This window comes from Virgisporangium aurantiacum (assembly GCF_016863635.1).
In the GTDB taxonomy this organism is placed as follows: domain Bacteria; phylum Actinomycetota; class Actinomycetes; order Mycobacteriales; family Micromonosporaceae; genus Virgisporangium; species Virgisporangium aurantiacum.
Genome location: NZ_BOPG01000033.1, coordinates 57,672 through 173,014 on the forward strand (window position 1 = coordinate 57,672; position 115,343 = coordinate 173,014).

The 115,343-nt window shown below is 70.7% G+C and carries 97 protein-coding genes, 1 tRNA gene and 1 pseudogene (2 of these 99 cut by a window edge); 43 read left to right on the forward strand and 56 right to left on the reverse strand.

Translation table 11 applies throughout. The annotated features are described in order from the left end of the window. Nucleotides 1–336, reverse strand: partial view of an integrase core domain-containing protein gene (locus tag Vau01_RS63525; protein WP_239151848.1) — the 5' portion only. Its footprint begins 246 nt before the window's first position; the window shows 336 of its 582 coding nt (coding positions 1–336); it begins with the start codon at nt 334–336; its stop codon lies beyond the left edge, outside the window. A 579-nt stretch (nt 337–915) separates the two neighbouring features. Further along, a complete protein-coding gene (locus Vau01_RS25960) occupies nt 916–1,512 on the reverse strand; it encodes a TetR/AcrR family transcriptional regulator (protein WP_203997284.1) in 597 nt (198 codons plus the stop codon). Nucleotides 1,513–1,660: 148 nt separating this feature from the next. On the opposite strand from Vau01_RS25960, the gene Vau01_RS25965 reads away from it, so the two are divergent. The 4 genes and pseudogenes from Vau01_RS25965 (at nt 1,661) to Vau01_RS25980 (ending at nt 5,837) form a co-directional block, all read left to right on the forward strand. Next, nucleotides 1,661–2,218 carry a hypothetical protein gene (locus Vau01_RS25965; RefSeq protein WP_203997286.1) on the forward strand — a complete coding sequence of 186 codons (558 nt, stop codon included), beginning with the start codon at nt 1,661–1,663 and terminating at the stop codon, nt 2,216–2,218. A 122-nt stretch (nt 2,219–2,340) separates the two neighbouring features. Continuing rightward, a pseudogene (locus Vau01_RS25970) lies at nt 2,341–3,279 on the forward strand (FAD-dependent oxidoreductase); the annotation flags it as partial. Between the two features lie 283 nt (nt 3,280–3,562). Then, complete coding sequence (locus tag Vau01_RS64680) at nt 3,563–3,724, forward strand: DUF3732 domain-containing protein (RefSeq protein ID WP_275423957.1); 162 nt, start codon at nt 3,563–3,565, stop codon at nt 3,722–3,724. 1,528 nt (nt 3,725–5,252) lie between these two features. After that, nucleotides 5,253–5,837: a tyrosine-type recombinase/integrase gene (locus Vau01_RS25980; RefSeq protein ID WP_239151850.1), complete on the forward strand. Its 585-nt coding sequence runs from the start codon at nt 5,253–5,255 to the stop codon at nt 5,835–5,837. Between the two features lie 115 nt (nt 5,838–5,952). On the opposite strand, the gene Vau01_RS25985 is transcribed toward Vau01_RS25980, so the two are convergent. The 6 genes from Vau01_RS25985 to Vau01_RS26005 form a co-directional block, all read right to left on the reverse strand. Beyond that, the gene (locus Vau01_RS25985; protein ID WP_203997287.1) at nt 5,953–6,759 is read right to left on the reverse strand and encodes a hypothetical protein; all 807 of its coding nucleotides are present in this window, start codon (nt 6,757–6,759) and stop codon (nt 5,953–5,955) included. Nucleotides 6,760–6,902: 143 nt separating this feature from the next. Further along, a complete protein-coding gene (locus Vau01_RS63530) occupies nt 6,903–7,580 on the reverse strand; it encodes a response regulator transcription factor (protein ID WP_239151851.1) in 678 nt (225 codons plus the stop codon). Then, on the reverse strand, nt 7,577–8,701 hold the full coding sequence (locus tag Vau01_RS63535; protein WP_239151853.1) for a hypothetical protein: 1,125 nt from the start codon (nt 8,699–8,701) through the stop codon (nt 7,577–7,579). The genes Vau01_RS63530 and Vau01_RS63535 overlap by 4 nt, the downstream gene beginning before the upstream one ends. After that, nucleotides 8,694–9,806, reverse strand: a complete 1,113-nt coding sequence (locus Vau01_RS25995; RefSeq protein ID WP_203997289.1) for a sensor histidine kinase — start codon at nt 9,804–9,806, stop codon at nt 8,694–8,696. Before Vau01_RS25995 ends, Vau01_RS63535 begins: the two co-directional genes overlap by 8 nt. A gap of 440 nt (nt 9,807–10,246) precedes the next feature. Continuing rightward, nucleotides 10,247–12,760 carry a cutinase family protein gene (locus Vau01_RS26000; RefSeq protein ID WP_203997297.1) on the reverse strand — a complete coding sequence of 838 codons (2,514 nt, stop codon included), beginning with the start codon at nt 12,758–12,760 and terminating at the stop codon, nt 10,247–10,249. 270 nt (nt 12,761–13,030) lie between these two features. Next, nucleotides 13,031–13,669, reverse strand: coding sequence for a tetratricopeptide repeat protein (locus tag Vau01_RS26005; RefSeq protein WP_203997299.1), 639 nt, complete (start codon nt 13,667–13,669; stop codon nt 13,031–13,033). Nucleotides 13,670–13,977: 308 nt separating this feature from the next. Here Vau01_RS26005 and Vau01_RS64685 point away from each other — a divergent pair, with 308 nt between their 5' ends. Next, complete coding sequence (locus Vau01_RS64685) at nt 13,978–14,109, forward strand: hypothetical protein (RefSeq protein ID WP_275423958.1); 132 nt, start codon at nt 13,978–13,980, stop codon at nt 14,107–14,109. 53 nt (nt 14,110–14,162) lie between these two features. Here the strand turns inward: Vau01_RS64685 and Vau01_RS26010 are convergent, their stop codons facing one another. Then, nucleotides 14,163–15,284, reverse strand: a complete 1,122-nt coding sequence (locus tag Vau01_RS26010; protein WP_203997300.1) for an NB-ARC domain-containing protein — start codon at nt 15,282–15,284, stop codon at nt 14,163–14,165. A gap of 142 nt (nt 15,285–15,426) precedes the next feature. Next, nucleotides 15,427–15,681 (reverse strand): helix-turn-helix domain-containing protein, encoded by a 255-nt coding sequence (locus Vau01_RS26015; RefSeq protein ID WP_203997302.1) that lies wholly within the window; start codon nt 15,679–15,681, stop codon nt 15,427–15,429. Between the two features lie 438 nt (nt 15,682–16,119). Between Vau01_RS26015 and Vau01_RS26020 the strand changes: the two genes are divergently transcribed. After that, nucleotides 16,120–18,927 carry a tetratricopeptide repeat protein gene (locus Vau01_RS26020; protein ID WP_203997304.1) on the forward strand — a complete coding sequence of 936 codons (2,808 nt, stop codon included), beginning with the start codon at nt 16,120–16,122 and terminating at the stop codon, nt 18,925–18,927. Nucleotides 18,928–18,938: 11 nt separating this feature from the next. Next, a complete protein-coding gene (locus Vau01_RS26025) occupies nt 18,939–21,686 on the forward strand; it encodes a phosphorylase family protein (protein WP_239151854.1) in 2,748 nt (915 codons plus the stop codon). 817 nt (nt 21,687–22,503) lie between these two features. Here Vau01_RS26025 and Vau01_RS26030 read toward each other — a convergent pair. Continuing rightward, on the reverse strand, nt 22,504–24,153 hold the full coding sequence (locus Vau01_RS26030; RefSeq protein WP_203997308.1) for a plasmid pRiA4b ORF-3 family protein: 1,650 nt from the start codon (nt 24,151–24,153) through the stop codon (nt 22,504–22,506). A gap of 156 nt (nt 24,154–24,309) precedes the next feature. Continuing rightward, a complete protein-coding gene (locus Vau01_RS26035) occupies nt 24,310–24,648 on the reverse strand; it encodes a hypothetical protein (protein WP_203997310.1) in 339 nt (112 codons plus the stop codon). A gap of 297 nt (nt 24,649–24,945) precedes the next feature. Between Vau01_RS26035 and Vau01_RS26040 the strand changes: the two genes are divergently transcribed. The 3 genes from Vau01_RS26040 (at nt 24,946) to Vau01_RS26050 (ending at nt 26,846) form a co-directional block, all read left to right on the forward strand. Then, the gene (locus tag Vau01_RS26040; RefSeq protein WP_203997312.1) at nt 24,946–25,554 is read left to right on the forward strand and encodes a hypothetical protein; all 609 of its coding nucleotides are present in this window, start codon (nt 24,946–24,948) and stop codon (nt 25,552–25,554) included. A gap of 156 nt (nt 25,555–25,710) precedes the next feature. Beyond that, nucleotides 25,711–26,289, forward strand: a complete 579-nt coding sequence (locus tag Vau01_RS26045) for a tetratricopeptide repeat protein (RefSeq protein ID WP_203997314.1) — start codon at nt 25,711–25,713, stop codon at nt 26,287–26,289. A gap of 41 nt (nt 26,290–26,330) precedes the next feature. Next, nucleotides 26,331–26,846 carry a DUF6398 domain-containing protein gene (locus tag Vau01_RS26050; protein ID WP_203997316.1) on the forward strand — a complete coding sequence of 172 codons (516 nt, stop codon included), beginning with the start codon at nt 26,331–26,333 and terminating at the stop codon, nt 26,844–26,846. 72 nt (nt 26,847–26,918) lie between these two features. On the opposite strand, the gene Vau01_RS26055 is transcribed toward Vau01_RS26050, so the two are convergent. From Vau01_RS26055 to Vau01_RS26065, 3 genes are all read right to left on the reverse strand, one after another. Then, complete coding sequence (locus Vau01_RS26055; RefSeq protein ID WP_203997318.1) at nt 26,919–27,278, reverse strand: hypothetical protein; 360 nt, start codon at nt 27,276–27,278, stop codon at nt 26,919–26,921. A 172-nt stretch (nt 27,279–27,450) separates the two neighbouring features. After that, on the reverse strand, nt 27,451–28,557 hold the full coding sequence (locus tag Vau01_RS26060; RefSeq protein WP_203997319.1) for a tyrosine-type recombinase/integrase: 1,107 nt from the start codon (nt 28,555–28,557) through the stop codon (nt 27,451–27,453). 548 nt (nt 28,558–29,105) lie between these two features. Further along, nucleotides 29,106–29,178, reverse strand: a tRNA-Lys gene (locus tag Vau01_RS26065). A 135-nt stretch (nt 29,179–29,313) separates the two neighbouring features. On the opposite strand from Vau01_RS26065, the gene Vau01_RS26070 reads away from it, so the two are divergent. From Vau01_RS26070 to Vau01_RS26095, 6 genes are all read left to right on the forward strand, one after another. After that, entirely contained in the window at nt 29,314–30,492 is a 1,179-nt protein-coding gene (locus Vau01_RS26070; protein ID WP_203997321.1) for a L,D-transpeptidase, read from the forward strand. A 121-nt stretch (nt 30,493–30,613) separates the two neighbouring features. Next, nucleotides 30,614–31,873, forward strand: coding sequence for a L,D-transpeptidase (locus tag Vau01_RS26075; protein ID WP_239151855.1), 1,260 nt, complete (start codon nt 30,614–30,616; stop codon nt 31,871–31,873). A gap of 126 nt (nt 31,874–31,999) precedes the next feature. Beyond that, nucleotides 32,000–32,269, forward strand: coding sequence for a 30S ribosomal protein S20 (gene rpsT / locus Vau01_RS26080; protein WP_203997325.1), 270 nt, complete (start codon nt 32,000–32,002; stop codon nt 32,267–32,269). Between the two features lie 119 nt (nt 32,270–32,388). Next, the gene (locus tag Vau01_RS26085) at nt 32,389–33,003 is read left to right on the forward strand and encodes a helix-turn-helix domain-containing protein (RefSeq protein WP_203997327.1); all 615 of its coding nucleotides are present in this window, start codon (nt 32,389–32,391) and stop codon (nt 33,001–33,003) included. A 115-nt stretch (nt 33,004–33,118) separates the two neighbouring features. Beyond that, nucleotides 33,119–33,718, forward strand: a complete 600-nt coding sequence (locus Vau01_RS26090) for a short chain dehydrogenase (protein ID WP_203997328.1) — start codon at nt 33,119–33,121, stop codon at nt 33,716–33,718. A 114-nt stretch (nt 33,719–33,832) separates the two neighbouring features. After that, nucleotides 33,833–35,362 (forward strand): alpha/beta hydrolase, encoded by a 1,530-nt coding sequence (locus tag Vau01_RS26095; protein ID WP_203997330.1) that lies wholly within the window; start codon nt 33,833–33,835, stop codon nt 35,360–35,362. A gap of 52 nt (nt 35,363–35,414) precedes the next feature. Here the strand turns inward: Vau01_RS26095 and Vau01_RS26100 are convergent, their stop codons facing one another. The 8 genes from Vau01_RS26100 to Vau01_RS26140 form a co-directional block, all read right to left on the reverse strand. Continuing rightward, nucleotides 35,415–36,641: a cellulose-binding domain-containing protein gene (locus tag Vau01_RS26100; protein WP_203997332.1), complete on the reverse strand. Its 1,227-nt coding sequence runs from the start codon at nt 36,639–36,641 to the stop codon at nt 35,415–35,417. A 68-nt stretch (nt 36,642–36,709) separates the two neighbouring features. Further along, nucleotides 36,710–37,195 (reverse strand): GNAT family N-acetyltransferase, encoded by a 486-nt coding sequence (locus tag Vau01_RS26105; RefSeq protein WP_203997334.1) that lies wholly within the window; start codon nt 37,193–37,195, stop codon nt 36,710–36,712. A gap of 62 nt (nt 37,196–37,257) precedes the next feature. Next, the gene (locus Vau01_RS26110; protein WP_239151856.1) at nt 37,258–37,374 is read right to left on the reverse strand and encodes a dihydrofolate reductase family protein; all 117 of its coding nucleotides are present in this window, start codon (nt 37,372–37,374) and stop codon (nt 37,258–37,260) included. A 252-nt stretch (nt 37,375–37,626) separates the two neighbouring features. After that, nucleotides 37,627–39,048, reverse strand: a complete 1,422-nt coding sequence (locus Vau01_RS26120) for a pentapeptide repeat-containing protein (RefSeq protein ID WP_203997336.1) — start codon at nt 39,046–39,048, stop codon at nt 37,627–37,629. Nucleotides 39,049–39,084: 36 nt separating this feature from the next. Continuing rightward, entirely contained in the window at nt 39,085–40,035 is a 951-nt protein-coding gene (locus tag Vau01_RS26125; protein WP_203997338.1) for an SWIM zinc finger family protein, read from the reverse strand. Next, the gene (locus Vau01_RS26130) at nt 40,035–42,956 is read right to left on the reverse strand and encodes a DEAD/DEAH box helicase (RefSeq protein WP_203997340.1); all 2,922 of its coding nucleotides are present in this window, start codon (nt 42,954–42,956) and stop codon (nt 40,035–40,037) included. Before Vau01_RS26130 ends, Vau01_RS26125 begins: the two co-directional genes overlap by 1 nt. A gap of 120 nt (nt 42,957–43,076) precedes the next feature. Further along, on the reverse strand, nt 43,077–43,841 hold the full coding sequence (locus Vau01_RS26135) for a hypothetical protein (RefSeq protein ID WP_203997342.1): 765 nt from the start codon (nt 43,839–43,841) through the stop codon (nt 43,077–43,079). 17 nt (nt 43,842–43,858) lie between these two features. Beyond that, nucleotides 43,859–44,341, reverse strand: coding sequence for a SigE family RNA polymerase sigma factor (locus tag Vau01_RS26140; RefSeq protein ID WP_203997344.1), 483 nt, complete (start codon nt 44,339–44,341; stop codon nt 43,859–43,861). A 236-nt stretch (nt 44,342–44,577) separates the two neighbouring features. Here Vau01_RS26140 and Vau01_RS26145 point away from each other — a divergent pair, with 236 nt between their 5' ends. The 3 genes from Vau01_RS26145 to Vau01_RS26155 all read left to right on the forward strand — a co-directional run bounded on the left by Vau01_RS26145 (nt 44,578) and on the right by Vau01_RS26155 (nt 46,518). Beyond that, nucleotides 44,578–45,228 carry a GtrA family protein gene (locus tag Vau01_RS26145; RefSeq protein WP_203997346.1) on the forward strand — a complete coding sequence of 217 codons (651 nt, stop codon included), beginning with the start codon at nt 44,578–44,580 and terminating at the stop codon, nt 45,226–45,228. 229 nt (nt 45,229–45,457) lie between these two features. Next, nucleotides 45,458–45,769 carry a hypothetical protein gene (locus Vau01_RS26150; protein ID WP_203997348.1) on the forward strand — a complete coding sequence of 104 codons (312 nt, stop codon included), beginning with the start codon at nt 45,458–45,460 and terminating at the stop codon, nt 45,767–45,769. 50 nt (nt 45,770–45,819) lie between these two features. Next, on the forward strand, nt 45,820–46,518 hold the full coding sequence (locus tag Vau01_RS26155) for a HEAT repeat domain-containing protein (protein WP_203997350.1): 699 nt from the start codon (nt 45,820–45,822) through the stop codon (nt 46,516–46,518). Here the strand turns inward: Vau01_RS26155 and Vau01_RS26160 are convergent. Beyond that, complete coding sequence (locus Vau01_RS26160; RefSeq protein WP_203997352.1) at nt 46,515–47,522, reverse strand: Gfo/Idh/MocA family protein; 1,008 nt, start codon at nt 47,520–47,522, stop codon at nt 46,515–46,517. The genes Vau01_RS26155 and Vau01_RS26160 overlap by 4 nt on opposite strands. Nucleotides 47,523–47,613: 91 nt before the next feature. Beyond that, nucleotides 47,614–50,001, reverse strand: a complete 2,388-nt coding sequence (locus Vau01_RS26165; RefSeq protein WP_203997354.1) for a hypothetical protein — start codon at nt 49,999–50,001, stop codon at nt 47,614–47,616. A gap of 115 nt (nt 50,002–50,116) precedes the next feature. Between Vau01_RS26165 and Vau01_RS26170 the strand changes: the two genes are divergently transcribed. Then, entirely contained in the window at nt 50,117–50,878 is a 762-nt protein-coding gene (locus Vau01_RS26170) for a PIG-L deacetylase family protein (RefSeq protein ID WP_239151857.1), read from the forward strand. Here Vau01_RS26170 and Vau01_RS26175 read toward each other — a convergent pair. Beyond that, nucleotides 50,856–52,010, reverse strand: a complete 1,155-nt coding sequence (locus tag Vau01_RS26175) for a branched-chain amino acid ABC transporter substrate-binding protein (protein ID WP_203997356.1) — start codon at nt 52,008–52,010, stop codon at nt 50,856–50,858. The two genes, Vau01_RS26170 and Vau01_RS26175, sit on opposite strands and share 23 nt — an antisense overlap. A 110-nt stretch (nt 52,011–52,120) precedes the next feature. On the opposite strand from Vau01_RS26175, the gene Vau01_RS26180 reads away from it, so the two are divergent. Next, nucleotides 52,121–54,136: a putative bifunctional diguanylate cyclase/phosphodiesterase gene (locus Vau01_RS26180; RefSeq protein ID WP_203997358.1), complete on the forward strand. Its 2,016-nt coding sequence runs from the start codon at nt 52,121–52,123 to the stop codon at nt 54,134–54,136. Nucleotides 54,137–54,193: 57 nt separating this feature from the next. On the opposite strand, the gene Vau01_RS26185 is transcribed toward Vau01_RS26180, so the two are convergent. The 3 genes from Vau01_RS26185 to Vau01_RS26195 form a co-directional block, all read right to left on the reverse strand. After that, nucleotides 54,194–54,403, reverse strand: coding sequence for a hypothetical protein (locus Vau01_RS26185; protein WP_203997360.1), 210 nt, complete (start codon nt 54,401–54,403; stop codon nt 54,194–54,196). A 94-nt stretch (nt 54,404–54,497) separates the two neighbouring features. Then, a complete protein-coding gene (locus Vau01_RS26190) occupies nt 54,498–54,845 on the reverse strand; it encodes a DoxX family protein (protein WP_203997362.1) in 348 nt (115 codons plus the stop codon). An 86-nt stretch (nt 54,846–54,931) separates the two neighbouring features. Continuing rightward, entirely contained in the window at nt 54,932–55,378 is a 447-nt protein-coding gene (locus tag Vau01_RS26195) for a universal stress protein (RefSeq protein WP_203997364.1), read from the reverse strand. 119 nt (nt 55,379–55,497) lie between these two features. Between Vau01_RS26195 and Vau01_RS26200 the strand changes: the two genes are divergently transcribed. Further along, a complete protein-coding gene (locus tag Vau01_RS26200) occupies nt 55,498–57,402 on the forward strand; it encodes an MFS transporter (RefSeq protein WP_203997366.1) in 1,905 nt (634 codons plus the stop codon). A 1-nt stretch (nt 57,403) separates the two neighbouring features. On the opposite strand, the gene Vau01_RS26205 is transcribed toward Vau01_RS26200, so the two are convergent. From Vau01_RS26205 to Vau01_RS26215, 3 genes are all read right to left on the reverse strand, one after another. Continuing rightward, nucleotides 57,404–58,060, reverse strand: coding sequence for a hypothetical protein (locus Vau01_RS26205; RefSeq protein ID WP_203997368.1), 657 nt, complete (start codon nt 58,058–58,060; stop codon nt 57,404–57,406). Nucleotides 58,061–58,184: 124 nt separating this feature from the next. Further along, the gene (locus tag Vau01_RS26210) at nt 58,185–61,370 is read right to left on the reverse strand and encodes an ATP-binding protein (protein WP_203997370.1); all 3,186 of its coding nucleotides are present in this window, start codon (nt 61,368–61,370) and stop codon (nt 58,185–58,187) included. Nucleotides 61,371–61,411: 41 nt separating this feature from the next. Further along, a complete protein-coding gene (locus Vau01_RS26215) occupies nt 61,412–63,253 on the reverse strand; it encodes a glycoside hydrolase family 15 protein (protein WP_203997372.1) in 1,842 nt (613 codons plus the stop codon). 50 nt (nt 63,254–63,303) lie between these two features. On the opposite strand from Vau01_RS26215, the gene Vau01_RS26220 reads away from it, so the two are divergent. The 5 genes from Vau01_RS26220 (at nt 63,304) to Vau01_RS26240 (ending at nt 69,286) form a co-directional block, all read left to right on the forward strand. Then, nucleotides 63,304–64,737, forward strand: coding sequence for an MFS transporter (locus Vau01_RS26220; RefSeq protein ID WP_239151858.1), 1,434 nt, complete (start codon nt 63,304–63,306; stop codon nt 64,735–64,737). 77 nt (nt 64,738–64,814) lie between these two features. Next, on the forward strand, nt 64,815–65,990 hold the full coding sequence (locus Vau01_RS26225; RefSeq protein ID WP_203997380.1) for a patatin-like phospholipase family protein: 1,176 nt from the start codon (nt 64,815–64,817) through the stop codon (nt 65,988–65,990). 27 nt (nt 65,991–66,017) lie between these two features. Further along, complete coding sequence (locus tag Vau01_RS26230; protein WP_203997382.1) at nt 66,018–67,328, forward strand: toll/interleukin-1 receptor domain-containing protein; 1,311 nt, start codon at nt 66,018–66,020, stop codon at nt 67,326–67,328. A gap of 36 nt (nt 67,329–67,364) precedes the next feature. Next, on the forward strand, nt 67,365–67,988 hold the full coding sequence (locus tag Vau01_RS26235) for a TenA family protein (RefSeq protein ID WP_203997389.1): 624 nt from the start codon (nt 67,365–67,367) through the stop codon (nt 67,986–67,988). A gap of 56 nt (nt 67,989–68,044) precedes the next feature. Further along, a complete protein-coding gene (locus Vau01_RS26240) occupies nt 68,045–69,286 on the forward strand; it encodes a DegT/DnrJ/EryC1/StrS family aminotransferase (RefSeq protein ID WP_203997391.1) in 1,242 nt (413 codons plus the stop codon). Here the strand turns inward: Vau01_RS26240 and Vau01_RS26245 are convergent. Further along, a complete protein-coding gene (locus tag Vau01_RS26245; protein ID WP_203997394.1) occupies nt 69,270–70,172 on the reverse strand; it encodes a dihydrodipicolinate synthase family protein in 903 nt (300 codons plus the stop codon). The genes Vau01_RS26240 and Vau01_RS26245 overlap by 17 nt on opposite strands. Nucleotides 70,173–70,223: 51 nt before the next feature. On the opposite strand from Vau01_RS26245, the gene Vau01_RS26250 reads away from it, so the two are divergent. Continuing rightward, nucleotides 70,224–71,462, forward strand: coding sequence for a hypothetical protein (locus Vau01_RS26250; protein WP_203997396.1), 1,239 nt, complete (start codon nt 70,224–70,226; stop codon nt 71,460–71,462). Nucleotides 71,463–71,561: 99 nt separating this feature from the next. On the opposite strand, the gene Vau01_RS26255 is transcribed toward Vau01_RS26250, so the two are convergent. The 3 genes from Vau01_RS26255 to Vau01_RS26265 all read right to left on the reverse strand — a co-directional run bounded on the left by Vau01_RS26255 (nt 71,562) and on the right by Vau01_RS26265 (nt 74,598). Continuing rightward, complete coding sequence (locus tag Vau01_RS26255; RefSeq protein WP_203997397.1) at nt 71,562–72,632, reverse strand: dihydrodipicolinate synthase family protein; 1,071 nt, start codon at nt 72,630–72,632, stop codon at nt 71,562–71,564. Next, on the reverse strand, nt 72,632–73,648 hold the full coding sequence (locus tag Vau01_RS26260) for an NAD-dependent epimerase/dehydratase family protein (protein ID WP_203997405.1): 1,017 nt from the start codon (nt 73,646–73,648) through the stop codon (nt 72,632–72,634). The genes Vau01_RS26255 and Vau01_RS26260 overlap by 1 nt, the downstream gene beginning before the upstream one ends. A 62-nt stretch (nt 73,649–73,710) precedes the next feature. Continuing rightward, nucleotides 73,711–74,598, reverse strand: a complete 888-nt coding sequence (locus Vau01_RS26265; protein ID WP_203997407.1) for a Gfo/Idh/MocA family protein — start codon at nt 74,596–74,598, stop codon at nt 73,711–73,713. 111 nt (nt 74,599–74,709) lie between these two features. Here Vau01_RS26265 and Vau01_RS26270 point away from each other — a divergent pair, with 111 nt between their 5' ends. The 9 genes from Vau01_RS26270 (at nt 74,710) to pcp (ending at nt 84,198) form a co-directional block, all read left to right on the forward strand. Then, nucleotides 74,710–75,957: an extracellular solute-binding protein gene (locus Vau01_RS26270; protein WP_203997409.1), complete on the forward strand. Its 1,248-nt coding sequence runs from the start codon at nt 74,710–74,712 to the stop codon at nt 75,955–75,957. Between the two features lie 17 nt (nt 75,958–75,974). Further along, nucleotides 75,975–76,949 (forward strand): carbohydrate ABC transporter permease, encoded by a 975-nt coding sequence (locus tag Vau01_RS26275; RefSeq protein WP_203997411.1) that lies wholly within the window; start codon nt 75,975–75,977, stop codon nt 76,947–76,949. Continuing rightward, nucleotides 76,946–77,755, forward strand: a complete 810-nt coding sequence (locus Vau01_RS26280; RefSeq protein WP_203997413.1) for a carbohydrate ABC transporter permease — start codon at nt 76,946–76,948, stop codon at nt 77,753–77,755. The genes Vau01_RS26275 and Vau01_RS26280 overlap by 4 nt, the downstream gene beginning before the upstream one ends. Further along, nucleotides 77,752–78,441, forward strand: a complete 690-nt coding sequence (locus tag Vau01_RS26285) for an amidohydrolase family protein (RefSeq protein WP_203997414.1) — start codon at nt 77,752–77,754, stop codon at nt 78,439–78,441. The genes Vau01_RS26280 and Vau01_RS26285 overlap by 4 nt, the downstream gene beginning before the upstream one ends. Beyond that, on the forward strand, nt 78,438–79,178 hold the full coding sequence (locus Vau01_RS26290) for an amidohydrolase family protein (protein WP_203997415.1): 741 nt from the start codon (nt 78,438–78,440) through the stop codon (nt 79,176–79,178). The genes Vau01_RS26285 and Vau01_RS26290 overlap by 4 nt, the downstream gene beginning before the upstream one ends. Further along, nucleotides 79,175–80,338, forward strand: a complete 1,164-nt coding sequence (locus Vau01_RS26295) for a DegT/DnrJ/EryC1/StrS family aminotransferase (RefSeq protein ID WP_203997417.1) — start codon at nt 79,175–79,177, stop codon at nt 80,336–80,338. The genes Vau01_RS26290 and Vau01_RS26295 overlap by 4 nt, the downstream gene beginning before the upstream one ends. 169 nt (nt 80,339–80,507) lie before the next feature. Continuing rightward, a complete protein-coding gene (locus tag Vau01_RS26300) occupies nt 80,508–82,826 on the forward strand; it encodes a PQQ-binding-like beta-propeller repeat protein (RefSeq protein WP_203997419.1) in 2,319 nt (772 codons plus the stop codon). Between the two features lie 162 nt (nt 82,827–82,988). Continuing rightward, nucleotides 82,989–83,522: a DUF1269 domain-containing protein gene (locus tag Vau01_RS26305; protein WP_239151859.1), complete on the forward strand. Its 534-nt coding sequence runs from the start codon at nt 82,989–82,991 to the stop codon at nt 83,520–83,522. 28 nt (nt 83,523–83,550) lie between these two features. Next, nucleotides 83,551–84,198 (forward strand): pyroglutamyl-peptidase I, encoded by a 648-nt coding sequence (pcp, locus tag Vau01_RS26310; protein ID WP_203997421.1) that lies wholly within the window; start codon nt 83,551–83,553, stop codon nt 84,196–84,198. 14 nt (nt 84,199–84,212) lie between these two features. Here pcp and Vau01_RS26315 read toward each other — a convergent pair whose 3' ends face one another. The 4 genes from Vau01_RS26315 to Vau01_RS26330 form a co-directional block, all read right to left on the reverse strand. Continuing rightward, nucleotides 84,213–86,279: a methyl-accepting chemotaxis protein gene (locus Vau01_RS26315; RefSeq protein ID WP_239151860.1), complete on the reverse strand. Its 2,067-nt coding sequence runs from the start codon at nt 86,277–86,279 to the stop codon at nt 84,213–84,215. Nucleotides 86,280–86,393: 114 nt separating this feature from the next. Next, nucleotides 86,394–86,738, reverse strand: coding sequence for a hypothetical protein (locus Vau01_RS26320; protein ID WP_203997425.1), 345 nt, complete (start codon nt 86,736–86,738; stop codon nt 86,394–86,396). A 28-nt stretch (nt 86,739–86,766) separates the two neighbouring features. Next, nucleotides 86,767–93,357, reverse strand: a complete 6,591-nt coding sequence (locus Vau01_RS26325) for an RHS repeat-associated core domain-containing protein (RefSeq protein ID WP_203997443.1) — start codon at nt 93,355–93,357, stop codon at nt 86,767–86,769. Nucleotides 93,358–93,545: 188 nt separating this feature from the next. After that, nucleotides 93,546–94,460 (reverse strand): LysR family transcriptional regulator, encoded by a 915-nt coding sequence (locus Vau01_RS26330; RefSeq protein WP_203997446.1) that lies wholly within the window; start codon nt 94,458–94,460, stop codon nt 93,546–93,548. A gap of 70 nt (nt 94,461–94,530) precedes the next feature. Here Vau01_RS26330 and Vau01_RS26335 point away from each other — a divergent pair, with 70 nt between their 5' ends. Further along, nucleotides 94,531–95,406, forward strand: a complete 876-nt coding sequence (locus Vau01_RS26335) for an SDR family NAD(P)-dependent oxidoreductase (RefSeq protein WP_203997449.1) — start codon at nt 94,531–94,533, stop codon at nt 95,404–95,406. Here Vau01_RS26335 and Vau01_RS26340 read toward each other — a convergent pair. Both Vau01_RS26340 and Vau01_RS26345 read right to left on the reverse strand, forming a co-directional pair. Beyond that, the gene (locus tag Vau01_RS26340) at nt 95,403–95,993 is read right to left on the reverse strand and encodes a GyrI-like domain-containing protein (protein WP_239151861.1); all 591 of its coding nucleotides are present in this window, start codon (nt 95,991–95,993) and stop codon (nt 95,403–95,405) included. The genes Vau01_RS26335 and Vau01_RS26340 overlap by 4 nt on opposite strands. Then, nucleotides 95,977–96,519, reverse strand: coding sequence for a PadR family transcriptional regulator (locus Vau01_RS26345; RefSeq protein WP_203997452.1), 543 nt, complete (start codon nt 96,517–96,519; stop codon nt 95,977–95,979). Before Vau01_RS26345 ends, Vau01_RS26340 begins: the two co-directional genes overlap by 17 nt. A 158-nt stretch (nt 96,520–96,677) precedes the next feature. On the opposite strand from Vau01_RS26345, the gene Vau01_RS64690 reads away from it, so the two are divergent. Continuing rightward, nucleotides 96,678–98,897, forward strand: a complete 2,220-nt coding sequence (locus Vau01_RS64690) for an ATP-binding protein (protein ID WP_203997455.1) — start codon at nt 96,678–96,680, stop codon at nt 98,895–98,897. On the opposite strand, the gene Vau01_RS26355 is transcribed toward Vau01_RS64690, so the two are convergent. From Vau01_RS26355 to Vau01_RS26400, 10 genes are read right to left on the reverse strand one after another with little or no spacing between them, the layout of a single operon-like run. Continuing rightward, the gene (locus tag Vau01_RS26355; protein ID WP_203997457.1) at nt 98,827–100,080 is read right to left on the reverse strand and encodes an MFS transporter; all 1,254 of its coding nucleotides are present in this window, start codon (nt 100,078–100,080) and stop codon (nt 98,827–98,829) included. The genes Vau01_RS64690 and Vau01_RS26355 overlap by 71 nt on opposite strands. After that, a complete protein-coding gene (locus Vau01_RS26360; protein ID WP_203997459.1) occupies nt 100,077–101,333 on the reverse strand; it encodes an ATP-grasp domain-containing protein in 1,257 nt (418 codons plus the stop codon). Before Vau01_RS26360 ends, Vau01_RS26355 begins: the two co-directional genes overlap by 4 nt. Then, nucleotides 101,318–102,376: a zinc-binding dehydrogenase gene (locus Vau01_RS26365; protein ID WP_203997462.1), complete on the reverse strand. Its 1,059-nt coding sequence runs from the start codon at nt 102,374–102,376 to the stop codon at nt 101,318–101,320. The genes Vau01_RS26360 and Vau01_RS26365 overlap by 16 nt, the downstream gene beginning before the upstream one ends. After that, on the reverse strand, nt 102,373–103,836 hold the full coding sequence (locus Vau01_RS26370) for a 4-hydroxyphenylacetate 3-hydroxylase family protein (protein WP_203997465.1): 1,464 nt from the start codon (nt 103,834–103,836) through the stop codon (nt 102,373–102,375). Before Vau01_RS26370 ends, Vau01_RS26365 begins: the two co-directional genes overlap by 4 nt. Then, nucleotides 103,833–104,879 carry a pyridoxal-phosphate-dependent aminotransferase family protein gene (locus tag Vau01_RS26375; protein WP_203997468.1) on the reverse strand — a complete coding sequence of 349 codons (1,047 nt, stop codon included), beginning with the start codon at nt 104,877–104,879 and terminating at the stop codon, nt 103,833–103,835. The genes Vau01_RS26370 and Vau01_RS26375 overlap by 4 nt, the downstream gene beginning before the upstream one ends. Next, on the reverse strand, nt 104,867–106,354 hold the full coding sequence (locus tag Vau01_RS26380; RefSeq protein ID WP_203997471.1) for a pyridoxal phosphate-dependent decarboxylase family protein: 1,488 nt from the start codon (nt 106,352–106,354) through the stop codon (nt 104,867–104,869). The genes Vau01_RS26375 and Vau01_RS26380 overlap by 13 nt, the downstream gene beginning before the upstream one ends. After that, nucleotides 106,347–107,138 carry an SDR family NAD(P)-dependent oxidoreductase gene (locus Vau01_RS26385; RefSeq protein WP_203997474.1) on the reverse strand — a complete coding sequence of 264 codons (792 nt, stop codon included), beginning with the start codon at nt 107,136–107,138 and terminating at the stop codon, nt 106,347–106,349. Before Vau01_RS26385 ends, Vau01_RS26380 begins: the two co-directional genes overlap by 8 nt. Continuing rightward, nucleotides 107,128–107,454, reverse strand: a complete 327-nt coding sequence (locus Vau01_RS26390; protein WP_203997477.1) for a hypothetical protein — start codon at nt 107,452–107,454, stop codon at nt 107,128–107,130. Before Vau01_RS26390 ends, Vau01_RS26385 begins: the two co-directional genes overlap by 11 nt. Next, nucleotides 107,451–107,960, reverse strand: coding sequence for a 3-methyl-L-tyrosine peroxygenase-related protein (locus tag Vau01_RS26395; protein WP_203997479.1), 510 nt, complete (start codon nt 107,958–107,960; stop codon nt 107,451–107,453). Before Vau01_RS26395 ends, Vau01_RS26390 begins: the two co-directional genes overlap by 4 nt. Next, nucleotides 107,957–108,730, reverse strand: coding sequence for a flavin reductase family protein (locus Vau01_RS26400; protein WP_203997482.1), 774 nt, complete (start codon nt 108,728–108,730; stop codon nt 107,957–107,959). The genes Vau01_RS26395 and Vau01_RS26400 overlap by 4 nt, the downstream gene beginning before the upstream one ends. Nucleotides 108,731–108,861: 131 nt before the next feature. Between Vau01_RS26400 and Vau01_RS26405 the strand changes: the two genes are divergently transcribed. Beyond that, nucleotides 108,862–109,200, forward strand: coding sequence for a nuclear transport factor 2 family protein (locus Vau01_RS26405; protein WP_203997485.1), 339 nt, complete (start codon nt 108,862–108,864; stop codon nt 109,198–109,200). A 60-nt stretch (nt 109,201–109,260) separates the two neighbouring features. Continuing rightward, complete coding sequence (locus Vau01_RS26410; protein ID WP_203997489.1) at nt 109,261–110,205, forward strand: endonuclease/exonuclease/phosphatase family protein; 945 nt, start codon at nt 109,261–109,263, stop codon at nt 110,203–110,205. Between the two features lie 44 nt (nt 110,206–110,249). On the opposite strand, the gene Vau01_RS26415 is transcribed toward Vau01_RS26410, so the two are convergent. The 4 genes from Vau01_RS26415 to Vau01_RS26430 form a co-directional block, all read right to left on the reverse strand. Next, entirely contained in the window at nt 110,250–112,013 is a 1,764-nt protein-coding gene (locus Vau01_RS26415) for an FG-GAP-like repeat-containing protein (RefSeq protein ID WP_203997491.1), read from the reverse strand. Between the two features lie 162 nt (nt 112,014–112,175). Further along, the gene (locus tag Vau01_RS26420) at nt 112,176–112,796 is read right to left on the reverse strand and encodes a dihydrofolate reductase family protein (RefSeq protein WP_203997494.1); all 621 of its coding nucleotides are present in this window, start codon (nt 112,794–112,796) and stop codon (nt 112,176–112,178) included. Further along, nucleotides 112,793–113,266 (reverse strand): SRPBCC domain-containing protein, encoded by a 474-nt coding sequence (locus tag Vau01_RS26425; protein ID WP_203997496.1) that lies wholly within the window; start codon nt 113,264–113,266, stop codon nt 112,793–112,795. The genes Vau01_RS26420 and Vau01_RS26425 overlap by 4 nt, the downstream gene beginning before the upstream one ends. Then, nucleotides 113,263–113,595 (reverse strand): ArsR/SmtB family transcription factor, encoded by a 333-nt coding sequence (locus Vau01_RS26430; protein WP_203997499.1) that lies wholly within the window; start codon nt 113,593–113,595, stop codon nt 113,263–113,265. The genes Vau01_RS26425 and Vau01_RS26430 overlap by 4 nt, the downstream gene beginning before the upstream one ends. 259 nt (nt 113,596–113,854) lie before the next feature. Between Vau01_RS26430 and Vau01_RS26435 the strand changes: the two genes are divergently transcribed. Together Vau01_RS26435 and Vau01_RS26440 are read left to right on the forward strand one after the other, a co-directional pair. After that, entirely contained in the window at nt 113,855–114,640 is a 786-nt protein-coding gene (locus Vau01_RS26435) for a hypothetical protein (protein WP_203997502.1), read from the forward strand. 73 nt (nt 114,641–114,713) lie between these two features. Next, on the forward strand, nt 114,714–115,343 hold the 5' portion of the coding sequence (locus tag Vau01_RS26440; protein ID WP_203997504.1) for a hypothetical protein. The gene runs 6 nt beyond the window's last position; only the first 630 of its 636 coding nucleotides appear in the window; it begins with the start codon at nt 114,714–114,716; the stop codon falls past the right edge of the window.

Genomic DNA, 115,343 nt, shown 5'->3' on the forward strand with positions numbered 1-115,343 from the left:
CCGAAACCTGTGGACGCGGTCGTCGAGATCCATGAGGAGGTTGCGGGCCTGCTGGGTGACCCAGGCGCCGGTGGGGTGGGCGGTGATCCCGGCCAGGTGCACCGTCCGCCGTTCGATTTCGACGACGAACAGGACGTACAGGCGGGTCAGGCCGACCGTCTCGACGGTGAAGAAGTCCGTGGCCAACAACCCACCCGCCTGCGCGCGCAGGAACTGCGTCCAGCTGGGGCCGCCGCGGCGTGGAGCCGGGTCGAGGCGGTGCCGGCGCAGGATCCGCCGCACCGACGACGCCGACACTTGTACGCCGAGCGATCGGCACTCGCCGACGATGCGCACATATCCCCAGCGAGGGTTTTCGGTGGCCAGCCGGACACGAGCTCCACGACTCGGTCGTCGAGGCCACGGCGATGGCGGCCGGTGTGTGGGAAAGTCCAGCGGCGGGCGACCAGCTCGCGGTGCCAGCGCAGCAGTGTCGCCGGGGTCACCAGGAACACCGGCCACCGGCTACGTGGCAGCATCCTGGCCAGCGTGGCCAGCAGCATTCGGTCCCCGATGTGTACTGCGGGCGGACCAACTGCCGCTGCAACACCGCGAGCTGATGGCGCAACACCACGATCTCGACCTCGTTCGCATCCGGCGTCGGACCGAGACCGAGCACGCCCAGCAGCCGCCGCAGGGCCATCAACGCCACCGTCCGGACCACCACACACCCAGCGTGCCAGCCGACGTTGCCCCAGGTCAGAGCCGTCACCCTGAAGTGGCACCCCTCACCCGAACGCCTACCCCCGAAGAAACCCTCACCGTCCAACTGGCCTGGGCAGAAGCAGCCGCCTAGATCAACCAAAGTCCGAAAGTCGAGACGATCCCCTTCGACGGCCCTTGGTTCGGCGCGCCCAGCGCAGCCTCAAAGGCAGCTCAGGATGGCAGGCGTGCGGCGTGAGTCCGGATGAGCCCATCGACGCCACGGAGGAAGGTCTCGCAGATCTGTGCCCGGTCGAAAAGGCAGCCGGCCGCCATGGCGCCGTCGCGGAGCATGACGAAGTGCTGCGCGGCGGGCTCTGCCTCGATTTCCTGGATGCTCGCGATCAAGGTGTTGATCGTGTCGAGGAACCATTGCCGATGCGCGAGGACGGCTTGGTGCACGGGGTGGTCGGGATCGGGATACTCGGCCACGGCGTTGAGGAAGGCGCAGCCGCGGAAGCCAGCGGACTGAATGCCCATGGCGATCGACTCGGCAACCGCCCGGAGGGTGTCAGGCGCCGGTAGACCGGCGGCGATGGCGGCGTCCACCTGCCTGCGGATGGCTTGGTCGGCCGCCCGTAGGTAAGCCAGGACGAGATCCTCCTTACCGGGGAAGTGCCGATAGAACGTGGCCCGGGTCACTTTCGCCTCGGCGATGATCCGATCGACGCCGACGGAATGGATGCCCTCCGCGTAGAAGATCCTGGTCGCCGTCGCAAGGAGCCGGTCTCGCGCCTCGGAGGGCCGTGTCTCGGTTTCGCTCCGCGCCATGAGCCCATGGTAGCGACAGAACGTTCCGTCTTGACAACTCGGGAAAGAGCCGTCAGAGTCTTGCGGGACAGAACGTTCGTTCTACCTGCTGAGCTTCCGGCCCGGCGCACGTCGGCCGCATTCCCTCCGTACCACCGAAAGGATCGCCATGACCACCGTTGCCGCACCCGGCATCTCGACGACGGCGTCCACCCTGCGCAGGCTGTACTTCGTCCGCTTCGGGTTCGCGATCGTCTGGGCATTCGTGATGTTCACGACCGCCAAGCACCTCGGCCCGCTCGCCATGACGCTGCTCGTGCTCTACCCGCTGTTCGACGTGGCCGCCGCCGTTATCGACGCCCGCGCGTCGCGCGCCACCGGATCACCCACCCTGCTGTACGTGAACGTCGTGGTCAGCCTGCTCGCCGCGGTCGGCCTGGCCTTCGCCGATGCATCGGGCATCCCGGCGGTCCTGCGCGTGTGGGGTGCCTGGGCGGTCGCGGCCGGGCTGGTTCAGCTGATCGTGGCGGTCACTCGCCGGAACATGGGCGGGCAGTGGCCGATGATCATCAGCGGTGGCCTCTCCATACTCGCCGGCGGGTCGTTCATCGCCGGTGCCTCCGCCGACAACCCTGCGCTGACCAACGCGATCGGCTACGCCATCCCCGGCGCCATCTTCTTCCTCATCTCGGCCATCCGCCTCGGCCGCGCGGCGAAGGGAAACTGACATGGAAAACACCACGTACGACGTCATCGTCATCGGCGCGGGACCGGTCGGGGAGAACGTCGCCGATCGGGCCGTGCAGGGTGGCATGACCGCCGCCATCGTCGAGCGGGAACTGGTCGGTGGTGAGTGCTCCTACTGGGCCTGGGCACGGCACCACGACCTCGCTCACCGCCCGGCACGCGGTCGTCGTCGCGATCGGAAGCAGCGCCCTGCTCCCAGACGTCACCGGCCTGCGCGAGGCGGCACCGTGGACCAGCCGGGAGGCGGCCGCCGCGAGCGAGGTTCCCGGTCGGCTCGCCGTCATCGGCGGCGGCGTGGTGGCCTCTGAGATGGCGACCGCGTTCGCGAATCTCGGATCCGTGGTGACGGTGCTCGCCCGTGACGGAGTGCTGCCGCTGGCGGAGCCCTTCGTAGGCGAGCGGGTCACGAAGTCGTTGCTGGAATTCGGCGTGGCGGTACGCGACGGTGCCGAGGCCGCGACGGTGAACCGGAACGGCGACGGCACGGTGCACATCACGCTCACCGACGGCGAACAGGTCGAAGCCGACGAACTCCTGGTCACGATCGGCCGTACGCCGAACACGCAGGACATCGGCCTGGACAGGATCGGCCTGAAGCCTGGTGCCTGGCTCGCGGTCGACGACACGTTGCGGGTCGTCGGCGAGGACGGGGCGCTGCTCGGCGACGGGTGGCTGTACGCGGCCGGCGACGTCAACCGCCGCGTGCTACTGACCCACCAGGGCAAGTACCAGGCTCGCGCGGTGGGCGACGTCATCGTGGCGCGTGCCAAGGGTGAAGCGATCGACGACGGCCGGTGGGGCCGGCACGTCGCCACGGCCGACGAGCATGCCGGGCCGCAAGTCATCTTCACCGACCCGGAGGTCGCGTCGGTGGGCCAGACCGCGGCCGCCGCCGAGGCTGCCGGGCTGCGGATCCGGGTGGTCGACCACGACCTGGCCGCCGTCGCGAGATCCGCCCTGCACGCCAAGGGATATCAAGGGCACGCCCGGATGGTCGTCGATGAGGACCGGCAGGTGATCGTCGGCTTCACGCTCGTCGGCCCGGACGTCGCGGAACTGCTGCATGCGGCGACGATCGCAGTCGTCGGAGAGATACCGACAACGGCCCGGTGCCGCTGTCCGACATGGGCGGTGCCGGAAACTGGATCGGCTATCACGTCATCGCCCACTTGGCGCTTCACCGATACTTCGTCCGCCAACGCCGACCTGTGCCGCACCTGCTCATGCTCGACCATCCGACCCAAGCCTTTTCCCGTCCGGAGTCGCCACCCAAGATCAGGACATATCCAGCGACGACCGCGCCGTACGCCAGCTGTTCGAACTCATGCGCGACGTCGTCGCCGAACTTACCCCTCAATTGCAGATCATCGTCTGCGACCACGCCAATCTGTCGGAGTCATGGTTCCAAAGCGCCGTACGCCACAACTGGCGAAACGAGGCTCTGATCCCTGCCGCGTGGATCGACGGGCCGAACCTTCGACTGTGATACCTGCTCGACCACCTTGACGGCATCTGCGAGCAGGCTCGAACGAACAGCCAGCGGGCCGGTCAACGGGTCGGACTGCACCGGCAGCACCGTGAAGATCGACCGGGCCGTCCCGGCGTTGGGGCCAAACGCGCACAGCCAGGCTTCGCCCAGCCGGACCGGCGCCCGGCGAACCCACGAGTTCACGAGCCTGCGTCGGTCTACTCATGCCGGGCGGGTGCTGCTGCTCCGGCTGGCCACCATCGGCAGGGATGGGCGCGCACGGTCAGTATTACCGACCTCGTCCACACGCTGAGCAGGCTCGGGACCTGCGCGGGTACCTGGCTCGCACCCAGCCGGACACGGACGTGGGTGACTGCCGAATGCGAACGGCGCGTACGCGACCTGGACCACCCCTGCTTGCGCAGGTCGACCTCGACGCGCCGCCCGAAGCCATGCAGCCCATCGTCGATCACCTCGTCGAGAGAGTCCTCGCCGAATGGGACCCCGAAGTCGCCACCGCGCCACCCGGCCCGTCCGAAGCCGCCCAGCCCAACGAACCGTGACGCCAGGCCCCGGTGCGGTCTGCGCGCCAGCTGCCTGTTGATCATGGGATGCCTCGGGCACGCGCACCAGCGCGGCGTTCAAATTCCAACGGACTCCAGAAGACTTCCGTGACGGGCGGTGCCACCGGGTGACGGGCGGTGTCGGCAGGCGACAGGGGCTACCGAAAGCTACAGATCACCCATCGATCACCCAAGTGTCCACAGTGGACACAATAATGGCCCTGATCCTGGAGGAAATGCCAGGTCAGAGCCATGATCAAAGTGCGCCGCCAGGGACTCGAACCCCGAACCCGCGGATTAAGAGTCCACTTCGGGGCAAATCAACCAGGGTTATTTGGTGCCAGTTCAGGCTAGTTGATGCCCGGTTGTGGTGGTGCCTGGCGCAGGTCCGGGCCGGGTTCTGCCGTACCGTGTCGGCCCGTACCAGAACCATCGATCACGCACGGATCACCCATGGAACAGCACCCGGGTCACGCCCGACCGCCCATCCGCGCCATCCAGCCGGATCGCGCAGCCCGCCGTCTGGCGCAGGACTCACCCTGTTGCTGACCGGCGGCTGTCCGATGATGGCCCGGCGCAGCCGGGTCACTTTCCCGGAGTACGCCGCGCGATGGCGGGCATCACGGGAGTTCACCTTGGATCGAGACCCGCCGCCGCATCCCCGGCAACATCACCCACCATCTCAACCCGGCCTTCCCTGGCCCGATCCGAGCCATCACCACCACTGACGTCCTCGAATGGATCTCCAGACGGATCACCGGAACTCCGGCGACGCCGCGGTCGTCGATGAAGCTGTACTACGACCTCTTTCGCACGGTCATGAACAGCCCCGAGATCGACGGCCTCCTCCGCGCCAACCCGTGCCGGGCGATCAAGACCGCAGCCGCCTTCCGTGGCCTGACCAGCGCACCACGATGGATACCGGCCGAAGCCCAAGTACTGGACCTGTTCGACGTGGTGCCCAACCGATATCACGCCGCCCTATGGCTCGGTGCCGGCCAGGGCTGCCGCATCGGCGAAGTCCTCGCCATCGAAGACTCGCCTGCCTGCATCGACCTTCACCGCGGAGAACTCCACGTCCGGCAACTGTTGCAGTACGACTCTCGCGACCACGGCGGACTCTTCCTCAAAGAGCCCAAAGGCGGCTCCGCCGGCACCGTCACACTCGAGACTGCTGCTGGCTCGGCTCTCGCGCAGCACTTGTCCGATCACGGCATTTGCGAAGTCAACCTCGTCGACCCACAAACCGCGAACCGCGCCGACGGACAGCGAAGCTGCTGTTCACCGATGAACGTGGGAGACCGTTCCACGACCGCCGCTGGTCCGAACACTGGACCCGGTGGCGCGACGCCGCCCGATGGCCGGTCAGGCACGGCACCTTCCACGCCCTCCGCCACCTCTGCGCCACCACCATGCTGACCAACGGCGTTGACCCTCAACACGTCCAACGAGCCCTCCGGCATGCCAACCTTCAGCACACCTTGAGCGCCTACATCCAATGGCTTCCACGCAGCGATCGACCGACCAACGTGGTCAGCAGCGTTCTCCGCCTCGCTCGCCGCCTCTAACGCCTCTACTGAGCCACCCGGGGAGGCTCCAATACTCTCGGGGTGGCTCACCCCAGGCAGCCCGTGGACCGGCGGTGCTCTCCTCGGCCGCCGGCCCACGGACAGGTGCAGTCGGTCAGCGGCCCGACCACTCGGGATTGGCGTAAGCCCAGCCGATGTAAGGTGCGCCAGGCCAGGTAAATGACACCCGTCGCACGGTGGCAGCTGTGGAGATGTAGCTCCCGTTGCCCTCCGAGAGCATCACATGGCCGGCTCCACCGTTGACCGACGCGGCGGCGTAGAACACCAGGGCACCCGCCGGTGGATTGGCGTCGCTGTGGATGAGTCCGCGATTTCGAAGGTCGTTGAAGTGCGCGATCGCGGTGGCGTACCCACTGGCCGCCCGTCCGTAGGCATGGGCGACGAAGTTGTCGCACCATCCGTTCCACGGGTGGTTGGAGTCACCGAGGTCACCGTTGGTGTTTGCCTGGCCGAGCACCGAAACGGCCCAGTTGAGGGCGCGGGTTTCCCGGGTGGTGATGTTGGCACAGTCGGGCTCTCCGGGGATGTACTGGTTGAAGCCCGGTGTGGTCGTGTAGAAGTCGCTGATCCACCCGCTTGCCGGTGCGCTGATGCGGTGCCACACCGTGTTTCCAGAAACGTTGCGGCCGCGTACCGCGCACTCGGCGGTGAACGCCGTGCCGTCGGCCAGGACCGCGACTACCCCGGCGTTGACGTTGTAGGGATCGGTGCGCACCTTGAGCCCGACACCGCCAGTACCGGTGATCCGATAGCCGGAGATTCCGGCGTCGGCCGGTGCGATACCGACACCCTGGAGAGCGGCCGTGGCTGTTGCCGCGGCCACCAGGGCGCCGACAAGCCACGACCGGCGCCGGCGCACCTGTTGTCGTGCGGTGCGTGGGGCTGACGTCGTCTCGTCCATGATGGCCTCATTTCGTCGCGTCCGGCCCGGTGCCGGCCCGCGCGATCAGCCTGCCGCCGGCGACGCGGACTGTCATGACGCGCGTTCGAGCGTCGCCCGCGTGGTTGTGTGCGGCGACGACCGCGGCGAAGCGACTGCCAGCGCTACTCCTCCTCGCGATTCAACCGCGCCATGGAATGATATTCACGAACCTCCTCCGGCCTGATCAACCCGTCCTCGATGGCTCGGGCGAGCAAGGCCGCCTTGGTGTGACCCGGGCGCCCGGCCTTCGAGTACTTGATCCTCGCTCGGTTGATGTATTGATTGGCCGTGTGTACCGAGATGTTCATTCGCATCGCCACGGACGCCTTGGACATTCCCTCGAACCACAAACGCAATGCGGTTCGTTCTTGTTTGGACAGATCCGGTCGGGCCGGTCGGGTGTCGGCCCACATCGCACCCGCACTGGACGGCGTGACATAGGCGCGATCCTGGGCGGCGGCCACGACAGTGTCGACGAAGTAGTCGCCACCCTCGTTCTTCGTCAGGTAGGCGCTCGCACCGCTCTCCAGGACGGTCAGAATGACCGTCTCGTCCATCTCCTGGGAGAACACGACCACCCGTCGCCGCGCGGCGAGGTCGGCAATCTGGTCGATTGCCGAGGCGCCGCCGAGGTTCAGGTCCACCACCAGAACGTCAGCGTCGGCGCCGGCGCCGACGCACACGTCGGCAACGGTCGGACCGCTGGCGACCAGCTCGACGCGACGATCCGGATCACGGTCCAGCCACGCCTGGACACCTTCGAGGACGACCGGATGATCATCCACAATGGCCACGGTCACCCGTGCCACACCAGGTTCGCCCACACCCGAGTTCCTTCCCGGTGAGAGTTCGCGACGATGCCCGAGTGCAGCGCCGCGCCGTCCACATCCACCTCCGCGTCGGAGTCGAGTTCGACCACAACGCCGACGCTGACCTCCTCCGGAGTCGCCGCGACCGTGACGCGGGCATCGTTGGCGGTCATCGCAAGGAGGCGCAGCGGCACTTCGCCCAGATCGCGGCGGACCGACGGGGGAAGGTCGGGCATCGTGCCGACCGAGACGAAGTCCACCGCGACCCCCCGCCGGGTCGCGAGGTCCGCGGCCGCGCGGAGTTCGTGCAGGAGCGGGTCGGGCACGTCGTCGTGCTCTGCGAGCAGCCGCCGCAGCCGGGCCGCCTCCAGGCCGGCCCGGCGCCGCAAGGCGGCGGACGACGGGTCCAGGGTCCCCGACGCCAGGCCGGCAATCAGTTCCATCGCGGCGCGCGCCGTGTCGTGGTACCGCCGGCGCCGTTCCCGGTGTGCGATTCGGGCGGCGAGCGCCCTGGTCGCGACGTCGTCGGCAGCAGCGGCGGCCTCGGCGGTCCGGTGGGCGTCGTGCTCGAGCAGGCGCGCGCCGACGGCCAGAATCACCTGGATAAGTGCCGTGCCGACCAGCACCATGCCCCACTGGGCAAGTTCGACGCGATGGATCTGTCCCGCCGCAGCCATCGCTGCCAGCACCACGGCGCTGTTGGCCGTCAAGGCGGCGATCAAGACGGTGAGCGGCCGCTGCCACAGCAGCAGTAGCGCGAACCAGCCGAACGTCCCCCAGGTCCAGTTGGCGGTCGTGAAGTACGCGTTCGGCCCGCATGCCTGTGCCACTACGAACGTACCGGCGAGGATCACGATGATGCCCGTCGCGCTTACGGCGACGGAGCGCGTGCGGCGCAGCATAAGGACCGCTGCGATCACGCCGACGGCGGTGTACGCCAACCACACGGCGAGGGAACGGTACGCCGCCGCCGGCGACCGGTAGTTGTCCCAGTACGCGATGATCCCGAGCAAGTCATTGGCCAGATGCCACAGACCGGCGACAGATATCGCCGCCATGGCGCTGGCGACGGAGTAGCGGCCAGCCACGACCGCGGCCGGCGAGCTAACCATCTTCCCACTCCAGAGTCCACCGGGTTCCCTTTCCTGGTCCCCCGGTGAGGGTTGCGGTGCCGCCGACATCGAGAAGCCGCTCGGTGATGGAACTGCGGATCCCATGCCGGTGGGCTGGTACCGCCAGCGGGTCGAAGCCGGCACCCCGATCCTCGACCACCAGCCGAACGAGCCCGTCCACGTGGATCAACGTCAGGTCAGCGTCATCCACTCCGGCGTGCCGGGCCGCGTTGATCAGCGCTTCCCTGCCCGCGAAGACGAATGCGGCGCACACGGGTCCGGGCACGACACAGCGCTCCATGCACTGGCGGACCCGGATGCCGGCCGGCAACGCCTCGATCATGTCGCGCAACTGGTCGTCCAGGCTCACGGCACCGTCCGGCCACTCCTCCACGAAGCCCCGCAGTGTCTCGAGGTCACACGACGCCCACGTCCGCAGCCGCGTGGACGACCGGTCGATCGCACCCGCGGCGACCATCGTCAGCGTGGACAGGGCAGTGTCGTGCAGCAGTCGCAACTGACGGCGTTCGTCCGCCCGCCGCTCCGTCTCCAGGGTCGCCCCGCGCCGGAGGTCGCACTCAGCGCGGAACGCCGCGTCCGCGGTACGTCGGGCGCGACGGACCAGAACCATCACGGCCGCGACGGCGACGACCTGGGTGGCGCCTACCACGCCATGCGCCGCGCCCCCATCTGGAGCGCGGGACACCCCGGAACCGATCACATACGTCATCACGACAGCGAAGCCGGCGGGCACGGACGCCCACCACGGCCACGCCAAGCCGACCGAGATTATGCACACCGAGAGCAGAACGGCCACCCAGCTCGATCCCGCGGTGATCTGATGGACCGGCACAAGCTTTCCGATCAGTAGGCACACGCCTGCCGTGAATGCCAGGTCGCCACCCACGAGCCACGGGGTCAACCCACGGCGCAAGGCCACCCGGCTGTAAACGGCCGTCCATCCCGCCAACGCGGCAAGGCTGATCAGCAGGGACCGCCAGGTCACCGGCGGGAGGACGGCCAACGGCGTGAGGGCGATCGACGCCAGCACGACGGCGACCTTCATTCCCACCGAGATCCGGGCCGTCGTGCGTTGGATAGGCACCCCGCTGGAGTCCAGAACTCTCCGTTCTATTACGGACTCCACGGGCGCCTCGATTCTGGCGACGGCAACCACAGAACGGTGCCTAGCCTATCTACAGGCTACGCACTGCACCTCACCCGATACGGTACGTGGATTGACCTGATCGACCGGGTGCGGATAAGACCTCCGAACTCCGAAATGGCTAAATGCGAACCATGAATTCCGTTCACCGTGTCTGAAATCAGCGCTTCCACACGTGAGATGACGTGCGACAGCATCGAGTTGCATCCCGCCCACCCCCGAGTAGCCATTGCCGGTGCTCGCCACGCGTTGTCAACCGCTGTGATGGGGTCTTCGAGCAATAAGCTGAGGACCATTCGGTGCCCCCGTTTCCGGCGCCCTTCATCGATCAAGGCGGCTTCGGGCGAGGGCACTCATCCGTCGCCCGAAGCCGTGTGGCACTAACGACCCGTTGACGCTTCGCAGGCGGCAATCGCGTTGCGACCTGTTCCACCGACGCACCGGTCGACATCGGCACCGCCATCCACGGTGTCGTCCCCGGCTCCGCCGTTGATAGTGTCGTTGCCGGCGCCACCGCGCATGATGTCGTTGCCATTGTCACCGGTCATGACGTCTGCGCCTGCGCCGCCGTCGACGATATCGTTGCCATTGGCACCGGCTAGCAGGTCGTCACCGGCTCCGCCGAGGAGTGTGTCGACGCCTACATCGCCGGATAGCGTGTCCCGTCCGTCACCACCATCCAATGTGTCGGCACCTTGGCTCCCAACGATGATGTCGTCGCCGCCGAGGCCGCAGATGATGTCGTCGCCTTGGTAGCCGAGGATGACGTCGTTGCCGGGTGTGCCGACGATGATGTCGTTGCCGGATGTGCCGATGATGGCCTGGCGCCCCTGGTACACGCCGCTCTTGGCTGGTGTTGGCACCTTACCTTCGCACGCGTTCACCGGGATGGTTCCGGCGCCCTTGGCCAGCACGACGGTCGCAGTGGAGCCGGTCAGTTTGTCGGAGGTCAATGGCGTCACGCCGAGAGTTAGGTCCTTGGTGCGGTCCAGGTCGATGAGTTCGACCGTCGTGGTCGTCTTCGCTGCCTGGCCGACGGGCACGCCATCGACCGAGACGCCCCACGTTGCGGCGGTGTCGTCGCCTGGGGTCCACGACAACCTTGCCGTGTTGCCCGTCAAGGGCTCGATCTTCAGATCCTTCGGCGTCGCCGGTCTTCCGGTGGGCGGCGCCGTGGGGCTGACCTTGACCGTCGCGGAGCCGCTCGCGACGCCGCCGTCCGCTGCGGTGAGCCGCACTTGCATGACGCCGTCGAAGGCCGCCGTGTACGTGTGGTTCACGACCGGTTCCGAGGTGGTCTGGTCCGTCACGCCGTCGCCGTCGAAGTCCCATGCGTACGTGGTGATGGTGGAGGCGATGACGTACGAGGCCGACGCGTCGAACGTGAACGTGTCGTTGGGCCTGCCGACATAGCCGGTCATCGCCAATAACGGCACCGGGCGGTTGCGTAGCCGAGTCAACGCGGTGGTCATCGCGGCTGCAACGTCGCCCTCGTTCGGGATGACCTGGCCGGTGGTGACGTCGGCCAGCCGCTGGTACTCGGCGGTCAGGTAGCTGGGGATCACTGGGTACACGTTGACAGGGTCGATCTGCAACGCTCGCGCGGCGACTTGATCGACTGTCGAGCCGTCAACCAGATCGGGCTCGTGGAATCCGGCGTCTGTCAGCACGACGGCAGCTTTCGTCGCACCGGGTCGCCAGTCCAGCCCGTTGAGCGTGGTCATGAGTCCGTGCAGGAGCGCCTCTGGCGTGTCGCCGCCTCCGCTGGCGGCCAGCGCGTCCAACTGCGCCTCGAACGCTGTGAAGTCGCCTTGGAAGCCGGAGAACACCTTCGCGGTGTACTCGTCGCCCGCGTCCTTGTATGCGACCAGCGCGACGCGGCCACGAAGGTCGCGGATGCTACCGGCCGCGGTGCGGGTGAACGCCTTCACCTGATCGATGTACCCGCCCATCGATCCGGTCGTATCGATGACGAACGCGACGTCGAGCCCGGTCGTGCCCGCACCGATGACGATAACTTGGGTGTCGACCTGCTCCGCCTTGCCCGGCGGTAGGGTGCGCGACAGTCGGATGGCGATCTCGCGAGCGGCGTCGTCGATCGCGCCTCCAGCCTGGGCGTATTGGCCGTGCCCCGACGTCATCCAGAACCGGGGGTCGGAACCGCAGACGAAGTCGTCGTCGTTGCACCACAGACCAGATCGCTCCGTCACCACGGTCGGAACGTACGGCTTGCGCGCACCGAGCGAGCCGTTGTCGGTGTCGCAGTCCGGAACGGTTCGCCGCCAGACCGACAAATTCTGTCCTCGGCAGGCTGGCGGCCAGATTCCTTCGCCTTCGGGGAGGTGCAGTTTCGGATCGCCGAACATGGCGGCGAAGTCGATGCGGGTCAGCAGTTCCGGTGTTTCGGAGGACATCTTTACCATCGTCTGACCGATGACCTGAGCACCCTGTGAGTAACCGCCGAGGACGAATCGGGCTGTACCACATTTCGCTTGACGCTCTTTGAGGTAGTTGAATAGCTCGCCCACGCCACTGTCGACGCTACGGCCGTAGTCGTTGGAATACCCGGCCGAGAACTTCGCGCCGACGGCATTACCGTTCCATGGCTTGTCTACGTCAACGGCGTCATAACTGTGCCCACCGTATCCTCCAGCGCTGCGATCGTCATTCAGCTCGTAGGCATGCAGCGTCACGCCGTCCTTGAGCCGAGTGTCGAGTTCGGTTCGGAATCTGCGCGCCTCGCCGGCATCCATGCCTTGCCCGGAACCCCGAGCGAAAACAGATTCCACGTCTGAGCAGCTCGCGTCGATGCCCTTGGCCTGGGCAGCCGGGGGCGCCACCAGCAAGCCGATACCGACGGCCAACGTGACGCCCACTACCAACGATCGCTTCATGGGCACTCCAAGGAATGGGCGGCGACCTGCACCGACCAACGGCAGTCGTAACCAGGGATCAGGCCGTCATCATTCCGAGCACTATCGACCATGGCAATGAAAGCACCGCAATCTGCGTTGATCGTCACCGCAGTCGACCCTAACGGTCGACCCCGTTCCGGGCACTGCCGTGGTCGATTCGGCTGAGGCCCGAAACTGGGTCTACCCGTCGCTACAGCGACGCAATGCGTCTAGCCCATGCCGCCTCGTTGGAGCGCACGGTAAGGCCGTTTATCGGGCATCTCGTGTATAAGGACTGATCTCAGGACCTGATGCCGGGTCAACGGTAGGTTGCGGGTCGTCCGCTACTTCGAGCTCAGTGAGGCACACGCGAACCCGTTCCGCTTCCGGGACGCCGATCTTTTCGTAGACCGTCAGTGCTTCGGTCCAGTGGTCGCGGGCCGCGTCGGGATTGCCGTTGGCCAGGTGGGTGTAGCCAAGGCCGTCGTGGGCGCGAGCGTACTGGTGGTGGTCGCCGCACGCGGATGCCAACGGTAGCGCCGAGGTGTAGTAGGTGATCGCCTCTTCGGATCGTCCGGCGTCGTGGCAGATGTCGCCTAGGCCGTTGAGGCTTTCGGCTTCCAGTTGTCGGTCGCCGATGTCGCAGCTGATCTGCAGGCCTTCGCGCGTGTGTTCCTCGGCTTCGATCAGCCGGCCGGTGAGCCGGTATACGGCGCCCAGGTGGTAGTGAGAGCGGCACTCGCCGCGGCGCACGCCGGTGTTGCACATCGATTCGAAGCCGGTGAGCAGGCAGCGGAGGGCGTCGTCGTAGCGGCCGAGGTGCTGGTAGGCGATACCGAGGTTGTGGACCAGTCCGGCGACGCGCTCGCGGTCTCCGGGGCATCCGCAGTTTCGTGGGCGTGCTTCCAAAGCCGTGCGGCGCGGTCGGCGCGGCCGGTCTTCAAGTAGCCAGCTGCCAGCGTGTTGAGTGCTACGTAGTGTCCTGAGTAGTCGTCGCTGGTTTCGAGGAGGGCCAAGGCCTGCTGCGCAAGTTCGATGCCTTCGCTGTAGCGACAGGTCCAGACCCGCAGCTGCCCCAGTGATGCTAGGGCTGATGCTTCACCGATCGGATCGTCTGCAGCTTGAAAGTTCAGCAGTGCTTGTTGGAGGTATTGTTCGGCCTCCTCTCGGTCGTTGCGTCGCCAGGATGCGCGCCCAGCATTTAGCAGTGCTCGGGCGTGCCGGGACGCATCGCCGTCCGCGGTCGCGTCCGCCGCGTGCTGGTGGAGGGCAACCGCTTCGTCGAAGGGGCCATCGACGAGGAAGTGGCGCGCCATGATGTCGGACAGGTCACTGGCGTGAAGTCCTGACGCGTGTTGCAGGGCGAAGCCCGCGACTGCGACGAGGTTGGAGGCCTGCGCGTTCAACCAGGCGATTGCCTCTTCCGCCGCGCCGAACTGGGGAGTCCATCGCGACGGCTCGGCCAGGACATAGTGCAACTGGCTCCTCGGGTAGCCACAGCGTGCCGCAATAAGGGCGGAGTCCCGGTAATGATCGAGGAGACGGGCGACGGCGCCCCGCCGATCGTGCCGTTCCTCCTCCACAGCGAGACGTTCCGCGGCGTACGCCTTGAGCAGGTCATGCATGGTGTGCGGCCGAGGCCAGGCTCGGCTATCAAGTGCGCGCGCAGCAGCACATCGATTTGCCGTCGAGCGTCTGACAGCTCGACATCGGCGAGCGCGGCGATCTCGTTGACGCCGCTGTCGTGTGCCGGTTGGAGTCCGAGAAGGCGAAAGACCCGTGCGGCCGGCGGCGGCAGATGCTGGTACGACCAGGAGAACACCGATCGGACGGCGGTTCGTTCGTCGCCGCCTGCGTCGAACAGGTCCAGGTGGTGCCGGTTCAATTCCACGACGAGATCGGCTAGCGACAGGCTGGGATGGGCGGCCAAGTATTCTGCGGCGATCCGTAGCGCGAGCGGAAGACGCGCGCACTGTTGGGCGAGGGCCGCCGCCGCGGTCGGATCAGCGTCGACCCGCCTCCGACTCAATACTGAGCGGAGCAGATTGGTTGCCTCGGTCGGTGAAAGAACGTCGAGATCCACGCGGCGGGCGCCGTGTCGAACGACGAGGCCACCGAGGGCGTCACGGCTGGTAAGCACGACGAAACAGGACGGTGTACCAGGCAATAGCGGCCGTACCTGATCGGCCGAGGAGGCGTTGTCCAGGAGCAGCAGAATCCGACGGCCGTCCACCAGCGACCGGTACCGCGCCATCCGGTCTTCCAGCCGCGGCGGGATGTCGTCGTCGCGACTGCCCAGGCTCCGCAGCAGGGTGGCCAGCGCCTCGCCAGACTGCAGCGGCTGTTCTCTGTCGTACCCACGAAGATCCAGATATATTTGTCCATCGGGGAATTGATCACGTACGCCGTGCGCCCAGTGGACAGCTAACGCGGTCTTGCCGACGCCTGCGGTGCCGAGGACCGCTGAGATCACCACCGCTAGCGAATCGTCTCGCGCCGCTAGCAGATCGTCGAGTTCAGCCATCTCCGCGGTGCGTCCGGTAAAGCCAGGAACATCCATCGGAAGCTCACGTGGACAGGCTGGCGGCGGACCGCTGGCGTGAGCGGTCACCAGTGCATCGGGACGGCGGCGGGTTCGTGAGCGTTCCTCAAGTTCATCGCGGAGATCAGCGATCCCCTGCGAGGTCCACACCAACGACGCCGAGTTCGAGGAGCAGCCGGTCAAGAACGTCTCGCGGCGGCAGGGTGGTTCCAGCCAGGTACGCATAGAGGCTCTGTTGAGAGACCTTAATTTGTCGGGCCAGGGCTACCTTGCTGATGTCCCGGCCAGTACGACGTTCGGCCTGCCGGAGAAGACGCTTCAGCGCCGCACCCAGCTCCTCGCGGGTACCGACCGACGTGATACCCCCGCTTTGTGTCACGCACTCCCCTGATCTTCGTCGTGAGGTGACTCCAGAGGTTTCCAGAGGTTTCCAGTATTTCGGGCCTGGACCCGTCGAACCTGGTCGACTCATGGCCTCGGCTCATGGCATCGGTCGGTCCCGGGAATCGGGCGACGCGATGCTACCGCCATCGAGACAATGAGGAGTGCCGAAGCATGAATTCACCAAAACGATCAATACACCACCAGTCGATCCACGATCCGGAGACACCGACCTGGTTCGGCCCCCTCCCCATGCTGATGGCGGGAATGGCGGTCGGCATCGCGGGCATCGCGGTCCTATCAGGGCGAAAGCACCGGACCACCAACCGGGGTCGGCACCGCAAAGGCCGCGACCAGGGTTAAGTTGCGCATCGATTGCGAACGGCTTGAGACTGCCGAGTATTGGTTAGTCGCGTCGGGGTGAAGGGCGGAGTCGATGTACGACGTGTTCCTCAGTTCCACCCGCAAGGGTCACCCAGACGTGGCCGAGAAGATCTACAACGGCCTGACAGCGGCGGCATTCGAGGTCTACCGGGACACGTCCAATGACCCCGGTGACAGCATCTCCGATGAGATCGTGAAGGCGCTGCGGGCGAGCAGACTGGTCGTCGTGGTGTATTCGGCGGCGTACAACCAGCGATGGGCCTGCCAGTGGGAGTTCATCCAGGCATACCTCGCCGGTGCCGCCGAGGGCGACGCGACCCGTCGGCTCCTGATCGTCAATCCGGAGCAGGGCGACGATCACATCGTGCCGTTCGCAGCCGCCGACATGATGTTCCTGCGGTCCACCGAACTCGCGCGGTTGCCGGACCTGGCACGGCGCAAGCTCGACCGCCTCGACGCCCCGATGTCGGGGATCCGCCGGCTCGCCGAGACCCGGTGGTTGCCGCCCACGATCCCGGGCGCGTTCGGATACGTCGGACGATTCCCGGACCTGTGGCACCTGCACAACGCTCTCACCGGTGTCGACCGGCCGTTGAAGGTCAAGGCGTGGTCGGGCCCGGCCGTCCTGGTCAGTGGCATGGCCGGCATCGGGAAGACATCGCTCGTGCGGGCGTTCGCGTGGATGTTCGACGCGTCGCACCGAGGCGGGGTCCACTGGACGAGCGTCGGCGGCGACGGGGACGCCGACGCCGCCGTCGCCCGGTTCCACCTCCAATTGCGCCAGCTGGCCGACAGCTTGGGGGTACCGACCGCCGGCGAGCCGGACGGACGCGTCGCGGTACTCGTCGCCGAACACCTCGACAATGCGCAGCGGCCCTATCTGTGGGTGGTCGACGATCTTCCGGAGGACCTCGGCCGGGAGGACCTGGACCGGTTCATCGTGCCGGGAGCGCGGTCCCGGCACGTGTTCCTCAGCCGCCGGGGCTCGCCCGGTGCCGGCCTGGCGACGGTGGCGGTCGTCGGTCTCGGGGAGGCCGAGGGGCTCGCTCTCCTGCACGAGGCCCGGCCCATCGGGGACGCTGACCGGAGCGCCGCCATCTCGCTGGTCGAACGCCTGGGCGGGCACCCACTGGCACTGCGCGGCGTCGCCGAACGACTCCGGCAGACGTCGGGTCTGCTGTCGTACGCGCAGCTCGCGGCCCGGCTAGACGGTACCGGGGTGACCGATCCGGTCCGCGCCACGATCAGCGAATCGGTCGGATCGCTTCCAGTGGTAGAGCAGGTGCTCATCTGCCTGGCAGCCGTACTCGCGCCGGCACCCGCGCCGGCACGGTTCTTCGCCGACGTCATCGCGACCCTCGACCCGGTGCCGGTGCTGGCCGTCGGCGCCGGCCTCGACGGGTTGCGCCGGCACGGCTTCGCGAGCGGGGACGACGACCTGTGGCAGGTCCACCCGCTCGTCGTCGAGGCTGCCGTTGCCCTCGGTCCGCCACCGGTCCCGTCCGCGCGGATCGGCGCAGCCGCCGCGACGGTGCTCGTCGAGCGGCTGGACGGCGTCGACCCGCACGCCGCGGAGACGCCGTTGCTGATCCGGCACGCCGATGCGCTGGCCAGCCTGCCCGAACTCGCCGGCACCGGCCTCTCAGACGGGCTACGCCGACCGGTCGCCCGGTACTACGAACGCGTTGGTGACCCGGCCCGGTCGGCCGCGGTCTGGCGGTCGATCGCGGCCGGGAACCCTGGCTCGGCCGATGACTACGCCGGCGCCGCGCTCGCGTACGTCGCCAACGGCGAGTTCGCCGTGGCCGTCGACCCGGCCCGGCGGGCGATCGACCTGGCCGGCGACACGGACGCGGGACAGCAGGCGCGGTGGGCGCTCGCGGCGGCCCTCGACGGTCTCGGCCGCTACCCCGACGCCGACCCCGTGTGGGCGCGCCTCGACGAGGCCGGGTGGCAGCCCGGCCCGGACCGGCGCGTCGTGTTCGCGGTGGCCCGCGCCCGGGCGTTCACCGCACGCGGCCGGCTGCGGTCGGCCATGACGCTGCTCGAACCCCTTGCCCGGCTCGACCCGGACGCACCGGGCGCCGACCCCGACCAGGTCAACGCCGCCCGGATCGAAACCGCGCGCCTGCTACTGCTCACCAGCTCCGAACGGCAGGGCCGCGACACGGTCGAGTCGGTGGTCACCTACTACCGCGACCGCGACGCCACCCGGCACACCCGCTGCATGGAGGCCGAGCTGGTGTGGGCCGAGGCCGCGGTCGCACTCGCCTTCTTCGAGCTTCGCCCCGACACCAGCCGGTGGCGGGAGGCCGAACGGCTGCTCGCCGAGACCGAACAGCGCTTCCGCGCCGCCGCCGGCCCCGGCAGCGTCTTCGGACCGGCCGCCTCCGTGCAACGCGGGCTCGTCCTCGCCCACCTCGGTAAACAGGCCGACGCCCGCGCCGTCCTCACCCCGGCGCTGCACGAGATCGCGGCCCTGCTGTCCGACCGGCACCCGTTGCACCTGCGCGGCCGGTACGCGCTCGCGCTGACGTACCTGCAGCTCAACGACTACACCACCGCCGTCGGGCTGCTCGCCGAGGTGTGGCGGGTCCAGCGCGAGGTCGTCGGACCCTTGCACCCGGACACCCTCAACACCCAACTGGAGTACGCCGTCGCCGCCAAGTTCACCGGATCACCGGACTGGGCGGACCTGCTCGACGGCGTCTGGAACCAACTGCCCGGCGAGATCGGCCGCAAGAACGACCTCTACGGTCGCACCGCCACGGCGAAGCGGATGCTGCCGTTCACACCCACGGCGGCCATCAAAGCGCTGAACACGGTCGAGGCCTGGCGCAAGAGGCTGTGGGGCGAATAATGGATGCCGACGTGGTGGTCCTGACGGCGCTCGACCTTGAGTATGCGGCGGTACGCGAACGGCTGACCGACCGGCGGCGCCACGATCACCCCGCCGGAACCGTCTTCGAGGTCGGCCGGCTGCCCGACGGATCGGGCCGGATCGCGCTCGGGTTCACGGGTGAGGGCAATACCGGCGCGGCGGTCGTCGCGGACCGGGCCATCGCGATGTTCAGTCCCCGGGCGGTGTTTCTCGTCGGCGTCGCCGGCGCGCTCCGCGACGACATCGGGCTCGGAGATGTCGTCGTTGCCACCAAGGTCTACGCGTACCACGGCGGCTCCGCGCAGCCGGACGGCTTCCGCAGCCGTCCGCGCAGCTGGGAGATTCCCCACCACTTGGACCAGCTGGCCCGGCACGTCTACCACACCGGTGGGTGGGCGACCGGTTTCCCGGCGCCGCCGCGGGTCCATTTCCGCCCGATCGCCGCCGGCGAGGTCGTCCTCAATAGCCGAACCGATCCCCTCTACCGCCACCTGCGCGAGACCTACGGCGACGCGGTGGCGATCGAGATGGAGGGCGCAGGTGTCGCCCAGGCAGCGCACCTCAACGACGCCACGCCGGTGCTGGTCGTCCGCGGGATCAGCGATCGCACCGACGGCGCCAAGGCCGCCGCCGACGACGCGGGATGGCAACCCCGCGCCGCCCGCCACGCAGCCGCGTTCGCGTTGGCCGTCGCCGCCGAGGTCGGCCGGACCACAACCGGGTCGTCGGCCGTTCCTGTTTCCCACGGGCTACCGATGTCCGGCGGCCTGTTCGTCGGGCGATCGACGCACCTGACCTGGCTCGACGAGGTCCTGCTCACCGACAGCGACCGGCCGAAGGTGGCCGTGCTGACCGGGATGGCCGGCGTCGGCAAGACCGCGCTCGCGCTCACCTGGGCACACCGGGCCGCCGCACAGTTCCCGGACGGAGTGCTGCACGTCGCCGCCCGCGGCTTCGGTCCCGATCCGCCCCTGACCGCCAAGGACATCCTGGCCCGATTCCTCCGCGCCCTGGGCCGCGAACGCGCCGCAGAGCGCGGATCCGTCGACGAACGGTCGGCTCTGCTGCGCACCACGCTCAGCGGACGCCGCATGCTCGTCGTCGTCGACAACGCCGCGTCGATAGAACAGGTCCGGCCGCTGCTGCCCGGCACACCCGAGTGCGCGGTCCTCATCACCAGCCGAAACCGGCTCGGTGGCCTCGCCGTCCGCCACGGCGCACGGATCCTGGACGTCGATCGGCTCTCGACGGACCAGGCGGAGAAGCTGCTGTCCGCGACCATCGGCGCCCGCGCCGCTGCCGATCCCGACCACGTCACCCGGCTCGCCGCACGGTGCGCTGGCCTGCCGCTGGCGCTGCGGATCGCGGCGGAGATGGTCACCTCGCGCCCAACTCACGACCTCGCAGCCCTGGTCACCGACCTCACCGACACCACCGACCCGGTTGAGGCCCTCGACACCGGCGACGACCCGCACTCCGCCGTTCGCACCGTCTTCTCCTGGTCATATACAGCGCTCGCCCCGGCCACCGCGACCGCGTTCCGCAGGCTCGGGCTGCACCCCGGCAACGCGTTCGGGCTGCCGGCCGCCGCCGCACTGCTCGACACCCCACACCGGGACACGCGGGCGACCCTCCGCGCGCTGACCACCGCGCATCTGCTCATCGAGTCAGGCCCAAACCGGTGGGAGATACACGACCTCCTGCGCGCATATGCCCGGGACCTGGCGGCGCTCACCGACCCGGAGGCGGACCGGTCGGCGGCCGTCCACCGCATGTTCGACGTCTACCTGCATACCGCTGACGCCGCCGGGCGGATCCTCCTGCCGTACCGGGTCCGTTTCCCGCTCGACGGCACAGCACCGCCCGCACCCGGGTTCACCGATCGGCGGGCGGCACTGCGCTGGTTCGACCTCGAACACACCAACCTCGTCGACATCGGCCGGATCCCGGACCCGGACCTCGATCGGCGACGATGGCTGCTCGCGTTCACCCTGCGCGACTACTTCTTCCTCAGCAAGTACTGGGACGGGTGGATCGACAGCCACCGGCTCGCCCTCGTCGGCTGCCGCCGCCTCGGTGACCGGACCGCAGAGGCGATCACCCGCAACAACCTCGGCCGCGCACTGCTCGAATCCGGACGGGCGCAAGAAGGTGAACTCCAGTACACCCGCGCCCGCCACCTGTTCGAGGACGTTGATGACGAGCCCGGAATCGCCGACTGCCTGATCAACCTGGCCTCGCTGCTGCGCCACCGGGGCGAGTACACCGCCGCACTCGCCGATCAGCGCACGGCGTTCGCGGTTTACGAGCGCCACGGACTGCCCCGCAGGGCCGCAATCGCCCTACGCAGCATCGCCCGGACAGAAGCGGCCCAAGGCCGACTCGACGAGGCAGCGACCCACGCTACCGAGGCGCTCGACCGGTTCGTCAACCTCGACCTGGACATGGACATCGCCCAGACGCTGAACACCCTCGCCGGAATCCACCAAAGCGCCGGCGACATCGCCGCAGCGGAGAAGGCCGCGCACAACGCCCTCGACTACGCCACCCGCGCAGGCAGTGACCACGAGCGAGCGCGCGCCCTGCACCGTCTCGGAACAGCGGCCGCCACGGACGGCCGCACCGACCTCGCCCGCCGACACCTGACCGACGCCCTCGACATCCTGCGCAGGCTCGGCGCGGTGGCGGCCGACGCCGTGGCCACCGATCTCGCCGACCTAAATGGGGATGGATGTTAGATCAGTACGGAACCTCGCGGAATTGCGGCCGGTGCGATGACGACGACACAACCTGAACCCGCACTGCGGTGCCCCACCGGCCACCCCAGGTCGGCGCGCGCACCTCGCCCGCAGGTGGTGCGCGGGGTCGCAGCCCTATTCGCGGACCATGGGGACCCGGAGAATCGCGCGGCCGGTCGTACGAGCCGCACAACCATGTCGGCGGACTCATCGATATCGGCGGTCTCAGAACGGATCGTGGCCGGACGTCCATCCTTGCGGGTTCATGGGCGTCCGACCACGCTTCAGGTACGGCCCAGCCCGGGGTAGCGGACATCGAATCCGCTGGCGTCACTAGTCGGCCACGCGGCCACCAGCGCTCTGAACAGCGGCTTCGCCGGATGATCTCCCCGCGACGTACGGCGTGGCCTGGACGAGTGCTCAGAACCGAGGTGTACAGCCAGCACTCGACGACAGGTCCGGACACCCTGCGGCACTTGCGGACCCTCGGTGACACGAACCAGCGAAGTAAGAGCATAAATCGGCCGCTATCACTGGCCACTTCGCAGCACCAGTCGGTGCTGCTTTTTGCTGCTCGATGACCGGCAGCGTGGCATCCGAAGGTCACGCCGTGCTGAGACCTGTCGCCCAGTTCCAAAACCATGGATCACCCATCGATCACCCACGCGGCACCCGCCTGGCCGTTCGCTGCCGTCAACGCACCGCAGGTCGTCCGCGTCGGCGCCACGTTGTCGTCGCGGGCCTGGTGGTGACCCTCGACAGCCTCAGGCGCGAGAACACTGATGGCCACCGCTCGACGTGACTCGTGGTCGGCTGATCAGCCAGTTCGCGGACCGTGCGGTGTCGTAATGGCGGACACCGGGGCGTTCTCTTCCGACGTCCGCAGGCGGTGGTTGATCTCGGTCAGGTCGAACGGTTCCGGGTCGGTTGGGTCGTCTTCGGACCAGTACTCCACCGGGGAGTCACTCTTGAACGCGGTGCAGACCGGGTAGGTGCGGGCGGGGTCGCAGGCGAGGATCTTCTCCAATGCGATCTCGTGGCGCCAGCCCGCGCCGAAATCGTACTCGTAGCCGATCGTCGTGTCCGCGGCAAACGCCGTATTCAGCCGTACCTGGTACTCGTCGTCGGTCTCGTCGAGGTCGTGAAACGGGTCGCTGTAACGGTTGCGGCCGACGGTGAAGACGTGCAGGTGATCGCCGTCCCAGCCGAACAGCACCTGGATTACCCGGTGCAGATCGGCGAGGGTGGCGGTGGCCGGTAGCAGGACCCGTCGCCAGATCGGTGGCCGCCACCGGGCCAGGGTGACCTTGAGCTGGAGTGCCTGGTCGACGGCGCGTGGCGCTCCGGAGGCGACGAACGCCGCCAGAGCCTCGGCCAGAGCCGTTCCCTCCGGGTGGCCGCTGGCATTCACGGCGACCAGCCGCGAGTCCAGCTCCGGGCCGGGAAAGGCGTCGTAGACACAACTGAGCGCCTCGTCCGGACCGGCGCCGGTCAGGGCACCGGCGGCGAACTCGACAGCCAACCACCGTCCGTCGGCGGGTGGGGGGTCCGAGTCCTCCCAGGCGGCGAGGACCGCGCGGGCGTGTGGGCCGAGATCCGGTGACGTCGCCGCACGTCGCCAGGCTGGCAACGCGGCCTCGCCGAGACCGATCACCACGGAGACGGCGGCCAGCCGCAGGGCCGCGCAGGTGCCTGTGGCGGCGGCGAGGAGTTCGTCCGCAGCCGCTGCGGGCCGGCGGGTCGCCAGCCATGATTGCACCGCCACCCACTTGCCCTGGTCGCCCGCGACATCGGCCAGCGTGGCTACCACCTGACCGGCTGCAGCATCGGCGTCGATGCTCACCGGTTCCTCATCCTTCAGACGGGAAAGGGCCCACCGGCCCAACTCGGTGATCCGTTCCTCACCCGGACCGCCGGTCACCGCGCCGAACATCGCGAGCAGGTCGAGCAACCCGCCCAGGCGTCCGGTGTCCGCGTCGATGTACCGGTCGACGGTGGTGTAGGAGAACCGGTCGTACAGTTCGGGTCTGCTGTGCAGCACCGCGTGGACCAAGCCGAACAGGTCGTCTCCGGCGGACACCGTGTCCACCGCGAGGACACCGAGCGCCGCCGACACCAGGATCGACACACTGTCCGGGAAACGGCGGTCCGACTCGGCGGCACACACCGCCCGCAGGCCGGCCAGCCACCCGTCGAGCACCGCCTTCTCGTCCAACGCCTCCCACCGCGACAGTTCCGGCCCGGCCCCGGCCTTGCCCGCATCGACGTTGAGCAGCCCCATGCCCACCGCCACACACCATGGCCGATGCAGCGCCGGCACGTCCGCAGCGGTACGGACCTTCGACGGCACCGCCACCCCCAGCACCGCACCGGCCGCGCCCACGTCCGGACGGCGCAACACCCCACCGGCCGTCACCGACCGCGGAGCCGCACCCGCCCAACCCGCCAACCGGACCGCCTGCGCCACAACGCGACAGCCCCGCACCAAAGCGGCGGCACGCCCGACATCAACCGACCCAGCGGCGACAACTACGCTCGCAGCATCCACCCATCCGACATTACGGTGCGCCGATCACAGAACCGGCTGCGGGCTCAACCAAAACGACGATGGACAGCCGTTCGCTCACGTCGCTCGGCGGCGCCTCTGGGCCGTGCGCTTGGCTGCCGGTCCGGGATCGGCAGGTACCGCGTGGAAGCCCGAGTCGTCACCGAGGTGGAAGACGATACGCCCGTCGAGGCTGCCGTCGTCGGTCAACGCCGCCCACCCTCGTCCGCTGACCTGGTCGCCTTCGTCGCTGCCTTCCCAGGTGAACTCGACACGAACTCGCCCGTCGCGGGTGTCCTCGCGGCAGTCCATCCACCCTGTGACGGCGATGAACCCGAAGCGCCCTGTCCCGTCGCGGCGGAACTCGATGAAGCCGGGCCCTACCAGGTCGATCGCGTCGGAGTCCCACAGCTCCATCGACACGATCCGCCACCGGCCGATGCAGGCCGACAGACGCGCCATCCGAATCCTCCGCATCTTGCGAGCGCGGACACGCTTCCGGGACCGTGACCGCCGGCACGATGGTACGACGGCCACCGGACCTGATCGTCGCCGCCGTGCACAGGCCCCACTTGGCGGGTGGGTTTCGACGGTGACAATATGCATGAACGTATTGCCCAGGGCCCAAGGCGCCGGACTCGACGTGTCGTCCCACGGGCGGCTACACCCCGACATCTGGGCCACCCACCACAACACCCACCCCGGACGGTAGAGATGCCTGACCAGCCGGCCCTGTTCGACGTGCCACAACCCGAGCGGCAGCCTTCGGTTTCCCGCAGCGAACAGGGCCGAACGGGCATGACCTACGCCCGCACCGTCACCGCCGACATTCACCTACGCCGGCGCGAATCCCTGTGCACGTGGGCCGTCCGCGTCTTCGACCACGCTCCGACCATCGTGATCGGCGAGGCCGACGACACCGACGACGACCAGCGAACCCGGCGGCTTCTGCGCCGCGATTGGCTGGCCGCACTCAACTGGCTCCTCGACCCGACCGCCGGGCTCCGGCCACTCTTCGAAGCCGACGCAGTACGCCTACCCACCGCCGACATCAGCGTCCACCCATCCGGACCAACCGGCTGCCGTCTACAGTGGACAGTTACCGTCAAGCTCGGTGACGTCGCCGCGTTGCGTCAAATCGCCCTCGACGTCTGCCCGCCGGACAATGCCGCCGCACGAGCCGAGATCACCACCAGCCTCGCCGCCGCCTGGCGATGGGCCGCCGAACCGTACACACCGCTGCATCACATCCCCGGCATCACCTGGACCCCTGTCGACGTCGCGGTCGAACACCGGCCCGCCCGGTCCCACCGTGGTCGGTAAGAAAGATCGTCGATCTGGACCTGACGGGGGAACACCACAGCCCCGCCGCAACCCCCGCCCCGACCCGCCGGGCCGCGAGGCCATCAGTTCTGCACCGCCAGGTGCGACGCAGCCGCCGCCGGCCCTGACCGGTGGCCGCGGCGGTAAAATCTGGCCGTGTACCTGAAGGATCCGCTGGAGCGGCGCATCGACAAGTTGATGGACCAGGTCACCCGGGCCGGTGACGACCCGTCGAAGCGCGCCGCGGCGTTGGAAAAATACCTGCGGTTCGCATACGCCCACGACGACGGCCTTATGGATGTGGCTGCGTGGACCGAGGAACTCGTCGACGCCTACCTCGCCCTCGGCCGAATCGACGAAGCCGTGACGGCCGCGACCAAAGCATCACGGCACGGCCACAGCGAGGCCGGCGAGCTGCTGTGCGACCTGGCCGAGAAGCTCATGCGCAGTGGGCACGAGCCCACCGCCCGCGGGCTCTGGGACACCGCCCGCACCGACTTCCCCGACGACGTCTGGGTTTTCGTCCAAGCCGGCAGCGAGTACCACGACCTTGGCGACCACGCCACCGCCATGTCCTGGCTGACGCCGGGAGTCGAGTTGGCGATACGCACCGGAGACCCCGAATCCGCACTGGACCAGCTTGTCCCGCTCCGCGCCGCCTGTCAGACCGCGCTCGGGCAGCAGCCCGACGAGCTTCAACTCCGTGCGGCGCAGGAACTGGCCCGGCGGCGGTAGCATCCCACCCGGATCAGCGCCGACACCGAAGGGACGCGGGCATGCCGGAACCAGCGCCGCCGCGGGTGCCAGCAGCGATCCAGCCGGTCTTCGAGGAGATAGTCGCGGTGACCGACGCCTTCTGCGACCAACACTTGGACGCGGAGTACGCCGAACTGTGCATCAAGGTGGCCGCGAAACTGGCCCGCAAACGCCCGTCCCCGCTCGCCCGCGGAGACCGGCGGATCTCGGCAGCCGGAATCGTCTACGCGGCCGGTCGGATCAACTTTCTCGCCGACCCGGCCCAACACCCGCACCTACGCACCGACGACCTGGCAGACCTGATCGGCGTCAAGCAGACGACGATCGCCGACAAGGGACGCCTCATCATGGAGACCCTGCGCATCGGCCTGATGGATCCGGAGTACACCCGCCGCGACATGCTCGACCGCAACCCGATGGCCTGGCTGATCCAGGTCGACGGCTTCGTCGTCGACGCCCGCAGCCTGCCGGAGGAGTTGCAGATGCAGGCATGGCAGAAGGGCCTCATCCCGTACGTTCCCGAGGCGCGCGGATAGCGGCTCCGTAGGCGATGCGCGACCGCCGTGCAGCTCCCGCTGTCCGTCATGGGTCGGTACGTTTCCGCTTGGTTATTGATCACCGGCGGCCGGCATCTCGTCGGCGAAGATCCCGAAGGGAGCGCCATCGGCGGTGTAGCCGGCGACGAAGAACGGGCGGCCGTCCAGCATGATCCATGAGTCGTCGTCGAGCGGTTCTGTGTCGCGTCGCCCGGCTCGGCGGCGCGGTGTAGCCGGTGGGCGCTGTGCCCACCGACGCGCCGGTTCCGGTATGCGGTACCCGAGGGCGGCCAGGTCGTCGAAGGCGGTGTACCGGTCGACGCCGTAGCGCCTGGCGTAACTCCCTGCCGTGATCTTGGCACCTGACCGAATCCAGTCCCGTGCGGAGTCGAGGCGTTGCCGCTGACGTATGCGGTGACGGCGCGCCTGCATGAAGTGGAGGCTATGTCGTCGCTCCGAACCGACCTCGTCATTGCGCCGATCGGACGACCCGCCGGCGTGAAGGTGACACCAAGCCCGAGAATCGCGGCGTACGGCAAGCCGTGTACGGATTCGACTCAGCACGACCGCCGACGCGGTTGCACCAGCGGCCGTGCGGAGGCGGTCATGCTTGCGAGTTTCCGGCGTCGGGTTTGACGCGAGCGGCGGTCAGCAACATGTGAGCAGTGGCTTGAGCACGCCGGTGAGCAAGCTCGGGTAAGACGCTGATGTAAATCTTGGCTGTGGTGACCGGGCTGCTGTGCCCGAGCAGGGCCTGGACGGCTTTCAGATCGTCGTGGGCGGCGAAGTTCAGGCTGGCCGCACCATGCCGCAGGTCATGCAGCCGCACCGGCGGCAGGCCCACAGCGCGGATCCGGCGGGTGAACGTGTGGCTGGCCACCGACGGGAGGACGGGCCGGCCGTCGGGCAGTGTGAACACATGCCCCCTGGCGTCGGCGGTCCACCCCTCGGCTTCCGCCCGCTGCAATCGTCGGTGATGGCGGAGCACGGCGACGGTGGCGTCGTCGAGGGCGATGGTGCGGCGGCTGGCCAGACTCTTCGGCGGACCGACGTGAGTCTTGCCGTCGACGCAGACGACCTGCTCCGCCACCGTCAACGTCTGCTCGTCGAGGTCCACAGTGGGCCAGGTCAAGCCGCACAGTTCGCCGCGGCGCAGCCCGCACAAGGCCGCCAACCACCACAGCGCGAAGAACCGATCATCGCGGCAGCCGCGCAGAAACGCGACCAGGTGATGGGTGTCCCACACCGCCACCGGCGGGCGCTGCCCACCTGCCCGCCACGCCTGCTCGCGTTTGCTGGTCCACACCACCGGGTGGCATCCGGTGGGGCGGGGTGCGCGGGACGCCGCGGCCGGGTTGACCGCGATGAGTCCTTCCCGCACTGCCGCCGCCAGTGCCGTGCGCAGGGTCGCCAGGATGCGGGCGATGGTGGCCGGGGCCATCAGCCGCCCGGTCGGGGTGCGGTGAGCGGCCAGACCGCGCAGCATCTGCTGCACGTCCCGGGTGCCCAGTTCGGCCACGGTGTGGTGGCCGAGGTACGGAATCAGGTAGCGGTGCACGTGTTCGCGATAGCCGCGCAGCGTCGTCGGACGCAGGTACACATCGACCAGGTCCAGCCACTGCCGCAGCCACCGCTCGACCGTCCATACCCGCCCTGCTACGAGGCCGCGGGGTGCGGCGAGCAGGTTCTCCCGCGCCACGCGGGCCAGCACGCAACTGGCATAACCGCCGCGGCGCAGCCGTACCCGCCGGCCAGCCTCCCGAGGAAGCTCAGCGGCGAAGTACCAACTACCGTGCTCTGGGCGGTCCAGCAATGGGCAGCCTGGGCCCAGCCGTCGCCCGGTGCCCGGGTTGCGGCAGCCACACCGTTTGAAGACACCCGCGGACGGCTCGGAGGATGATTGAGCGGCCATGATGGGCTCCCTTCGGAAGGATCCGCCGCACGGCGGCGGCGTTACCTGGAGGACACCCAATCGTGGGAGCGAATACCGGAGAACCTCGGCATTCACCCGGCCGATCGACACCTGCCACGAGCCGGGACACCACTACGACGCGGCGGAACGGCAACACAATCGCCGTGATCTGGGCGAACGGCCGCGTGATCGAGCCTCGGACGGGACGACGATCCGCTCACTCGTAGACAGTTGATCCGAACCCGCAGGTCATCGCACGGCGATGGCGGAGCGCACCGGGCCTTACCCCGGCCCCACAAAGATCGAGACCGCATAGCCACTCGGCTATACGGTCTGCTCGAAAGCTGTGCGCCGCCAGGGACTCGAACCCCGAACCCGCGGATTAAGAGTCCGCTGCTCTGCCAGTTGAGCTAGCGGCGCTCACTGGAACGGCCAAAACCATAACACGCACTCCGCGCCCCCTCCCAACCGGATAAGGGTGGTCGCGCAAGCGTGCGGACATGCGGCACCATGTCTGCGTCCCCGCCGCGGGGCTTGGGGGAGCTAGGAGTACAGATGGTAGTCCGGCGAGTGCTGATCGCAATAGCCCTGCTTGTTCCGTTGGGGGTTGCCGCCTGCGGGAACGACGAGCCGGACAAGGGCGCGGCCGAGCCCGCGGCGACGGCCCCCGCCAGTTCCTCGCCGCCGCCGGTGCCCTTCGTGTTCGAGGTCGGTCCGGCGGCCGGCACGAAGAACCTGCCGATCACGGCCGAGGTCGAGACCCGCGTCAGCGGCGGCAAGGTCACGACGGTCACGCTGGTCGACGACAAGGGCAAGGCCATCGGGGGCGAGCTCCGCGCGGACGGCACGACGTGGGTGCCCGGCCAACCCCTCGAATACAACCGGACGTACACAGCGTCGGTCACCGCGGCCGCGACCAACGGGGCGGCGCCGGAGACGAAGACGACCAGCTTTTCGACGATGGCCCGACCCGGTGGCGGCAAGGTGGGCTCGGGTCTGTACCTGTTCAACGGGAACACCTACGGCACGGCGATGCCGGTGGCGGTCGAGTTCGAGTCGGACATCCCGGAGGCCTCGCGGGCGGCGGTGGCCCGGCGCCTGTTCGTGAAGTCCGACCCGCCGCAGGTGGGGCGCTGGCACTGGCACTCGGCCCGGATGGTGCTCTTCCGGCCCGAGCAGTACTGGAAGCCGGGCACCACGATCACCGTTCGTAGCGGGTTGACCGGTCTGCCGATCGGCAGCAAGTGGGGCGACACCGACCGCTCGGCCACGGTCAAGATCGCTGACCGGTCGCTGGTGCTCGACGTCGACAATGCCACCAAGAAGATGCGGGTGCTGCTGAACGGGCAGGTCATCCGGGAGTTGCCGGTGAGCCTCGGCAAGCCGTCGACACCGTCGTCGAGTGGGCAGATGGTGATCATGGAGAAGGCCGAGCAGACCGTCTTCGACACCCGTGCCACCGACGGCCCGAATGGGTATCGGGTCGACATCGAGTACGCACAGCGACTGACCTGGGGCGGAGAGTACGTCCACTCCGCGTCGTGGTCAGTGAAGGATCAAGGCGTCCGGAATGTGTCACACGGCTGCGTTAATGTTGCCCCTGACCAGGCGCGCTGGCTCTTCGAGCAGACGATGGTCGGCGATGCGGTGATCGTTCGGGGCACCGAGCGCGTATTACAAGCCGGTAACGGTTGGACGGCATGGGACGTTCCATGGGAGAAGTACGGCGTCTAGAAGTACGGAGATCGCGTTTATGTGATCGGTACTGCTACGCCGGACCACTTCGCCCGGCGGCACGTTGGTGACCTTGGAGACGACGATGCGAACGAGCCCTTCGGCCCCACGGCGATTCCGTGTGACCCTCGGGGCGGCCGCCCTGGCCACCGCGGTCCTGCTCACCGCGGCCGGCTGCGGCGGCGACAAGCCGAAGTGGTACGGCGCCGACGGCAAGCCCAACACGGAGACGCCCGCCGAGGCACCGGTCAACGTCGCGGTCACCGCGCCGGCCGAGGGTGCCACGAACGTCCCGGCGGCCACCGAGATCGCCTACACCACCGACGGCGCCACCAGCACCGTCGAGCTCACCGACGCCGCCGGTAACAAGATCGACGGCGCGCTGCGCGCCGACAAGTCGTCCTGGGTCCCGGGGAAGATGCTCACCTGGGGCACCCAGTACACCGCGAAGATCACCGGTACGTCGGCGAGCGGCAAGTCCGAGTCGAAGACGGTCACGTTCACCACGATGGCGAAGCCCGGCAGCACCGGTAAGGCGTCCACGGTGATCGGCGACAACCAGACGCTGGGCGTCGGCATGCCGATCATCGTCAGCTTCAGCAACGACATCGCCAAGGACCAGCGGGCCAACGTCCAGAAGCGGTTGTTCGTCACCAGTAACCCTCCCCAGGAGGGCATCTGGTACTGGTGGAACAACAAAGAGGTGCACTTCCGCCCGAAGGAGTACTGGCAGGCCGGCACCACGCTGTCGGTGCGCGCCGCGATCGGCGGGCTGCTCATGGGCAACAACCGGTACGGCTCGCAGGACCTCACCATCAACACCAAGGTCGGCTCCCGCATCATCATGGAGGCCGACAACGCCACGAAGCAGATGACCGTCACGAAGGACGGCCAGCTGCTGCGCACGATCCCGGTGAGCTTCGGCAAGAAGGCGACGCCGAGCGCCAGCGGCAACTTCGTCATCATGATCAAGAACGAGTGGGAGTGGTTCGACTCGGCGAGCTTCGGCGTCCCGAACGACTCGGCCGACGGCTACCGCACGAAGGTGTACTACCCCCAGCGCATCACGTGGGACGGCGAGTACATCCACTCGGCGCCGTGGTCGGAAGGCGACCAGGGCAGGCGCAACGTGTCACACGGCTGCACCAACATCTCGGCCGCGAACGCCCAGTGGCTCTACGGGGTCACCCAGATCGGCGACCCGGTGATCATCAAGGGCACCGAGGAGCACGTGAAGTGGCAGAACGGCTGGACCGACTGGGACATCACCTGGACGGAGTACGTGAAGGGCAGCGCCATCCCGTACGTGCCGCCGGCGGTCGCCCCGTCCGCGGGTCCGTCCACCAGCGGCTCGGCGTCGCCCTCGGCATCGACGAACTGAGCCGTGGCGGGCGCCGTTTTGGCCGCTCCGGGGTCGGCTGGTAGGCTGGCTCCTTGCGCATGGTGATGCGATCGATGTCCCATGCAACCTCCGAAGTACACCCGAACGATCAAACGAGGCTGACGCGTGGCGAACATTAAGTCGCAGATCAAGCGGAACAAGCAGAACGAGAAGCGCCGCCTGCGCAACAAGTCCGTCAAGTCCTCGCTGAAGACGGCGATCCGCAAGTTCCACGAGGCGGCCGCCGCCGGCGACAACGAGACGGCGAACGCCCTCATGCAGGACGCCAGCAAGAAGCTCGACAAGGCGGCCAGCAAGGGCGTCATTCACAAGAACCAGGCCGCGAACCGCAAGTCGGCGATCGCGCAGAAGCTCCACACCGTGGTCTCTGCCTGATCCGAGCCGCAGCGCAACGTGTGGAGGCTCACGCCTACGGGCGTGAGCCTCCACGTTTGTTTCCCCGGGATCGGATCGCTGTCAGGGGACGCGTAGAGAGCGCGAGCTAGGGTTCGGGAGTGCGTGGCGTTCGCCGGGCCGCCGAGGTCCTTGAGCTTTTCTCCGTCGAGCGGCCCTACTGGGGTCCTACCGAGGTGGCTGCCGAGGTAGGCGTCGCGAAGTCGAGCGCGCACGAGCTGCTCCGGGAGCTGGCCCATGCCGGCCTGGTGGAGCGCATGGCGTGCGGGAAGTACCGGCTCGGTTGGCGGCTGGTCGGGCTGGCTCGCACGATGTTGCAGTCTCACGGGCACGGCACCACCGTCATCCCCGCCGCGCGCGAACTCGCCCGGGAGCTGGGCGAGACGGTCCACGTCGCCGCCCTTGACCGCGACCGGGTCCTGTACGTCGCCAGTGTCGTCCCGGCCGGGGGAGTTGCCGCTCCGACCGTCCCCGTCGCGGCGGAGTCGACGCCCCTCGGCCAGGTTCTGGGCACCGAGCACCGCGGAGTGCTCGTCGGACCACAGCGTGCGCTCGACGGCGTGGAGTGCGCCGCCGCGGCGCTGCGCGTGGGCGACGAACCCGCCGGATCGCTCGGCGTCTGCGCCACGAGCGAGCGGTTCGCCGCGCGGCGCGACGTGTACGCCCGTGCCGTCGCCGCGACCCGGAAGCGCGTGGCCCGCACCGTTCGGCTGTAGCGAACGGTCCTTGGCCGACGGCTCCGCGGTCACCCATCATCGAGCGATCGATCCTCACCCGGGCCCGGCGGCGACCTGCCGCAGCGCCCGGGTCATCGCAACGGAGGAAACGCTCGTGCGCATCATCGTGGTCGGTGGCGGCGGCACCATCGGTAAGGCCGTCGTCGAGCTCCTGTCGGCTCGACATGACGTCGTCGTGGCGGGGCGCAGCTCCGGCGACGTCCGGGTCGACATCGGCTCGCCGGACTCGGTGCGACTCATGTACGAACAGGTCGGACGCTTCGACGCGCTCGTCTGCACGGCCGGCGAGGCGCACTTCGGCCCGTTCGGGACAGCGACCGAGGAAGAGCTCGCCCTCGGTGTGCACAGCAAGCTCCTCGGGCAGATCCGCCTCGTTCTGCTCGGCAGGTCGCAGATCTCCGCCGGCGGCTCGTTCACCCTCGTCTCCGGTTACATCTTCGACGACCCGATTCCCGACGCGGTGAGTTTCGCCGTCGCGAACGGCGGCGTCGAAGGCTTCGTCCGGTCCGCCGCCCTCAGCCTCGGCCGCGAGGTCCGGATCAACGCCGTCAGCCCGGGCATGGCCCAGGACAGCGCCGAGCAGTTCGGCCGCTTCAACCCGGGCCGCACCCCCGTGCCCATGTCGGTAATCGCCGCCGCCTTCGAACGAAGCGTGGAGGGGTGGCGTACCGGAGAAGTCATCCGGGCCTGGTAACCGGGCGCTGTCTTGGACCTTTCACGCGTTGGCGGCTCGTGTGAGCTTCCTGGCAGGGGTGATCGCTAGCGTGGCCGCGGTCTGTTCGCCCCCGCGGAAAGGAATCCAATCGGGATGCGCAAACCTAAGTGGTCGTTGCTGGTCGGGATGGTCGTGGTGACGGGTGCCGTCATCATGCCGGTCTCGGCCAGCGCGGCGGAGGTCGCGGACGTGGCCGGAGTGTCCGGCTACGAAGTGCCCGCGGTCAACTGGCAGCCCTGTCCGACCAGGCCGGAGGTCGAGTGCGGCACGGTCGCGGTACCGCTGGACTGGTCCGCGCCGAGGGGCGCGAAGACCTACGTCGGCATCGCCCGGATCAAGGCGAAGGACCCGGCGAACCGGCTGGGCGCACTGGTATTCGACCCGGGTGGGCCCGGCGGCTCCGGGGTCGACTACGTCCTGAACGGCAACCGGATCACCGCGCCGGTCGCCCAACGGTTCGACGTCATCGGGTTCGACCCGCGCGGCGTCAACACCAGCCAGAAACTGCTGTGCGACAACACGGTGTACAACGACATGCGCGCCGCCAAGCGGCCGACCAGCCAGGCCGAGTTCGACAAGCTGGCCGGGCTCAACCGGCAGTTCATCAAGACCTGCCGCGACCACAGCGGTTCGCTGGTCGACCACCTCGACACCCGCACCACCGCGCGCGACATCGACGCTGTCCGCGCCGCGCTGGGTGAGGCGAAGCTGAACTACCTCGGTTTCTCCTACGGCACGCTCATGGGCCAGCAGTACGCGGAGATGTTCCCGACCCGCATCCGCGCGATGGTCAACGACGGCAACATGGACCACAGCCTGCCCTCGGCCTTCGACTTCATGATCGACCAGACCGCGCCGGTCGAGCAGAACTTCCTGGAGTTCGCCCAGTGGTGCGACACCACCCCGGCCTGCGCGCTCTACGGCCAGGACACCAGGAAGACCTACGGGACGTTGCGGGAGCGGGCCAAGGCCGGCACCCTCACCGATCCGGCCACCGGCCAGCCGGTCGACTTCTACGCCCTGGCCAACCTCGCGTTCAACTCGGGCCGGCCACCGGAGTGGCACAACGTCGCCAACAGTTTGAAAGCGCTGCGGGACGGCAACGGCGCGGTCACCGCGTCGATGCGGGCGCCGGTCGAACTGGTCAACGACATCTTCACCGGGGTCTGGTGCAGCGACTGGAACTACCCGATCAAGGACTTCGTCGAGTACAACTCCATGCGCACCGAACTCGCGCGGCGGTTCCCCAACATGCAGTGGAGTCCCTACGTCGACAACGTGATGACCTGTATCGGCGAGCCGCTGCCGACGACGAACCCGCAACGTCCCCTCAAGATCACCGGAGCGCCGCCGCTCGTCATGATCGGCAACATTCACGACTACGCCACGGTGTACAAGTGGAACAGGACCGCGGCCGCCCAGAGCGGGTCGCACCTCATCACCTACGAAGGCTGGTACCACACGGCATACGGCCCGACCAAGCCGAGCCAGTGCATCAACGGTGCGGTGGAGGCGTACCTGCTCAACCTGACGGTGCCCAAGGCGGGCCTGTCGTGTCCGGCGATGGAGAAGCCGACGACGTCGAACCTCACCGCTGACGCGACGACGGTCGGGTCCTACTGACCGCTGACCGCCCGGCTGGAGGGTGTCCGGCCGGGCGGCAGGCGGGCTCGGATCAGCAGCCGATGCGGGAGGCGCCGAGGGCGACGTCGTCGAACCAGAGGGTGTCGGCGTCGTTGCCGTAGCTTTCCCAGCCGAGTCGCAGATCGGTGAGGTTCGGGCGCCAGTTCGCCCGGTTGAGCCACTGCGAGTCGATGTCGCGGGTGGCGACGCCGTCGATGACCAGGCCGGTGACCGGGGCGCCGTCGATCCAGGTCTGTAGGTGGCCGGCGGTGCCGTCGACGCGGTACTCCACGCAGGTCCACGAGGCGGTCGCCAACGGGCGGCTGAGGGAGACGCCGGTCGGGCTCTGCTCGGGCAGGGTCGCGTCGTCGGACTCGCGGTTCCACTGCAGGGCGCCGTTCTGGCCGCCGATGCGGAGGTCCTTGCCGTTGTCGGCGGCGTCGCGCATCGCGGCGAACGTGACGTGGGTGGCCGGCAGGGTCGTGGTATGGCGGACGTAGAACCGCCCGTACCAGACCGGCCTGATCGACGAAAGGTCCACTGTGGACCTGACGAAGACGTGGTTGCAGTAGCCGGCGCCGCCGGCGACGCGGACGGACCTGCGACCGCTGCGGGCGACCGACGTGTCGATGGTCGCGGTGCCGGTCCCGGAGCAGTTGGGGTATACGACGCTCCAGCTGCCGGACGGGGTGCCGCCCGGCTGGTTCTCGAACCCGTCGCAGAGGGCCGCCGATCCGCAGCCGCCGCCGGGGCCGGTCGAACCGGATGCCGACGGGCTCACCGGGCCGGACGGGCTCACGGAACCGGACGGGCTCACCGGGCCGGATGGCGACGGCGGCGGGGACGAGGGGGTCGGGCCGGGCTCGTTGCACGAGAGACCGTTGAGCGTGAACGCGGTCGGGGTCGGGTTGGCGCTGGTCCAGGTGCCCTGCACGCCGAACTCGGTCGATCCGCCCGGTGCGAGGCTGCCGTTCCAGGACAGATTCGTGGCGGTGACCGTCTGGTCGGACTGTCTGACGGTGGCGTTCCAGCCGTTCGTGACCCGCTGGTCGCCGGTGTAGGTCCACGTCAACGTCCAGCCGTTGATCGCCTGCGCGCCGGCGGTGATCCGCACGTTGGCGGTGAAACCGCCCGCCCAGGGGTTACCTTGGTAGGCCACCTGGCACGCCGGGGCGGCGTCCGCGGCCGGGGCGAGGGCGACCGCCGCACCGCCGGCCGCGGCGACGGCGGCGATCACGGACAGCGTCCACCTTGCTTTCCACCGTGCATTGAGGGTCATCTATATATAGTGACCCGCGGCACGGGGTGGCCGACGTGCTGACCGAGGTCACAGGCCGGATACGGTCGTCAGAACTCGCGGTACATGACGTGGAGTCCGACCCGGCCCAGCGTGGGATGGGCGAACGAACGGGGCACCGTCCCCACCACCTCGAAGCCGTGCCGGCGGTAGAGCTCGACGGCGGAGCGGTTGGTCTCGACGACCGCGTTGAACTGCATCGCGGCGTATCCCTCGGCCTTGGCCCAGCCGACCGCGAAGTCGAGCAGCGCCGTGCCGACACCCCGGCCGCGGTCCGCCGCGGCGACCATGAAGCTCGCGGTGGACACGTGTGCTCCGGGGCCGGACCGGTTCGGCCCCATCTTCGCCGTCCCGACCACCCGATCGCGGTCGACAGCGACAACCGTCAACCCCGGCGGTGCCTCGATCCACGCATCCCGCGCCTGCCCGTCGGTCATCGCCGGGTCGTACGGGAACGTCTCCTGAGCCCGCACCACCTCGTGGACGATCTGCCACACCTGTGGCCAGTCGGCATCGGCGAACACCCGGACCCGCATCCGCGGAACAGTACCGAGACGCCGACCGGCGCACGACCGGATTCCCCACGCGGGAGGCGCGGTCACCGCCGGCCACCGCCGAGCAGCACCGGGATGAGATGGACCTGGATCTCGTCGAGCACCCCGGCCGCCAACGCCTGCTGGGCGGTGTAGCCGCCCTGGACGTAGACGTACCCCACCCCAGTGGTCCATGAGCTCGGCGGTCCGTACCTGAGCACCCCGACACTGGCTCGCCTGGCCGGTGTCAGCGAACGGCACCTGTCGCGGCTGTTCCTCACCTCCGTCGGCGAGACCCCGGGACAGTACGTGCGCCGGGTCCGAACGGAGGCCGCGGCACACAGTCGCTCCGGCACGCGTTCCTCGACCGGTACGACGTGCCACCCTCGCAGTACCGGCTCCGGTCAGCGAAGGTCCACAGCGCCAGAACGTGATCAGCGGATGGTGCCGTGCACGACCACGTCGGCCGGTGGGTCGGCGGCGAACGTGACGTCGCCGTGGACGGTGGCGTGGCCGGACGGGCCGTCCAGGGTGTACGCGGTCCGGTCGAACCGGCTGCCGTCGAAGCGGGTCGTGCCGTGGAACTGGGCGCCGGCGAAATCGACGTATCCGGCCTCGCAGTCGCTGAGGTCGAGGTCGACGAGCGTGGCGCCGCAGAGGAACACGTCGACGTCCTTCCACTGCCCCGGCCCGGGTCGTAGCCGCTCGGCGAGAACGCGCTGCGCCTGCTGCCGGGTATGCAGGAGCGCGGTCTGCGCGGGGGTGCGGTCGGTCGCGCGCAGACCGAACGGGACGGGCTCGCGAAGCAGTGCGCACAGCGTCACAAAAATCTTTTGCCGCAGTTCCGGCCGGTCGTCGCCGAGGCGGTCGAGGATCCGCAGGCCCTCGGCGCGTGTCGCGGGGTCGCGGTCGGCGAGGTGACGCGCGTACGGTGCCACGGCCTCGTCCGGGATCACCGCGCACCCCGCGGAACCGGCCGGACCGACCGTCCAGCCGAGCGGCCACACGGACCCGCCGTCGGCGGTGCCGCCGCCCCACCGCGCGCCGGTGAGGTCGACGGTCGGCTGGTCGAGGTGGACCCGTCCGGCGAAGTGCGCACCGGTGAACGTCGCCGTGGCGCCGAACCGGGCGTGGTAGAACCAGGTCGGCCCGAGGAACCGGGCGTCGCGGAAGGACGCCTCGCCGGCGAACAGGGCACCGACGCCGCCCTCCTCGAAGTCCTGGTAGTCCTCGACGAGCACGGCGACCGGCCAGTCGGGGTCGTCCTCGTTCGGCTCGTCCCACGGCGCCGGGTCGATCTCCTCGACGGTGTCCCACCGCTCGTCGTCGTCCCACCACGTGTGGGCGCCCCGGCCGAACCAGGCCATGCCGCCGAACGCCGTGCCGGTGAAGTCGGCGCGGCCGCGGAACCGGGCCCGGCCGAACTCGGCGTCGCCGGTGAACCGGGCGCCGACGAAGCTGGCGTCACCGTAGAAGACCGCGCGGTGGAACGCGGCCTCGTTGTCGACGACGGCGCGGTCGAACGTCGTGGTGCCGTGGAACCGGGTGTCGGCGAAGTCGGGATCGTCGAGCCGGCAGCCGTGGAAGTCGGCGTCGAACAGCGTCGCGCCGGACAGGTCGACGAAGACGCCGTCCCAGGTGCGGAGGTGGTGGGTGAGCAGGCGCAGCGCCGCGCGACGCTCGCCGGTCTCGCTCGCGTCGGCCGGGGTCCGCAACCACGCGCAGACCGCGTTCGTCACCGGCTGCCGCGCGTCGGGATCGGCCACGCCAAGCGCGATCAGGCCCTCCACCGCCGCCGGCCGCAGGCCCGGCGCCGCGTCGGTCAACCGGGCCGTCGCGGCATGGAACTCCGTCATTGGACGATCATCGCAAGGCACTGTCGGATCGCGCGATCAGGCGTGGTACTTCGTGGTTCTGGCATGGCCGGTGCGGGACACGAGCCCGGCGGCGACGAGGGTGCGCAGCGCCGCCCGGATGTCGGGTGCGGGCTGGTCGAGGGCCGTGGCGAGGTCGGCCGTTGTCGCGGGTCCGATCTGACGCAGCACGCTGAGGACAGGATCGTCGGTGTCGTCGTGGAGCAGTACGCGGGCGCGGCCGGCGGCGCGTTCGACCGCGTCGGCCAGCAAGTCGAGCGAGTCGAAGCCGGGTGGTGGTCCGAGCCGGCGCAGGGTGGTGTGCGGGTCGGTGGTGTGGTCGGGCCGGAGGGCGATCGTGGTCAGGTCGCCGGCGGCGCTGAACAGGGTGGCCGCCGACAGCGTCGAGATCGGTACACCGGCGCTGTTGTCGGTGGGTTCGTCGGGGCCGGTGGCGGTGCCGGTCCGGGCGGCCCGGATCGCCGCGAGCAGCGCGGTGCGGTCGCGGCCGCGCAGCGCCGGCAGCAGGAACGGGTCGGCGTCGAAGGTGTGCGCGAGCGTGTAGTGGACGGCGGCGACGTGCTTGCACGGGTTCGCCTCGTCCGGGCACGAGCAGGTCGTGGTCAGGTCGCGGGCGGTGGGGAACAGGGACAGGCCGACGGCGTCGAGGGTCTCGTCGACGTCCTCGGGCATGCGGCCGTCGAGGAGCGCGGCGGCGTGTCGCAGTTGACGGGCGAGGGCGTGGGTGGCGGCCGTCCACTGTGGATCGGTGAAGGCCGGGATGCGCAGGCTGACCCGGTACGGCGTGCGTCGGCTGCCGTGGACGCGTGCGGTCACCACGCCGGGCGCGACGGTCAGGTCGGTGACCGATCCGTTGCGGGCGTAGGTGCGTCCGCGCGGCAGCCGGTTGGCGTAGGCCCGGCCGAGCGTCTCCAGGGCCGCGATCCACCGCTGCCCCCACCAGGTCAACCCGAACCGTGTGGCGACCATCAGTCCTCCACGTTCTCGGTGGACAGCGACACCAGGGCGCGCAGGTCGGCGTCGTCGAGAGTGGCGAGCCACGTTTCGCCCGCGCCGACCACGGCGTCGGCGAGTGAGCGCTTCTGTTCCAGCAGGGTGGAGATCCGTTCCTCCAGCGTGCCGGCGGTGACGAGCTTGTGGACGTTGACGGTGCGGGTCTGCCCGATCCGGTAGGCCCGGTCGGTGGCCTGGTCCTCCACGGCCGGGTTCCACCACCGGTCGTAGTGCAGGACGTGCGTGGCGCGGGTCAGGTTGAGCCCGGTTCCACCGGCCTTGAGGCTGATCAGAAGCAGCGGAGGCGCGCTGTCGTCGGTCTGGAACGCCGCGACCATCGCGTCGCGGGCGGCGCGGTTCACGCCGCCGTGCAGGAACGGGACCTTCGGCAGCCGCAGCGCCGTGCCCAGGTGCTTGGCCAGCAGGTCGCCCATCTCCCGGTACTGGGTGAACACGATCGCCCGTTCACCGGAGTCGACCACCTCGGCCAGCATCTCGGTGGCCCGGGCGAGCTTGCCGGACCGGCCGAGAACCGGACCGGACTGTCCGAGGTACTGGGCCGGGTGGTTGCAGATCTGCTTGAGCGCGGTGAGCAGCTTGAGCACCCGTCCCTGCCGGGCGATGCCCTGGCCGAGGTTCTGCTCGTCGAGCAGCGCCGTGACGGCCGCCTGGTACAGCGTCGCCTGTTCCCGGGTCAGGCTGCAGGCGATGACCGACTCGATCTTCGGCGGCAGGTCCGCGGCGATCGCCGGGTCGCTCTTGACGCGTCGCAGCATGAACGGCGCCACGGTGCGACGCAGCCGGGCGGTGGCATCCGGATCGCGCCACCGTTCGACCGGGACGGCGTACCGCTCGCGGAAGCGGGTGAACGGCCCCAGCAGGCCGGGATTGGCGAAGTCCATGATGGACCACAGTTCGGAGAGCCGGTTCTCCACCGGTGTACCGGTCAGCGCGACCCGGGCCCGGGCCGGAAGTTGCCGGGCCAGCCGGGCCGTCTGGGCGGCCTGGTTCTTGATCTGTTGCGCCTCGTCGAGCGCCACGACGTCCCAGTCGACCGCGGTGAGGAGAGCGGCGTCCCGCCGGAGCAGCCCGTAGCTGGTGACCGTGACGTCGCCCGGCTTGAACTCCTCGATGGTGGCCGGCCGGTCCGGGCCGTGGTGACGGATGACCGGCAGGTACGGCGCGAACCGCGCCAACTCGCGCTCCCAGTTGCCGACGACGGACGTCGGACACACGACGAGGTGGGGCCGGTCACCGTCCCGGCCGGCGAGCAGGGCAATGGTCTGCAGGGTCTTGCCCAGCCCCATGTCGTCGGCGAGCACCGCACCGAACCCGAGAGCCGCCATCGACTGCAACCAGGCGACGCCGCGGTGCTGGTAGTCACGCAGCGTGGCGTGGATGTCGCGGAGGTACGGCTCGGTCACCTGTCCCGCGCCACGGAGCCGGTCGACGAGGTCACGCAGCGGGCCGTCGGTGACCACGTCGACGGGCCCGAACTCGGCGGTGTGATGTTCACCGGCCAGGGCGACCGACAGGGCCTCGACGCCGGTGAGTTCACCCGACCGGCCGACCAGGTCGACCAGTTTCGGCAGGTCGTCGGCGTCCAGCCGGACCCACTGGCCCTTCCACAGCACCAGCGGCTGCTTCAGGGCGACGATCTCGGCGAACTCCTCGGGCGACAGCGCGTCGTCACCGATCGCCGCTTCCCACCGGAACTGCCGCAGCCCGTCGCTCGACAGACCGCCCTCGACGATCCCGGCGCCCGGATCGGAGACCGGCTGCCCGACCCGCAGCCGGGCCCGCAGCCGACGCGCTCCCGCCGCCGTCAGTTCGGCCGGCAACACCACGCCCAGACCCGCGGCGCTGAGCGCGGACGCGCCGTGCGTGAGAAATTCGGCGGCCTGCTCCGGCGTCAGGTCGAGGCCCACCGGCCGCCGCTCCGACAGGCTCGCATCGAGCGGAGGGAACAGCCGCGCGGCCTCGGCGAGCCCGCGGACCAGGGTCTCCTGCGGATCTCCGGAGGACCGCCGGAGCGCGGTCTGGCCCTCCCACACCTGAAGCGCAGGCACCATGAGACTGGGATCGTCCGCGGTCGTCAGGTGGTACTTCAGCGGCCACGGCGTCTGCGGATCATTCGCCGCCACGGCGGCCGGCGGGGTCGCCAGCCGTACGCACAGACGCGCGTCGCCACCGCCGGCGGCGTCGACGAGCGGTGCCGCCCACCGCGCGACGTCCTCGATCCGCGAATCGGTCGCGGCGTCGACGACCGGGTCGGCGCCGGTCAACGCCACCAGCCACTCCTGCCGCTTCGCACTGCTCCGCCCGGATGCGGGGCTTCGGGCGCAACTGTCGGCGACCGCGTCGAAGAAGGCCGTGAGCAGATCCGGGCCCGACCAGACCGTCGAGTCGTCCTCGTCCCGGCGGAGGGCGTGAGCGGCCGGCGGGAGGGCCGCCGCCAGCGCGGCGATACGGCCGTCTCCGGTATTCGCGATGCGCCATTCGGCGATGGCGTTGCCGGGACCGCCGGGGCGCAGCGTCGGCACGAGCTGCCCGCCCGCCACGAACTCCAACGCCAGCTTGGCCGCCACACTCCACGCCAGCACCGAGTCGCCCGGCCGAAGCCACGCCGGCCAGTCCAGCGGCAGCGCCGCCAGCGCGCGCACCGCCGTACCCACCGGGACGACCCGCGCGGGCACCTCGGCCGGCACGACCCGCCGCCGGGCCCGGGCACTCGCCGGGAGAACGGTCGGCAGCCGCGCGGGTTCGCCCGCCGGCAGCATCACCATCGCCGCCGCTTCGACCAGATCGTCGACGCCCCACAGCGCGAGATGCCCGTCGGACGGAACCCGCCCACCAGGCCAGAACGTCGCCTGCAGGACACCCGGTTGAGACTCCACACGGTCTCCCTCCACCGGCAATGCCCGGGAGCCTAAACCGTGCCCGAAAGCATCCGGAGACCGCCACACGGTTCACCCGTCAGGGACGGGTTGCGCGCGCAACCCGTCCCCTCGTAGTGATCATTTGATCCGGTCGGTCGCCTCCTGCGCGATCCGGACGAGGTGGTCGAGGGTCAGGGCGGGCGTGTTCTCGTCACCGCCGCTCGTGATGGTCATCACCCGGTTGTCCGCGAGTCCGATCCGGACCTCGAACCTCTTCGTGTCCTTGGTGTTCATCGTGTACGTGACGACCGGCTTGCCGGACGCCGTGGTCGCGTCGACGCACGGCGGAGCACTGGCCGGGTTGTCGCCCCGCTGCCCGTCCGCCTTCTTGTCGGGAACGGCCGCGAGCGTCGCGCAGGTCAGCGGATCGATCTTGATGGACGTGGGGAAGCCGTGCAGCATGACGTTGACGCTGCCCGTCACCCCGCCGTTCGTGACCCCGGCCGGGCCGATCCATCCCAACGGCGACACGTAGTCGATGACGGTGATGTCGAAGCCCTTCGGGTCCCACTGTGCCGACGGAACCGCCGCCCGTACGGCCGCGTCGAGCGCCGCCTTGAGCCGGGCGGCGCTGACCTGCGCCTCCTCGCGGGTCGCCGACCGCAGTTCGAGACGGTTGTCGGGGCGGACCATGGGGTCGGCCGGTGGCGCGCCCACGGGCGGCGTGCCGGCGGGTCCGCCGCCCGTGGCGAGCACGATCACCGCCAGCCCGGCCGCCATCGCGGTGGCGCCGAGCGTGCTCCACAGCGTGGCGCGCACCCGGCGGTCGTGGCGCACGATCGCCCGCGAGTCGATGGTCGTGGGTGGCGGCGTGCCGATCACTTCGTCGAACAACTGGTGCATCGGGATTCCTTCCGGTCTCATCGGGGTGTTTGGATGCGGAGCTGCCCCAGAGCGCGCGCCGACTGGCTCTTGACGGTTCCGGGGGACACGCCGAGGATCTCGGCGGTCTCCTCGACCGAGTGGTCGAGGTAGAAACGCAGGATCAGCACCGCCCGCTGGCGTGGCCCGAGCGAGCGGAGCAGGTCGGCCAACGGCAGCCGGTCGACCACCCGGTCGTCGGGCAGCGACTCCCGGTGCGGCGGGTCGGAGTGGGTCTGTTCCCGGTGACGCCAGCGGCGTCCCCGCTCGGTCAGCCAGCACCGGGTCAGCACCTTCTGCGCGTACGCGTCGACGTTGTCGGCGCCGCGCACCTTCGACCAGTTCCGGTGCAGTTTGACCAGCGCCTGCGAAACGAGGTCGTCGGCGAGGTGCCAGTCGCCGCACAGCAGGTAGGCGCTTCGTCGCCATCGGTCGAGGCGTTCGGCGACGAACGCGTGGAACTCGTCGTCGGATCTGGACAAGCGGACCTCCAACGGCTGGGGGTGTCAGCCCGTACGACCGCGCCGTGCCCGGGCAGGGTTGCACGCCGTCCCGGATTCCCGGCCTTTTCACGCCCGCTGCCATCTCGTTGACGGCCGCTGCCATCTCGTTGACGCGCGCTGACCGGGCGTGTCAGCGGTTTGTGGGAGCGCTGTCAGCGGCGGCGGCCAATGTGCACGGAGGACATGCCGGATGACGAACGCCGATGGAGGGTCTGATGCTCGACAGTCACGCTCCGTCGAAGCCGTCGCAGGCCCGGCCGGCTGGCGGGAGCGCATTCGCCTCTTTTGCGAGGTTCGTTCTGTTCGGCGGTGGCGTCGGGCTCGCGTCCAGTGCCGCGGTGCCGCTGGTAGCCACGCTGATGCCGTGGGTGGTCGCGAACGCGCTGATCACCGTCGCGTCGACGCTGCTGGGAACGGAGCTGCACGCACGGTTCGTCTTCGGTGCCGGCCGGCGCGCGCACTGGCGTCAGCATGTGCAGTCGGCCGGCTCGGCGACCGTCGCCTACCTGGTCACCTCGGCCGCCATCGCCGTCCTGCACCTGGTGCAGCCGGCGGCCGGCATGCGCTGGGAGCAGGCCGTCTACCTGAGCGCCTCCGGACTCGCCGGAACCGGGCGGTTCCTGGTGCTACGCCTGTACGTCTTCGCCCGTGGCCGCACCTCCTCCGCCGCCGACCCGGATGGTGTGCGCCCGGTGCAGACCTGCGCCGTACCGGGCGGACGTCGACCCGGTCGACGGCCGTCCGCCCGCCCGGTGGTCCTGCGTCCGCGTCCCTATCCGCGTCGGCGTCCGCGGTCGCGCGCTGCGCGGGCCAGGCCCGATGCCTCGAAGCCGATCAGGCAAGCGACGCGAGATCGTGGAGGATGATCAGTGTTGGGGGCCTGATCATCCTCCACGATCCGGCGGCTCGGGTGGCGGTCGACAAGTTGATCTCTGGACTGGGCATTCAGGCACGTTCCACCTCGACGCACACGTGCCTCGCTGCCCAGTCCAGAGATCAACTCCTCTGTCCCGCGCCGCCCTCGAACGACGATTCGACTCGACGCGGTGGCGGGGCAGTGGGCAGGGGTGGCGGTGCGCTCGGACAATGGATCACATGAGTGAGTCACTATCGGACGCCGACATCGCCGCGATCGAGGAACGGGCGGTCAAGGCGCTGGACGTCGCACCGGCACCGTGGACGACGTGGTTGGAGACGCGCGGGGGCACCGGCGGTGAGAGCTTCGTTCGACTGGGTGGCGATCCGGACAGCGACAACGAGATGTATGTCCGCGTGCAGGTGGGCTCCGAGCGTCTCACGTCGCCCGACCCGCGGCTCGACCTGGTCATCGACTTCGTCGGTCATGCCGCTGCCGACGTTCTGCGACTCAGCGCCGAGGTCAAGCGGCTCAGAAGCCTGACCACGTAACGGGAGCCGGATGTGCGAATCCCCGGTCTCGACGGCAGGTGAGCGCACACGTGGTGCCCTTCCTCGTCTGGTTGGTCGACGAGCCGGCGACGGCCGACCGGGCGGCCCTGACGACGTTGTTGCGGCATGTGGGTATCGGCCCTCGGGACGACGGCGACCTGCCGTTCGATCCGGATACCGCCTTCGCCGGCCAAGCGGTGACCGCGGAGCAGGAGGCCATGGTCGTCGAGCGGGTGTACCACCTCGAGGAGCAGTTCACCGACGACTGGGTCGACATTGCCGACGCGTGTGCCGAGAAGTGGGACGCCGACGCGTACCGGGCCGCCGCCGCGCACGTCGACGCGTACCGGCGCTGGCTGGCCGACGACGACTCGGAGATCGCGGCGCAGGCGGCGGAGTTGCTGGCCTGGTTCCCGGCGGCCGAGTCCACGGTGGCGGCGCTGCTGTCGGCGGATCGGGACGACGCCGTGCGGGCGAGCGCCAACCTCGCCCTCGCGCACCTTGACGGGTCCGACGCCGTCGTCGTCGAGCGGATGACGGCCCTGCTCGACCATGCCTCGTTCCTGGTGCGGATCACGGCCGCGGTCGCCCTGGCGTATCGCGTCGGCCAGCGGTTGCCCGACCGCGCCCTCTCCGTTCTGGTCGACGCCAAGGAGCAGGAGGAGCTGCCGGACTTCCCGCCCGGCTGGCATCAGCGGGCGCAACGCGGGTACGTCGCCCTGGCCCTGCAACGCCTCGGACTGGGCTAACGCATGGCGTCGGCGTCTTCGGTCAGGTGGAGGCCGAGCCGCTGCAGCGCGGTTTCCAAAGTGCGGAGCACGGACAGCGTGTCGCGCAGTGGCATCACCGTGCTCTCCAGGTGCCCGGCGGCGATCCGGTCCCGCACCTCGATCAGTTGGTGCGCGTAGCCGCCCGCCAGCATCGGCAGCCGGATCGGTGTGGGGTCGTGGCCGACGCGGTGCAGCACCATGTCGACCGGGTGGTGGAAGCGGGGCAGCACGTCGATCCGGCCGGCGCTGCCTATCACGCTGGCCGCGCCGGCCAGCGGCAGCCGGAGCGAGCAGTCGAGCACCGCCCAGGCGCCGGAGTCGTACCCGAGCAGCAGTGCGACGTCCTCGTCGACGCCGGTTCGACCGAGGTTGCCGTGCACCTCCACCGATCCGGGTTCGCCCAGGATCATCTGCGCGAACGCCACCGGATACACGCCCAGGTCGAGCAGCGCGCCGCCACCCTGCGCCGGGTCCCACAACCGGTCGGCCGGGTCGAACTCGCGAATGACGCCCAGATCGGCGTGCACCGCCCGGACCTCACCGATGACCCCGTCGGCCAGCAGTTCCCGGAGCCGGACGACCAGCGGCACGAAGCGGGTCCACATCGCCTCCATGGCGAACAGACGGTGCGCCTTCGCCGTGTCGATCACGGTCTGCGCGCCGGCCACGGTGCAGGTGAACGCCTTTTCGACCAGAACCGCCCGGCCGGCGTTCAGCGCGGCGACGGCGATCGCCGCGTGCTGCCGGTGCGGGGTGGCGATGTAGACGACGTCGACGGCCGGGTCGGCGAGGAGGTCGGCGTAGCCGCCGTACGACCGGACCGGTGCGGCCAGCGCCGGTGGCAGGCCGGCGACGAACGCCTTGGCCCGGGCCGGATCGCGGGAACCCACGGCGACCAGTTCGCAGCCGTCGACCACCGCGAAGTCGGCGGCGAGCTTCCGGGCGATGCGGCCCGGCCCGATGATTCCCCAGCGCAGCGTCATGACGCCATCCAACCGGAGACGGCGAGCGGATCGGCGGGTGACCCGGATTTCCCCGGGTCACCCGCCGAACGGGTTACTCCCGTTGCTCCTGTTACTCCTGGACGGAGATCGAGGTGTGCCCGCGGCCCGACTTGGCGCCGGCTGCGGTTCGGCTGTAGACGTTCACGTGGTAGAAGTTCGACCCGGTCGGCGTCCACTGGACCGTGGTGATGCCGTTCGGCCCGACGGCCACGACCTCTTCGGGGCCGTCGCCGATCGTGTAGAGGAACTCGGTGGAGCCGGGCAACTGCGCGGTGAACGTGAAGGTCACGGGTTCACCGACGTGGGCGGTTTCGGGCCATTCCTTGTCGTGGGTGGCCGTCGGTGCCAGGGCGTTGATCCAGAACCGGTAGTAGTACCAGTCGGAGACCAGGCCGTTGGCGCTGCGGCTGCGGACCTGCAGCATGACGGAACCGTCGTAGGTGTCGGTGTTGTAGTCGAGCGGGGTCCAGCGGATCGTCGTCGGAGCGCCGGCCGCCACGGTGCGGACGGGCTGCCGGCTGAACTGGTACTCGTACTCGACCACGTCGGCGGCGGTCGGGGTGAGGGTGAAGGTTCCCTCGATGCCCGGGCCACCGCGCGTGTTCCACTCCGGATACTCCGCCGACGTGATCCGGGGCGCGATCGACGACGCGTTGAACGCGATCTCCGTCGGGTCGGACTCGACGCCGGCCGCGGTGCGCGTGAACACCCGGAGCGAGTGCTGCCCGATGTCGGCCGCCGTGAACTGGACGGTCGCCGTGCCGTCGGGACCGGCCGCCACGGTCTGGAGCGGGGTGCCGTCGTACCAGTCGAACTGGTACACGTACTCGACCACGCCGTACATGTGCGGCTTCAGGGTGAACGTGCCCGGTGTGCCGACCGGTACGGAGTCGGGGCCGTTCCTGAAGTCGGTGGTCTCGACGACCGGCGCGGTTCGGGGTGTCAACTGGATCCACGTCTGCTGCGAACGCTGCCCCGCCGCGTTCGTGCTGAAGAGGTGGACGGTGGTGCCGTCGGCCGCCGGCGTCACCGTGATCCGGGCGGTGCCGTCGGTGCCGGCCGGGATGGTCTGCTCGGCGTCGTCGTCGAGCTGGTAGGTGTAGCTGACAGTGTTCTCCATCCCGGGACGGAAGACGAGCGTCCGGGGATCGCCCAGCCAGGCGTCGCGGTTGGTGTCTTCGATGCTCGGCGCGGTCTGCCGCACGTTGAACTCGTAGGCGGCCGATTCGGAGACGTTTCCGGCCCGGTCGACGCTCTGCACGTACAGGTACTGACTCCAGGGGCTCGTCGGGGTGATGTCGACCGTCACGGAACCACCGGGCGTCTCGGCCGCGACGAACTCCGACGGGCTCCAGAAGCCGTACCGGTAACCGACCACGTCGGGGTCACCGTTGGCGCTGAAGGTGAAGGCGCCGGCGATGCCCGGGCCGCCGTGGCTTCCTCCGTCGTCGGGATAGTCGGTGGAGGTGACCGTCGGCGCGTGCGACGGCCGGACCGTGTCGACGGTGAACCGGCACTCCGCGCTCCACGGCGACACGTCGTCCTGGTCGCGCGACCGGGCCGCGAGGGCGTAGGTGACCCCGTTCTGCAGCAGCCCCGCCGGTGTGTACCCCCATGCCGTGGTGGGCGCGTATCCGGCCCAGCTCTCGGGGGTCTCGACCCGCTCGGCCGGCCGGTCCACCGGCCAGATCGCGAACTTGCCGTATACCGAGCTGCCGCCGCCGGAGGCCGCGTCGGGGTCGGTCAGCGTCGCGTTCAGGTAGGGGGTGGTGTTCGCGATGAAGAGTTCTCCGCTGTCGGAGCAGCTCTTCCCGTCTATCTTGAGGCCGGTGGGTGCGCCGGGCGGGGTGTTGTACTCGGTGTAGACGGCCGGGTCGGGCTCGACGCGGCGACCGAACCGGACGTTGCCCTCCAGCCTGCCCGGCACCCGGAGCTCCACCGTCAGGGTGGTTTCGTTGCGCGCCAACGCGGCCCGGACGGCCTCGGTGAGGTCGGCACCGACGTAGCTGCCGCACCCTTCGCCGCCGATGTCGGCCACCTTTTCGCGGGCGCGCGGCGGGTTCAGCCAGGACGTCGTGGGCCGGATGCGGTCGGTGCGCCACAGTTCCCAGGTGCGGGTGGCCGAGCAGTCGTTCACCTCGGTTTCGCGCACGGAGAACGTCGCGGACATGAGCCGCGTGCCGCGATAGGAGGAGATGTCGAAGCTGAAGTACGAGCGGGACCGGTGCCGCCGCCCCCGGTCGTCGAGCCAGGCGCCGACCGGCGCGTCGGCGGTGGTGTTGACGTAGGACTTCAGGGGCGTGCGCGAGTCGGTGTAGGCCCAGGTGGTGGGCTGTAGGTACTTGTAGACGCCGGCTGCGGCCGGCGGGGCCGGGACGGTGATGAGAGCGGCGACGACGAAAGCGGCAGTGAGCACACTGATGACCCGCTGCCGGACGCCCCCGTGGTTCATGGACATGACGCCTCCACGCATAGATGGATCCTGCGAGATCCGGGAGCAGGATATTCGTCGATGGAGGCGACCTGTTGTCCTATATAAGTCAAGCAACAGCCGTCGTGAAAGGATGGCCGGCATGACCCTGCCTGCCCTCCCCGAGGAGTCCTTCCGTCGGGTGTTGTGTGTCGTCGCGCATCCCGACGACATGGAGTACGGCACGTCCGCGGCGGTCGCCCGCTGGACCGCGCGGGGCATCGAGGTCGGCTATCTCCTGCTCACCCGCGGCGAGGCCGGCATGCCGAACCCGCCCGCGGAGACGGCCCGCCTGCGCGTCGCCGAGCAGCAGGCAGCCTGCTCCATCGTCGGCGTCAAGCAGTTGACCGTCCTCGAACATCCGGACGGCGTCCTGGTCTACGGTCTCGATCTGCGCCGGGACATCTGCCGGGAGATCCGTCGGTTCAAGCCCGACGTCGTTCTCGGCAGCGGCTTCCAGGTCGAGACGCCGTTCGGCTTCGACCAGGCCGACCACCGCGCGGCCGGGCTCGCGACGCTCGACGCGATCCGTGACGCGGGCAACCGGTGGGTCTTCCCGGAGCAGGTCGACGACGACGGCCTCGAACCGCACTCGGTGCGGTGGTACCTCGTACCCGGGCTCCCCGGCTCAGGCGCCACCCACGGCGTCGACGTCACGGGGGAGCCGCTGCGGCGCGGCGTCGCCTCGTTGGAGGCGCACGGCGCGTACCTGGCCGCGCTTCCGGGTCACCCGGCTCCCGCCGACATCATCCCGATGTTCGCCGCGATGGGCGGCAAGGCAGTGGGTGTCGAACACGCCGTCCTGTTCCGCGCCCACGACCTCCAGGCGCCACCGGAGTTCTTCACCGAGACGGCGCAGGACTGACCGCGTCGAATCCGCCCTCGCGCACGCGCAGCAGCAGGAACTTCGGGTTCGTCCGGGTGCCGTTGGCGTTGAACCGCGCGGGTCCGGATAGCAGGTCCAACTGGGTGGTTCCGGCGATGGCCGCCCGCACCGCGCCGCGGTCGACCGTGCCGGCGCGGCGGATGGCGTCGAGTGCGAGCGTGACGGCGTCGTAGGCCTCGACGGTGCACAGCCCCGGCGGCGAACCGACCATGGCCTCGAACCGCTTCGCCCAGTCGGCGATCTCGGGCATGAAGTCGGGCACCAGTAGCTGGGTGCCGTACACGTCGACGTGTTGCGCCGGGGTCAGGTTCTCCAGCAGCGGCCCGTCGGCGGCGCCGTCGCCCACCAGGATCGGTCCGGAGAACCCCAGCCGGCGCAGGTCGACGATGAGGCGGTTGCCCTCGGCGTAGTAACCGGTGAAGTAGACGACGTCCGCGCCGGCACCCACGACGGCCTCGGCCACCCGGGTGTAGTCCGGCGCGCCCTGGCTGAGTTCCAGTTCCGCGGCGAGGGTCACCGGACTGCCCGGGCGGCGGGCGACCGCGGCGGTGGACTGCGCCAGCGTCAGCGGAAAGCTGGTGCCGTCGTGGACCACGGCGAGGCGGTGCCCGCCGAGGCGGGGCATCGACTGCACCGCGAAGACCGCCTCGTCCTCGACCGTGCCCGGTAGCAGGAAGATGCTGTCGTAGCCGGGTTCGAGCAGGTCCGTGGAGTTCGACAGCGGAATGATCATGGGGACGTTGGCGTCCCGGAAGACCCGCAGCGTCGGCACCGTCGCGCTGCTGCAGTAGCCGCCGACGGAGACGACGATGTCGCGGGCGACCATGTCGTTGGCCGCGGCGACGGCCGTGCCCGGGTCGCACGCGTCGTCACCGACGATCAGTTCGACCTGCCGGCCGAGCACCCCACCCGCCTCGTTGGCCTCGCGCACCGCCATTTGTGCGGCGTCCACCATCGCTTCGCCCGACGGCGAGTTGCGGCCGGACAGGGGCACCAGCGCACCGAGCCTGATCACGCCCGGCCCGGCGGGTTCGGCCGGGTCGGCGGTGCAACCACCTGCCGCCACGGTGACGGCTGCCAGCACGGCGACGAGAGCGGTGGGGATGCGCATGCCGGACCATCGGCAGCACCGGCCGTGGCCTGAGAAGGTCACATCGCTCAAGTCGGGTCCGGGCGTGCCGATGGCCGGGGGTCGAGGACCGACCAGACGGAGGAGTGCCGATGCCTGTCGACGCGGACGCGCGGGCGGTCTACGGGCCGCCGGTCTTCCGTCGTGGCCGGCGGATGGGCACCACCGCCGCCCTGGCGAGCGTCCTCATGGCGCTGTGCGGCTACATCATCTGGGGCAACGTCGACACCACGCGGGCCACCGGGCAGCAGCGCGCCGCGCTCGCGGTCGACGCGATGTTCGCCGAGGCGCGTAACGTGGTCGCGATGGAAGAGGTCCACCTGCGTCACTACCAGGTGGAACCGTCGGCGGCAGTGCGCGAGCGGTTCGACAAGGCGGCCGACGCCGCCGTCGACGTCCTGTCCCGGGTGGTCGCCGCCGACGCCGGCAAGGCCGGCGCCCACGCCAGACGCCTCCTGACCGCGCAGGACCGCTACCGGAAGCTTGCCGAACGGCTGATCGTCATGGTCGCCGACCGCGACCCGGCGCGGATGGCGCTGGACCGGCTCGAGGCCACGCCGGCGTACTACACGCTGCAGGGCGACATCGACCGGGTCGCGCGCGACTTCCACGCCGAGGCCGAGAGCGCCGCCGCGCGGCTACACCAGACCCAGCGGCGGATGCTGGTCGGCGCGTCGATCGGCTTCGCCGTCGGCCTCGCGCTCGTGGCGGTGATCTGGCGGATGGTGCTCGGCGACCAGCGCCGCCTGACCGAGCACGCCGACGCCAGCCGGCACTCCGCGCTGCACGACCCGCTCACCGGCCTGCCGAACCGGATCCTGTTCCACTCCCACCTCGACGCCGCGTTGGCCTCGGCGAAGCAGGACGGCGACCACCAGGTCGCGCTGATGCTCATGGACCTCAACGGGTTCAAGGGCGTCAACGACACCCTCGGCCACCACGCCGGCGACGAGTTGCTCATCGAGGTCGGGCGTCGTTTGCGTCGGATCGTCGGGACCGGCGACGTCGTGGCGCGACTCGGTGGCGACGAGTTCGCGATCATGCTGTCCACCGTGCGCGATGTGGCGGGCGCGCAGGATGTGGCCGCGGAGGTGGCCGACGCGTTGCGGCGCGACTTCTCGCTCGAAGCCGGCCTGGCCGCCGTCAGCGGCAGCATCGGCATCGTGCTCGGACCCATGCACGGCGCCGGTGACCACCTGATGCGCCGGGCCGACGCGGCGATGTACCGGGCCAAGGGTGCCGGTGGCGGCGTGGCCGTCTACGACCCCGGCCTCGACGACGCCGAGGCGGCCGACCGGATGACGCTCTACGGCGAACTGCGCGCGCTGCTCGACGCCGGCGACCCGCAGGCCCGGTTGACCCTGCACTACCAGCCCCAGGTGCACATCGCCGACGGCGTGGTCACCGCCGTCGAGGCGCTGGCCCGCTGGGAGCACCCGCAGCGCGGGTTGCTCCACCCGCAGGAGTTCCTGCCGATCGCGGAGTCGCGGGGCCTCGAGGTCCCGTTGACCTACCACCTGCTCGGCGCCGCGGTGGCCCAGGCCGCCCGCTGGAACGACGAGGGCAGACCGTTCGTCGTCGCCGTGAACGTGTCCCCGCGCTGCCTGCTCGACGACCGGTTCGTCGCGCGGGTCTGCGCGTCGGTGGACGACGCCGGTCTCCCGCCGCACCTGCTCCGATTGGAGTTGACCGAGAACAGCGTGATGACCGAGCCCGAGCGTGCGGTGGCGGCCCTGCGCGTGCTGCACGACCGGGGGATCAAGGTCTCGATCGACGACTTCGGTACCGGGTTCAGCTCGCTGGTCCAGCTCAAGCGGCTGCCGGTGGACGAGCTGAAGATCGACCGCACGTTCATCATGGGCCTGACACACGACTCGGAGGACGCCGTCCTGGTGCGCAGCGCGATCGACCTGGCGCACAACCTGGGCCTGTCGGTGGTGGCGGAGGGCGTCGAGCACGGTGCGGCGCTGGACCTGCTGCGCCGGTTCGGCTGTGACTACGCCCAGGGCTTCGGCCTGAGCCACCCGGTGCCGGCAGCCGACGTGCGCGCCGCGTGCGAACGGGCCGAGCAGGCGACCGTGGCCCACCTGATCGGGTCCCGGGGCTGACCCGCCCGGCGTGGAGCGACCTCCGCTGCATCCGCACCACGCCGGCCGGGGACCTGACTAGGTGCAGTAGCCGTAGTGCACCCAGGAGCCGCAGTTGAACGAGCAGTTACAGGTGTCGACGCACCAGCGGCGCTGATAGTCGAGCCCGTTGCACCGGTACTGGTAGTGCCCGTCGCCCCCGGGCCTGCAGGGGCAGGCGCCGGCCCGCTCTCTGGGAACGAAGACGGCCAGCATGCGGTCGCCGATCGATCCCACCTTCTCTCGCATGGGTTCTCCCTTTCTGCCGTGCCGTGGATCATCCCGCGGCGGGCAGATACTACCCACATATTGACGAATCCGGATATCCCGGCAGCCGTCGTGATCAGCCGACGAGGCCGAGCGTCAGCGCGGCCACCACCGGCACCAGGTAGAGCGTCGGGAACACCACGTGCCCGTACGCCCGGGCCCGCAGCACCGTGATCACGGCGCCGGTGAAGTAGAGCACGAGGCCGACAGCGGCCAGCACCCCGACCACCGGCACGGCCAGGCCGACGAGCAGCCCGACCGCGCCGGCCGCCTTCGCGACGCCGAGCCGGGGCCACCACGAGCGCGGGACCCCGTACTCGGTGAGCGGCTCGACGACCCACGCGGCGCGGCGGAGGAGCGAGAACGCCGAGAAGCCGACCCAGAGAGCGGCGACGACGGTGACGACGATGGCGAGCGTGTGCATGGGTGGTTCCTTCCGGTGGGTGCGACGACCACGGGACGGCGCCGCCCACACCGGGCGTGAACTTCGGTGACCGGGGTCACGGGGACTCAGTGGACGACGGTCACCGGGCACTTCGCGTAGGCGGCGACGTGCTGGCTGACCGAGCCCAGCACCAGCCCCACGAACCCGCCGTGGCCGCGCTTGCCGACCACGAGCAGGTCGGCGTCGGCCGACTCCTCGATGAGCACCTTCGCCGGCCGGCCCTGCTTGACCTCCGGCCGGACGAGCACCGGCGGGTCGTCACCGAGTTCGTCCTTGATGACCTGGACAAGATCGTCGGCGGTTCGCTGGCTCGAATCGGGCACGAAGTGCTCCGACACGCTGACGCTGCCCGCCGGCGGCATCAGCGTGTGCTCCCACACGTTGACCACCACCAACTCGGCGCCGTGAACCGCGGCTTCGGCGGCGGCCCACGTCAACGCCTTTCGACTGCCGGGCGATCCGTCGACGCCGACCACGATCGTCTTCCGCTCCGGGGTCTTCCGCTCGGGCATCGCTGCCTCCTCTCCGGATGGAACAGCGGCGCTGATCGATAAGTTGCAGGCTACCCGCGCCGGGCTTAGCGTCGCATTCACAGGCCGGACCCGCATCACGTCGGGAAAAGGGGGTCGCCATGACCACCGCGACATCAGAAGCCGTCCCCACGGAATCCGGGCAGGTCGAGCGCAAGCCCCTGATGTCGGGCCGCGCCATTCTGATGATGAATCTCGGGTTCTTCGGGGTTCAGTTCAGTTTCGGCCTCACCCAGTCGGCGGTGAACCCGCTCTTCCTCCTGATCGGTGCGAGCCCCGAGCAGCTTCCGATCCTGAATCTCGCCGGACCCGTCACCGGGCTGTTGATCCAACCGCTGATCGGAGCGATCAGCGACCGGACCTGGCACCCGCGCTGGGGCCGGCGCCGCCCGTTCATCACGGCCGGCGCGATCCTGTGCTCGATCATCCTGTTCCTGTTCCCGTTCGTCGGTGTGCTGTGGCTGGCCGTGGTGTGCTTCTGGTTGCTCGACGCCGGAAACAACACCTCGATGGAGCCGTACCGGGCGTTCATCTCCGACCGGTTGCCCAAATCGCAACTCGCGCGCGGGTTCCTGACCCAGAGCATGTTCACCGGTGCGGGCGCGGTGCTCGCCAACCTGTCGCTGTTCCTTCTGCAGAAGGTGTCGTCGCTGGAGACGACGGCCGGCAACGGCGTCCCGTACTGGATGTACGTCTGCTTCATGATCGGCACGTTCTGCATCCTGCTGACCGTGCTGACGGCGATGGCGCGCACCAAGGAGATCACTCCGTCGCCGGAGGATCTCGAGGAGATGCGCGCGGCGCCGAAGGGGCTCCACCACGCGGTTCGCGAGATCGCGGACGCCGTCCGGGTGATGCCGGTCGCCATGCACAAGATCGGCGTGGTGTTCCTCTTCCAGTGGTACGCGATGTTCATCTACTGGCAGTTCGTCGCGGTCAGCCTCGGCGAGACGGTGTTCGACGCCACGCCGGAGGAGGGCGGAACGGCCTGGGACCAGGCGATCGCCTGGAGCGGCCTGGAGAACGCCACCTACAACTTCGTCACCATGGTCTCCGCGCTGTTCCTCGTGGGCTTCGCGCAGCGGATCGGGGCCAAGCGGGTCCACGCGATCACGCTCGGCCTGGCCGCGGTGTCCCTGGTCTGGCTGGCGCACATCTCCAACCAGTACGTCGCCCTGGTTCCGATGATCGGCCTGGGCGTCTTCTGGGCCAGCGCGGTGGGCGTGCCCTACCTGATGGTCGCCAGCATGGTCCCGGCCAAGCGGACCGGCGTCTACATGGGCATCCTGAACATGATGATCGTGGTGCCGATGCTGATCCAGACGGTGACGTTCGGCTGGATCTTCACGCATCTCCTCGACGGCAAGGGCAGCAACGCGATCATCCTCGCCGGTGTGCTCCTGGGCATCGGCGCCGTGGCGATGCTCTGGGTGAACCCGCCCGACGAGGCCGACGAGTCCCCGATCGTGCCGCTCGGCGGCAAGCGCAGCATCAGCGTGTACGAACGGGTCGTGGTCGGTTCGGACGGCACCGCGACCAGCCTGTACGCCGTCGACCGGGCCGCGGAGGTGGCCCAGGCCGCGCAGGCCAGGCTGGTCGTCGTCACCGCGTACCGCGACGGCGACCCGGCATCGACCCCCGCGGAAGGGGTGCACCGCGACCTGTACGGGGTCGACGCCGCCCGGGAGGCCCTGGAAAAGTCGGTCACCGAGCTCACCCGGGAGCGGGCCAGGCACATCGAGCAGCGGCTCGTCCCGGGCGACCCGGCACAGGCCCTGCTCGACACGGTCGGCGTCAACCCCGCGAACCTCATCGTCGTGGGAAACCGCGGGTTGGGCGCGAGCGAGGGGCAGCTGCTGGGATCGGTTCCCGCCGGCGTCGTCCGGAACGCCGTCTGCGACGTGCTCGTCGTGCAGACGTCGGCGCTCGACGAGGATCGCATCTTCGCCAAGGAGAGAGCCGAACCGGATGCGGAGCCTCCCGAGGAGGAAGCCCCCGCCGGGTAAGTCACGCCACGAGCGCCGGACTCGGCATCGCGGCGACGGCCACGCGGGTGGAGCGGATCGCGAGCACGCCGAGCCCGACGAGCATCGCACCGCGCAGCAGTTCGAACTGCAGACCGGTGACCACGGGCAGCACCGGCAGCGGCGCGAGGGCGACCACGGCGCCCGCGATGCCGGTCCAGCCCACCCACCGGGGCAGGCCGGCGGTCCGGACCAGGGCGATGGCGAAGACGAGCAGGCCGGCCACGAGCCCGATGCCGCTGACGAGCTGTTCGGCCTCGAACGCCGGCGCGGCGATCACCGCGTCCTTCGTCGAGACCATGCCGGGGTGGTGGTGCGCCAGGTCGGACGAGGCGAAGGTCATCAGGACGAGGTGCGGCACGGCGCTGAGCAGGTTGCCGAGGAAGTAGAGGAGGTAGCCGACGAGCCCGAGCCGGCCCGCCCGCGGCCCGATCCAGCCGTACACGCCGGGCAGGCCGAGCAGGAGCAGGACCGTGCCGGTCAGGAGGGCCGCCGAGCCGAGCGTGTGCGGCTGGGCGAGCGCCTCGGGGCTGTGGGCGTGCCCGTCCTCGATGGGGTGGGTCAGTCCGCCGATGAGGCACAGCGGACCGGCGGCGACGGCGGCCATGCCGCTGAGCCGGCGCAGGGTGAACGCGTTCACGATGTCTCCTTGAGGTGTGGGATGTGCGAAGCAGCGTCGCCGGCGGCGCTGGTGCCCGGCTGGTGTCCGGCCGCAGTCGCCTGTGGGACGAGGAAGAGGGCCGCCTCGCCTCGGGCGGCGGGGATCAGGTGGGCAGGCCGGCCAGCAGGGCTTCGGCCCGCTCGACGAACGGGCGGGCCCGCAGCGCCCGTGCCTGGTCCAGGGCCGCCGTCAAGGCCTGCCGGGCCGCGGCGACCTCACCGAGCGCGGCGAGCGCGCCGCCGAGGTAGAGCCGGGCCGGGCCCAGCACGACCATGCCCGGCCAGAGCACGACGGTCTGCTCGCCGTAGGACCGCAGGTCGGGCAGCAGCCCCGCGAGGCGATCGGCGTCGCCGAGCGCGATGAGGGCCGCGGCGAGCATGACCGCCCAGGAGGTGCGGCGCTGCCCGGCGGGCGGCGCGGCGAGGAGCCGGTCGATGACGGGCAGCGCGACGTCGCGGTGTCCCGCCTCGGCGTGGCCGAGCGCGACCACGAGCAGGAACGCCGGGTCGGCGTCGGCGGCGAGGTCGGCCGCGTCGCCGACGAGGTCGATCAGCCGGCCGTCGTGCCACGCGGCGATGCCCTCGACCGTCGCACGGGAGATGCGGTCGAGGGTCGCCGCCGCGGGCGAGGCCAGCGCCGCGGTGCCGGCCGCCGACGCCGCCATCGCGCGGGCCGCGTCCGACTCCCCGCGCACCAGGTGCAGGCCGGCCCGCCACCACGCGTCCAGCAGCGCGAGGTCGGGGTCACCGGTGCGCCCGGCGATCGCGGTGAACCGGCGGTCGGCCCGGGCCGACTCGCTCAGCCGGCCGAGTTCGAGCAGCACGCAGCGGTGCAGGTGGGTGGCGGTGGCCTCCAGTCCCGCGTCGTGGGTGCAGAGCCCGAGCAGCTCCTCGACCCGGGCCAGGCGCCGCGGCGCGGTGTCCGGGGTCCAGGCCGCCAGGATCGAGGCCACCACCGCGCGGGCCCGCGCGTCGCGGTCGTCGCCGGCCTCCGCCAGCGCGCGAGCGGCCAGGTCGGCACCACCGGGCCGGTCGGCGCCGGTCCGCTGGGTCGCCTCGGCGGCGAGCAGGCGGGCGCGCAGCGGCGCCGGCATCGCGTCCGCATGCGTGAGCGCCTCCGCGAGGAGGGCGTCCGGCCCGAGCAGCGGCATGCCGAACAGGGCCCAGTAACCACCGATCCCGCCCGGCACCGACTCCAGCGCCACCTCCGCGAGCCGCGTCCAGTCGCCGCGGCGACGGGCGATGTCCGCCTCCCGGCGCAGCTCGTCCTCGGCCCGTTCCAGCCGTCCGACCCGCCGCGCCGCGACCCCCGCGACCCGGTGCAGGTCGGCGCGCACCTCGTCTCCGGTGGCGACGGCGAGCCCGCGCTCGGCCCAGGTCGCGGCCTCGTCGAGGGCGGCTCCGGCCAGGGCGTCCCGGGCGGCGTCGAGGGCCGCGCCGGCCGCCCGGTGGTCGGGCGCACCGGCGGCCGCGGCCAACCGGTGCTCGGCGACCGCACCGGAAAGCTTGACGCCGGTCCCGGCGGCGCCGGCGCGGGCGAGGGCGTCGGCCAGGCGGGTGTGCAGCGCGATCCGGCCGACCGGATCGAGGTCGGCGGCGACCGCCTCCCGGGCGATGTCGTGGCCGACGCGCAGCCAGCCGGGTGCCGGCTCCGCGACGAGCCCGGCCCGCAGGGCCGCGGCCAGCGCCTGCTCGATCGCGTCGGTGGTGCGGCCGGCGGCGGCCGCGGCGACGGTGACCGGGAGATCGCGACCGGCGAGCGACAGCGCGGCCATGAGCTCGGCGCCGCCGTCGGGCAGGGCGTCGACCCGGGCCCGGACGGTGTCGCGGACGTCGCGGGGCGCCTCGGCGTCCGGGCCGAGCGCGGCGAGCGAGGTCAGGAAGTACGGGTTGCCGCCGCTGCGGGCGGTGAGCGCCTCGGCGTCGTCGGGCCGCCCACCGATCCAGGCCAGGAGGCTGGTCGCCTCGGGCACGGTCAGGCCGGCGAGCCGGACGTCGACGTGACCGCGGCGGCGGGCCATCGCGGCCAGGACCCGGCCCAGTTCGGCCGGCGCGCGGGGCGGATCGTCGCGGGCGGTGAGGACGAGCAGCAGCGGCACGTCGCCGAGGGTGTCGAGCGCGATCTCCAGCACGGTGAGCGAGTCCGGGTCGGCCAGGTGCGCGTCGTCGAGCACCACCATGACGGGCGGGCCGGCGGCCAGGTCGCGCAGCCGGTTGGCCAGGTCGAGGCCGAAGGCGAACCGGCCGGCCTCCATCGCCGCGTCGATCCGGGGCAGCTCGCCGAGCACCTGGGCCCACGGCCAGTAGGCGGGTGCGCCGGGAGCGGCGGGGCAGCGTCCCCACCGGGCCTCGGCGCCCGAACCGGCCACCAGCTCCTCCACCAGCCGGGTCTTGCCGATGCCGGCCTCGCCGCGGACGACCGCCGTCGACATGCCGTCGGCACGCGCCTGTTCCCAGGCGCGCCGCTGCGCGGCGAGTTCGGCGCGGCGGCCGGCGAACCCGCCGCGCGGCCGGGTCGTCGCCACCGGTGCGGGCAGCAGGGTCGGGTCCTGGTTGAGCAGCTTCCGCTCCAGCGCCGCGAGCTCCGGGCCCGGGTCGACGCCGAGCTCGGCCACGAGCCGGTCGCGCAGGTCGCGCAGTGCCGCGAGGGCGTCGGCCTGCCGGCCGCTGCGGTACAGGGCGGTCGCGAGCAGCGCCGGCCCCCGTTCCCGCATCGGGTACTCCGCGACCAGGCGCCGGAGGTCGGGCACCACCTCGGCGTCCGCTCCGGCGGCCAGCAGCGCCCGGGCGTGCTCCTCGCGCGCCACGACGCGCAGCTCCTCGATGCGGTGCACCTCCGGGAGCACGGCGTCGATGTCGCGGACCTCGGCGTAGGCCGGTCCCCGCCATGTCGCCAGCGCCGCGGCGACGAGGTCGGCGGCGGCCGCCGGTGCGGTGTCGGTCAGCTCGCGGGCCCGGCGCACCTCCGCTTCGAACCGGTCGGCGTCGGTGGGCAGGTCGAGCCGGTACCCGTCGCCGACCGTGACGATCGACGTCGGCACGGCGTTGGCCGCGCGCCCCGGTTCGAGCAGTCGGCGCAGCCGGGAGACGTAGCCCTGCAGGGTGGTGGCCGCCGACGGCGGTGGCCTGCCCCGCCACAGCAGGTCGGCGAGGGTCTCCGCGCTCACCTGACGGCCGTGGTGCGCGGCCAGCAGCGCCAGCACCTCGGCATGCCGGCGGGCGCCGGGATCGAGCTCGCGGCCGTCGGCGGCGAGCACCGTGACCGGACCGAGCACCCGCACCAGCTGCACGGACAGCACGGTACCGGCGCGGTACCGGCTTCACCCGCGGCTTACCGGCCGGCGCGGTCGAGCCGTTTGTCCAGGGTGATCGCGGCGTCGACGAGGGCCAGGTGGGTGAACGCCTGCGGGAAGTTGCCGAGCTGCTCGCCGGTGAGCGCCACCTCCTCGGAGTACAGCCCGAGATGGTTGGCGTAGGTCAGCATCTTCTCGAACGTCTCCCGCGCCTTCTCCAGCCGCCCGGCCCGCGCCAGCGAGTCGACGTAGGCGAACGTGCACAACGAGAACGTCCCCTCCGACCCGCGCAGCCCGTCCGGCGAGGCCTCCGGGTCGTACCGGTAGACGAGGCTGTCGGTCACCAGTTCCCCGTCCATCGCCGCGAGCGTCGACGTCCACATCGGGTCGGTCGGGGTGATGAAACCGACCGTCGACATCCGCAGCAGCGAGGAGTCCAGGACGTCCGAGGCGTAGTGCTGCCGGAAGGCCCGCCGGGTCGGGCTCCACCCGCGGTCCATGATCTGGTTGTAGACCGCGTCCCGTTCCCGGTGCCAGCGCTCCAACGGCGCCGGCCGTCCGTGCGCCGTCGCGAGCCGGATGCCCCGGTCCAGGGCGACCCAGCACATCAGCCGGCCGTAGGTGAAGTCCTGCCGGCCCCCGCGCGTCTCCCAGATCCCCTCCTCCGGTTGGTCCCAGTTCTCGGCGACCCAGTCGACCAGGTCGCGGATCCGCAACCACCCGTGGTGGCCGGCCGTGATCCCGTGCCGATCGGCGGCGTAGATGCTGTCGAGCGCCTCGCCGTAGATGTCCAGCTGCAACTGGCCGGCCGCGCCGTTGCCGATGTGGACCGGCGCCGACCCCCGGTAGCCCTCCCAGTGCTCCAGGACCTCCTCGGTGAGATCGGTCGACCCGTCGACCCGGTACATGATGTTCAGCGGGCCGCCGCCGTTCTTCACGTCGGTCTGCTCGTCGACCCGGTCGCGCAGCCAGCGTCCGAGTGCCGCCGCCTCGTCGGTGAAACCCATGCCGAGCAACGAGTACACGGAGAACGACGCGTCGCGGACCCAGGTGTAGCGGTAGTCCCAGTTGCGTTCGCCGCCGATCTGCTCCGGCAGCGCGGCCGTCGGCGCGGCCACCAGCCCGCCGGTGGGCGCGTACGTCATCAGCTTCAACGTGATCGCGGAGCGGTTGAGCATCTCGCGCCAGCGTCCGGTGTACGTCGACCGGGACAGCCAGTTCCGCCAGAACGCGACGGTCCCGTCGTGCAGCCGCCACGCCGCGTCCACCCGGACCTCCTGAATCGGACCGGCCGCGCCGGTCTCCAGCAGGATGCCCCGCGTCTGCCCCGCTTCCAGCGCGAACTCGGCGTGCACGTCGCCGGCGTCGACCCGGATGCTGGCCAGCCGTTCGTCGTCCGGTTCCCTGATCAGGTGGACGGTCATGGCCGTGCGGGCGCCGTGGAACACCACGCCGCTCTCGGTCAGGTGGGTCTCGTGCGGTTCGCGGCCGTAGTCGAACCGGGGGGCGATGTCGAGCGCGAACGTCATCCGGCCCCGCACGCACCGGACCATGCGCACGATGTGGTGCCGGTCCACGGCGGCCGTGGCGCCGGTGACGGGCATGAAGTCGACGACCTCGCCGACGCCGGCCTCGGTGAGGAACCGGGTGACGAGGACGGCGGTGTCCGGCAGGTACAACTGCTTGCTGGTGAAGACCTCCACGGTCGGCCGCACCCGGCAGTGACCGCCCCGGTCGTGGTCCAACAGCGCGCCGAACACGCTCGGCGAGTCGAACCGGGGCGCGCAGAACCAGTCGATCGATCCGTCGGTGGCCACGAGTGCGGCGGTCTGCAGGTCACCGAGCAGGCCGTGATCAGCGATGAGCGGGTAGCCGGGCATGACGCCAGGATTCCGGCGTCGATGTCCCGGCGCCTCATTCCGTGCGGGTGATGCTTCCGCCGGTCATCGACGGGACGCTGCCCGACATGGCTTCGGAAGCTCCGTCGAAGGCGCTTCGGCGTGCGCTGATCCCGCTCGCCCTCGCCCAGTTCATCTGCAGCTTCGCCGGTTCGAACATGACCGTCATGATCAACGACATCAGCACCGACCTGGACACGACCGTCCAGGGCGTGCAGCTCGCGATCACGATCTTCCTGCTCGTGATGGCCGCGCTCATGATCCCCGGCGGCAAGCTGACCGACCGCTACGGCCGCAAGCGGCTGTTCATCCTCGGCCTGATCGTGTACGGCGTCGGTGCGCTGCTGAGCGCGGTCGCGCCGGGCCTGGGTGTGCTGATCATCGGCAACTCGATCCTCGAGGGCATCGGCACGGCGCTGCTGATCCCACCCGTCTACATCCTCACGACGCTGATCTTCCCCGACCTGGTCTCGCGGGCCCGCGCGTTCGGCGCGATCAGCGCGTTGGGCGGCATCGGCGCGGCCGCCGGACCGCTGATCGGCGGGTTCATCACCTCGGCGATCAGCTGGCGGGCGGCGTTCATCTTCCAGGTGCTGGTGATCGTCGTGATCATCGTGCTGGCCCGCCGGGTCCCGGAGCCACTGCCGGCCGACCCGACCCAACGGTTCGATTTCGTCGGCGCCGTGCTGTCGGCCCTCGGGCTGGTCCTCGTGGTGGTGGGCATCCTGGCGGCCGACAACAACGGCTGGCTGATGGTCGCCCTGATCGTCGCCGGTGCCCTCGTACTGGCCGGGTTCTTCGCGTGGGTCCGGCACCGGGAGCGGGTGGGCCGGGAGGCGCTGCTGTCGACGTCGCTGTTCCGCAACCGCACGTCGAACCTGGGCCTGATCACGCAGAACACCCAGTGGCTGCTGCTGATGGGCGTGTCGTTCGTGGTCTCCGCCTATCTGCAGGTCGTCCGCGGCTACAACGCGATCGAGACCGGCGTGATCTACACGGCGACGACCCTCGGTCTGCTGCTGTCCTCGCTCGGCGCCGAACGCTTTGCGCGGCGGCGCGCCCAGCGCACGCTCATCATGGCCGGGTTCGGCATCTGCATCGTGGGCGTCGCACTGCTCCTGCCGATGGTGAGCAGGTCCGACAGCGCGTGGGCGTTCATTCCGGGCCTGTTCCTGATCGGGTTCGGGCTCGGCGGAATGCTGACCCCGTCGGTGAACGTGGTGCAGTCGAGCTTCCCGGAGGAGCTGCAGGGCGAGATCTCCGGACTGTCCCGGAGCGTCTCCAACCTCGGGTCCTCGCTCGGCGGCGCGATCGCCGGCACGATCCTGGTCGCCGGAATCACGAAGACGCCCGAGCGCTCGTACGCGCTCGCGATGGTGGTCCTCGCCGTGACCACCATCGTGGGTCTGGTGGCGGCCGCACGGCTGCCCGCGACCGCCACGCAACGTTCAGCCGACGGAGTGTAGAAGGTGGACGCGCTGTCCAAGCCGTCCTACGCTGCGTAGCTGGACGCGTCCGCGCACACGGCATCGAGAGAATCACCATGGCTGACGACTGGACGGCGTGGGGCCCGCTCGCGGAGCGGTACCGGACGCCGGGTCCGCGAAAGATTCTCACCCTCGACGGGGGCGGCATCCGCGGGGTGATCACCCTCGGCGTCCTTGCCGAGCTGGAGACCCAACTGCGCAAGCGAACCGGTGATCCGGACTACCGCCTGTGCCAGTTCTTCGACCTGATCGGTGGCACCAGCACCGGCGCGATCATCGCCACCGGCCTGGCTTCGGGGATGTCGGTGGCGGAGATCGCGGACTTCTACGAGCGGTTCGGCTCGGTCGCGTTCGAGCGGCGGCGGATCTGGCAGAAGTGGCAGGCGCTGTACGGCGACGGTGGTTTGATCAGGACCCTCAAGGAGACGTTCGGCGACGCCGACCTCCGGCCGCAGAACCTGAAGTGTCTTCTCGTCGTCGTCACCCGTAATGCGACGACGGACTCCGCGTGGCCGATCAGCTCCAACCCCGCGGCCAAATACAACGATCTGAGCCGCCCGGACTGCAACCTCAGGATCCCGCTCTGGAAGCTCGTGCGCGCCAGCACCGCGGCTCCGGTGTTCTTTCCGCCGGAGACGATCCCCTGGGATCCGGCCGATCCGGCGAAGGCGTTCGTGTTCGTCGACGGCGGCACGACGGCGTACAACAACTGCGCGTTCCTGATGTACCGGATGGCGACCGAGCCGGCCTACCGGCTCGGCTGGCAGACCGGCGAGAAGCGCCTGCTCGTCGTGTCGGTCGGCACGGGGAGCGCGCCGGTGCCGGGCGTCGGCACCGACGACCCGTCGACAAACGTCGTCGAGGCGGCCCTCAACACCCTCTCCGCGTTGATGTCGCAGGCGGCCGTCGACCAGGACGTGAACTGCCGCGTGGTCGGCCGGTGCCGCTACGGCGGAATCATCGACCGGGAACTGCACGATCTGATCCCGACCGACCCGCAGGTGCCGGACTCGTTGCTTCCGCTCGACATCGACACCGGCAAGGCCTTCCTCTACGTCCGATACAACGCCGAACTGACCGAGGCGGGACTGGCGGATCTACGACTGAAGGCGCTCGACCCGCGCAGGCTCCGGAAGATGGACGACGTCGACAACGTCCCCGATCTCAAGAAGGTCGGAGACGCGCTGGCCGAGCGCGTCACCCTCGCGCATCTGGGCTCGTTCGCGCCGTGACCTGAAATTCCTGAAAGCGAGACTTCCATGGGCGACACACCGGTTGGTGACGACTCCCGGCATCAGGCGGAACTGTTCCAGCAGTGGCTGCAGTTCGCCCCAGAACCCCGTCCCCGCGACGGCAACACCTACGACGCGTTCATCAGCTACCGGTCGTCCGACCGAACCTGGGCGATGGCGCTGTACGACGCCCTCAAGCTCGCCGGCTGGAACGCCTTCCTCGATCAGTACGACCTGGTACCGGGCGCGAACCTGGAGGCGAGCCTGGCCAACGCGCTGGAGGCAAGTTCGTCCGGCGTGATCGTCTGGTCGAGCCACACCAAGGACTCGAAATGGTGCCAGAGCGAACGCAATGCGATGCGGAACCTGGGCAACCGGGCCGGCGGGTTCAACTACGTCTTCAGCAAGCTGGACCATGAGCCGCTGCCGCTGTTCGCCGAGCAGGACCTGTACGTCGACTTCAAGGAGAACCCGGAGGGCCCGAGCGGCGTCAACCTGCTGAGGCTGATGTGCGGCATGCGGGGGATCACGCTGGCGCCGGAGGCGGTGGTGCTGGCGCAGCGGGTCGACGAGGACGCGAAGCAGGCGATGGTGCAGATCCGTGGCGCGATCGAGGCCGGAAACGCGGGCACGCTCCTGACGATGGGCACGTCCGACCGCCCGGCGATGCTGGCGTCGCCCGGCCCGATCCTGGCGGCCGCGCACGGTCTGATCCGGCTGGGCAGCTACGAGAAGGCGCGGCAGGTGCTCGCGCGGGCGGGCACGTTCTTTCCGGGGTCGTTCCGCGCGCGGCAGTTGGAGGGCCTGGTACTGCGCCGCCTCGGTCGCTACCAGGACGCGATCGACGTGATGTCGGAACTCAAGGCCGCCGGCCACAACGACCCCGAGACCCTCGGCATCCTCGCGGCCGCCTGGGACGGCCGGTACCGGGAGACCGGCAAGACGCTGCACCTCCGCAAGTCGCGCGACTTGTACCTGACCGCGTTCCAAGGCGATCCCATGGACTACTACACGGGCATCAACGCGGCGTCGAAGTCGCTGTTCCTCGGCGAAACGGACCTCGCCGACTCGCTGGCGAACGAGGTGTTCCCCCTGGTGTCGAACGGGGGCGACAGCGCCAACATGTGGCCCGCCTGCACCCTGGGCGAGGTGTATCTCCTGCAGCGCAAGATCGACCTGGCGGCGGCGCAGTACCAGAAGGTCGTCGACAGGCACCCGACCGCGGTGGGAGACCTGATGGGAACGGGCGAGCAGGCCCGGCGGATCTGTACGACGCTGGAGCTGTCGCCGGAGGAAACGGCCCGGGTGATGGCGCCGTTCGCCCTCCTCACCGAGTGACGCGTGCCGGCCTGGCGCGCCGACTACAGTGACCGCGTGAGCCTCGCCCGGTCGCTCTGGCACGCGAACGCCGATCTGGCCGCCGCCGCGCTCGCCCATCCGTTCGTGCGCGGCATCGCCGACGGGAGCCTGGGCCGCGACCGGTTCGCCGGGTACGTCGCGCAGGACGCCTACTTCCTCGAGTCCTTCGCCCGCGCGTACGCGTTGGCGATCGCGCACAGCCCCGACCGCGCCGGTCTCGACGCCTTCGCCGACCTGCTCGACGGGGTGCGGGCCGAGCTGCGGCTGCACGCGTCGTACGCGGAGAAGTGGGGGATCGACCTCGGCACGGTGTCGCCGGGCCCGGCGACGTCGGCGTACACCGACTTCCTGCTCGCCACCGCCTCGCTCGGCGGTGTGGGCCTGACGTGCGCCGCGATGACACCGTGCATGCAGCTGTACGCGTACCTGGGTCGGCAACTCGCGGCCGGCCCGGTCGACGGGCGGTACGCGGAGTGGGTCACCACCTATGCCGACCCGGGGTTCGAGTCGCTGGCCGCGACGTTGGAGCGCCTGCTCGACACGTACGCCGACGGCGACGGCCCCGCAGTCGTGTACCGCCGCGCGATGCGGCTGGAGGTCGCTTTCTTCGACGCCGCGTACCGGTCTCCGGCGGGTTGACACGGGAAAGCCGCTGCGGCTAATTTCGGCCCGGACCTAAATTGGGTGGGGGTGGCATGACGCTCGCGCGAGACGGTGGCACGCCGGTGCGCGGCACCGCCTTCCCGACCTATGCCGACGCCTCCGGCCGCACGTTCGGCGCCGAGGAGGCCGCCGCGCTCGCCGAGGTCATCGGTCGCGGCACGCTGTGGCGGGTCGGCGGTGTCGAGGTCGCGGCCCTGGAGGAGGAGTTCGCGGCGTACCTGGGCAGCGCGCACGCGGTCGCGAGCACGTCGGGCACCGCGGCGTTGCACCTCGCGGTGGCGGCCGTGAACCCGGAGCCCGGCGACGAGATCATCGTGCCGCCGATCACCGACTTCGGCACGGTGATCGCGGTGCTCGCGGCCGGCGCGGTGCCGGTCTTCGCCGACGTCGACCCGGTGACCGGATGCCTCACCGCCGCCACCGTCGACGAGAAGATCACCGACCGCACCCGGGCCGTCATCGTGGTGCACCTCTTCGGCGGCCCGGCGCCGGTCGACGAGATCGTCGGCGTCTGCCGGCCGATGGCGATCCGCGTGATCGAGGACTGCGCGCAGGCGTACCTCACCGTTCCCGACGGCGGCACCACGTTCGCCGGCACCCGGGGCGACATCGGCTGCTTCAGCCTCCAGCAGTCCAAGCACATCAGCGCCGGCGACGGCGGGCTCACCGTCACCGCCGACGCCGGCCTCGTCCGGCGGATGCGCCTCTTCGCCGACAAGGGCTGGCCGCGCGACGGCGGGCAGCGGACGCACCTGTTCCTCGGCCTCAACTACCGGATGACCGAGCTGGTCGGCGCGGTCGCGCGGGTCCAGCTCACGCGTCTCAAGGGCGTCGTGGACGCCCGCAGAGCGGTCGCCCGCCGGCTGGTCGACGAGCTGGGGGACCTGCCGGGCCTGCGGCTGCCGGAACCACGGATCGTCGACCGGCACAGCTTCTGGCTCTTCCCGTTCCTGGTGGACGGCAACAACAAGGATTTCGGCGCCGCCCTCGCCGCCGAGGGGCTGCCGGTGACCGCGGGCTACCTCGACCGTCCCGTGCACCTCGTGCCGGCGCTCACCGAGCGGCGCACGTTCGGCACCTCCGGCTTCCCGCTCACGTCGCCGCCGGCGAGCCGGGAGATGCGGTACGCGCGCGGCGACTGCCCGGTGGCCGAGCGCATGATCGACGAGACCCTGCTGGTGCTGGCGTGCAACGAGCGGTTCACCGATGACGACGTCGCCGATCTGGTCGAGGGAGTCGCGAAGGTCCAGGCCGCGGTCACGAAAGATCGGTGACGACGCGCAGCACCGTCTCCCGGTCGCCGTCCGGCAGGGGAGGGCCGTGCCGGTCGTGCGCGTGATCGTCGGGGATCCGCCCCTCCGCCGCCGCGATCCACAGCATCCGCTGCACGTAGCCCTCCATCGGCTCGGTGAACGTCACCTTTGCCAGCCGGTCGAGCCGCGCCGACGCCGGCACGAACCGGGCGTGGTCACCGTTCGCGTAGGCGTCGAGCACCTCGGCGGTCACCGGAACGGCCGCGGCGGCGAGCCCGACCAGCGCCGCCTCCGCGCCCCACATCAGCGAGGGGCCGAACATGCGGTCCTCGCCGGTGACGGCCAGCCGACCGGCGGCGTTGGTCGCCGCGATCGCCTCCTGGCACGCGATCGCGTCGGACAGCAGCGCGACCTTCAGCCCGGCGACGCCCGGGTGGTCGAGCAGTTCGGCCCGCACCGCGGCCGGGTACGGCCGGGTGTAGAGGTCGAACGCCAGCAGCGGGAGCCCGGCCGCGCGCCACAGCGCGTCGTGGTGGGCGAGCGGGTCGGTGCCGTCGGGCGCGAACACCAGGAGGCCGTCGGCGCCGAGGGCTGCCGCGCGCTCGGCCTGCCGCTCGGCCGCCGGGCCGTCGCCGCTCGTTCCCACCAGCACCGGGACGCCCGTGTACACGGCAAGGCGGACCACCTCGTCGCGGACGGGCGGGTCGAGGTACGGCCCGCGCCCGGTGTGCGCCAGCACCGCCAGGGCGTGCGCGCCGTCGGCCACCAGCGAGCGCAGGTAGTGGTCGAGCACCGCGGGGTCGACCCGGCCGGCCCGGTCCATCGGGGTGGCGGCGGCCGGCACCAGCCGCCACCGCAGGCGGTCGCGGAGCGCCGCGGCCCGCGCGTGGAGCGTCCCAGGTTGCATTGTGCCCGTCCTGCCGTTCAGCTTTACCGGACCCGACCGTAACCTGTGCTGGTGGGTATCGAGATCGGGGTGGTGGGTCCGCACGATCTGGTCGACGACGTCGCCGCGATCTGCGAGGAGCAGCCGGGCGTGGTGGCGCACCGGCTCGACTACGACCACGAGTCACAGGCCGTCGGGCTCGTCGAGGCGCGGGCCGGCACGGTGGAGGCGTGGCTGTTCACCGGCGTCGTCCCCTACACGCTGGCCGCCGAGGCCGGTGTCCTCACCCGGCCGGCCACCTTCGTCGACTACACCGGCGCGACGCTGCTGCAGGCGATGGTGCGGCTGTTGCGCGACGGGCACGACGTCAGTCGCATGTCCATCGACACGGTGCCGTCCGCCGACGTGTCCACCACCCTGCGCGAGGCCGGGGTGCCGACGGCCGGGGTGCGGACCCTGTCGTACCAGAGCGGGGTGGAGTCGACCGACGTGGTCGAGTTCCACCGGCGGGCCCGGCGCGGCGCGCGCGGCACCGGGGTCGCGGTGACCTGCCTCCGGTCGGCGTACGAGGTGCTGTGCGCCGAGATGCCGGCGTTCCGGCTGGTGCCGTCGGCGTACTCGGTGCGCGTCGCCGTGCGGCAGCTCATGCTGCACGCCGACAACCAGGCCCAGGAGGACGCCCAGGTCGTGCTCGGCCTCGTCGAGCTGCCCGGCGGCGACGACGGCCTGTCGAAGGAGGCGAACGCGCTCGCCGGCAGCGTGGCCCGCTACACCGGTGACACGTACCTGCTGGTCACCACCCGCGGCCCGGTGCACGACGTCACGGGCGGGTTCACCTCGCTGCCGATGCTGCGCCGGCTGGCCGACCGCCACGAGGTGGTCCGGGTGGGGTTCGGGCTGGGTCGCAGTTCGGCCGAGGCCGAGACGCTGGCGCGGCGCGCGCTGGCCCGGGCCCGCCGCCTCGGTGACGTGGCGGCGGTGCTGTCGCTGCGCGGCGAGGCCGACGTGGTGCTGGAGTCGGCGGTGCCGCTGGCCAGCGACAAATCGGCCGCGGGGGAGACCCGCCTACCGGTACTGGCCCAACGCGTCGGCATCTCCGTGGCCACGCTGGAACGCCTGATCGCCGTGCAGCAGGCCGCCGGCACCGACCCCCTGACCACCCGCGAGGTGGCCACGCGCCTCCGCGTCCAACAACGCACCGCCCGAAGAATGCTCCACCGCCTCGAACTCGCCGGCCTAGCCGAACGCACGGGAAGCCTCCTCTCCGGCACCAGCGGCCGCCCGCTGACCGCCTACCGCATCACCCTCTAATCCCGTCCCCCGTCCCCCGTTGATCTTGCAGTTGTGGTGCCAGAGTCATCCGTGCTTGACCCGTTTTATGGGGCACCACAACTGCAAGATCGACTCGGGCTAGGTGAGCCAGCGGTCGCGGTGGTCCGCTACGAAGGCGTCGTCGGCCAGGTGGGGGTAGGCGGCGAGGACGCGGTCGAGTTCGGTCAGCTGGCCGGGGGAGAGGTCCTCGGCGGGGTCGAGGCACCAGCGGCCGGCCAGTAGGCCCTGGCGACGGAGTACCTCGTGGATGCCCGGGATGCAGCCGTGGAAGTGGTTGGCGGCGTCGAAGATCGCCGCGTTGGCGTCGGTGAGGTGCCCGTCGAGGGTCAGCAGGCGGCGCAGAGCGGCGTCGTCGCCGGCCCGGGCCCGGCCGGCCTCCGCGAGCAGTTCCACCGCCCGGTGCACCCACACGGCCCACTGGCCGAGCAGGCCGCCGACGAAGGACACCGCCACCGTGCGACCGTCGACCACCACCCGATGGGGGGCCACGAGGTCGGCCAGGATGTGGTCGTCGTTGCCGGTGTAGAGGGCCAGTTCGCCGGCGCGTCCGGAGCGGACCACGCCGTGCAGCACGTCGAGCGTGCGGTACCGGTCGAACGGGGCGACCTTGATGCCGACCACCGACTCGGTGGCGGCCAGCCGCGTCCAGAAGTCGCGGGACAGCTCGCGCCCGCCGACCGCCGGCTGCAGGTAGAACCCGACCACCGGCAGGACCTCGCCGACGACGCGGGCCCGCTCCAGCAGGTCGTGCTCGTCGAGGCCCGGGTGGGGCGGCAGCAGCACGAGGTGGTAGCCGAGCGAGGCGGCCAGTTCGGCCTCGGCGACGGCCTGCGCCGTCGGCCCGTAGACGCCGGCGACCAGCACCGTCCGGCGCCCATCGTCGGCGGCGTACTCGGCGGCGACCTCGGCGGCCAGCGCGAGCACCGGACGCAGCAGGCCCACACCCGGGTCGTGGATGGCGAACTGGGTGGTGTGGACGCCGACCGCCAGCCCACCGGCGCCGGCCTCGATGTAGTAGCGGCTCAACGCCCGCTGCCGCCGCTCGTCGAGCCGCCGGTCGGCGTCGAGGGCGAGGGGGTGGGCGGGGATGACGCAGCCGCGCGCGAACTCCGCCGGCACGCGCATCGCGTCGACGGCCGGGCTGGCCATCAGAACTTCCCGTCGCGACGCTGGAAGCCGGTCGGCTTGCCCAGCAACGGGCCGCCGTCGGCGACCCACGCGGCGGTCCACTCCAGCAGTTGTCCCACCGGCACGTCGGGATAGCCGAACGTCGCGTGGCAGCGCAGCGCGTTGGACAGCAACGCGGTCGGCGCCTCGGTTCCGGTGAACACCGGCTCGCGGCCGAGCAGCCGGCCGAACTCGGTCGCGACCGTGCGGACGGACAGGGTCTCCGGGCCGGTGACGTTCAGGACGAACGGGGGCACGTCGGCGTGCCGCAGCGCCCGCAGCGTCACCTCGTTGGCGTAGCCCTGCCACACCACGTTGACGTGTCCGGTGCTCAGGTCGACCGGCTTGCCGGCCTGCACCGCCGAGGCGATGTCGATCAGGACGCCGTACCGCAGCTCGACGGCGTAGTTCAGCCGGATCAGCGCGCTGGGCGTGCCCGCCCGGCCGGCGAGGTGGGTGATGACCCGCTCGCGGCCCAGGCAGGACATCGCGTACTCGCCCACCGGGCCGACCGGGGTGTCCTCGGTGCAGCCGCCGGAGGTCACCGGGACCAGCGGGTAGACGTTGCCGGTCGACAGCGCGACGAGGCGGGCGCCGCGGAACCGGTCGGCGACGCGGCCGGGCAGGTACGTGTTCGTGGCCCAGGTTGCCGCTTCCCGGCCGGTGCTGCCGAACTTGGAGCCGACCAGGAACACGACGTTGGCGGCGTCGGGCAGCCCGGCGAGCGCGTCGTCGTCGGTCACGTCGGCGCTGTGCACGTGCGCGCCCTCGGCCCGCAGCGCGTCGGCCAGCCCGGGTTCGGAGAACCGGGACACCGCGATCACCCGGGCACCGGTGCCGGCGGCGGCCACGCCCCGCAGGGCCAGCCGGACGAGGCTGGGGCCGAGCTTGCCGCCGGCCCCGAGTACCAGCAGGTCGCCGTCCAACGCACGGAGGTCCGCGACGAGGGCCTCCCGTGGCCGGGAAAGTCGCTCGTCGAGTTCGGCTAGCGATCGCATCCGTCCCCTTCCGGTTAACGGTCCAGACCGTAACCGGGTGCCGGCGGAGGAGTCAAGGAAGGTCAGGCCGGCGCGACCGACCGGGCGTCGACCAGCGCCCGCAGGACGGCGTGCGTCTGCGCCCACGGCACCGGGCTCGGCGCGCCCGCGACCATCGTGAGGAACGCCGCGATGGTGTCCCCGTAGCCGAGTGCGCTCTCGCCGCCGGCGAGCTCGACCCGCTCGTCGCCGGCCGCCGTGTGCAGCACCACCTCGTACGACTCGGTGTCGCTGGCACCGAGCACCTCCACCACGCCGGTGACCCCGTCGGTCCAGCGCAGCAGGAGCAGCCCGGTGTCCTCCGAGCGCAGCGTCGGGTAGCGGCGCACGGCGCGCACCGCCGACACCAGCTCGACGGCCGGCCCGAGCACGGCGACGAGCAGCTCGACCCCGTGCAGTCCCATCGTCACCAGCGTGCCGCCGCCCTCGGCCGGGTCGTCCTGCCAGGGGTTGTAGCCGGTGGCCCAGAGCCCCACGTCGTGCCGGACGGTGACCCGCGCCGAGGTGACCTCCGCCCGCGGCACCGACAGCCCCGCCAGTGCCGGCGCGAACCGGAGCACGGAGCTCGACAGCACCCGGTCGGGCGCCTTGGCGACCACCTCGTCGAGCGCGGCCAGTTGCGCCGCGGTCGCGGCCGCCGGCTTGTTGACGAAGCACGGCAGGTCGCGGGCGAGCACGTCGGCGAGGGCGGCGGCCACCGCCGGCGTCGGTACCGTCAGCACGACGCCGTCGGGCTCGGTGTCGAGCAGCCCGGCGAGGTCCGGCGCGACGGCGGCGTCCGGGTGCCGGTCGACGAACGTCTTCAGTCGGGCGGGGTCCGGTTCCCACACCGTCAGCTCGGCGTGCTCGCGCAGGGTCGTCGCGTCGGTGTATGGATGGCTGGTGGCCAGCCCGGCAATCGCGATCCGCACCCGTCGACCCTAAGCCGTCGATCGGTCTTGACGCCGCTCTCCACGACCGCCTAGGTTTCGGTCGGGGCCGGTATTCGGCGGCGCCTCGCGTGATCGGCTGGAGGAACCATCATGAGAAGGATCGCGGCGGCCGGGTTGGTCGCCCTACTGGCCGGCACCCTGGCGGCATGCGGCGGTGACGACGGCGGCGGCGGGTCGGGCGGCTCGGTGACGCTCTGGATGTACCCGGTGATCGCCGACCAGGCGAAGAGCCAGGAGTTCTGGGGCAAGGTCGAGAAGGACTTCGAGGCCGCCAACAGCGGCATCGACTTCAAGATCGAACTCCAGCCGTGGGAGGGACGCCAGGAGAAGGTCACCACGGCGCTCGCCGCCGGCAAGGGCTTCGACCTCGTCGTGCTCGGCCCCGACCAGATCCCGCAGTACGTCCAGCAGGGCACCCTGGAGCCGGTCGACAGCGCGCTCGGTGGCGCCAAGGACAAGTTCGTCGAGACGTCCCGCACCGCGCTGACCGTCGACGGCAAGCTGTACGGTGTGCCGATCTACAACACCTCTACGCTGCCCGTCTACAACAAGGCGCTGCTCGACAAGGCCGGCATCACCGACGTCCCCGACACCTGGGACAAGATCAGGGACGCCGCGCCGAAGCTCGCCGCGCAGGGCGCGACGACGCTGTCCTACAACGGCGCGCCGGAGGAGACGCTGAACCTGACCTTCTACCCGTTCCTGTGGCAGAACGAGGGCAGCGTCTTCAGCAAGGACGGCAAGTCGGTCGCGTTCAACCAGCCGGCCGGCGTGGAGGCGTTGCAGTTCCTGCTCGACGTGCAGAAGGCCGGCGGGCTACCGGCGGGCGCCGCCACCCAGAAGAGCACGCTCGACGGTGGTCCGATCGTCACCGGCAAGGCCGCGATCATGCCGTTGGCACAGCTCAGCCAGCTCGCGCCGGTGCGCACCGCGCTCGGCGCCGACAAGGTCGTGGTCGGCCAGCCGATCCAGGGGAAGAAGCGGGTCGCGTTCGGTCTGCCCGGCGGCGTGGTGCTCTCGAAGCGGTCGGAGCACACGGCCGCGGCGAAGAAGGTGCTCGCGTACCTCGGCACCCCCGAGGTGATCACCGGGCTGGCGCAGGCGTCCGGCTTCATGCCCACCCGCACCGACGTGCAGGTGACCGGCACCGACCCGGCCGCCAAGCAGTTCGCCGACGCGCTGCCGCTGCTCTACCCCGGCGACAGCCACCCGAAGGCGCGGCAGGTGATGTCGGTGCTCGCCCCGCAGATCCAGGCCGCGCTCCAGGGCAAGAAGACCGCCAAGCAGGCACTGGACGACGCGGCGAAGGAGGCCAACGCACTGCTCGGCAACACCTGAGACGGGGTCGTGAGTTCATGACGGATGTGGTGGAACGGCGCGGACGGTCGTCGGGTCGGAATGCCCGGCGGCCGTCCCGCCGGTCTCGGCCGCCGGCGGGCCGGGCCCAGCGGCGGGACGTGCCGTGGCGGCAACGGTGGCGGGAGCCGGCGGCCGGGCTGCTGTTCGTGCTGCCGATGCTGGTGCTGTTCGTGGTGTTCCGGTTCGTGCCGGCGTTCGGCGCGATCGGGATGAGCCTGACCGACTACAAGATCAGCGGTGAGTGGGAGTTCGTCGGTGCCGACAACTACACCCGGCTGATGGACGATCCGGTCTTCCACGCCAGCCTGCGCGCCACGCTCGTCTACGCGGCGGTGTACGTCCCGTTGACGGTCGTGCTGTCGCTCGTGACCGCGTTGCTGCTGAACGCGATGGTGCGCAACATCGGGCTGTTCCGCGGCGCGCTGTTCCTCCCGTACGTCACCAGTTTCGTGCTGGCCGGCGTGATCTGGCTGTGGGTGTACCAGCTCGACGGCCTGCTCAACGGCCTGCTCGCCAAGGTGGACGTCGGGCCGGTCGACTTCCTCGGCGACACCGCGCTGGTGCTCCCGTCGCTGGCCGTGGTGTCGGTCTGGAAAGGGTTCGGCTACTCGATGCTGATCTTCGTCGCCGGCCTGAAGGCGATACCCACCGAGTACCTGGAGGCGGCCCGGATGGACGGGGCCGGCCCGTGGCAACGGTTCCGCTCGATCGTGCTGCCGCTGCTGCGTCCGGCCCTGTTCTTCGTGCTCGTCGTGGAGACGATCGGCGCGTTCCAGGTCTTCGACACGATCTACGTGATGACCGGCGGCGGGCCCACCCGGGCCAGCTACACGCTCGTCTACGGACTGTTCGACCAGGGCTTCCGGTTCTTCGACTTCGGCTACGCCGCGACGATGGGCGTGGTGCTGTTCCTGATCGTGCTGGTGGTCTCGCTGGTGCAGCGGTTCGTGCTCGACCGGGAGCAGACATGAGGAAGCAGCGGCAACTGTGGCTCACCGGCCTGATCGCCGTGCTGTCGCTGCTGACGGTCGCGCCGTTCCTGGCGATGTTCGTCGTCGCCCTGTCACCGGCCGACGAGCCGACGGTGCCGTACGCGTGGCCGAAGGCGCTGACCCTCGACAACATCTCCGCGGTGGTGACGAGCTCCGGCTTCCTCCAGTGGACGCTGAACTCGGTCGTCTACTCCGTGGTGTCGGTGGTCGTGATCCTGCTGACGGCGGCGATGGCCGGCTACGCGTTCGCGAAGAAGCGGTTCCCCGGGCGCGACGTGCTGATGTGGTCGTTCCTCGCGACGATCATGGTGCCGTTCCAGGCGATGCTGATCCCGTACTTCGTGCTGGTGTCGAAGCTGGGCGGCCTGGACACGTACTGGGGTCTGATCGTGCCGACGCTGGCGAACTCGCAGGCGGTGTTCCTGATGCGGCAGTTCATCCGGGGACTGCCCGACGAGCTGTTCGACGCGGCGAAGGTCGACGGCGCGTCGGAGTGGCGCACGTTCTGGCAGATCGTGCTGCCGTTGACCCGTCCGATCCTCGCCACCCTCGGCGTGTTCGTGTTCCTGTGGCACTGGAACGACTTCCTGTGGCCGCTGGTCGTCGCGCAGTCGGGCGACATGCGGACGCTGACGGTCGGCCTCGCGACGCTGCACGGCGAAGACGTGCCGCTGGCCCAGCTGATGGCCGGCGCCACGGTGACGGTGCTGCCGTGCCTGCTGGTCTTCGCGCTGCTCCAGCGCTACCTGGTCACCAACATCGCCACCACCGGTCTCAAAGGATGATCGTCACCGACGCGCACCGCCTGCTCGGCCCGCTGCCGTTCGACGACGTGCCCTCGGCGACGGTCGAGGGCCTGCTCGCCGAGCTCGACCGGCTCGACGTGCGCACCGCCTGCGTCACGCAAACCTACAGCCTGTTCGCCGACCCGGCCGGCGGCAACGACGCCCTGTTCGCGGCGGTGCGCGGGCACGAGCGGCTGCACCCCGTGCCGGTGGTGATCCCGGACGGGACACCCATGTACCCGGTGCGGATGGTTCGTCTGTGCCCGCAACGGCACCGGTTCGACCTGGCCGGCCCCGCCGCGTCCCGTTGCTTGAAAGCCCTTGCGCGGCAAGGCCTGGCGGTCGCGATCGACCTCGAGGAGACCACCCCGGCCGCGCTGCGCGCCGTGACCGCGGCCCATCCGACGCTCGCCGTGCTGCTGCTCAACCCCGGCTTCCGGCGGCTGCGGGAGCTGGCCGAGTTGCTGACGACCGCACCGCGGCTGTTCGTCGAGACGGGGACGCTGAACACCCAGGGCGGCGTCGAGTGGCTCCACGCGCACGGCGGTGCCGGCCGGTTGGTGTTCGGTACCGGTGCGCCGGTGCTCGACGACTGCGGGCCGCGCTTCCAGCTCGACCACCTCGACCTGTCGCCGTCGGCGGTCGCCCGTATCGCGTCCGGCGCGCTGGAAGAGCTTCTGGGATGACGATCCTCGACGCGCACGGCCACATCGGTCCCTGGGCCGACTTCCTCATCCCGGCTCCGGGAGCAGAGGACCTCGTGGCCATGGCCGACCGGCTGGGCGTCACCGCGATCGGCGTCTCCGACCTGCTCGCGGTCGGCGTCGACGCGCCCGCCGGCAACCGCCGCGCGCTCGCGACGGCGGAGGCGTTCCCGGACCGGCTCGGGGTCTGGCTCGTCGCCAACCCGCACCAGCCATTCGACGCCGGCCTGCTCGACCACCGGGCCGTCTGGGGCATCAAGCTGCACCCCGACGTGCACCGCTGCGCGCTCACCGATCCCCGGTACGAGCGGGTGTTCGAGTTCGGCGTCCCGGTCCTGGCGCACGGGCAGACCGGCACCGAGTGGTCCGACCCCGTGCTCTTCGCCGAGGTCGGCCGGCGGCATCCGACCGTGCCGCTGCTCATGGGGCACGCCGGCCTGTTCGCCGCGGGCTTCCACCGCGCGGCGCGGCTCGTCGCCGACGTGCCGTCGGTGTTCCTGGAGACCTGCGGGTCGCGGATGACCGGCCGCTGGGTGGCGCGGCTGGTCGACCTGATCGGCGCCGACCGCGTGGTGTTCGGGTCCGACGCGTGCTTCCTCGACCTGCGCGTCGGCCTCGGCCGCGTCGTGCTCGCCCCGCTGGCCGACGACCACCGCGCCGCGGTGCTCGGCGGGAATCTGCACCGGATACTCGGCGACCGCTGGGGGAGACCGTCATGACGCTCGCCATCGACGGCGGCACCCCGGTCCGCGACCGGCCCTGGCCGGCATGGCCGCCGCCGCTCGACGCCGAACAGCGCCGCCTCCTGCTCACGGTTGTCGACAGTGGACGGTGGGGCGCCACCCAGGGCCCGTACTCCGACGAGTTCGCCCGCCGATTCGCCGCGGCGTGCGACGCGCCCCACGGCGTGCCGCTGGCCAACGGCACGCTGGCGTTGTTCGTCGCGCTGCGGGCGCTCGGGGTCGGTCCGGGCGATGAGGTGGTCGTCCCCGCGTACACGTTCGTCGCCTGCGCCACGTCGGTGCTGCTGGCCGGCGCGGTCCCGGTGATCGTCGACGTCGACCCGGTCCACCTGCATCTGGACGCGGATGCCGCGCGGGCCGCGATCGGCCCGCGCACGGCGGCGGTGCTGCCGGTGCATCTGGCCGGCAGCCCGGCCGACCTGGATCCGTTGCTCGCGCTCGCGGCCCGGCACGGCCTGGCGGTGATCGAGGACTGCGCGCAGGCGCACGGCGCGGCATACCGTGGTCGCCCGGTCGGTGGTCTCGGTGACGCCGGGACGTTCAGCTTCCAGTCCAGCAAGGCGATGACGGCCGGCGAGGGCGGCCTGGTCGTGTGCCGGCGGCCCGAGGTACACGACCGGGTGTGGACGCTGTGCAACGTCGGCCGGCGCCGCGGCGGCGCCTGGTACGAACATCCCGAGGTGGGCTGGAACCTCCGGCTCACCGAGCTGCAGGCGGCCCTGCTGCTGCCGTGGCTCGACCGGCTCGACGCCGAGATCGACCGGCGGAACGCGTTCGCGCGCGCCGTGTCGGTCGGGCTGCGGGAGGCCGGCGTGCCGGTGGAGGTGGTCCCGCCACCGCCGGGAACCACCCGCGACACCCGGCACCTGCTGATGCTGCGGCTCTCCGCCCCTCTCGATCCTGACCAGGGCCGACGGGTCATCGCGGCGGCCGCCGCCGAGGGCCTGCCGCTGGGCCGCGGCTACCCGCCGCTCGGCACCGTGCCCGCCGTCGCTAACGGCCCGGCCCGCGTGACCGACTGCCCGGGGGCCGACGCCGCGTCGCGCCAGGTGTTCTGGCTGGAGCAACGGCTACTGATGGCCGACCTCGACGAGGCCACCGACGTGGTCGCGGTCCTGGCAAAAGTCCTCGCCTGATCTCGCGTTGTGCGCAGTGCGGACGCGTCCTCCCGAGACGACGCGGTGGGGTGGGTTTGGCGCGGGGCCGTAACTCAACTGGCGGCCGGGAGTTGTCGACTTATTGACCGAAAGAACTTCGCTGCTTAGATTTAGGTCCGGACCGAAACTGTTCGGAGAGGATCTCGCGATGAGGCGACCCCTGGCTGCCGCGGCGACGGCTCTGCTCGTCGCGTCGGGTTTGAGTGTGGTGACGGCGCCGGCCGCCGTCGCGTCGTCGACGACCATCACACCGCCATCCGTCGCGGCCTCGGCCGCCGAGCAGCAGCGGCTGACCTCGCTCGGCATCCCGCTCCGCGACGTCCTCCTCATCGGCGGCACGGTCGCGCCCGGCCCGTCGGGAACCCCGGTGCTGTGGAGCGTCTCGTCCGGCACGCCGGCCCGTCTCAACGCCGTCGACCCGGCGACCGGCACCGCCGTCGCCCGGTACGACCTGCCGACGGCCGGCGGCTCGTACGCGATCGACAGCTCGCCGGACGGAAGCGTCTACGTCGGCACCTACGGCGACGGACACCTGTTCCGGTGGACCGCCGCCACCGGCGTGACCGACCTCGGCCGGCCCATCGCCACCGAGACGTTCCTCTGGGACGTGTCGGTCGGCGACGACGGCACGGTCTTCGGCGGAACCTACCCAAGTGGAAGGTTGTTCAGCTACACGCCGTCGACCGGGCAGTTCCGCGACTACGGGCAGCTCGTGCCCGGCCAGGCGTACGTGCGCACCGTCGCGGTGGCCGGTGCCACGGTGTTCGCCGGCACCGACCCACCGGGTCACCTCGTGGCGGTCGACATCGCCAGCGGCGCCAAGCGCACGCTGCCGCCGCCGGCCGCGCTGGACCCCGCGACCTCGTGGGTCTACGACCTCGACCAGGTCGGCGGCCGGCTCTACGCGCGGTACGGCGGCGCGGCGCCGAACAGCCTGTTCGTCTACGACATCGCCGCCGGCCGGTGGACCGACCGGCTCGACACCGCGCACGGTCTCGAGGTCGGCCCGGCCGACGAGCAGGGCAACGTGTACCTGATCAGGGGCGGCGAACTGGTGCGGTACGACCCGGTCGCGAAGACCACCACCGGCACCGGTGTGCCGTTCGCCGGGCGGGTCGCGAACACGCGCGGCATCGGCTGGGCCGAGCTGGGCCTGCCCGACTACCCGGGTCGCAGCGTCGTCGGTCTGCTCTGGCGCGGCCTGATGTTCCGCTACAACCCGACCACCGGCGCGTCCTCGTTCGTGCAGACCACGATCCAGGGCGAGCCGATCGAGATCACCGCGCTCTCCGACGGGCCCGACGACCGCGTCTACGTGGGCGGTTACCTCAACGGCGGCTTCGCCGCGGTCGACCAGCGGACCGGTGCCACCACCGAGTTCCACACGTTCGGCCAGAGCGAGGCGATGACCCGGCACGGCGACCGGCTCTACGTCGGCGTCTACCCGGAGTCCCGGCTCTACGCCTACGACCCGACGAAGGCGTGGAACAGCCTGGAGTACTCGCCGAACCCGCAGCCGTCACCGGTCGCGAACCCGGAACGGCTGTGGGACCTCAAGGCCGAGGGGCAGATCCGCAGCCGCGGGCTGACGTCGGCCGGCACCTACGTCGCCGTCGGCACGATGCCCGACCTCGGCCTGCTCGGCGGCTACCTCGTGGTCTACGACCCGGCGACCGGGCAGATCGTCACCAAGGAACGCAACGTGGTCACCGACCAGAGCATCGTCGCGCTGACCTACCGCGACGGCGTGATCTACGGGTCCACGTCCATCTACGGCGGGCAGAGCGCGACGCCGCCGACGCAGCCCGAGGCGAAGGTCTTCGCCTGGTCGGTGGCCGAGAAGCGCAAGCTCTGGGAACTGGTGCCGGCGCCCGGCAGGCCGGCGATCCCGGCGCTGACGTTCGACGGCGCCGGCCGGTTGTGGGGCACGGCTGGGTCGGACGTGTTCGCGATCGACGTCGCCGCGCGGCGGGTCACCACGCGGTTCTCGTACGGCACCGGCTCGACGACCATCGGCGACCTCGACTACAACCCGGCCGACCGGATGCTGTACGGCGTCGTCGCCGGGCGGGACTTCTCCCGGATCGACCCGACGACCGGGCAGCGCACGGTGATCCGAACCGGTCCGGGCACGCACGTCGACGTCCACCCGAACGGCGACGTGTACCTGAGCTCGGGCACGTCGGGCACCGAACTGTTCCGCTACGACCTGCCCGACGGGCCGTGCAAACACCCGGACCCGTCGGCGACGGTCACTGTGCGCGGCGCCGACAGCGGCGTCCCGAACCGGGTGGTCGCGGGCGGCTGCACGATCGACGACCTGATCCTCGACGAGGCCGCGTGGCCGAACCGGGCCGCGCTGGTGCTGTACGTGAGCGCCGTGGCGAACCTGCTCAAGGCGACGGGCGTCGTGACGGCCGCCGAACGCGACCGCATCGTGGCGGCGGCGCGGAACGCGACGATCTGACGGAGGCCCGCCGACGCCTTCCGGACAGCCGGGATCAGGGCGGCTGATCCTTTCCCGGACGCCGCCCCGGAACTCACCTCCCGGGATGAGGCGGCCTTGCGTCCTCGGCGCGATCGTGGCCCTCGGGCCGACCGGGCCCGGCTACCACAGGAGGCATGAGGGATGGCTTACGACACGTTCATCGCCTGCGTCGGGGTGTACCGCAACGTCGAGGCCGCCGAGGCGGACTACGACCTGGTCAAGGACCTGCACCGCAAGGTCGGTCTGATCGACGCGTACGACGCGGCCGTCATCGAGCGGCGGGCCGGTGGGAAGACGAAGATCGTCAAGAAGCACGAGACGCCGACGCGGGTCGGTGGGGTGTTCGGCGGCGGCGTCGGCCTCGCCACGGGTCTGGTCGTCGCGCTGTTCCCGTTCGCCGCGATCGGTGGCGGCCTGCTGGCGGCGACCACCGCCGGCGGCGCCGTGCTCGGGTCGCTGGCCGGGCACGCCGCGGCCGGGATGAGCCGCAGCGACCTCAAGGAACTCGGCGAGCACCTCGACGAGGGCGAGGCCGGGCTGGTGGTCATCGCCGTGTCCGACATGGCGTCGAAGGTCGAGCGCGAGATGAAGCGGGCGGAGAAGCTCCAGGCCAAGCAGCTCAAGGCCGACACCGCCGAGATCGAACAGGACGCCAAGAGCGCCGGCGCCCAATAGGGGGTCATCCTCGCGGGATGATTGCGTGATGAAGATCCTGATGACCGGATTCGATCCGTTCGAGGAGGAGTCGATCAACCCGTCCTGGGAGGCGGTCAAGCGGCTGCCCGACACCGTCGACGGTGCCGAGATCATCAAGGTGCAGATCCCGACGTCGTTCGCCCGGTCGGTCGAGGTGCTCCACGCCGCCGTCGTCGAGCACGACCCGGACGTGATCGTCAGTGTCGGCCAGGCGGGCGGCCGGTACGCGGTGAACCCGGAGCGGGTCGCCATCAACATCGACGACGGGCGCATCGCCGACAACGACGGCGTGCAACCCGTCGACGTACCGGTCCGCGAGGACGGGCCGCCGGCCTACTTCAGCTCGCTGCCGGTCAAGGCGATGGTGACGGCGATGCGGCGGGCCGGGTTCCCCGCGGCGGTCTCGAACACCGCCGGGACGTTCGTCTGCAACCACATCATGTACAGCATCCTGTACATGATCGACCGCGAGTTCCCCGGCAAGCGGGGCGGCTTCGTCCACGTCCCCTACCTCCCGCAGCAGGTCGTCGACAAGGCGAACGTGCCGTCCATGAGCCTCGACGACATCACCACCGCCCTCACCGCCGGCGTGGCCGCGATCGTCGGGTACCGCGACAGGCCCGACGAGCACACCGTCGGCGGCGCGACGCACTGACGCAACGATGGCGCCTAGCGCTGGAACCGGGCCACGAGGTCGGTCAGCGTGTGGGCGTTGGTGTTGAGCCGGTCCGCGGCGGCGCGGGAGCTTTCCACGGCGTGCTGCGCGTGGGCCATGCTCTCGGTCACCGTGTCGATGTTCGCGGCGATGTCGGTGCTGCTGTGCGACGCGTTCGTCACGTTGCGGCGCATCTCCTCCGTGGTGGCGGTCTGCTCCTCGACGGCCGCGGCGATCGCGCGCTGGAAGTCGTTGACCCGGTCGATGGCGTCGGTGATCGCGCCGATGGCCTGCACGGCGCTCTCGGTGTCGGTGCGGATGGCGGCGACGCGGTCGGTGACGTCGCCGGTTGCCCGCGCGGTCTGCTGGGCCAGGTCCTTGACCTCGCCCGCGACCACCGCGAACCCCTTGCCGGACTCGCCGGCCCGGGCGGCCTCGATCGTCGCGTTGAGGGCGAGCAGGTTGGTCTGCTCGGCGATGCTGCTGATCACCTTCACCACGTCGGCGATCTGCAGGCTCGATTCCCCCAGCCGACCCATGACCTGGGTCGCCTGCTGCGCGAGCCGGACGCTGTCGTGGGCGACGCTCGCCGCCTCGTGGGCGTTCTGCGAGATCTCCCGGATCGAGGCGGCCATCTCGCCCGAGCCGGTCGACACCGTCTTCACGTTGTGGGACACGTCCCGCGCGGACGCCGCGACGCCCTCGGCCTTCGACGCCGCCGTCGCCGCGGCGGTCTCCAGCTCCCGGCCGATCGTGGCGACCTGCTCGGCCGACGTCGAGACCTCGGTGGCGGTCGCGCTGATCTCGCCGAGCATCCCGCGCAGCTCACCAACGGCGGTGTTGAGCGCGGCACCCATACCGGCGACCTCGTCGTTGCCGTCGGCCGGCACGGTCGCCGTGAGGTCCCGGTGGGCGACCCGGGCCAGCGCACCGGTGAGGCCGGCGAGCCGCCCCGACAACCGGTTGGCCCAGAACCAGGCCACCGAGCCGATCAGCACCGCCAGCACCAGCGCCGCGACCGCGAACGTCGTCAGCATGTCGGTGCGGCCCTCGTCGAGGGCGGCCGTGAGCGCGTCGATGTCCGGCCCGTAGGCCTGGGTCACGATCGCCCACTTGTACGGGGCGTAGTAGGTGACGGTCACCGGGCTCTTCGCGGCCGTCGCGCCGGTGAGGCCCGGGAGCTTGTAGGTCGCCCGGTAGGTGGCGCCGGTCGCCAGCTTCGGCGCCTCGGTGGTGATCTGGTCGACGTACTTGGCGCCGTTCGCGTCGGTGGCGTCGAGACGGGTCTGGCCGACCTCCGACGTGGCGCCCGCCGCGATGATCCGGCCCCGGTCGGCCGCGGCGGTGGAGTAGACGGTGACGCTTCCGTTGGTGCCCACCTTCGTCTCCGCGATGGTCTTGATCAGACCCGCGATCGCCTCCGCCTGCGGCACACCGAAGTAGATTGCTCCGACGACGGTGCCGGACGCGTCCTTCACCGGGTCGTAGCCGGCGATGTACCAGGTGTCGACCACCAGCGCGACACCCCGGTACGACTTGCCGTCGCGGATCGCGGCCGCCACGGCGTTGGGCTGCCCGTCGGCGGTGACCGCCGGAATGTAGGTGCCGATCCCGCGCAGGCCGGCCTTGTTGGGGACGTTCGTAGCGACCCGCAGCAGGTCACCGGCGGCGTTGATGCGCTGGAACAGCGTCACCGTGCCGCCGACCATGGCGCGCACGTCGTCGACGAACGGGGTCGCGACCTTGAGGTCGCGGTTCTGCCCGAGCCACGTGCCGCCGACCAGCGCGCGCGGCAGCGTGACGGTGGTGACCTGCTGGGTCAGCTGGTTCGTGGCCTGCCACGTGACGGGCTGCCCGGAGAACTGCAGCCCCCCGCGCTGCCCGAGCTCACTGATCGCCACCTGCTGCGCCCGGTTCACGCTGGCCTGCACGCCGTCGCCGACGCCGGCCGCGAGCCGGCTCACGCCCTCCGCGACGTGCCCCTGATCGGCCGCGGACAGCTTGTCGACCTGATCCCGGGCATCACTGCTGAACCGGGCGGTCTGCACCGCCCCGACGGCGAACAGAATCACCGCTGTCATGACGGCTCCGCCCGCGCCAAGTGCGAGCAACCGGTGACGCAGCTGCATACGGCACCCATCGGCCACCCGGACCGCAACCTGAGCACCCTTGACGTCCGGCCGGCGGCACCCGGCCTACGGCTCCGGGGGTCCGGTGCTGACGTCGAGGACGGCGCACACCACGAAACCCTCGTGCGCGCCGTCGGTGACGGTCAGGCGTAGGTAGCGGGCGCTGTGCCGGTCCGGTATGTCGACGAACCGGTCGATCGCGCCGGGGTCGGCCGCCGTCGCGATGGTGAGGTGCTGGAAGCGGTGCCGTAGCTGCATCGCCAGCACGTCGAGGAATCGCACGTACACCGTTTCACCGGCCACCTCGTTGCCGTCGCTGCGCAGCGTCAGCGTGCGGTGCGAGACCGTGTACGCCCACGGCCGGAAGCTCCGCGGAAAGCGGAGCGGCAGCTGCTCCGGGGAAACCTTCACAACTGCCGCTCCACATCGGGTCGGTGCTTCAGTCGACGAACGGACTCTTGTCGACCCTACCGTTCAGCCACCAGGTGACCCGGGCCTGAACCGAGGCCGGTGCGTCCCGGATCGCGGCCAGCTCCATGGCGGTCAACTCGCTTCCGGACTGGGCCCAGGCCCGCGGGTCGCGGATCCCGTTGAGGTTGAAGTGGATCTGGACGGTGCTGTCGGGCGAGAGCGCCTCGTTGATCGTCGGCCACGGGTTGCCCGGGTCGGGCCAGTCGGTCCACGGTGTCGCGCCGCGGTCGTGCGCGAACTCGGCGAGTTCGAGCGGGTTCTCGTCGGTCTGGGTGAGACCGAGCGCGATGACGGGCGGGCAGGTGTTGTGGACGAGCACCGGCGTCGTGCCGGCCAGCACGTGGTACGTGTGGGTGCTGGCGACGGTCAGGTCGTAGGTGACCCGCTGCGCGGTGTACCGGTGTACGGCGGTCACCTGCACGTACGTGCCGGCCGACGTGCGCAGCAGCTCGCCCGGTCGCAGGTCGCCGGCGTCGACCCAGCGGCCCTGGGTCACCGACCAGAACGGGTGGTGCGCGGTGGCCGTCACCGTGTTCTTTTCTTTGCCGGCTCCGACCGTGACGTCGACGAAGTCCTTGTCGCTGTCGGTGCGGATGCCGTGGGTGACCTGGCGGGCCACCGCACCGCCGGTGAGCGGATCGGTGGCGACCACCGTGTCGCCCGGTTCCACCCGTTCGATCGGCCGGGTGGAACCGTCGGCCAGCAGTACCGGGGTGCCTGCCACGAAGCTGTTGCGGGTGTCGGGCTGCCGCGCCGGGCACGAGTCGGGTGCGCCCGGTGGGTCGTCGGACTTTCCGGCGCCCTTCTTCGTCTTCGCCTTGGCCTTGGCGGCGACCGCCTTCGCGCGCGCCGCGGCCTCCTCGGCCGCCTTCTTCGCGGCCCGTTCGGCGGCCGCCTTCACCGCTGCCGCCTTGTCCGCGGCGGCCTTTGCGGCAGCCGCGGCAGCGGCCTTGGCTCTCTCCGCGGCCTCCTTCGCGCCCTTGAGGATCGCCTTGGCCCACTTGACTTCCTCGAAGAACTTGAAGATGGCCTTGCCGGCCCGCCACAGTGCCTCGCCGATCTTCTTGGCCTTGAAGATCTTGCCCCACGGCAGCGCACCGATCACCGTCATCACGCAGGCGCCGATGTCGCCCTTGAGGCAGTCGATGATGTCGTTGATCCCCAGGATCTCCATGAGGATCTGGCCGCCCGCCTCGAGCACGACGTCGAGCAGGCTCTTGTTCTGCAACTGGTTCGCGCGGGCGATGTCCTCCGGGCTCGGTCCGGTGTTCTGCTCGCCGGTGGCCGGCGGCACGGGTTGGCCACCGCCGTCACCCGCCTGGGGTTCCAGGCCGGTGGGGTCGGCGTAGGCGAGCGGGTTGTTGTCGGCGTAGACGTAGGAGCTGACCGCCGCGCCGCCGCGCGCCACCGGGTCGGTCGAGGTGAACCGGCCGGTGGCCGGGTTGTAGTTGCGGGCCCGCAGGTAGTAGTTGCCGTTGCCGGTGCTGTTGTCCTGGTACGCGCCGGCGTACCGCAGCGGGTTCGTCGGCCCGACGACGCTCTGCGTTCCGGCGTCGCCCTGCGTTCCGGCGTTGCTCTGCGTTCCGGCCAGCGTCTCACCCATCCGCGGGTTGCCGAACGGGTCGTAGTCGTAGGCCTGTTCCGGAACCCCGGCGGGGGAGAGCATCGCGGAAATGCCGCCGAGCCAGTCGTGCGTGTAGGAGTGTGCGCCGGTCGGCGCGTCGAGCAGCGCGAGCGGCTCGTCGTCGGGGCCGTACACGAACCCGCGCGTCTCGGCGGTCTGCCCGCTGGCCGTGGTCACCGTGTCGACGGCGATCTGCGGCAGCGTGCCGTTGGTGTCCCACGACCACCGCTGGGTCACGGCCTGGTCGCCCGTGCCGGTGGTGCCGGTCAACCGCAGGCCGGACGCGTCGTAGCCGAACGCCGTCGGGCGGCCGGACACCGTCGCCTTGGCCAGGGTGCCGTCGAGGTTGTACGCGAACGTGTCGCCGCCGGCGCGGGTCTGGTTGCCGTCGAGGTCGTACTCGTAGTCGACGGCGGCCGTGCGACCGGCGACCTGGGTGGCCTGCCGCTTCAGCTGATCGGCGTCGTCGTAGTCGTAATCGGTGACGCCGGAGCCCGCCGAGCCGGACAACGTCTGCCGGGTGCGGTTCCCGACGAGGTCGTACTTGTAGTCGATCCGGCCGGCCGCGGCACCGGTGCAGGTGAGCGCGCCGTAGCAGGCGGAGGTGACCCGGTCGACGGCATCGTAGGCGTAGGCCACCGACTCGGAGACGCCGTTGCGCGTGGTCACGATGCGGGTGGGGTTGCCGAGTTCGTCGAGCGTCAGCTGGAACCCGGAGACCGGATCCTGCGGGACCGGTACCGGCACCACCGGAAGCGACGGCACCGACGCCGGCCCGGCACCGTGCTTGTTCGACGCGGTGACGGTGAACGTGTACGCCGTTCCGGGCTCCAACCGGTCGACGACAGCGGTGGTGGTGCCCGGCGCCACGGTGACGGACCGGCCGCCCGGAGACGCGGTGACGGTGAAGCCGGTCAGCGGGGAGCTTCCGGCGTCGGCCGGCGGCTTCCACGTGACCGCCGCCTGTGCCGCACCGGCCTTGGCGGTGACGGTGGTCGGTGCGCCCGGACTGCGGTCGGTCGTGGCCGCGTCGGGTGCGGCCGGCGCCGGGCTGGCACTGTCCGATGTGGACGGTGCCGGGGTGGGGCTGCCCGATCCTGATGCGGACGGCGCGGGGCCGGCCGGTTCTGTTGCCGCTGGTTCTGTTGCCGCTGGTTCTGTGGTTGTTGGTTCTGTGGCCGGCTCTGTGGCCGGTTCCGTGGTTGCCGCCTGGGTGGCGGTTCGGCGGGTGCCGATGCCGACCAGCCGTCCGGCGTCGTCGTAGGAGCGGGTCTCCACGAGTCCGGTGGCCGCGGGCAGCGTCGTCGTTGTCCGCCGGCCGGCGATGTCGTAGCCGAAGTTCCACGTCGACGTGCTCAGCCCGGCCGATCCGCCCGACGCCGAGACGGTCGTGACCCGGCCGTCGTCGTCGTACGTGGCCCCGATCACGGTGCCGTCGGGGTTGGTGCGGCGTTTGAGGTTGCCACGCTCGTCGTAGCCGTACGAGAACGCCTCCGTCCGCCCGCCGACGGTCTCGGTGCGGGTGACCGCGGTGATCTCGTCCTCGTCGTTGTAGTCGACCCGGCGGCTGCCGGCCGGATCGCCGTAGAACGTGGTGCGGTCCTTGGCGTCGTAACCCCACGTGTACATCGGGCCGGTGGTGCCGAGCGCCCGCTGGGTGCGGCGCCCGACGATGTCGTAGGTGTCGACGATGGTGCGGGCCGCGCGGGCCGACGAGCCCGGGTTCTCGTTCGCGCCGAGCGTGATCTGCGTGAGCACGTTGCTCTCGACGTCGTAGGAGATCTCGGTGCGGCGGCCGAGCGGGTCGGTCTGCCGGACCATCCGGCCGGCCTGGTCGTAGTCGTACCTGCGGACGTGACCGTTGGGGTCGCGCACCGACTTGAGCATGCCGTCGGGGTGGTAGTCGACGACCGTCGAGTACTGCGCGGGGTCGTGCGGGTCGACCGGCGCGTCGGGCGCGTGGATGGTCTTCGGCCGGTCGTCCTCGTCGTAGGTGTAGGTGATGCTGCGGCCCTTGGCGTCCGACACCGCGGTCACCCGGTTGTTGGCGTCGAACGTCGAGACGGTGCTGTGGCCGAGCGGGTCGACGACCTCCTGGAGGTTCCCGGCGCGGTCGTAGCGGTAGCGGGTGGTGTAGCGGTCCTTGATGCCGCCCGGCACGTTGCCGCGCGGGTCGGTGGTGGCGACGATCTTGCCGTCACCGTCGAAGTCCCACGTGATGACGCCGCCCTCGGGCATCGTGCGCGAGATCTTGTTGCCGGCCGCGTCGTAGGCGAAGCCGGTCTGCTTGCCGCCGGAGTCGGTGATGGAGTTCTGCCGCCCGTTGCGGTCGTAGCCCAACTGTGTCGTGCGGCCGAGCGTGTCGGTCGTCTTCGTGACGTTGCCGCCGTTGTCGCGCTCGAACGAGGACGTGCGGTTGAACTCGTCGACCGTCGCCTTCGTGCGGTCCAGTTCGTCGGCCTTGAAGTCCTTGTCGACGAAGCCGGGGGAGCCGGGGTAGGGCCGGCGCATGCGGATGAGGTTGTCGTTGCCGTCGTAGAAGTAGGTGGTGGTGAAGTCGGCCGGGTTCGCGCCCGGCACGTTGCCGCGCGGCGAGGTGGTCTTCTCCAGCAGGCCCTTGGCGTTGTAGCCGAACGTGGTGACGATGTCGGGCCCCGCCCCGAGTTCGAGGCGCGTCGACGCCTTCCGCCCGGCCGCCGTGTACGTCACGACGCTTTCCCGCCGCGGGTCGGTGGTCGACTTCAGCAGGCCGTCGTCGTAGTAGCTGAACCGCGTCTCGATGCCGGTCGGCGTGACCCGTTTGATCATCCGGCCGGCCTCGTCGAACACGGTGGTCGCCGGGTTGCGCTTGCCCGGCTGCTGCACGGCCGTCACCTGGTCGGCCGCGTCGACGACGTAGCGCGTCGTGTAGGCGGCCGGGTCCGCACCCGGCACCGTGCCGCGCGGATCGGTCACCGACACCTGCCGTCCGGTGGCGTCGTAGGCGACCTCGGTGCGCCGTGCCTCCGGCGAGATGACGGACTTCAGCAGACCGTTGTTGCGGTCGCCGACCGGAAGGTACTCGTAGCGGGTCACCTTGTTGCGCTGGTCGATGCGGATCGTGGGCAGGCCCCGGTCGTCGTACTCGAACCGGATGCGGTTGCCCTCGGCGTCGACGCTCTCCACGAGCTCGTTGAACTCGTTGAACGTGTTCTTCCAGACGTTGTCGCGCGCGTCCTTGACCTCGATGGGGTTGTTGCGCGCGTCGTACTTCGTCACCTCGTTGAACGTGAACGGCAGCGGAGCCTTCTGTTCGGTGATGTTCCCGTTGTCGTCGAACGTCGACTCGTGCTGGTTGTGCTTGCCGTTGACCACGAGGTTGCGGTTGAGCCGCCCGTCGTAGCGGTGGTTGACGGCGTCGCGGCCGCCGCGTTGGGTGTGCACGAGGACGTTGCCGCGGTAGCCGTCGACGGTCACCACGCCGTCGGGGTCGGTGGTGAAGGACTCCTCTTCGGCGGCGTGCCACTCGAACGTCGTCAGGTTGCCCAGCGCGTCGAACTGCTTGACGACCCGGCCGTCGGCGCCGTACTCGTTGCGCACGTCGACGACGTTGCGCGCCGGCTTGCCGGTCTTGATCGGGGAGATGACCTCGGTGAGCAGCCCGACGTCGTTGTACCTGTAGCGCCAGGTGTTGCCGCGCACATCGCGCACCGAGGCCAGCCGGCCCTGCTCGTAGCCGTACTCGACGTAGCGGTTGTCGGGCAGGCGCACCTTGCGGATGAGCGCGTCGGTGACGGTCACCGTCGCGACCCGGCCGGACGCGTCGGTGACGGTCAGCCCGGTTGCGGTGTAGGCCAGCCGGACGCCGGCACCGCGCGGGTTCAGGATCGAGGTGAGGCGGCCCTCGGCGTCGAAGGCGTACACGGTCTGTGTGACGGTCACCAGTTCCCAGCCGGCACCGGCGCGGCGCAGGTTCGACCGCACCCCGGCCGGCCGGTCGTAGCCGCCGGCGGCGTTGAGGCGGTAGAACGCCTCGGCGCCGTCCTGGGCGCGCACCGTGACACCCTCGTCTCCGGTGGTGACACGCATGCCGTACGACCACGACCAGCCCGTGCCGAACGGGCCGGGCGTGGCCACCGCCGACGAGTAGGTGCGCACGGAGGTGAACTCGACGCCGAAGGACGCCATCGACAGGTCGCGCTCCAGCCGGACGTACGCGCCGTTGGCGGTGTTGACGCCCATGCCCCGCACCGCCTGGCCGGCCTCGGTCAGCCCGAGCGCGTTGCCGCAGTTGCAGCCCGCCGCCTGCGCGTTGGTGACCGCCGGCGGCACGATCGTCGTGCGTGGCTTCGCGTTCGGCGAGCGGGCCGACTCCACCTCCGTGCCGTCGGCGAACGTGGCGGTGATGGTGATGAAGTACTCGCGCGCCGGGTCGAGCACCCAGCCCTGCGCCGCACCGAACGTCTTGCAGTACTTGCGGATCGTCTCGCATGCCGGGTCGAGGTCGGCCGGTGCCAACGTCGTCGAGGCCTGCTCCGTGCCGGCGGCGGCGTCGAACAACCGCACCGTCCACGAGGTGAACGACCGGTCGTCGTCGCGCAGGTCGAAGTAGGCGACGAACGACGTGTCACCGAGGGTGTAGCCGGGCCGCAGCTCGACGTTCTCGAACACCACCTCGGCGGTGGTGGCCACCCGGCCGGATGATGCGGCGGCCGGAATCGCCGACCACTCCGCCGCCGACAACGCCCGTGGCGCGGCCGCGGCGGCCACCGGCGGTGGAACCACCGGTGTTCGCTGCCGGGGCGCGGCATTCGGCCTCGTGCCGGCCGGCAGGTCACGCAGCACCGGCGGCGCCCCCGCCACGCCGGCCGGTGTGCCCGGCGGGCTGGATGATTGGGGCATCTCCACGGCCGGCAGCAGCGAAACCGCCAGGGCCAGAGTCAATACGACGGGCAACCACGCGAAACGACGCGAGCCACGATCGACGGAAACCATAGCGATCACTCCCCCGTTTGGTCGCTCAGCCCCGCCGACACTACCGAGACACATCGATCCTGATGAGTGCAATGGCTCTTTTTTGCACATGCTGATATGTGTCGGCCGGGCGACGGAACCGACAACCGGAGGCGGGAAATCTCGGTGAGCTATGCCGGTTCGGCGACGGCCGCCTCGATCGCTTCCGCGACGCGGGCAGCGGCCGGCGGAAGCGGCGTCCGCAGCCACGCGAGGATGATGCGCCGGCGCTCGTCGGGGCCGCCGCGCACGGGGAGGACGCGCACGCCGGGCGGCGCGAGCGGTGCCAGCGACGCGGGCACCGTGGTGATTCCCGCACCGGCCGCCACCAGGTGGAGCTTGGCCAGCCAGTCGCGGGCGGTGTGGGCGATCCGGGGCCGCTCGTCGAGGCCGGGCCACACGCCCATCGGGTTCTCGCCGGCCGATTTCGGCCCGGCGATCCACGCCCGGCCACGCAGCTCGGTGACGTGCACCGCGTCGCCGGCCGCCAGCGGGTCACCGGCCGGAACGGCGACGCACAGACCGCGTTCGGCCAGCGTCCGCCGTTTCAACGGTGGTGACTCGGAGTCGGGCGGGCGGAACGGCGGTGCCGACGCGAGGATCGCGAGATCGATCGTGCCGGCGCGCAGCGCCCGGACCAGCGCGGTGCTGCTGCCCTCGCGGGTGGTGACGGCGATGGCCGGGTGACCGCGGCGCAGCGCGGCCAGCGCCCGCGGAACGAGAATGGCGCCGGCGCTCGGGTACCAGCCCAGCCGCACCGGGCCGGCGCTCGCCGGCCGGTCGGCCAGTTCGCGGGCGGCGGCGTCGAGGAGGTCGAGGGCGGCCGCCGCCGAGCGCAGCACCACGCGGCCGGCGGCGGTGAGCCGCACCCCGTCGTGGTGGCGCTCCAGCAGGGCGGTGCCCGCCGCCCGTTCCAAACCGGCGAGCTGACGCGACACCGCCGACTGCGTGTACCCGAGCGCCACCGCCGCCGCGGTGACCGTCCCCTTCTCGGCCACCTCGCGGAACGCGCGCAGGCCGACGATCGACACACCGGACAGGTCCATGACGAATACGCATACCAGATGTGCGTGACAGTCGTTGGCGGCATGGGCTCCGGGTCCTAGCGTCGACCGCATGACGGATGGACGCACGGCCCTGGTCACCGGGGCGAACCAGGGAATCGGCCGCGCGGTGGTCGAGGGGCTCGCGGCCCGGCTGACACCCGCCGACCTCGTCCTGCTCACGGGCCGCGACCCGGGCCGGGTGGCGCGGGCGGCGGACGAGGTCGCGCGGGCCACCCCCGGCGGGGCCCGCGTGGTCGGGCGGGTGCTCGACGTCGGCGACGCCGCCGCGATCGGTGCGCTCGCCGCGGAACTGGGCACGGTGGACGTCGTCGTCTCGAACGCGGCCGCCCGCCTCGACCCGGCGGTGTCGCAGGCCGCGCAGGCCGACGCGTTCGTGGCCGTCGCCAACGGCGGGACGCATGCGGTGCTCCGCACGCTGGCACCCGTGCTGCGGCCGGGCGGGCGGCTCGTCGTCGTGGCGAGTTCGCTCGGAACGCTCGGCCACCTCGATCCCCGGCTCCGGCACCGCTTCGACGGGGTGACGCTCGACGAGGTGGAGAAGGCGGTCGCCGACTGGCTCGACGCCGTGCACGACGGAACGGCGGCGCGCGCGGGCTGGTCACCGTGGATCAACGTCCCGTCGAAGGTCGCACAGGTGGCCGCCGTGCGTGCGGTGGCCGCCGCTCGCCGCGTCCCCGATCTGGCCGACGACATCCTGATCGCCGCGGTCTGCCCCGGCCTGGTCGACACGGCCGCGTCGCGGCCGTGGTTCGACGATTTCTCCGCCGCGCGCACCCCGGCCGAAGCGGCAGAACCGATCGTGGACCTCGTGCTGGCCGGCACGGTCGACCCGACCCTGTACGGCGAACTGGTCCGCTACGGCGCGGTGGTGCCGTGGAAGGCCGGCCGGCCCGCCCACGCTCAGGACGCGACGGTCGTCCCCTAGGAATCCGAGCTGACCGGCTGCCTGAGGATCGTGCGCCGCTTGTCGGGTGCGACCTTGCGGAAGTCGCTGAGGTAGATCTCGTGGTGGGTGCCGGTCATGCGCAACCCGTTGCCGGGGATGACCTCGTGATGCAGCCGCGCGAGCACGGCGGCCTCGTCGTCGAAGGAGCCGACGTGCAGCGTCTGCACGCATCGGCCCTCGGAGAGGGTCTGCAGGCGGACGCCTTCGGCCCCGGTCTTCTCGAACGTTGCCTCGTCGATCCAGTCCGGGACCATCAGCATCAGCGTCCAGTCCCACTGCGACTTGTCGCGCGCGGTGGTGAAGGAATCCATGTCCTCGGCCCACCACAGGCCTTCCAGGGGCGGGACGACGTAGTCGCGGCCGAGGTCGCGCTTGCTGGCGAACTTCAGCTTGTACGCCACCGGGTAGAGCGCCTCGACCGCCGCGGTGAAGGCGGGCGAGGAGTTGGGGTCGCCGTGCCCGTCGACCATGAGGTACTGCATGTCGGGCACGTCGATCCACCGGAACCGGCCCCGCTGCGCGCGGTAGGCGTCGAGGGTCTTCTTGAAGTCAATCTTGTCTGTCACCGGGAACCTGGACTCGGGTGGCGAGCCACTGCCTTTCTGCCTCCATGAGGCTGAGCGAGTACGAGAACACCTCACGCGCCGCGAGCGGGAGGGAAGCGTGTGCCTGCTGTGCTCTCTGTGCGGCCCGGACGGCGGCGATCCGGTCGTCGAGCTGCGCCAGCCGGGTGCGCAGCGCCCGCGCGTACTGCCGCGCGGAGAGCAGGGGCAGGTTGGCGAGGCCGACGAGCATCGGGTGGGGAACCGGGCGGGCCTCCGTGAGCAGGGCCAGCGCGGTGGCCGCCGCGACCCGACGGCCCTCGGCGGTGGCGTGGAACACCCGGCGGGACTTCGCGGCGGCCGGCGCCTCCGGAACGTGGAGCAGGCCGCGCTGCTCCAGCTTGGTGAGCAGGTAGTAGATCGAGGAGAAGCCGATGTCGGTCCACTGCCGGATGCCGCGCTGCTGGATCACCTGCTCCAGGTCGTAACCGTGCTGCGGGTGCTCGATGACCAGCCCCAGGACGGTCAGCTCGGCGGGGGTCAACTCCACCGGACTATTCTAGCGCTAGAATAGCGACGAGGTGAAGATGGGAGTGCTGATCGTCGCGAAGGTCGGGTTCACGCCGGAATCCGCCCCCGTCCGCAGGCGTCTGCGGAACGAACCGATGGTGTGTTCATCCTCGATGCAGATTTCGGGTGGAGACCGTCGTGGCGCGTCTGACCGCGCGGGAGCGGGAGATCGCCGAGCTGGCCGCCGGCGGCCTCACCAGCGCCGAGATCGGGCGCCGGTTGTTTCTCAGCACCCGCACCGTCGACAGTCATCTGGGACGTGTCTACGCCAAGTTGGCGGTGGCCAACAGGACCGGGCTGGCGGCCGTGATGATCGCCGGTCGGAGCGTCGAGGGGACGGCGGGCGGCGGCAGCAGCGTGCCGGCGCAGCTTCCCGCCGGGGTACCGACCTTCGTCGGCCGGACGGAGCACCTGCGGCGCCTCGACGACCTGCTCGCCGCGGCGGGCAACGACGGGCCCGTCGTGTGTGCCGTCACCGGCACCGCCGGCGTGGGAAAGACGACGCTGGCCGTGCACTGGGCGCACCGCGTCGCCGATCGGTTTCCCGACGGGTTGTTGCATGTCGACCTGCGTGGTTTCCACCCGTCCGTCGCCCCGCTGCCGGCCGCCGACGTGATCCGTGACTTCCTCATCGCGCTCGATGTTCCGCCCGATCGGATCCCGGCCGGCCCGCAGGCGCTCGCCGCGCTGTACCGCACGACGCTGGCCGGGCGTCGGGTGCTGATCGTGCTGGACAACGCGCACGACGCCGACCAGGTGCGGCCGCTGCTGCCCGGCTCGCCCGGTGCGTTCGTGGTGGTGACCAGCCGCGACCGGCTCACCAGCCTGCTCGCCGCGGGCGCCCGGCACGTGAGCGTCGACCTGCTGCCCGACGACGAGGCCGTCGCGCTGCTGGCCACCCGCGTCGACCGCCGTCGGGTGTCGAAGGAGCCCGCGGCGGCGCGCCGGATCATCGACCGGTGCGCCCGGCTGCCGCTGGCAATCAGCGTCGCCGCGGCCCGCGTGGTCACGCATCCCACGTTCAGCCTGGCCGGGCTCGCCGACGACCTGGAACACGTCCACCACGGGCTCGACGTGCTCGTCAGCGGCGACGCGACCACCGACGTGCGGGCCGTCTTCGCCAGCTCGTACCACCACCTCAGCGGGTCGGAGGCGCGGATGTTCCGCCTGCTCGGCCTGCATCACGGACCCGACATCTCGCCACCGGTCGCGGCGGCCATGTCGGGCCTGCGGCCGGCACAGGCCCGGTCGACGCTGTCCGCGCTGGCGCGGACGCACCTGATCACCGAGCACACGCCCGGCCGCTTCACCACGCACGAACTGCTCCACCGGTACGCCGGCGAACTCGTCCGCGACAACGACTCCGGGGCCGAACGCAGCGGCGCCGTGGACCGGATGATCGACCACTACGTGGCCATGGCGTGGCGGGCGGGGGAACTGGTCGCACCGCACCGCCGGATGTGTCACCGCCTCGGGCCCGCACTGGATTCTACGGTGGTTGGCCTGGGTTCGGCCGAGGAGGCGCAGCGGTGGTACGACGCGGAGCGACCCGCGATCCTCGCCGCGGTGCGGCACGGCACGATGGACGGCCGCCTGGTGGAACTGGCGTGTGCCCTGGCCGAGCTGTTCGACCGGCGCGGCCACTGGCACGACTGGGCCGCGATCGCCGGCCGGGCGCTGACGGTCGCGGTGCGGCGCGACGACCGGGGCGCGCAGGCCTGCCTGCACCGCAGCCGGGCCCGGGCCGCGGTGTGGCTCGCCGACCCGGACACCGCCCGCAGCCATCTGCGCCAGGCCATCGACCGCTACGACGAGGTGGGCGACCTGTTCGGCCTGGCCCACGCGCACCGCACGCTGGCCTGGTTCCTCGGGCGGCAGGGCGAGCGCCGGGCCGCCGTGCGCCATGCCCGCCGGGCGGTGCGGCTGCACCTGGCCGCCGGTGACCCGGCCGGGCAGGGCTTGAGCCTGAACTCGCTGGGCTGGCAGCACGCGCACCTCGGCGAGTACGACCTGGCGGCGCGCTACTGCACCGCGGCCATCCGGCTCCTCGACGAGGCCGGCGACCGCAGCGGGCTGGGGCACGCGCACGACAGCCTCGGCTACGTCGAGCACCGGCGGAACGACCACGCGAGCGCGATGCGCCTCTACCGGTCCGCGATCGTCCTGTTCCTGGAGACGGGTGACCGGTACAACGAGGCCGACACGCTGATCCGCCTCGGCGACACCCACCACGACCTCGGCGAAACGGGAGCGGCCGTCGACGCGTGGCGGCGCGCCGACGAGATCCTCACCGGCCTGCGTCACCCGGATGTGCAGCGGGCACGCGAACGGCTGGACGGGACGGTCGCGGTGCACTGACGGCGCGGCGGCGGATCGCGGCACCGATCCGCCACTGCAGGAACGCGGCGACCGCGCAGGCGACCGCGCAGGTCGACCACAGCACGTCCGCGCCGATGCCGAGCAGCCAGGTGCCGAGCGCCGGACCGACCACGGCGGCGGCGCCACCCCACGCGGTGCCCCACACGCCGCTGTAGCGTCCCCGCAGGTGCTCCGGGCTGAGCGTCATCACGATGGCCTGTCCGACGCTGACGATCGCGATCTCGCCGAGGGTCCAGATGAGCACGGTGACGATGTACGTGGCGAGGTTGGTCGCGACCGCGCAGAGGCCGAACCCGGTGCCGACGAGCAGGACCCCGACCGCGAACACGGTGTTGTGGTCGCGCCGGGCGGCCCACGGCCCGACCAGCGGTTGCAGCACGACGATGACGACGCCGTTCATCGCCACCGCGACGCCGTACCCGGCCGCGCCGAGCCCGCCGTCGACCATCGCGATCGGCAACGTCGAGTACGCCTGCGCGTAGACGATGCCGTAGACGAGGGTGATCAGGCAGTAGGTCACCATCAGCCGGTCGCGCAGCAGCGTCCCGAATCCGCCGGCGGGCCGCGCCGTCCGGTCCGGTGCGGCCGGCCGGTCGACCCGGCCGAGCAGCAGGATGCCGGCGAACAGCGCGGCGCACAGGCTGTTGGTCCAGAACAGCCAGTGGGCGCTCACGCTCTCGAAGACGCCGCCGAGCACCATCGCGCCGGAGAACCCGAGATTGACCGCCCAGAACAGCAGTCCGTACGCGCGGGCCCGGTCGGGCGGCGCCACGACGTCGGCGACGAGCGCGGTGGCCGCCGGCCGGTAGGCGTCGATCGCGAGGCCGAGGAGGAACACGGCGACCGTCAACGCCGGCGGGCCGGTGGTGGCGCCCACGAGGAGCATGACCGCGGCGCTGGCCAGCAGGCTGGTCACCATCGTGGCCAGCCGGCCGACGCGGTCGGTCAGCCAGCCACCGACCACCTGGGAAGCGGCCTGCCCGGCACCGAACACCGCGATCTGGAGACCGGTCGCGGCGAGGCTGAGCCCCAGCCCGGTGTGCAGGTAGACGGCGAGGAACGGCTGCACCACGGTGCCGAGGCGGTTGACGACGGTGCCGGTCCACAACAACCAGAACGACCGCGGCAGGCCGCCGAACCGGGCGGACAGGAACGGCGTCACGCGTACACGGCCGTCCGGATCATCGTGTGCGCGGCCACCGTCTCCATCCGCGCCGCGCACTCGGCCACCGAGTCGGCGGTGACGACCGCGAACCCGGCCCGCGCGAAGTAGCGCCGGCCCGGGGTGGGGCTCATGTGGTCGCCGGGCTTGACCAGCCACACCACCCGCTCCAGCCATGGCGCGCCGGCCACCGCGGCGTCGATCTCGCAGGCGTCGACGGTGCCGGCGTCCTCGGCGTAGAGGAACCGCACCCCGGCGACCCGGTTCCGCGCCGCGCCGGGCGTCACCGGTCGGCCCGCATCGAGCGTCACCGGCCGGCCGGCGGCGATGTCGCCGGTGGCCACGCCGACGTCGACGCCGGTGGCGAGCAGCCCCAGTTCGGAGATGTAGTCGCCGCCGGAGCGGCCGTTCACCTCGACGATGCGCGGCCCGCCCGGGGTCAACCGGAGCTCGGTGTGGGTGACGGCGTTGTCGACGCCGAGGGCGTGATGCGCCGCCGCGACGATGTCGTGGACGAGGGCGGGGTCGTCGACGATGAGCTCCGGCGCCGCCACGATGTGGCCGAGCTCCTCGAAGTGCGGCGCGTACCCGAGGACCTTCAGGGCGTAGACGGCGGTCTCGACCCGCCCGCCGGCCACGGCGCTGTCGACGCTGACCTCGTCGCCGGTGAGGCACTCCTCGACGAGGACGCCCGGGCGGAACTCCCACGGGCCGTTGGACTCGCTGGTGCCGGCCCGGTCGAACGCGGCGGCCAGGTGGTCGGGGCCGGTCACCAGCGACACCCCGAAGCTGGCCGACAGCGACCGCGGCTTGACCACGACCGGGTAGCCGATCGCCCGCGCCGCGTCGGACGCCTCGCGGACGTCGTCGACGAGGACGGAGAGCGCCGAGGGGACGCCGGCGGCGCGCAACGCGGTGCGCGTCTCCCACTTGTCGCGGCACCGCATCGCCGCGGCCGGCGCGCAGTGCGGGACCCCGAGCGTCTCGCCCACGACCGCCGCCATCTCGACGCACCACTCGTAGTAGGTGAACACACCGGCGACGGGGTAGCGGTCGGCGAACGCCACGGCGGCGGCGATGTAGCCGGCCGTGTCGGACTGGTCGACGACGACGTGGTCGCGGACGTACGGCAGTTCCCACGTCGGCGGGTCGGGGGAGACCAGCACCAGCGGGTAGCGCGCGGCGATGCGGGCGAGCATCGGCTCGCGGTACTCGCTCCGGCCCGCGCACAGCACGATCAGGACGGGGTCCATGGTTCTCCCTCGAAGTTCGGAGGTTCGGCGTTCGGCAGCAGGATCACCTTCACCGCCTGGTGTTCCGTCGCGCGCCGGGCCGTCTCGTACGCCTCGGCCGCCGCGTGCATCGGGTACGTGTGGGTGACCAGCCGACCCGGTCGCAACCGGCCCGCCCGCACGAGCCGCAGCAGGTCGGGTACCGATCCGGTGGTGAGCAGGCCGGTGGTGACGGTGAGGTCGCGGGCCCACACCCGGTCCAGCGGCAGCGACACCGGCGCGCGGTGCACGCCGATGTTGGCCACGACGCCGCCGACGGCGGCCATGCGGACGCAGGCGTCGAACGTCTCCGGCGTGCCGACCGCCTCGACGGCCAGGTCGACGCCGGTGCCGCCGGTGAGCTCCATGACCCGGGCCGCGACATCGCCCGCGGCGTCCACGGCGTCGGCCGCACCGAGGCACAGCGCGAGCTCGCGGCGGAACGCGGACCGGCCGACGGCGACGATCCGCCCGGCGCCGCAGGCCGCCGCCGTCATGACGACGCCGAGGCCGACCGGGCCGAGCCCGACCACCGCGACCGTGCCGCCGGGCCGCAGGTGGTCCCGGACGGCGAGTTCGTAGCCGGTCGGGAACACGTCGGCGAGCAGGACGGCGTCGGTGTCGCTGACGTCGTCCGGCAACCGGTGCAGGCTGGTGTCGGCGTCGGGTATCCGGGCGAATCCGGCGTGCACGCCGTCGACGCTGTTGCCCAGCACCCAGCCCGGCCGGCCGGAACCGCGGTCCGAACGGCCGGAACCGCGCCCGGTCATCGCGGGGACCAGCACCCGGTCGCCCTCGCCCAGCGTGGTCACCGCGGCGCCGCGAGCCACGACGGTGCCCACCGCCTCGTGGCCGAGCACCCGACCCGCCGCCACGCCGGTGCCGCCGGCCAGGATGCGGAGATCGGACGCGCACACGCCGGCCGCGTCGACGCGCACCACCACGTCGGCGGGCGCGTCGACGACCGGATCGGGCACCGCATCCCAGGACACGGTGCCCGGCCCGCGGTAGACCAGCGCGTTCACTCCTCGATGCCGTAGCCGTCGAGGCAGGCGTTCGCGAGCCGCTCGCACGCGTCGGTGTCGCTCCGCCGCACGATCGTCTGCAGGTAGTTGTGCGGTGCGCCGTGGTAGAAGCGCTCGTACTGCTCGTGCCGGCCGCCGAACTCGGTGCCGAGCGCGTCCCAGGCCAGCTTGTACAGCTTGATGCGCTGTTCGGCGGTGCTCGCGGGCGTCCGCATGAACTTCCGGATGACCGGTGCGAGTTCCGGGTTGAGCAGGTCGCGCACGGTCGCCGGCAGCATGATCGGGCCGCCGCCGGAGAGCAGCTTCAACTCGGTGACCGCGTTCTGGTACAGCTCGGGCGCGACCGCGAGGTGCGACACGCCGATCTCCCGGTTGGGTTCCACGGCGCCGACCGGGCCGTCGACCGGCTGGCACGCGGTCTCCATCGCGATCACCAGCGACTTCGCCGTGTTGAGCCAGCTGAGCATCCGGCCGATCTGCATCTTCACCGGCGGCAGGTCGAACGTGCGGTTGGCCTTGGTGATCAGCAACGCGAGCCCGGTGAGGAACTCCAGCTTGGTCCACAGCCGGGTGGCGCCGTGGTGGATGAAGTTCACGAACGCCGACGAGCCCCACCACTGCCCGGCCGCGACGTCGACGTCGCGGTAGACCAGCACCCGCTCCCACGGCACGAACACGTTGTCGTAGACGATCAGCGCGTCGTTCTCGTCGAAGCGGGACGCGAGCGGGTTGTCGAAGACGCTGCGGGCGCCGGCCTCGTACGACACCCGGGAAATGATCTTCACGCCGGGCGCGTTGACCGGCGTCGAGAACAGCAGCGCGTAGTCGGCCTCCTGCGGCGCCAGCGGGGAGGTGCCGCCGACCAGGATCTCGTCGGAGAACGCCGCCGCCGTCCCGATCATCTTGGCGCCGCTCACCACGATCCCGCCGTCGCGTTCCGCGACGACCCGCACGTAGATGTCGTCGGCGCCCTGCTCCGACGGCGCCTTGGTGCGGTCCGAGCGCGGGTCGACCAGCGTGTGCGCCTGGTAGAGATCCTGCTCGGACACCCGCCGGTGGTGCGCCAGCACGTTGGCGCTGCCGTCGAAGGTGGCGCCCACGAACGCGTGCGGCGCGGTGACGAAACCGGTCACCGCGTTGGCGATGTAGTCGGGTGACCGGCCCAGGAACCCGAACGACGCCTCCGACCACACCTTGAACGCCTGCCGCTTCGCGACCAGATCGCCGTGGCTGCGCGGGACCTGGAACGCGCGCAGGATCCGGGTACCGGTCTCCGGCGACTCCACGGTCAGCACGTCGCGGGTGGCCGGGTCGTGCGTCAGGTCGTAGAGGTGGGCGAACGACCGGATGCTGGCGGCGAACGCGGGGTGCGTCGTGACGTCCTTCACCCGCTCTCCGTCGTACCAGACCTCGCGGCCGTCCCTGAGCGACGCGATGTATTCCTCGCCGGTCCTGGTCATGTCCGGTCCTCCAATGCTCGAACGATGCGGTCGACTGATGCCGTGGTTGCCGTCTCGCCGAGCAGGCCGATCCGCACGGCACCCGCGAGCGGCGGCAGGCCGCGGCCGATCATCAGCCCGTGCCGGATCGCCCGGCGCGCGTACAGGTCCGGGTCGTCGCACGGCACGACCGTGACGAGGTTCGCGGCGTGGCCGTCCGGCGCGAAGACGTCGAAGCCCGCCGCGCGCAGGCGGGACCGCAGGTACCCGGCCAGCGCGTGCCGGTCCGCGATCCACGAATCCACGCCGACGGACGCGATGCGGGCCACCGAGGCGGCGAGCGCCCGCACCACGGCGGTCGGCATGGTGACCGGGTGCGGCTCCCACTCGTCCTTGTCCCGGGCCTCCTGCCAGCGGGTCAGGTCGAAGAACCACGACCGGGGCCGGTGTCGCCGGATCTGCTCGGAACCGCGTCGGTCGAACGCGACGATCGCCAGCCCGGGCGGGGCGGCCAGCCCCTTCTGCGGCGCGGTCACCACCGCGTCGATGCCGCTCTCCCGCAGCCGCAGTCGCTCCCCGCCGGCGGACGCGACGGCGTCGACCACGAACGTCACGCCGGCGGCCCGGGCCCGGCGGGCCAGTTCCTCGACGGGATGCCGGATCCCGGTGGTGGAGTCGACGTGGACGGCCAGCAGCCCGTCGGCGCCGGCCAGGTCGAGCCCGTCGGGGTCGACCGGCGCGCCGAGCGGGGTCGCCACCAGCTTCACCCGCAACCCGAGCGCCTCGGCGACCTCGGCGACCCGGGTGGCGAAGTAGCCGGTGTCGGGGACGACGACCCGGTCGCCGGCCGCGAACAGGTTGGCGATCGCGATCTCGATGCCGGCCGTGCCGGAGCCGGGCAGGATGTAGGCCGTCTCGGCGTCGAGCAGGTGCGCGACGTCGTCGAGCAGGCCGCGGAAGAACGGCGCCCACCGGTCGCCGTAGTGCGGCACGGTCTGCTCGGCGAGCACGGCCAGATCGTCCGGATGGAGCTCGGCCGGCCCCGGGATCATCAGCCGTTCCACGACGCCCCGCTTTCGGCCTCGGCGGCGCGGCGCAGCAGATGCCACACGAGCAGGACGTCGTCGCGGCGGGTCTGGATGTTGCCGATCGACACCCGCAGCACCACGCCGTCGTCGAGCGTGGTCTTCGACAGGTAGGTCGCTCCGGACGCGTTGACGCGGTCGAGGATCCGCACGTTGAGCCCGTCGACGTCGCGGTGTCCCAGCGGCACGTGACGCAGGCAGACCAGCGGCAGCGGGGAGTCGCCGACGCGCTGCCAACCGGGTTCGGCGTCGACCCGCCGGCGCAGCAGGTCGGCCAGCTCGTCGAGGTGGGCGAGGCGGGCGCGCAGGCCGTCGAGGCCGAACGACCGGATGACCCACCACAGTTTCAGCGCCCGGAACGACCGGCCGAGCTGAAGCGACCGGTCCATGTAGTCGACGGTGCCGTTACCGTCCTGTGTGGACAGATAATCGGGGACGAGCCGGAACGCGCCGCCCAGCGCCCCGCGCCGCCGCGACAGCAGCAGGCCGCACTCCATCGGCACGAAGAGCGTCTTGTGCGGGTTGACCACGAGCGAGTCGGCGACGTCGAGCGCCGGCGACACCTCGTCGATGTCCGGCACGAGCCGCCACAGCCCGCCGTACGCGGCGTCGACGTGCAGCCACACGTCCGCGTCCCGGCACACCTCGGCGATCGCGCCGAGCGGGTCCTGCGAGCCGGTGGCGGTGGTGCCGTCCGTGGCGACCACCGCCACCGGGGTCAGTCCGGCCCGCCGGTCGGCCGCGATCAGGTCCGCGAGCGCAGACGGGAGCATCGCGAAGTTCTTGTCGCAGGGGACGCGGACCAGGTTGTCCAGGCCGATGCCGAGCGCGATCACCGCCTTGTCGACCGAGCTGTGCGCGTGCGACGTGGCGTAGACCCGCAGCGCCGTCACGTCGGGCCGGCCGGCGACACCCTTCGTGCGGGCGTCGAGGCCGGGCACGGCGTCCCGGGCCGCGTTCAGCGCGTAGAACGTGCCCAGCGACGCCCCGTTGACGATCACCCCGTCGGAGTCGTCGGGGTAGCCGATCATCCGGCACACCCAGCGGATCACGATCTCCTCGACGGCCGAGGCCGCCGGGCTCGACGTCCACAACATGGAGTTGACGTTCAGCGCCGAGACGACCGCGTCGGCGACGACGCCCGGACCGGAGCTCGAGTTCGAGAAGTACGCGTGGAACGACGGGTGGTGCCAGTGCGTCAGGTGCGGGACCACGGTGGCCCACGTGTCGTCGAGAATCTCCGCGAACGGCCGGCCCTGCCGGGGCAGCACCGGGTCCAGCGCGCCGCGCACCTGTGCCGGCGTCGCGGCCGGCGCCACCGGCACCGTGCGGATCTCGCGGCGCAGCGCGGCGATCCGGGCGAACGCCAGCCGGCCGTTCGCCTCGTACTGCTCGGGCGTCCAGTCGCCGAGGTCCCCGGTCATCGAGTCCCCGGTCATCGGGTCTTCAGTCATTGAAGAGCCTCTCGACGCCGGCGTCGTGGTCCGGCTTGCGGTTGTCCCAGTCCCAGCCGCCCGACACGCTCAATGTCGCGCCGGACACGTACCGGGCCTGATCGGAGATCAGGAACGCGACCGCGTCGGCGACCTCCTCGGGCCGGCCGAGCCGGCCCGACGGAACCCGGTCGACCATCCACGCGGCCTGTTCCGGTGGCAGGTACCCGTTGTCGATCAGGCCGGGCGCCACGCAGTTGGTCCGGATGCCGTACGCGGCCTCCTCGGCGGCGAGGGTGCGGGCGAGCACGGCGACGCCGGTCTTGGCGATCGCGTAGGCCGCGACGTTGGCGGCGCCGCGGATGCGCAGCGTGGCCGCCATGCCGATGAAGACGATCCGACCGTGCCGGCGGCGGCGCATCTCCGGCAGCGCCTCGCGGGTCACGTAGAACGCGGAGTTCAGGTTGCTGTCGATGATCCGGTTCCACCGCTCGACGCCGGTGTCGTGGACCGTGCTGAGGCCGAACTCCCCGACGTTGTTGACCACGACGGCCGGTCGCTCGCCGAGGTCGCGGTCGATCCGCGCGTACAGATCGGCGACGGCGTCGGGCGAGCACACGTCGGCCCGCATGGGGTGGGCCACGAAACCCTTGGCGTCCAACGACTTCGCGACCTCCTCGGCCGCCGCCGCGTCGGACATGTAGTTGACGACCACCGCGTAGCCGAGGGACGCCAGGCGTTCGCTGATCGCCCGTCCGATGCCCCGACCGCCGCCGGTGACGAGGGCGACGCCCCTACTCGTCATGGTCGTGGTCCACGTCGACGTCGAGCACGTCGTAGTAGGAGATCTCCCGGTCGCGCGCGCAGTACCGCGCGACGAAGTCCTTGAGCAACGGCTCCTCGCGGGCACGCAACTTCTCGTGGTCCTCGACGCTGCGCCACGGGTAGATCATGAGGAACTTGTTGCCGATGACCCGGCTGTGGAAGAACGTCGCGTGCCCGGACCAGGCCGGGTCGTCGTGCGCGCCCGGCCCGACGATGTCGTCCATCTCCTGCATGACCTCGGTTCCGCGCGACACGAACTCCGCGCGCAGGAACCACTGTTCGATAACGGTGATCATCGGGTCTTCCCCTCCAGATAGTCCTTGAGCAGCGATCCGCCGTCGGGCACGAACTTGGCGCAGACGAGGATGTGGTGCCTGCGGTTGCGCGCCTGCGCCTCCCACAGGGCCGTGGCGGCGGCCCGCAGACCGGCCGGGACGTCGAGGTTGCGGAGCAGCGCCTTCAGCGTCCGCTGCGCCTCGGACATCAGGTCGAGCATCGTCGCGTGGTCGCGGTTCTGTTGCCCGGAGAAGCCGGGGCTCAGGAACGGTGGCGCCATCGACGGCCGGATCAGCGTGTCGTATTCATCCGGGTCGAAGTCGGCGGCGAACTTCATGCTCGCGGTCGCCGCGTCGTACAGGACGGTGAGCCGCTGCAGCGACGGCAGGAGCGCGTCCCAGCGGCGCTGTTCGGTCAGCCGCAGGGCGATCGGCAGCTCGGTGTTCATCGCGATCAGGTAGAGGTGGAACGCGTGGTGGCCGAGCTTCCACCGGCGCACCGCCGTTCGTTGGGTCGCGCCGATCATGCCGCGGACTCCTCCGGTTGCGCGACCGCCAGCCACTGCGACAGCGTGATGTCCAGCGCCGCGACGAGCCCGGTGACCATCGAGAGCCGGTCGTCGTCGGACAGGCTCGTGCCCTGCAGTTCGTCGATGACCGCCCGGTTGACGTCGAGGCAGGACCGCGTCCACTCGGCCAGGCCGACGTCGGAACGGACCAGGCGGAAGTACCGGTCGTACTCCGCCGGCGTCGCCAGACCGGTCACCGCGTCGGGAACGCGGTGGTCGGCCGGAACGGCGACCGGTGCGATCAGGCCGTGGTCGGGATCCTCGACGGTCCCGTATCCGCCGCGGTAGAACGTCAACGGTCGGTGGCCGGGGTGCTGGACGCGGTGGTCGCGGACCCGGCCGATGACGACGACGTGATCGCCGGCGTCGAACCGCCGGTACAGGTCGCAGTCGAGGTAGGCCGTGGCGTCGGTGAGGATGGGCGCACCCGTGACGCCGTCGTGGAACCGGACGCCCTCCGTGCGCCGTTCGACGGGTCCGGCGAACCGGCGCGACAGCGGTTCCTGGTGCGCCGCGAGAATGTTGACGGCAAAGGGTCCCGCGTCGGTGAGGACCGGCCGGATCCGCGACGCGCGGTGGATGCAGAACAGCACGAGCGCGGGGTCGAGCGACACCGACGCGAACGAATTGGCGGTGACGCCGATCGGACCGTCCGGGCCCGCCGCCGTCACCACGGTGACCCCGGTGGTGAACAGGCCGAGCACGGCCCGAAGCGTTGCCTCGTTCATTCATCGCAGTGTTGTCCGCCGGCCGGGCACCGAAATCCGTAGAACTACGTAACGCGCTACCGAACCGTCCCGTCCGCCATGGCCAACGAACCCGGTGCGCAGCAAGCTGAAGGGGACCTCAGGAGGTATGGATGTCCCCCGAAGAAATCGTCGACGGCCAACTCGCCGCGTACAACGCCGGAGATCTCGACGCGTTCCTCGACCACTTCGTCGAGAACGTGCCGGTGCTGTCGTTCCCGTCGGGCGAGGAGCTGGCGGACCGGTCCGGCGCGGCCTTCCGGGAGCGCTTCCGGGCAGTGTTCGCCGACAGTCCCGGCGTGACGGCGACGCTCGTGACGCGGGTGGTCAAGGGGAACGTCGTGGTCGACCAGGAGAACATCACCAGCCCGGCCAGCGGCGAGGTCCGCACGGTGGTCGCCATGTACGAGGTGGGGCCGGCCAGGATCGAGCGGATGTGGTTCGTCGCCTGACGCGCGTCCCCTGTATATGTAAAGATGATCGTCAATCTTTCACGTGACACGGGGGTGTTCATGCGTATTTTGCGTGCCTTGGTGACGGTCGCCGTCACCGTCGCCGGTCTCCTGCCGGCGGTTCTCCTGCCGGCCACCGCGGCGTCGGCCGCCACCGTCAACCAGACGCTGCACGTCTGGACCTGGAACGTCGCCGGCCAGAAGCTGAACGGCGGCGCCACCGGCAACGGTCTCATCACCGTGCTGGGAAACTCGATCCGCAACCGCGGCACCGACCTCGCGGCGGTCAACGAGCTGTGCTGGAGCCAGTACAAGGCGATCCAGAAGAACCTGCGCGACTCCGGGTGGCCGCAGGACGTCGAGAACTTCTCCCGGTTCGAGGCGACGAACGCCACCGGTTGCTCCGGCGGCGAGCAGTACGGGATCGCGTTGTTCAGCAGGGCGCCGATGGGCACCGCGAACCGCATCACCCTGCCCGACGACGGCAGGGTGGAGAAGCGCAAGCTGTTGTGCGCGCCGCTGTCGGCCCGGCCACACCTGCGCTTCTGCACCACGCACATCACCACGCTGGACACGACGATCAACGGCGCGCCGATCAACGTCCAGCAACTCAACGCCGTCCGCGCTCAGCTCGAAGCCTGGAACGCCGCGGGCGACACCGTGGTGATCGCCGGTGACTTCAACGCCCAGCCGAACTACGTTCGCCTCGACAACTGGTACGCCCCGAGCGTCAGCACGCCGAACAACGCCGGCAACACCGGCGCGTACCGCGAACTCGACGACACCGACTCGCGCTGCGTCGGCTACGGCGAGAACACCCAGGACGCGGGCACCCCGGCCGGCCCGTGCGGCCCGGGCAAGAAGATCGACCTCATCTTCGCCCGCGAGAACCGCATCGTCGGCACCTACGACGGCGACTCCCTCTCCATCTCGACCGACTGCGGCGGACCGTGCTCCGACCACCGCATCGTGATCGGCACGGTGACCGTCGCCGTCACCACGTAACGGCACGGGCGGCCGACCCGGTACCGGGCCGGCCGCCCCACGGACTACTCGCCGCAGCGGCCGTCGAAGATGTCGGCCCTGCCGTCGCCGTCGAAGTCGCCGCCGACGTGCAGGGCCGACAGCGGGCACGCGCTGCGGGTCAGGTTCGTCCACGACGTCCGGCCGGCCGACGAGAACTGCCACTGGCCGCCGGTGGTCTGGAACACGTCGGTCTTTCCGTCGCCGTCGAAGTCGCCGAACCGCAGCGACCCGATCGCGGCGCCCGACGTCGCCAGCGGCGACCACACGCCGACCCCGCCCGACGAGAACCGCCACTGGCTGCCCGTCGTGGAGAAGATGTCGGCCTTCGCGTCGCCGTCGAAGTCGCCGAACCGGAGATCGGCCAGCGGCACGGCGGCCGAGTTCAGGTTGGCCCAGCCCGACCGGCCGCCGGACGAGTACCGCCACTGGTTGCCCGACATCGAGAAGACGTCCGTCCTCCCATCACCGTCGAAGTCGGCCAGCCGCAACGATTCCAGCGGCAGGCTCGACGTCGCCAGCGGCTGCCACGCGCCGGTTCCGCCGGACGAGAACTGCCACTGGTCGCCGGACACCGTGAACACGTCGGTGCCGGGGACGTCGTCGAAGTCGCCGAAGCGCACCTGCGACAGCCGCAGCCCGGAGAGCGCACCCGGCACCCAGCGGCCGGTGCCGCCGGACGAGTAGTACCAGCGGTAGCCGGTGGCGCGGAACACGTCGGTCTTTCCGTCGCCGTCGAAGTCGCCGAAGCCGACCTCGCTCGCGTCGTACGTGTAGCCGGCGAGCGGCGCGTAGGTCGCGGTGCCGCCGGACGACATCCGCCACCCGACCTTGCGCCCGGACGTGTGGCAGCTGCCCGTCGTGGTCCCGTAGGTGTTCGAACCGATGGACAGGTTCCCGGTGAAGTTCTTCTGCTGCACGGCCGCCGACGAACCGGAGTGCGCGAAGCAGTTGCCCGCCACGTACGCGCCGGTGAACGGCCGCCCCCGCACGACGAACCCGGGGTACGCCGTCGACCGGAAGCTGTTGTGCTTGATGTGCATGACGTCGCCGGCGTACGGCGACCCGTCGTCCAGCGCCTCGTTCTCGCCGTGCATGTCGAAGCTGTGCCCGACGGCGTTGTCGACCACGACGTTGTACCGGGCCTCGTACCGCTGGTTGCGGATGCCGCTGGCGGCGATCGCGTGGCGGTTCTGCGTGAACGTGTTGTTCTCGACGAGGGCGCTCGCGTCGTTCACGAGCACCACCCCGTACCCGAGGCCGGTCCGCCGGTTGTGGTGGATGTTGTTGTTGCGTACCAGTCCCTCGATGCTGTTGGTGAGGGACACGGCCGCATGCGACCAGCCGTACAGTTCGTTGTTGTCGACCAGCAGGTCCGACGCGTCGGTCGCTTTGATGCCGTCCGAGTTGTCGTACTGGTAGGCGCTGTCGCGGATCTCGCGGTCCGGCCCGCGCAGTCGGAGCCCGGTGACGCGCGCGCCGCTACCCGTGGTCACGAACTGCGCCCAGGTCTCCGACTGCCCGAGGTCGAGTTCGTCGTTGTAGAGCAGCGCTCCGAGTGCGCCGTTCTCGCCGCGGTTGCTCGCCAGCGTCACGCCCGCCGGGATGCGGATCGCCTTGGTGCCGGTGAGGTTGATGGACACCGACCCGTCGACGAACACCGTGTCGCCCGCGGCGGCCGCACCGAGCGCGGCGATCAACTCGTCCTTCGTGCGGACGGTGGTCGACGCCGCCTCCGCACCCGCCGGCGCGACACCGGCGATCCCTATGAGTACCGTTCCGACCACCATGACGCGCACGCGTCCCCGAAAGCCCCCGTTGAACACCTGTACGCCCTCCTATGTCCGGTTACCGTACGGAGGGCAGCATACTGATCTTCGTCGATGGAAGCCACAACGGTGCCGCTTCGGCCTGTGCGATCCACGGCACCAGCACGTCGAGATCGGCGACACTCACCCGACGAAGGCGGCGACCCCCTCGTACTCCGCCACCGCCGCCGCTCCGACGTACTCGTATTCGAGCAGCAGCAGGCCCTTCGGCGTCACCTCGTGGTTCGTGAGCCGGAGCCCGGCGGGGCCGCCGGGGCCGAGCAGCCGCCGCCCGGAACCGATCACCGTGGGCGCCACGGCGAGCCGGACCGTGTCGACGAGGCCGGCCGACAGCAGTGCGCCACCGAGGCGGGCGCTGCCGTGGATCTGCAGTTCGCGTCCCGGCTGCGCCTTCAGGGCTCCGACGGTGTCGACCGGGTCGCCGGCGAGCACGGTCGTCGGGTGCCACGATCCCGCGGTGAGGGTGTTGGTGACGACGTACTTCGGCAGCGTGTTCATCCGCTCGGTGTACGGGTCGTCGGTGATGGCGGGCCAGTCGCGGGCGAACGCCTCGTAGGTCCGCCGGCCCAGCAGGAGCCCGTCGGCCCGGTCGAGCCACTCGGACGTCCGCCGCACGAACACCTCGTCGATGTGCGGCACGAGCCAGCCGCCGCGGGCGAAGCCGTCGCTGGTGTCCTCGGTGGACGATCCGGGTCCCTGGCTCACGCCGTCCAATGACACGAACTCGCTCAGGACGATCTTCATCGCGCGTCCCCCTCGACCGTGGCCGCGAGTTGCGCGGTGACCGACCCCCAGCCGTCGGCGAAACCGAGCTTCTCGTGCAGGGCCCGCGCGGCCGGATCGCCGTGCCGGACGATGACGCGGTAGTCGGTGCCGTCCGGGTGGTCGCTCAGGACGACCTCGGCGGTCATGGCGATCGGCTGCGGGTTCGCCGGGCGCAGCGCGCTGTCGATCGCGTTGGTGATCACGATGCGGGCCAGCTCGTCGACGGCGATGAACGTCGCGTCCATGTGCGGGCCGAACCGGTCGCCGTCGTCGCTCATGCTGGTGACGAGCGCACCACCGGGCCGGGCCTCGAACCGCTCGACGCGGCAGCGGGCCGGTGCCGGCACCCACCACTTCTCGAAGCGTCCCGGGTCGGTCCAGGCCCGCCAGACGGCGGCGCGCGGGGCGCGGATGATCCGTTGTACGGCAAGGTCGAGATCGGGGTTCATTCTGATTTCTCCTCCATCAACAGGTTTTCGAGCCGGTCGGTGCGCTCTTCCCAGATGCGCCGCTCCTCCGCGAGCCAGTCGTCGACGACGGCGAGGCGCTCGCGGTTGAGGGCGCAGGTACGCACCCGGCCGGCCTTGGCCGTGCGGATCAGCCCGGCCGATTCGAGCATCCGGACGTGCTTCATGAACGACGGCAACGTCATCGGGAACGCGCGGGCGAGCTCGCCGACGCTGGTCGGCCCGCGACCGAGACGGCGGATGACGCCGCGCCGCGTCGGGTCGGCGAGGGCCACGAAGACGCCGTCCAGTTCGGCGGAATACTGTGCCACGGGGCTAAGTATTGCCGATGGCAACACTTAGCGCAAGAGCAAACTATTGGACCCGTGCCAGCGGCTTTACGTAGACCGATTGCGTAGATCTACCGACGGCATCGCGGGTCCGGATCGATTTGATGGGGCGGGGCACGGACATCGATCGGAATGGAGGATGGCGGATACCGCCAGGAAGTTGGCGCAGGACGCCCTCGAACAACTTCGGCGACGCAACCTCTAGCCGGTCGATCGTCCCAACGAGGAAGGAAAGAGCTACGTGAGAAAGAGACTGTTGGCCGGCATGACCGCCACCGTCATGGCCGTCGCGATGGGTGTGGTCGGCCCTGCTCGGCCGGCCAAGGCGGCCGTGCCGTACGTCCAGATCGCCATCGCCGTCGCCGGCGCCCTGTTCTCGGGGGGTGGTGACACCGCCGCACAGATCGAACGGGCCAAGCGGGAGATCATCGACGCGATCAACGCGGCCCGTACTGAGATCATCGGCCAGATCGACGCCATCGCCAGCGCCGAGGTGCGGGCCTGCACCGACGCGGCCACGACCAAGTTTCTCAATGTCGACCTGCTGGATCCGTTCAGCCTGGCCCTGTTCACCAACGACGCCGTCAACTGCGCCGCGCTGTCGAGCGCGTTCTTCGACGCCGTGCAGACCAAGGCCTCGGCCGACAGGATCGGCAATCTGCTCGGCATCATCTACTCCATCGCCATGGTGGGCTTCGCCAAGCTCGGCTTCCCCACGACGGACCTGCTCGACAGGCTGATCCGCAGCTACGACGCCGTGGTCGTCAAGCTCGCACCCACGTGTGTGGAGACCCGGTTCATCGAGCGCAGTGACAGTGGAAACCGGTTCCTCTACGAGCAGACCGACTACAACTGCACCGCGTACAACGGTGACACCGGCTACCGGTACGGCGTGAGGTACGCCAACGGCCGGGTGGTGCCGGTGGACCGTGCCGGAGCCGAGAACGAGGCGACCCGCAACACCAGCCGCGCCGTCGCGCAGCAGGCGCTGCCGACGCTGAGACAGCTGCGGGCCGGTGTCGCGTAGGGAATGTAGACCGTTCGGGAGACCGCGGCCGCCGACACCTCGGCGGTCGCGGTACCCGTCCGTCAGATGGTGTGTGTACCTCGACGAGCTGGACCGGTGCATTGGTGCCTACGCTCGGGCCGTATCGGCGCTGCGCGCCGACGAGTACGTCGATCCGGAGGCGCTGGCGGAGATCCTGCTGACGTACGCGAACGCGGTGCACGCCCGGCACTCCGTCACGGGCAACGCCGGCGACCTCGACCGGTCGATCGACCTCACCCTGGAGGCGGTACACCTCGCCGGCGAACCGGTGAACGTCGCGGCGTTGGGCCCGATCAGCGACCGGTACGTCGACCGCTACCGCGCCCGCGGGCGGGCCGAGGACTTCGCCGCCGCCGAGCGGACGTTGCGCACCGCGCTCGCGACGCCCGGTGCGGGCCTCGCCGAGCGGGCGTCGATCTGGCTGCGGCTCGGGCACGTCTACGCGGCCCGGTTCACGATGACCGCCGACCCGGCGGACCGGAACCGGTCGATCGAGACGCTCGGCGCCGGTTGGCGGGAGGGGTCGGGTCATCCGCCGCTCGGCCTGGCCTACGTCGACGCGCTCCTCGAGGCCGGGAGGTGCGACCCGGCAGTGGCGACCCTGGCCGCCATCGACATCGACGACCTGCCCGCCGACCTGCGATCGAACTACCGCGCGCTCCGCGCGATCGCGGTCGGGGCC

Excerpts from the sequence above, each read along its gene's own strand:
- Vau01_RS25960 (WP_203997284.1), bottom strand. The coding sequence starts at position 1,512 with ATGGCGCGGAGCGAAACCGAGACACGGCCCTCCGAGGCGCGAGACCGG.
- Vau01_RS25965 (WP_203997286.1), top strand. The coding sequence starts at position 1,661 with ATGACCACCGTTGCCGCACCCGGCATCTCGACGACGGCGTCCACCCTG.
- Vau01_RS64680 (WP_275423957.1), top strand. The coding sequence starts at position 3,563 with ATGCGCGACGTCGTCGCCGAACTTACCCCTCAATTGCAGATCATCGTC.
- Vau01_RS25980 (WP_239151850.1), top strand. The coding sequence starts at position 5,253 with ATGGCTCGGTGCCGGCCAGGGCTGCCGCATCGGCGAAGTCCTCGCCAT.
- Vau01_RS25985 (WP_203997287.1), bottom strand. The coding sequence starts at position 6,759 with ATGGACGAGACGACGTCAGCCCCACGCACCGCACGACAACAGGTGCGC.
- Vau01_RS63535 (WP_239151853.1), bottom strand. The coding sequence starts at position 8,701 with ATGGTTAGCTCGCCGGCCGCGGTCGTGGCTGGCCGCTACTCCGTCGCC.
- Vau01_RS26000 (WP_203997297.1), bottom strand. The coding sequence starts at position 12,760 with ATGAAGCGATCGTTGGTAGTGGGCGTCACGTTGGCCGTCGGTATCGGC.
- Vau01_RS26010 (WP_203997300.1), bottom strand. The coding sequence starts at position 15,284 with ATGGCTGAACTCGACGATCTGCTAGCGGCGCGAGACGATTCGCTAGCG.
- Vau01_RS26020 (WP_203997304.1), top strand. The coding sequence starts at position 16,120 with ATGTACGACGTGTTCCTCAGTTCCACCCGCAAGGGTCACCCAGACGTG.
- Vau01_RS26035 (WP_203997310.1), bottom strand. The coding sequence starts at position 24,648 with ATGGAGCTGTGGGACTCCGACGCGATCGACCTGGTAGGGCCCGGCTTC.
- Vau01_RS26040 (WP_203997312.1), top strand. The coding sequence starts at position 24,946 with ATGCCTGACCAGCCGGCCCTGTTCGACGTGCCACAACCCGAGCGGCAG.
- Vau01_RS26050 (WP_203997316.1), top strand. The coding sequence starts at position 26,331 with ATGCCGGAACCAGCGCCGCCGCGGGTGCCAGCAGCGATCCAGCCGGTC.
- Vau01_RS26055 (WP_203997318.1), bottom strand. The coding sequence starts at position 27,278 with ATGCAGGCGCGCCGTCACCGCATACGTCAGCGGCAACGCCTCGACTCC.
- Vau01_RS26070 (WP_203997321.1), top strand. The coding sequence starts at position 29,314 with ATGGTAGTCCGGCGAGTGCTGATCGCAATAGCCCTGCTTGTTCCGTTG.
- Vau01_RS26095 (WP_203997330.1), top strand. The coding sequence starts at position 33,833 with ATGCGCAAACCTAAGTGGTCGTTGCTGGTCGGGATGGTCGTGGTGACG.
- Vau01_RS26100 (WP_203997332.1), bottom strand. The coding sequence starts at position 36,641 with ATGACCCTCAATGCACGGTGGAAAGCAAGGTGGACGCTGTCCGTGATC.
- Vau01_RS26105 (WP_203997334.1), bottom strand. The coding sequence starts at position 37,195 with ATGCGGGTCCGGGTGTTCGCCGATGCCGACTGGCCACAGGTGTGGCAG.
- Vau01_RS26120 (WP_203997336.1), bottom strand. The coding sequence starts at position 39,048 with ATGACGGAGTTCCATGCCGCGACGGCCCGGTTGACCGACGCGGCGCCG.
- Vau01_RS26125 (WP_203997338.1), bottom strand. The coding sequence starts at position 40,035 with ATGGTCGCCACACGGTTCGGGTTGACCTGGTGGGGGCAGCGGTGGATC.
- Vau01_RS26135 (WP_203997342.1), bottom strand. The coding sequence starts at position 43,841 with ATGCACCAGTTGTTCGACGAAGTGATCGGCACGCCGCCACCCACGACC.
- Vau01_RS26145 (WP_203997346.1), top strand. The coding sequence starts at position 44,578 with ATGCTCGACAGTCACGCTCCGTCGAAGCCGTCGCAGGCCCGGCCGGCT.
- Vau01_RS26150 (WP_203997348.1), top strand. The coding sequence starts at position 45,458 with ATGAGTGAGTCACTATCGGACGCCGACATCGCCGCGATCGAGGAACGG.
- Vau01_RS26160 (WP_203997352.1), bottom strand. The coding sequence starts at position 47,522 with ATGACGCTGCGCTGGGGAATCATCGGGCCGGGCCGCATCGCCCGGAAG.
- Vau01_RS26165 (WP_203997354.1), bottom strand. The coding sequence starts at position 50,001 with ATGTCCATGAACCACGGGGGCGTCCGGCAGCGGGTCATCAGTGTGCTC.
- Vau01_RS26170 (WP_239151857.1), top strand. The coding sequence starts at position 50,117 with ATGACCCTGCCTGCCCTCCCCGAGGAGTCCTTCCGTCGGGTGTTGTGT.
- Vau01_RS26175 (WP_203997356.1), bottom strand. The coding sequence starts at position 52,010 with ATGCGCATCCCCACCGCTCTCGTCGCCGTGCTGGCAGCCGTCACCGTG.
- Vau01_RS26180 (WP_203997358.1), top strand. The coding sequence starts at position 52,121 with ATGCCTGTCGACGCGGACGCGCGGGCGGTCTACGGGCCGCCGGTCTTC.
- Vau01_RS26185 (WP_203997360.1), bottom strand. The coding sequence starts at position 54,403 with ATGCGAGAGAAGGTGGGATCGATCGGCGACCGCATGCTGGCCGTCTTC.
- Vau01_RS26190 (WP_203997362.1), bottom strand. The coding sequence starts at position 54,845 with ATGCACACGCTCGCCATCGTCGTCACCGTCGTCGCCGCTCTCTGGGTC.
- Vau01_RS26195 (WP_203997364.1), bottom strand. The coding sequence starts at position 55,378 with ATGCCCGAGCGGAAGACCCCGGAGCGGAAGACGATCGTGGTCGGCGTC.
- Vau01_RS26200 (WP_203997366.1), top strand. The coding sequence starts at position 55,498 with ATGACCACCGCGACATCAGAAGCCGTCCCCACGGAATCCGGGCAGGTC.
- Vau01_RS26215 (WP_203997372.1), bottom strand. The coding sequence starts at position 63,253 with ATGCCCGGCTACCCGCTCATCGCTGATCACGGCCTGCTCGGTGACCTG.
- Vau01_RS26220 (WP_239151858.1), top strand. The coding sequence starts at position 63,304 with ATGCTTCCGCCGGTCATCGACGGGACGCTGCCCGACATGGCTTCGGAA.
- Vau01_RS26225 (WP_203997380.1), top strand. The coding sequence starts at position 64,815 with ATGGCTGACGACTGGACGGCGTGGGGCCCGCTCGCGGAGCGGTACCGG.
- Vau01_RS26230 (WP_203997382.1), top strand. The coding sequence starts at position 66,018 with ATGGGCGACACACCGGTTGGTGACGACTCCCGGCATCAGGCGGAACTG.
- Vau01_RS26240 (WP_203997391.1), top strand. The coding sequence starts at position 68,045 with ATGACGCTCGCGCGAGACGGTGGCACGCCGGTGCGCGGCACCGCCTTC.
- Vau01_RS26245 (WP_203997394.1), bottom strand. The coding sequence starts at position 70,172 with ATGCAACCTGGGACGCTCCACGCGCGGGCCGCGGCGCTCCGCGACCGC.
- Vau01_RS26255 (WP_203997397.1), bottom strand. The coding sequence starts at position 72,632 with ATGGCCAGCCCGGCCGTCGACGCGATGCGCGTGCCGGCGGAGTTCGCG.
- Vau01_RS26260 (WP_203997405.1), bottom strand. The coding sequence starts at position 73,648 with ATGCGATCGCTAGCCGAACTCGACGAGCGACTTTCCCGGCCACGGGAG.
- Vau01_RS26270 (WP_203997409.1), top strand. The coding sequence starts at position 74,710 with ATGAGAAGGATCGCGGCGGCCGGGTTGGTCGCCCTACTGGCCGGCACC.
- Vau01_RS26275 (WP_203997411.1), top strand. The coding sequence starts at position 75,975 with ATGACGGATGTGGTGGAACGGCGCGGACGGTCGTCGGGTCGGAATGCC.
- Vau01_RS26280 (WP_203997413.1), top strand. The coding sequence starts at position 76,946 with ATGAGGAAGCAGCGGCAACTGTGGCTCACCGGCCTGATCGCCGTGCTG.
- Vau01_RS26285 (WP_203997414.1), top strand. The coding sequence starts at position 77,752 with ATGATCGTCACCGACGCGCACCGCCTGCTCGGCCCGCTGCCGTTCGAC.
- Vau01_RS26290 (WP_203997415.1), top strand. The coding sequence starts at position 78,438 with ATGACGATCCTCGACGCGCACGGCCACATCGGTCCCTGGGCCGACTTC.
- Vau01_RS26295 (WP_203997417.1), top strand. The coding sequence starts at position 79,175 with ATGACGCTCGCCATCGACGGCGGCACCCCGGTCCGCGACCGGCCCTGG.
- Vau01_RS26300 (WP_203997419.1), top strand. The coding sequence starts at position 80,508 with ATGAGGCGACCCCTGGCTGCCGCGGCGACGGCTCTGCTCGTCGCGTCG.
- Vau01_RS26305 (WP_239151859.1), top strand. The coding sequence starts at position 82,989 with ATGGCTTACGACACGTTCATCGCCTGCGTCGGGGTGTACCGCAACGTC.
- pcp (WP_203997421.1), top strand. The coding sequence starts at position 83,551 with ATGAAGATCCTGATGACCGGATTCGATCCGTTCGAGGAGGAGTCGATC.
- Vau01_RS26315 (WP_239151860.1), bottom strand. The coding sequence starts at position 86,279 with ATGACAGCGGTGATTCTGTTCGCCGTCGGGGCGGTGCAGACCGCCCGG.
- Vau01_RS26330 (WP_203997446.1), bottom strand. The coding sequence starts at position 94,460 with ATGGACCTGTCCGGTGTGTCGATCGTCGGCCTGCGCGCGTTCCGCGAG.
- Vau01_RS26335 (WP_203997449.1), top strand. The coding sequence starts at position 94,531 with ATGACGGATGGACGCACGGCCCTGGTCACCGGGGCGAACCAGGGAATC.
- Vau01_RS26360 (WP_203997459.1), bottom strand. The coding sequence starts at position 101,333 with ATGGACCCCGTCCTGATCGTGCTGTGCGCGGGCCGGAGCGAGTACCGC.
- Vau01_RS26370 (WP_203997465.1), bottom strand. The coding sequence starts at position 103,836 with ATGACCAGGACCGGCGAGGAATACATCGCGTCGCTCAGGGACGGCCGC.
- Vau01_RS26380 (WP_203997471.1), bottom strand. The coding sequence starts at position 106,354 with ATGACTGAAGACCCGATGACCGGGGACTCGATGACCGGGGACCTCGGC.
- Vau01_RS26385 (WP_203997474.1), bottom strand. The coding sequence starts at position 107,138 with ATGACGAGTAGGGGCGTCGCCCTCGTCACCGGCGGCGGTCGGGGCATC.
- Vau01_RS26390 (WP_203997477.1), bottom strand. The coding sequence starts at position 107,454 with ATGATCACCGTTATCGAACAGTGGTTCCTGCGCGCGGAGTTCGTGTCG.
- Vau01_RS26395 (WP_203997479.1), bottom strand. The coding sequence starts at position 107,960 with ATGATCGGCGCGACCCAACGAACGGCGGTGCGCCGGTGGAAGCTCGGC.
- Vau01_RS26400 (WP_203997482.1), bottom strand. The coding sequence starts at position 108,730 with ATGAACGAGGCAACGCTTCGGGCCGTGCTCGGCCTGTTCACCACCGGG.
- Vau01_RS26405 (WP_203997485.1), top strand. The coding sequence starts at position 108,862 with ATGTCCCCCGAAGAAATCGTCGACGGCCAACTCGCCGCGTACAACGCC.
- Vau01_RS26410 (WP_203997489.1), top strand. The coding sequence starts at position 109,261 with ATGCGTATTTTGCGTGCCTTGGTGACGGTCGCCGTCACCGTCGCCGGT.
- Vau01_RS26415 (WP_203997491.1), bottom strand. The coding sequence starts at position 112,013 with ATGGTGGTCGGAACGGTACTCATAGGGATCGCCGGTGTCGCGCCGGCG.
- Vau01_RS26420 (WP_203997494.1), bottom strand. The coding sequence starts at position 112,796 with ATGAAGATCGTCCTGAGCGAGTTCGTGTCATTGGACGGCGTGAGCCAG.
- Vau01_RS26425 (WP_203997496.1), bottom strand. The coding sequence starts at position 113,266 with ATGAACCCCGATCTCGACCTTGCCGTACAACGGATCATCCGCGCCCCG.